This is a genomic window from Pseudosulfitobacter pseudonitzschiae (assembly GCF_900129395.1).
Classification (GTDB): domain Bacteria; phylum Pseudomonadota; class Alphaproteobacteria; order Rhodobacterales; family Rhodobacteraceae; genus Pseudosulfitobacter; species Pseudosulfitobacter pseudonitzschiae.
The window spans coordinates 509,235-620,688 of sequence record NZ_FQVP01000001.1 but is presented as its reverse complement, the minus strand read 5'-3'; the positions used below and the strand labels follow the sequence as shown (position 1 = coordinate 620,688).

Below are 111,454 nucleotides of genomic sequence, written 5' to 3'. Positions count from 1 at the left end.
AGGCTGTGACGTGCTGGAAATCGGTCCCGGCCCCGGCGGTCTGACCCGTGGGCTGCTGTCCGAGGGGGCGCGCCGTGTGCTGGCCATTGAAAAAGACCCGCGTTGCCTGCCTGCCCTGGCCGAGATCGCCGACGCCTATCCAGGCCGCTTGCAGGTGATCGAGGGCGACGCGCTCGAGATCGACCCGCTGCAACACCTGACCCCGCCCATTCGCGTGGCCGCCAACCTGCCCTATAACGTCGGCACCGAACTGCTGGTGCGCTGGCTGACGCCGAAAGACTGGCCGCCCTACTGGCAATCGCTGACGCTGATGTTCCAGCGCGAGGTCGCGCACCGGATCGTGGCAGAACCGGGGTCCAAGGCCTACGGGCGTCTGGCGCTGTTGGCCCAATGGCGGGCCGATGCGCAGATCGTGCTGAACCTGCCGCCCGAGGCGTTCACCCCGCCGCCCAAGGTTTCCTCTGCCGTGGTCCACCTGACGGCGCTGCCCCAGCCGCGCTTTCCAGCAGATGCCGCCGTGTTGAACCGCGTGGTTGCCGCCGCCTTCAACCAGCGCCGCAAGATGCTGCGCGCGGCGCTCAAGGGTGTGGCCCCCGACATCGAGGACCGGCTGCTGGCCGCAGGCATACAGCCTACGGAACGGGCCGAGCAGGTGTCGCTGGAGGCGTTTTGCGCGCTTGCACGCGCGGTTGCAGCGGCCTGAGCCACACAAATGCCCCCCACAAAGCAAAAGGCCCCGCAGCGATGCAGGGCCTTTTTCAATTCAGACGATCAGGCAAAGTTTATTCGGCGGCTTCCGGTGTGCTGCCACCTTCGCTTTGACCTGCGTCGGACGCCGGCGCCTCGGCCTCTTTGGTGGCCTCGACAGGCGGCTTGGGCTTGCGGCGCGACCGGGTGGTTTTCGGCTTGGGCGTGCTTTCGGGTGTTTCCACCAGACCGCTGTCGGCCTCAACGTCGATCACATCGGATTGCGGCTGTTTGCGCGTCTGCGGCTGGGGCTGCGCGTCCTGACCGCTGGCATCTGCCTGGGCATTGCCCTGCTGCCCGCCATTCGATTCGCGTTCCTGACGCTCGTTGCGCTCGCGGTCACGCTCGGCCTGACGGTCGCGTTCGGCCTGACGGTCCCGGTTCTGGCGCTCTTGTTCCTCGCGCTTGGCGTCGATCTCGCGCTGCGCTTCGCTCAGCAGACGCAGATAGTGCTCTGCGTGCTGTTGAAAGTTTTCTGTGGCCACACGGTCACCGGACAGCTGCGCGTCGCGTGCAAGCTGGTTGTATTTGTCGATGATCTGTTGCGGCGTACCGCGCACCTTGCCCTCGGGGCCAGAGCTGTCGAACACGCGGTTGACGACGTTGCCACCGCCCCCGCCATTGTTCGAGCTGCGATTGCGCGTGTTTTTTGACCGGGACCGGGATCTCGAAGATTTCATGAAATAGCTTAGCCTTGTTATGCCTATCGCTGCAGTTCATCGGATTGCGCGACATGCGCCATCATTGTCCGAAAAATGCGATGTGTTGGGCTTGACGCCGAGCGGGACCACCAAAAGGTATCCACCGCTACAACATCTTTGAATAAACACGCGGGGCCGCGTGGGACAAGCATTAATTGCCACGCTGCGTCACTTTTCCACAGATTGTGCGGGTTTATGCCGTCCGGGGCGGTGTTCTGGCGCAAATCACACGATCACGGCCATCCATATCGGGCAGGCACACAACATCCTGCCAGCCCGCGGCATAGAAGATCTCGACCACATCCGCGGCCTGGGTCCAGCCGATCTCGCAAATCAGCCGCCCGCCCGCCGCCAGATGCGCAGGTCCCATCGCCGCCAGCACACGGTAGGCCGTCAGCCCGTCCGCCTCGTCCGTCAGGGCCATGCGAGGCTCGTGGTCGCGCAACTCGGGGGCGACGTCGTCCATTTCCTCGGCGGCCAGATAGGGCGGATTCGACACGATCAGGTCATAGGTGCCCTGCACCGCCCCGAACCAGTCGGACAGGATCACTTCTGCCCGCGGGTCCACATCGTGCAGCACGGCATTGGCGCTGGCCTGCAAACAGGCCGCTTCGCTCAGGTCGGTGCCGGTGCCCACGGCCATGGTGCGTTCGGCCAGCAACGTCACCAGGATACAGCCCGATCCCGTGCCAATGTCCAGCACGCTGGCAAAGGGTTCAGCCAGAGCCGCCTCGATCAGGGTTTCGGTTTCGGGACGCGGGTCCAGCACATCGCTGCTGACCTTGAACCGGCGGCCATAGAACGCACGTTCCCCGATCAGATGGCTGACCGGCACCCGCACCGCACGCAGGCTGATCAACGCCTCGTAGCGTTCGGCGATCTCGGGGGCGATGTCCTCGGGGGCGATCAGGGTGACCCGCGTGGCGTCCACCTGTGCGGCATGGGCCAGCAGCAGCCGGGCGTCCCGCGCCGGGTCCGGCACCCCCGCCGCCCGAAGCCGTGCCGTGGCCGCAGCCATGGCCTGTGCCGCGGTCATTGTCCCATCTCGGCGAGCATCCGCGACTGGTCGTCCGATCTCAGCGCGTCAATCACCTCGTCCAGGTCGCCCTGCATCACCGCGTCCAGCTTGTACAGCGTCAGGTTGATCCGGTGATCGGTCATGCGCCCCTGCGGGAAATTATAGGTGCGGATGCGTTCGGACCGGTCACCGCCGCCCACCTGGGCCGCGCGGTCGGCGCTGCGTGCGCTGTCGATGCGGTTGCGCTCCATATCATAGAGTCGCGCGCGCAGCACCTGCATGGCCTTGTCGCGGTTGCGGTGCTGGGATTTCTCGGAACTGGTCACAACAATGCCGGTGGGAATGTGGGTGATGCGTACCGCCGAATCCGTGGTGTTCACGTGCTGTCCGCCCGCACCCGACGACCGCATGGTATCAATCCGGATGTCGTTCGGGTCGATGTGAATATCAACCTCTTCCGCCTCCGGAAGCACGGCCACTGTCGCCGCAGAGGTGTGAATGCGTCCGCCGCTTTCCGTTGTCGGCACCCGCTGGACGCGGTGCACGCCGCTTTCGTATTTCATCCGCGCAAAGACGTTGTCGCCCTTGATGTGGGCCACGACTTCCTTGATCCCGCCCAGTTCGGTCGCCTGTTCTTCGATAATGTCAAAGCCCCAGCCCCGCGCCTCGGCATAACGCATGTACATGCGCAGCAGGTCACCCGCGAACAGCGCCGCCTCGTCACCGCCGGTGCCGGGACGGATTTCCAGCATCGCGGGCTTGGCATCCGCCGCATCGCGCGGCAACAACGCCAGTTGCAGGGCCGCCTCGGCATCGGGCAGCGCCGCCTTCAGGCGCGGCAGTTCCTCGCGGGCCAGGTCGGCCATCTCGGGATCGTCCAGCATTTCGCGCGCATCGGCCATGTCGCTTTGCAACTGGCGGTACCGGGCGATCTGTTCGACCACGGGGCGCAGATCGGAATATTCCTTGGCCAGTGCCGCAATATCGCCACCACCCGCGGACATCGCGGCTTCGAGGTATTCAAACCTCTCGGTGATCTGTTGAAGGCGTTCTGACGGGATCATGAGCGTTCCATCTGATATTGAAAGGATTTGGTCAAGGCCAAGGACAGTGGTATATTGTTGCCATGTTACGCGCAGCCGTTCTTGCACTGGCGCTTGCCACACCGGCCCTCGGGGATGTCACAACTCCGGGAGGCAAGACGATTGACTGCTATTGCACCGACAAAAGCGGGTCCCGGGTCGAGCTGGGCGACATTGTCTGCCTGCAAGTCGACGGGCGCATGTTCATGGCGCAATGCCAGATGTCACTGAACGTGCCGATGTGGCGCGAGGTGCAGACGGGCTGCCTCAGTTCATCCTTGAACAGTGGCCAGCAACCCCTTCAATCTTTTGGCATTTACCCCCATATCTGACGACCCGAAACGCGCGCGCGCCAGGATGCGAATTTGACCTTCGGTCTGTTCGATAGTGGTGTAATCGGGAAAACCGACCGTAGGCGTGCGTGTCACATATGTGATCCGCCCGTCGGCCACGGAGCCTGCCAGAACACGCGTGCGGGGCAGCGCCTGCATCGCCGCATCCAACCGCGCCAGCAGCCCGTCGGAGGCGGGCAGAACGCGGATGGCGCCGTTGCCAAAATCCTTGTCTTCCGTCGCCGCAATGGGCTGATTCCATCGTGCCGGGTCAGAGGGGGCCAGCCGCACATAGGCCACCGCGGCCCCCGCCAGCACGACCACAAGGGCCACTATCCAGAACAACATGCGCATCTATCCTCTTCTCTGGTTCATAAAATCCTCGGTGCAGCGTTCTGCCCCGTCAACGATAGGCAACGCCTGGCAGCACGCACAACAGTTCGAACAGGATGTTCGCCCCCGTCAGCGCCGTGTTGCCGGATGTGTCATAGGGCGGGCTGACCTCGACAAGATCGCAGCCCACAATGTTCAACCCCTTTAACGCGCGGATCAACTGCATCGCCTGTGGCGTGGTCAGCCCGCCAATTTCTGGCGTGCCGGTGCCCGGCGCATAGGCGGGATCAAGGCTGTCGATGTCATAGGTGACGTAAACCGGCGCATCCCCAATATCGCGCCGGATTTCCGCGCCCAGCGTGTCCAACGGGCGGTGCCATAGCTCGGACGCCTGCCATTGCTGAAAGCCCCAGCCCTGCGCCTCGGTAAAGTCGGTGGCGGCATAGCCGGTGCCGCGCAGGCCGACCTGATAGACCTTTTGCGGGATGATCAGCCCTTCCTCATGGGCGCGGCGGAACACGGTGCCGTGGGTCTCGCGCATCCCGAACATTTCGTCGTTCACGTCCGCATGGGCATCCACATGCACCAGCGCCACGGGACCGTGGCGTTTGGCAATCGCGCGCAGGATTGGCAGGGTGATCGAATGATCGCCACCGATGGCCATCGGCATCACGTCATACTTTAGGATCGCGTCGTAACTCTCTGCGATAATTCGCAAACTGTCCGACAATGAAAACGTATTGATCGCCAGATCCCCAATGTCCGCCACTTGCAGACTGTCAAAGGGAGCCGCCCCGGTCTGCACGTTATAGGGCCGGATCATCGCGCTTTCGGCGCGCACCTGTTTCGGCCCGAACCGCGTGCCCGACCGCCAGGAGGTGCCGATGTCCATGGGCACGCCCAGCACGCAAACATCCAACCCCTTGAGGTCATTGACCGACGGCAGGCGCATAAAAGTGTTCGGGCCGGAAAACCGCGCAAGGTCATTGCCGCTGATCGGTTGGTTCTTGCGTGTCACCATCCCTCAGGCCCCTTTCACCGGTTGTGCGGTTTCCACCAGACGGGCAAAGAACGACGCGCCCACAGGGGCGGCTGCGTCGTTGAAATTGTACTCAGGGTGGTGCAGCCCCGCGCCCTCGCCGATGCCCATGAAGAAATAGGCGCCGGGGCGCGCTTCGAGCATATAGGCGAAATCCTCGGCGCCCATGTTGGCAGGGCTGTCCACGTCCACCGCCGCGTCGCCCGACACATCGCGGGCCGCACGCGCGGCCAATTCGACCCCGCGCGCATGGTTGACCGTGGGGGGATAGCCGCGCACGTAATCAACCTTGGCGCTCAGCCCGAAACTCGCGGCCTGCCCCGCGACAATCTCGTTCATCCGCCGTTCTGCCAGGTCGCGCATCTCGGGCGTGAACGTCCGCACGGTGCCGTTCAGATAGGCGGTTTCGGGAATGACGTTATCAACCGTCCCGGTGTGGATCTGCGTGACCGAGATCACCAGCTGCTGCCCCGCCTCGATGTTCCGGCTGACGATGGTTTGCAGCGCCTGGGTGATCGATGCGGCACAGACCACCGGATCGACCGTGTCCTGCGGCTGTGCCCCGTGGCCGCCGCGCCCGGTCAGGTGAATGTGGAACGTGTCCGCCGCCGCCAGCAGCGGGCCGGAGCGCGCGTGAAACGTGCCCTCGTCAAAGCCGGGGACGTTGTGGATGCCATAGACTTCGCCGATGTCGAAGGTGTCCATGATCCCCTCTTGCACCATCGCCTCGGCCCCGCCGGTCGCCTCTTCGTCGGGTTGGAAAATCAGCGCCACGCGCCCCGCGAAATTGCGCGTCTCGCACAGGTATTTCGCGGCCCCCAACAGCATGGTCGTGTGCCCGTCGTGGCCGCAGGCGTGCATCCGGCCCGCGTGGGTGCTGGCATAGGGCAACCCCGTCGCCTCGGTAATCGGCAGCCCGTCCATATCGGCACGCAACCCAATGGTCGGCCCCGCGCCCTGCCCGTTGATGATCGCCACGATGCCGGTTTCGGCAAATCCTTCGTGGATCTCGTCCACGCCAAACTCGCGCAGCCGCTCCGCGACAAAGGCCGCCGTCTTGTGGCAGGCGCGGCCCAGTTCGGGAATGGTGTGCAGGTGCTGTCTCCATTCGGCCATCTGCGGGGCAAAATCAGCGATGCGGTTGACGACGGCCATTGGGTGGACTCCTTGGGAAATTTGCGGCTTGGTGCATCTGACACCGAAGTGCTGCGGGCTGCAATGGGGGCTGAAATGACGAACGACCTGATCCACGACCAAACTGCGGGGATCGAGCGTTTGCTGGAGATCATGCGCCGCCTGCGCGATCCCGAAACCGGCTGTCCGTGGGACATCGAACAGACCTTTGACAGCATCGCGCCCTATACCATCGAAGAGGCCTACGAGGTGGCCGACGCCATCGCGCGCCGCGACTGGCCCGAGCTTGAGGGCGAATTGGGCGATCTGCTGCTGCAATCTGTCTATCACACGGCGATGGGCGAGGAAGACGGGCATTTCACCTTTCAGTCCGTGGTGCGCAACATCAGCAACAAGATGGTTGCGCGCCATCCGCATGTGTTCGGCGACGAAAGCCGCGACAAATCCGCCGAACAGCAGACGATGGACTGGGAGGTCATCAAGGCCGCCGAACGCGCAGGAAAGGCACAGCGTGGCACGCTGGACGGGGTGGCGATTGGCCTGCCTGCCCTGATGCGCGCGGTAAAGCTGCAAAAAAGGGCGGCGCGCGTGGGCTTTGACTGGCCCGACATCGATCAGGTAATCGACAAGATCTCTGAAGAGGCCGCGGAACTGGTCGAGGCACGCGAGACCTTGAGCCATGCCGAAGTGACCGAGGAATTCGGCGATATGCTGTTCGTGATGGCCAATCTGGGACGGCACCTGGGCGTGGACCCCGAAGAAGCCCTGCGCGCCGCCAACGCCAAGTTCACACGCCGGTTCGAGGGGATCGAGCGGCGGCTGGCAGACAAGGGCAAGACGCCGGACCAAAGCGATCTGGCCGAGATGGACGCGCTGTGGGACGCCGAAAAGGCGGCTGAAAAGGCGTTGAAAGCCTGAGCAAAAGCCACTTACGCCAGCGTCACGCCCCTCATCGCGTCAATGCGCGCCAGATCATCGGCATAGCGCCGGGTCAGCTCGGCCACCTCTGCATCCGAAAAGGCCGCAAAGCCGTGGTCCGTGCGATCCTGCGCATGGTCTGCGATCACCGCTTTCCACTGCGCCCGCTCAAGCACCTCGCCCGCGTGATACCGCGCCTGCAAGGCCATCAGGCCCGCGTCAGTGGCACTCAGGTTCACCACCTGCTGCGGCTCTTGCAGCGGCACACCCTCCAACCCCGGCGCCAACATCCGCAAAGCCTCGACGCTGCTGCCGCGCCGCGCGTAGGGCACCACCAGCAACCGCTCGGGCTGTAGGATATCGCGCAACGCCGCGACTATCTCGGGCCACCCGCGATCCATATCCATGTAACTTGGACGCAGCGCATCGAAGGCAGCGACCCGATTGTCCTCGGCCCGCTTGCGATAGCCCGAAACATAAAGCTGGTCATAGGGCCGCAGCACGAACAACATCCGCGCCACGCGGCCCTGCAATCCTGCCTTCAGCGCCATCAACCGCGCTTCGCAGGCGGGATAAAACCGCCCTTGGGTAAAATGCATCATGCGCCCCGGAATATTCTCCTCTGACAGGATCAGCGGACGGTGAACATCGGGGCTGTGCGCGGTCACGGCATCCGCAACCCGCGCGGCAAAACGCTCGGTCTGGTTCATCCCGTGCCGTGGTCCCGGCAGCCGCAGCCCCAGGGTGCCGGTAGGAATTCCGTCGCGCCCAGGATAAGCCAGGTCATAGCCCGCCCCGTGTAGCGCATCCCGATTGTCATGCAGGCACATCTGGAACGATGACGTGCCCGTCCGGTGGGCGCCCGCGTGCAGGAAAAAGGGTTTCTCGTCAGCCATCTCAAAGCGATACGCGGCGCAGGCATCTTTACGCAAGGCTCCGCCGGCACCTCTGGACATCGCGGGCCCCAATTGCGACTGTCGCGCAACGCCGACGGGCGGAAATTTTCACGACCAAGGAGCCCGCCGTGACGCCCCGCAAAATCATCATCGACACCGACCCCGGACAGGACGACGCCGTCGCAATCCTGCTGGCCTTGGGCAGCCCTGACGAGATCGAGGTTCTGGGCATCACCGCCGTGGCAGGCAATGTGCCGCTGGCGCTGACCGAAAAGAATGCGCGTATCGTGTGCGAACTGGCCGGACGGCCCGACATTCCCGTCTATGCCGGTTGCGACCGCCCGCTGGGCCGCCCACTGGTGACGGCAGAGCACGTGCATGGCAAGACCGGCCTCGACGGCCCCGCGCTGCCCGATCCGACCATGCCCCTGCAAGAACAGCACGCGGTGGATTACATCATCGACACGGTCCGCGCCCATGACACAGGCACCGTTACCCTGTGCCCGCTGGGGCCGCTGACCAACATCGCCACGGCGCTGCAGCGCGCGCCGGATATTGCCGAAAAGATCCAGCAGATCGTGCTGATGGGCGGCGCGTATTTCGAGGTCGGCAACATCACGCCTGCTGCAGAGTTCAACATTTATGTCGACCCGCAAGCCGCTGATATCGTGTTCAGATCAGGCATCGATATCGTGGTGATGCCGCTGGATGTGACGCACAAGGCGCTGGTCACCGCCGAACGCAACGACGCCTTTCGTGCCCTTGGCACGCCGGTGGGCATCGCCGTGGCCCAGATGACCGAATTCTTTGAACGATTTGACAAGGAAAAATACGGCAGCGCCGGTGCGCCACTGCATGACCCATGTGTGACCGCCTACCTGATCCGCCCTGACCTGTTCTCGGGGCGCCACGTCAACGTACAGATCGAAACCACGTCCGAGCTGACACTGGGCATGACCGTCGCCGATTGGTGGCGCGTCACAGACCGTGCGCCCAACGCCACCTTTATCGGGGATCTGGACGCTGACGGATTCTTTGCCCTGCTGACCGAGCGGATCGCACGACTATGAGCGCCGCCCTGACCCTGGCCACCCCTGACCACCTTGCGGCCCTTCTGGCGCTGGTTGAACGGTTCCACACCGAAGAAGGCATCGACAGCACGCCCGAAAGCCGCAGCGCGGGTGTGGCACCGTTGCTGAACGGCATCCCGCACGGGGCTGCCTATCTGATCGGCCCGCCGCGTGCGCCCATCGGCTATATCATCGTCTGCTTCGGCTGGTCGGTCGAATTCGGCGGTATGGAGGGCTTTGTCGATGAACTTTATATCCGCCCCGGCGTGCGCGGACGTGGCGTGGCAACCGAGGTGCTGATGGCCCTGCCCCGTGCGCTGGGGGCTGCGGGCCTCAAGGCGCTGCATCTGGAGGTTTCCGACAACAATGAGACCGCGCAACGGCTTTACAAACGCGCGGCCTTCCAGATGCGCGATGGCTATCACCTGATGACGCGGATGCTCTAGAATCCGCGCCGCGGCCACTTATGTTAAGGTCATGACCATGCACATCCCCTTCGACAACACCTTTGCCGCCCTGCCATCGGGCTTTTACACCGCGCAACCGCCCACAGCGGTCAAGGCGCCGTCGCTGCTGGCGTTCAATGAGGCTCTGGCCGCGCATCTGGGCATAAACGCCCCTGATGCGGACGAGATTGCGACCGTTTTCGCGGGCAACACCGTTCCCGACGGAGCCACCCCGCTGGCGCAGCTCTACGCAGGTCACCAGTTCGGCAACTTCAATCCGCAACTGGGCGACGGGCGCGCATTGCTGCTGGGCGAGGTGATCGACCAGAGCGGCACCCGCCGCGACATTCAGCTCAAGGGCTCGGGCCCCACGCCCTATTCCCGCATGGGGGACGGACGCGCCTGGCTGGGGCCGGTGCTGCGTGAATATGTCGTGTCCGAAGCGATGCACGCCCTTGGCATCCCCACCACCCGCGCGCTGGCCGCTGTCGCCACGGGCGAGCCCATCTGGCGCGAACAGGGTGCCTTGCCGGGTGCGGTGCTGACCCGCGTGGCCGCGAGCCACCTGCGCGTGGGCACGTTTCAGGTTTTTGCCCATCGCGGGCAAATTGAAGAGCTGAAAACCCTCACCGACTACGCCATTGCCCGGCACTATCCCCAGGCCGACGGCCCCATGAGCCTGCTGGCCGCCGTCTGCACCGCACAGGCCGAGTTGATCGCGGCATGGATGTCCGTGGGCTTTATCCACGGGGTGATGAACACCGACAACTGTGCCATCTCGGGCGAGACCATCGACTATGGCCCCTGCGCATTTATGGACGCCTATGACGAGGCGCGGGTGTTCTCATCCATCGACCAACAGGGCCGCTATGCCTATGGCAACCAGCCGCGCATCGCCGTGTGGAACTGCGCGCAACTGGCCACCGCCCTGATCCGGCAAATGGACGACATGGACGCCGCTGTGGAAGAGGCCACCGCCATCGTCCACGCCATGCCCGGCCAGCTTCAGGCTGCATGGCTGAAACGCTTCGGCGCAAAGCTTGGCCTGTCGGCCCCCACGACCGAGGATCAACCGCTGATCGAGGATCTGCTGGCCCTGATGCAGTCAAACGGCGCGGATTTCACCAACACATTCGCGGCCCTTGGTTCGGACACGGTCCGCGACCAGTTCACCGACCGCGACGCCTTTGACGCGTGGCACAGCCGCTGGCAGGCCCGCGTTGCCTCCGAACCTGACGCTGCCGCCCTCATGACCCGCAGCAACCCGCGCATCATCCCGCGCAATCACCGGATGGAGCAGATGATCGAAGCCGCCGTCGCGGGCGACATGGCCCCGTTCCAGCGCGAAATCACCGCACTGGCCGCGCCCTTTGATCCGAAATCAGACCCTGACCTGATGCGCCCGCCCACCCAACAGGAAATCGTCCCCGCAACCTTCTGCGGCACCTGACCCTTCATCTTGCTTGAAAAACTCCGGGGGACGGGCAAAGGCCGGGGGGCAGCGCCCCCCAGTCCCCCTCATCCTCACTTGCGATTGATCAGGAATATCCCCGCCGCAACCAGCACCAGCGCGGCCCAGATCGTCCAGCCCACGTGCTCGCCCAGCAACAGCCAGCCCAGGATCACCGAAAACACCGGTGACAGAAAGCTGAACGATGCCACCGAGGATGCCGGATAGATCGACATCAGCCAGAACCACGCCAGAAAGCCAAAGCTTGCCACCACGACGATCTGGAACGCCAACCCCCACAGGTGGATGGGCTGCACGTCGCGCAACAGGTCGCCAAACAACGGTGCCGCCAGCACCAGAAGCGGTGCCGAAATGATCAACTGCCACAGCAATTGCTGCTCGGGCGGCACACGGGACAGCGGTGTCACACGCACCAACATCGCAATCGCGGCCCAGCAAAACGCCGCACACAGTGCCAGCAGATCGCCCAGCAGCGACGCCTGCCCGTTGCTGCGGTCCAGCAAGGCCAGCACCACACCGCCCATCGCCAGCAGCAGCCCGACGATGCGCAGCCGGCTCAGCCGCTCGGCAGGCAACAGCACATGGGCCGACAGCGCCAGCCACACCGGCATCGAATAGAAAATAATCGACACGCGCCCCACGGTGGTCAGGTCAAGCGCCGTAAAAAGGCACATGAATTCAATGGCGAATAGCCCGCCCGATACCACGCCGGCCGTGATGCTGCTGCGTGGCAGGGTGAACGACACGCCGCGTGCCTTCATCCACAACAACAGCACGACCGCCCCACCAACCGATCGCAAGCCTGCCAGAAACACCGGACCAAAGCCGCCGTTGGTGACTTTGACCACCACCTGGTTAAAGGCCAGGTTGAGCGCAAAAAGCACCAGCGCCACCGCGCCGAAGGTGTCGATATGTGATTTGCGTTCCATGCCCGCCACCAAGCGGTGCGGCTGTCCTAAAGTCAATTGTGCCGCTGCGGCGCATTTGGTTCAGCGCATGGCCGTCTGGTCCCGGTGAGCTTGGCTCCAGTCATAAAGCTGCGACAGGATCGCGCCCAGATCCGCACCTTTGGCGGTCAGCGAATAGCCCACCCGTCGCCGCGCGTCGTGCTTTTCGATGCGTGCAACCAGCCCGCTGCGTTCGAACTCTTGCAACTGCGCGGTCAGCACCTTGCGGCTGATCCCGTCCAGCGCGCGGGTCAGTTCCAGAAAATGCATCTCACCCGCCATCAGGCAGTGCAGCACACTGGGGCCGTGTTTGCCGCCCAGCAACCGCAGCGTTTCGCCCACCGGACAGGTGCCGGTAACGGGGTCCAGCCACGGCTGGCGGTCCTGTGTGGTGTCCTTCATGGCGTCTCCGGTTACCAAAAAGTGCCCAATTGCGGCACCGGCCAGCGCAATGGCATCAGCGTTCCAATGCGCGATAATAGCAAGGAATGCCGCGATGACACAGAGTTTTGTCGATACGATCCCGATGCTGCCCTTTGGCATGTTGAACGCTTTTCTAGTGGTCCAGGATGGCCGCGCCATGCTGGTGGATACCGGCCTGCCGAACGCGACCCCAAAGGTGGAAAAGGCGTTACATGCGCGCGGGCTGGATTGGTCCGATCTGGCGCTGACGGTGCTGACACATGCGCACATCGACCACGCAGGGTCGGCCCAGGCGGTGCGAGAATTGTCGCAGGCGCCCGTGCTGGCACATGCGGACGAGGTTGCGCTTTGTCAGGGACAGCCGCCAGTTCTAAAGCCCAGTGGGCCGTTCGGGCGCCTGTTTCAAAAGACCGGTGCGATCCAGCAGAGGTTTGATTATTTCAGCCCCGACCGGACCCTGCAGGGCCAGATGCTGGACCTGAACGCCTATGGCTTTGCGGCACGTGTGCTGCACACACCCGGACACACGGCGGGATCGGTTTCGGTTCTGTTGGACGACGGGCGGGTGATTGCCGGTGATCTGGCGGCCTCGGGCATTTTGCTGGGGGGCATCGCCCTGCGCGGCAGGCCGAAATCGCCCCCCTTCGAGGAAGACATCGCAGGCGTCATCGCGTCACTTGAGCATCTGCTGGCCCAAGGTTGCACGCAATTCTATCTGGGGCACGGCGGGCCGCTGCCCGCACAGGCCATCGCGCGGCATGTCGGGAATTTGCGCAAATTGGCTTGAAAGCCGGCCCTTAGTTCGAAACCGCCAGCTTTGCCCCCAGCAGCCCGAAGGTGCCGGCAAAGCTGCGCTTGATCCACGTCATCACCGATGGCCTGCGGATCACATAGTCGCGCGCAAAGGATGCAAAGGCCCCGTAGCCCACGAACACCACAAAGGTCATCGCCATGAACACCGCCGCCAGCCCCATCAATGCCGCGGTGGCATTGGGTGCGTCATGGGCGATGAACTGCGGCAGGAAGGCCAGGAAAAACAGCGACAGCTTGGGGTTCAGGATGTTGAGAAGCACACCTGAGATCGCAATCCGCGTATAGCTGGCGGGTTCGGCATTCTCGGAGACATCCATGACGGATTTATCCCGCAACAGCTTCCACGCCATGTAGAACAGGTACGCCACGCCCAGATATTTGATCACCTGAAAGGCCAGCGCACTGGTGTGCAACAGCGCCGCCAGCCCGATGATGCTGGCCACGGCTGCGGGCACGATGCCCACCGTACACCCCACCGCCGCCGCGACACTGGCCCGAAACCCGCGCCCCAGACCGATGGCCAGCGTGTAGATGACGCCGGTTCCGGGCAGCAGGACCACCACGAGCGAGGTGAGAAGAAATTCTAGTGACATTAGGCATCTCCCTTTGGACGCAGTTTTGCGGGAGGGTGACGATGGGTCAATGGTTTGTTGGTCTGTGAGGTGTCACAGGGGCCTTCATGTGATCCAGCGCCGGGGTAACTCACCCACAAAAAAGGCCCAGACCAAAAGGTCCGGGCCAATGTCATTCCATCATCCGCAAGGATCAGGCCGCTGCGCTGCCGCCCGGTTTGCCACCGCCGCCACCGCGACGCCGGCGACGTGGGCCTCCGCCCGCAGGCGCGCCGCCACCGGGGGCACCGCCGCCGGGACGTCCACCGCCGCCACCGCGACGACGACCGCCACCGGGTTTGCCACCCGGCTTGCCGCCCTTGGCGGGCAGGTCGACAGATTCCCACGCACGGCCCGTGGCAATCGGGATCTTCACGCCCATGGTTTTCTGGATGTCGCGCAGCTGATCAATCTCGTCCGGTGCGCAGAAGGCCACGGCAGCGCCATCCTTGCCCGCCCGTGCGGTCCGGCCAATGCGGTGCACATAGCTGTCGGGCACGTTGGGCAATTCGTAGTTATAGACGTGCTTCACGTCCGGAATGTCCAGGCCACGGGCCGCCACATCGGTGGCCACCAGCACCTTGATCTCGCCCGATTTGAACGCGGCAATGGCACGGTCGCGCTGGCCCTGGCTTTTGTTGCCGTGGATGGCACCGGCGGCAAAGCCTGCCTTGTCCAGCATCCGGCTGAGTTTCTCCATACCGTGTTTGGTGCGGCCAAAAACCAGCGCCCGTTCGTCGCGGTGCTTGTCCAGCAGCTCCATCAGGAATTTGGATTTCTCCGCCTTGGCGATAAAGTGCACCTCTTGGGTGACCTTGTCGGCAGCCTTGCCCGGAGGGTTCACTTCGATGCGGATCGGGCTGTTGAGATAGCTGTTGGCGATCTCGTTCATCAGCTTGGGCATGGTGGCCGAGAACAGCATCGTCTGGCGTTCTTTCGGCAGCACGGCGGCAATTTTGCGCAGGTCGTGGATAAAGCCCATGTCCAGCATCTGGTCGGCTTCGTCCAGCACCAAGAAGGTGGTTTCGCGCAGGTCCACCGCGCGGCGGTCCATCAGGTCCAGCAGACGGCCCGGCGTGGCGACCAGCAGGTCAACACCGCGCTCCAGCCGCTTGATCTGCGGGTTGATCGACATGCCGCCGACCACCATCTGCGCCTTCAGCGGTGTGCCCGCGCAGAAGCCTTTGAGGTTTTCCATGATCTGGTTGGCCAGTTCACGCGTCGGTGCCAGCACCAGACCGCGCACGGTGCGCGGGTTCGGGCGGCCCGTCATTTGCAGCATCTGCGCCACCAGCGGCACGCCAAAGGCGGCTGTCTTGCCGGTGCCGGTCTGCGCCAGCCCCATCACGTCGCGCCCGTTCAGGGCGTGCGGGATGGCTTGTCGTTGGATCGGCGTCGGGTCTTTCAGACCCATGTCCGCCAGCTTTTTGACCAGATCTGAAGGCAGGTCCATCATATCGAAATCGCTCATGTCATATCCTTGGCCGCACGCAAAGGCGCACGGCATCACATTGAGGTGGGCGGCCGGAAAATCCGCAAGCGCAGGCCACATGCCAACGCCCCGTCCGGTCGCGTTGCCCCATGCGTGATATCGGGAACAGATGGGCGTCCGCTGGTCCTGACCTCCCCTTATCCCAAGGGTGCGGTCGGCGGGTGTGGTCCCGCTCTTTCCTGTCTCTGCTCACGCGGCAGACGGTAACGCCTAAGGGGCACATGGCGGTTTACAGGGGATAAGTCAACCTTGCCTCTGGTCCCTTTGACCAAACAAAGTTACACAAAGGTCCCAACGGCCCACAACGCCCAAAGCTGCATCACGACCCGGAGACCCCTATGAGCCAGCCGATCATCGCCCGTTGTGAAACCAAAGGCCTGCGCGTGACCGGCCAGCGCCGCGTGATCGCCCAGGTGTTGCAGGACAGCGATGACCACCCTGACGTGGAACAGCTTTATGCCCGCGCCTCGGACATAGATGCGGGCATTTCGATTGCCACCGTCTATCGCACCGTCAAACTGTTCGAAGAGGCGGGCATACTGGACAAGCTGGAATTCGGCGACGGGCGCGCGCGCTATGAAGATGCGGAACGCGACCATCACGATCACCTGATCGACTTGCAGTCGGGCGAGGTGATCGAATTCGTCGACGAAGAGATCGAAGAGTTGCAAGAACGGATCGCCGCCAAGCTGGGCTTTGAGCTGCGCGGCCACCGGCTTGAGCTTTACGGCGTGCCGCTGAAGAAGTAGGCGGAACCGGCACAGGTGATGTGCCGTTAAGCTACAGGCTGCTACAGAGCTGGCAGCCACCACAGGAATTGGACCCTTTATGCCCGTTGACCGCGACCGCCCGCTTCTTGCCGTGTTGATTGACGCCGACAACGTGCCGGCCAAACACGCCGCTGCCATCCTGCGCGAGGTGACCACCATTGGCGAACCTGCGCTGCGCCGTGTCTATGGCGATTGGTCCTCGGGACGGCTGCGCAACTGGTCCGAACATGTGCTGTCGCTGGGCCTTGTGGCGCATCAGGAAACCGCGAACACCTCCGGCAAGAACGCCAGCGACATCGGTCTGGTGATTGATGCAATGGACATCCTGCACACCCGCCGCTTTGACGGCTTTGTGCTGGTGTCGTCGGACAGCGATTTCACATCGCTGGCCAACCGCCTGCGCGAGGACGGTCTGACCGTGATCGGCATCGGTGAAAAGAAAACGCCCGAGGCGCTGCGCAATGTGTGCAACCGCTTTATCTTTATCGAGAACCTGCATCCCACGGACGAGGGCCCTGCCCCCGCCATGCGCGAAAAATCCCGCGATGCCCTGCCCCTGATCGAAGCCGCAATGGAAAAGATCGAGCGCGAGGACGAATGGTATTCGCTGGGCCAGATCGGCCAGACGATCCAGTCGTCGCACCCCGATTTCGACACGCGCACCTATGGCCACTCAAAGCTGAGCGCGCTGGTGCGCGATATCACCGAGATCGAGACGCGCAAGGACGGCAACCAGCTGATGATCCGGCTGCAAGCCTGAGATCACAGCACCAGGTTGTCATCCTGCTCTTCGGCGCGGCTTTCGTCGTGTGCTGCCAATGCGATCCCGAAGGTCAGGATGCCGACGCGCCCCGCCGTCATCAGCACGATCACGATCAGCTTGCCCAGATCGGACAGGTCGCCGGTGATGCCGGTGCTCAGCCCCACGGTCCCCATGGCCGAGGTCGCCTCGAACAACAGCGCCTCGAATGTCTGGTCCGCATCCGTCAGCAACAGCAGGAACATCGCCAGCCCGCACAGCCCCGCGTAATAGGCCAGCGACGCGGTCGCCATGTTCAGCTTTTCATCCGACACACGGCGCTTGAAGAACCGCACCGCCTCGCGGTTCTTCAGCGTCGAGCGCACCAACCCCAGCAGCGCCGCAAACGAGGTCGTTTTCAGCCCGCCCCCGGTGCCCGCAGGTGACGCGCCGACCACCATCAGCGCCATCAGCACCATCAGCACCGCTTGGGACATGCCCGTGATCGACACCGTGTTAAAGCCCACCGTGGTGCTGGCCGACATGGTCTGGAAAAACGCGGCCATCAGCCGTTCATCCGGCGGCAATGCCGTCAGCTCGGGTTCGGTCACGAACAGGATCAGCGTGCCCAGCCCCAAAAACACCATCGTCATGCGCACGATCACCTTGGACGTGAACCCCAACACCCGTTCACGCCCCATCAGCGCGCGCCATCCGTCGACGATGATCAGGAACCCCATGGCGCCCAGCAGGCTGAGGATCGAGATCGCCAGGTTGATCCCCACATGGTCGTGGAACATTTCAAGCGAGTTGTCGAACAGGCTGAACCCAGCCGTGCAAAACGCTGATATGCTGTGAAAAACGGCCATCCACAGCGCGTTGGGTACGCCCGCGTGGTGGAACATCAAGAACAGCGCCAGTGCGCCGATGCCTTCGCAGATCAGCGTGAACCACACGACCGAGCGCAGGAACATCACCACAGAGATGCCTTCGGGCAGGTTGAACGCCTGACGGACCGTATGCGTGCGCATCCGTCCAAGCCGGTGATAGACCGACAGCACCGCGAAGGACCCGATGGTCATATAGCCCAGACCGCCCGCCTGGATCAGCGCCAGCATCACCACCTCGCCAAAGGGGCTGAAACTGCCACCGACCGACACCGTGGCCAGTCCCGTGGTGGATACGGCCGACACGGCGGTGAACAGCGTATCGATCGCCGCGACCGGCTGGATCTGCGACACCGGCAACGCCAGCAGCGCCCAGCCCACAAGCATGTAAGAGACATAGCCAAACAGCAAAAGCCGCGCAGGTGCTGCCTGCATCACACCCAGACGGGCGCCCAAGGCCAACTTGCGAACACGTCGTTTGATACCCACCACAGATGCCTTTGTGCGGTTTCCTGCCTTAACGCCGCAGCGCAGCAAAAAGTTCACGCGAGCCGTTACTTTTGCGCCTTGCAACTGCGCCCGATTATCCCCATCCCCCCAGCAACACAAGAATGAGGACGGACATGGACAACTTACGTGGTGCATTGATCATGGTTCTGGCGATGCTGGGCTTTGCCATCGAGGACAGCTTTATCAAGCTGTTGGCAGAGGACATGCCGGTCGGTCAGATCATGGGCCTGCTGGGAATCGGTGCCGCTGCGATTTTTGCCGTGCTGGTGCGCGCGCAGGATCAGGTGCTGTTTCCGCGTGCTGCCCTGTCCGGACCTGTTCTGCTGCGCAACGCGGGTGAACTTTTTGGCACCCTTGGCTTTATCATGGCCATTGCGCTGATCCCCTTGTCCACCGCCTCGGCGATCCTTCAGGCCACGCCGTTGGTCGTCACGCTGGGGGCGGCGCTGTTTCTGGGCGATCCCGTGGGTTGGCGGCGCTGGACTGCAATTCTGGTCGGGTTTGCCGGTGTGTTGCTGGTGATCCGCCCCGGTCTGGACGGCTTTGACGTGCTGTCATTGTTTGCGTTGCAAGGGGTGATCGGTCTGGCCATCCGCGATCTGGCGACCCGGCGCGTGCCCGCGACAACATCCTCCATGCAACTGAGTTTTCTGGCTTTTCTCACCCTGATCCCCACCGGCGCTATCCTGCTGATCGTCAGCGGCACGCCCCTGATCCGCCCCGAACCGATGCATTGGTTGCTGATGGCGGGTGCCGTCGCCTTTGGCGTCGTGTCCTATTACGGGATCGTTGCCGCCATGCGCGTGGGCGAGATCAGCTTTGTCACGCCCTTCCGTTATTCGCGGCTGGTGTTTGCGCTGTTCATCAGCATCCTTGCCTTCTCGGAAAGCGTCGATCTGCTGACCTACGTCGGGGCCACGATCATCGTTGCCTCGGGCATTTACACCGTCTGGCGTGAGCGTCGGATGGGCCGCAAATCCACCTCCGGCCCCATCACACCCCTTCCCCTGCGGATCGACCCAAGTTATGAGGCTGCCGAGCCCAGCACAAAGGACATTTCCCAATGAGCACCATCATAGACATTCACGCCCGCGAAATCCTCGACAGCCGTGGCAACCCCACCGTCGAAGTCGACGTGATCCTGGAAGACGGCACAATGGGCCGGGCTGCCGTGCCATCGGGCGCGTCCACGGGCGCCTATGAGGCGGTCGAAAAGCGTGACGGCGACAAGGCGCGTTACATGGGCAAGGGCGTGCTGGAAGCCTGCGCCGCCGTCAACGGCGAGATCGCCGAGGCGCTGGTGGGCATCGACGCCACCGAACAGGTCGAGATCGACGAGATCATGATCGAACTGGATGGCACCGACAACAAAAGCCGTCTTGGCGCGAATGCCATCTTGGGTGTATCGCTGGCCGCGGCCAAGGCGGCGGCGGACTATTGTTCGCAACCGCTCTACCGCTATGTCGGCGGCACCTCGGCGCGTATCCTGCCGGTGCCCATGATGAACATCATCAACGGCGGCGAACATGCCGACAACCCCATCGACATTCAGGAATTCATGATCATGCCGGTGGCCGCCACCAGCATCCGCGACGCGGTGCGCATGGGGTCCGAAGTGTTCCACACCCTGAAAAAAGAGCTGTCCGCCGTGGGCCTGTCCACCGGCATCGGCGACGAAGGCGGCTTTGCCCCCAACATCAGCTCTTCGCGCGACGCTCTGGATTTCATCCTGAAATCCATCGAGAAAGCAGGCTACAAACCGGGCGAGGACATCTACCTGGCGCTGGACTGTGCGGCGACCGAATACTATCGCGATGGCAAATACGAGCTGTCCGGCGAGGGCAAATCGCTGACCTCGGACGAAAACGTGGCCTATCTGTCGGCGCTGGTGAACGACTATCCGATCATCTCGATCGAGGATGGCATGTCCGAGGACGACTGGGACGGCTGGAAGGCCCTGACCGAGGCATTGGGCAACAAGGTGCAACTGGTCGGTGACGACCTGTTCGTAACCAATCCTGTGCGTCTGGCCGATGGCATCGCACGCGGTTGCGCGAACTCGATGCTGGTCAAGGTCAACCAGATCGGCACCCTGACCGAAACGCTGAAAGCCGTCGATATGGCCCACCGTGCCGGGTACACCAACGTGATGTCCCACCGCTCGGGCGAGACCGAGGATGCCACCATCGCCGACCTCGCAGTCGCCACCAACTGCGGCCAGATCAAGACCGGCTCGCTGGCACGTTCGGACCGGCTGGCGAAATACAACCAGCTGATCCGCATCGAGGAAGCCTTGGGCGAAACCGCCGAATACGCGGGCCGCAGCATCCTGCGCTGATGACCCTGACCATCCGCCCCGCCCGGTTTCCGGAGGATGCACAGGCGTTGGCGCGCCTGTGCTGGGGCTATCGCGATCTGCTGGCGGCGCGCTGTGCCGCGACGCCGGCGATCGTGGATACCTACTATGCCAATGACAGCTACGGCGCGCTGATCGACGATCTGCCGCGCATCCACGCCCGGCCTGCGGGTGAGATCCTGCTGGCCGATCTGGACGGCGCAGTCGTGGGCTGTGCGATGTATTATCCGCTGTCCCTGCCCGGCACCTGCGAGATCAAACGCGTCTTTGTCGAAGACAGCGCCCGCGGGCATGGTGCGGGCAAGGCGCTGATGCGCGAGGCAATGTCGCGCGCCGCAGCCGATGGCTACGACCGCATGGTGCTGGACACGATGTATCTGCTGACCGAAGCAATCACGCTCTACGAGGCCCTGGGCTTTGCCCCTTGCGCGCCGTTCTATGACCCGGACCCGGAATTTGCCCCGATCCTGCGCTTTTACGACCATCCTCTGTAATCAGGACGCCGCGTCCACAGCCTCGTGATGCACCGGGATCGTGACCGTAAACGTGGACCCCACGCCCAATTCGCTGACATAGTGAATGTTGCCACCGTGGCGCACCATCAGCTGTTTTGAAATATGCATTCCCAGACCACTGCCGTAAAAGGTTTTCGTGTCTGTCGCATCGACCTGGGTAAAGCGGCCAAAGACGGTTTCTTCGGACCCCGGCGGAATGCCGGCACCTGTATCTTTTATCGTGACATAGGCCATACCCGCCACGACCGACAGGTCTACCTCGACAAAGCTGTGCGGCTTGGAAAATTTCACCGCATTGGACAGGACATTCACGATCACCTGTTGCAGACGATCCGCATCGGCCAGCGTGCGCACGGGTCGAACCTGTCTTTTGTACAGGATTTTGACGCCCTTGTCGGGCAGATAGGTCTCCATCCCGTCAACCGCATCCGAAACAATCTCGTCCAAATTGCAAAGCTCGAGTTTCAACTGCAAATCCGAGCTTTCCAGCCGCTGTGTTTCCAGCAGATCGTTGACCAGCTTGGCCAGCGTGGCCGCATTCTTGGTCGCAAGTTCCAGCAGCCGGTCCGCCTGCTCGGGCGAGGTGTTCCCCCGGTTGTGCGAAAGCAGTTGCAGCGATCCGTTGATCACCGTCAGCGGTGTGCGCAGCTCGTGGCTGACGGTGGACAGGAACTGGCTTTGCAACCGTTCCGACCTGATCGCACGTTCAGCGGCAGCCTTCTGGACCGTGACGTCGATAAAGGACACCGCCCACCCCAACAGCCGCTGGCCCCGGCCCAATGAAATCGGATAGACGCGCGGCACAAAATGACGCCCGCCGTTTTCAACCTCAAGCGTGTCGGGCAATTCCTGCCGTTCGGTCAGGATATCGAACACACGCCCCATGCCGTCGATCTCGGACACCGCCCCCTTGGCAATCCCCTGATCGCGCATCAGTTGTTTCGCCGTATGGTTCGTCTCCAGCAGCTGCCCGTTCGCATCCATCACGAAAATCAATTCGCGCGAGTTGTAATACAGCAGATCACGCGCAATCGCGGTCACGTCGACCCAGCGGTTGTCGATGATCATCCAGCCGACAAGGCTGATCGAAAAGGCAAAGGAAAACGGCGTCGGGTCCATGCCGAACACCATGAACCCGAAGGTGTCATAAGAGAGGCTGAATCCAATCGGAACTGCGGTGGCAAAGAACAGCTTTAAGAAGAACCCCTTGACCGCAGGATTGGCCTGCCGCACCGCACGCGCCGCGATCACGCAGCTGGCCAGAATGATTGCATACAACAAGGTGATCGCCACGAAATACAGCGGCCCGTGGTCATAGATCACAAAGGACGTGTCGCCCCGAACCACCAGCCGCGTGCCCGCACCATACAGCCAGCCGTGGACACCGTTGGTTGTGGCCGCCACAAGGATAAGCAGCGGATTGACAACCACGCCCGCTATCACGGCGATCCGCGCAACCTTTCGGGTCAGCGCAAATTCATACAGGAAAAAGGACCAGGCTGTCGGCATCAACACGATGAACGGCCACGCCAGTTCGGCCCAGACAACCTTGCACGCCTGACCCGGGGCAGACAGCTCCATCGCAATCGAAACCAGCCAGCCCAGCATCCCCAGATTGGTCAGAATGAACCACCTGTGACCGGGCAATCCGCTGTTGCCCCGCGCCCACAGGATAACCAGGCACACAACAAGGCAGGTCGCCCCCACCAGCTGGACAGCCGGCAGGGTTGCATCGAGCGTAATGCATTGAAAAACCCGGTTAAAAATACTGCATTCCTAAATCAAATCTCAGGTGAACCGTTCCCGGAGAAGAACAGCAACCCCAGAAGATTTCATGTTTTCATAATTAATACGGCGTTCTTGATGCCACAACCAATAAACGAACAGCGCTAAGTGACCCCACGTAAAAAACGAGTTCTTCGGCGGCTTTCATCCGGCAATCAAAATAGATTTCCAGACCACCAAAGACGAAAATCAGGGTTCAAATATCGCTACTTTTGGTCGAAAATATGACCCGGTGCTCAACCTCTTCGCATCATTTCAACTTTGAAACCGTTGCGGCGCGTAGGGCGCGATCAGATCCCTTTGGTGATTGCTCAGCGGTTGATCCAGCACGCCCGCAGCCACCAGTTCACCGGCCACGGGTGCCAACGTGATTCCCGAATGCATCACCGCCACATGCAGCCCCGCAGGCCCGCACGGCCCCATCACCGGCAACCCGTCCTGCGGCACAGGGCGCATCGCCTGGGTCACCTGTTCCCAGCGCAAGGCCACCTCGGGCAACAGCGCCTGAAGCCGGGCCATGGTGGCCTCTGCCAGCACGTCAGGGCGTTCCGACACCTGCTCCAGGTCGTCGGATTGATGGCTGGCCGAGGTCGGCGCGATGATACGGCCCGTGGCATCCTGACGGAACTCCTGATCCGGTGCGACCATGACATGGCTCAGCACCGGTGCCACGGGGACGCTGCGCAACAGCAGGCCGGGACGTTCGAGCATCGGCAGGGCCACACCGACGCTGCCCAGCACCGCAGGGCTGCCGGTGCCGCCGCAGATCACCACGCGGTCGGCAGGAATCACCCCCTGCTCGATCCGCAGCCCGGTGACGGTGTCTGCGCGCGTCTCGATGCCATGCACCGTCACACCCAGCACAACCTGCGCCCCCAACGCGGTCGCCGCATTCATCAGCGTCTGCGCCATCGGCGCGGTCTCGGCCACGCCTTCCGCATCAAAGGCCAGGGCCTGCTCTGGCGGGTTGGCCACATGCGGCTCGCGCGCAGCGAAATCCGCGCGGTCGATGATGTCGACCTCATAGCCCAGGGCGTCCAGTTCCGCCGCCTGTGTCTCCAGCGCGGTGTCCTGCGCATCCCAGCACAAACAGCCGGTCCAGCGCACGGGTGTCAGGTCCATCTGTTCGATCAACCGGTGATAGGCGGCCATGCTTTCCGCCCTCAGCCGGAAATGCGCCGCATCGGCGTGAAAACTGGCGTTGATCCAGCCAAAGGACCGCCCCGTCGCGCCCGCAGCCACGCCTGCGCCGTCGATCACCGTGACCTGCGCGCCGGCTTTGGCCAGTTGATAGGCCACAGAGGCACCGATAATCCCTGCTCCGACAACGACAACTTTCATTGATCACCTCTTGGCCCTGTTCGCACCACACCCTAAACTCTTGCCATGACACCGCAAGAGATCATCGCCCACCTGAACCTGGCACCCCACCCCGAGGGCGGCCATTACCGTCAGACCTGGGTGGCGGATGGCGAGGGACGGCCCAGCGGCACCTGCATTTATTTCCTGCTGCAAGCGGGCGAGCGCAGCCATTGGCACCGGGTGGATGCCACTGAAATCTGGCTCTATCACGCGGGCGCGCCTCTGGAACTGCGCCTGTCGGCCACGGATGCAGGCCCTGCCGTGACCCATCTGCTGACCCCCGACCTGAGTGTCGGCGCACCGCAGGTCATCGTGCCACGGGATCACTGGCAATCGGCGCGCAGCACCGGCAGCCACACACTGGTGTCTTGCACGGTGTCACCGGGTTTCCGGTTCGAGGGGTTCACGCTGGCACCGCCGAATTTCGACATTCCGGACGCAGTTTAACCGGGAAAGCTGAGCGTTCCGCCTGCCACCGCCGCCCGCACGCCCGTCGTGCCGGGGCAGGATGTCGGCAAACGCCGCGCCACACGCACCGCGAGATAGGCGAATGCCTGCGCTTCCAACATATCCCCGTCCAGCCCCACGTCTTCGACGGGGCGCACCGGGCAATCCAGCGACACCGCCAGCATCTGCATCAGCACCGGGTTCTTGCGCCCGCCGCCTGTCACCAGAACCTCGCTGGGCGGTTCGGGGCAATGCTGCATCGCCTCGGCCACACCGGCCGCGGCCATGGCGGTCAGCGTGGCGGCGGCATCGGCATCGGACAGCTCTCCCACAAGCGCGATCATTTCCGAGAAATCATTTCGATCCAAAGACTTGGGCGGGATGCGCGCAAAATAGGGTTCAGCCAGAAACAGCTCAAGCGCACCTGTCGCCACATCGCCCCTGCGCGCGACCTTGCCGTCCCGATCATAGCTTTTGCCCAGCCGCGCCATCATCAGATCGTTCAGCGGTGCGTTCGCAGGCCCGGTATCAAAGGCCAGCAAGGCCCCCGGCGCATCCGGCGTGTCAAACCGCGGATCGACAAAGCTGATGTTGCCCACGCCACCCAGGTTCAGGAATGCCACAGGCGCGTCGCGGTTCAGGTATTTGGCGCAAGCGAAATGAAAAAACGGCGCCAACGGTGCCCCCTCTCCGCCCATTTCCACGTCGGCGCTGCGGAAATCCCAGACCACAGGCACGCCAAGGCTTTTTGCCAGCGCGCCCCCGTCGCCCACCTGCAACGTCCCGCGTGTGCGCGGCGCATGGGCCAGCGTCTGCCCGTGAAAACCGACCAGATCGACGTCACGATACTCTGCCAGGGCTTCGGCATGGGCCACTTGAATCACTTCGGTCGCGGCCTCGACCTCAGCCCCGTCCCAACGGCCCAGGGCCGCCGCGATGACCCGTTGTTCATCGTCCGAATAGGGCCTGTACCCGCTCTCGCCAAAGCCTGTGATCGTGACGCCATCCGTCTCGACCACCGCCGCATCGACCCCGTCCAGAGACGTCCCGCTCATCGCGCCCAATGCCCTTATTGGTACGCCTGCCTGCCTGACCTTGTTCATCGGTCTTTTCCTTTGCCCTTTAGGCCCCTATAGAGTGCCCCGCACAGATGTCATAGGACAAGTCACATGTCGTACAAACCCCGTTCCGAATTTCTCAATGTCATGCAACAACGCGGCTTTGTCGCCGACTGCACCGACTATCAAGGGCTGGATGACGCCCTGATGAAAGGGATTGTGCCGGCCTATGTGGGCTATGACGCGACGGCAAAATCGCTGCACGTCGGGCATCTGGTCAATATCATGATGTTGCGCTGGTTGCAAAAATGTGGCGGCAAACCGATCACCCTGATGGGCGGCGGCACGACCAAGGTCGGCGATCCGTCGTTCCGCTCGGACGAGCGTCCTCTGCTGGATGAACAGGCGATTTCCGACAACATCGAAGGCATCCGTCAGGTGTTCGCGCGCTACCTGTCCTACGGTGACACCGAAACCGATGCGCTTATGCTGAACAACGCCGAATGGCTGGACAACCTGAACTATCTTGAATTCCTCCGCGATATCGGGCGGCATTTCTCGATCAACCGGATGCTGTCCTTCGAAAGCGTCAAATCGCGGCTGGACCGCGAACAGTCTTTGTCGTTCCTTGAATTCAACTACATGATCCTGCAAGCCTATGATTTCATGGAACTTCACCGCCGCTACGGCTGTTCGTTGCAGATGGGCGGCAGCGACCAGTGGGGCAATATCGTCAACGGCATCGACCTGACCCGCCGCGTCATTGATGGCGAGGTTTTCGGGCTGACATCGCCATTGCTCAGCACCAGCGACGGCAAGAAAATGGGCAAATCCGCAGGCGGTGCCGTCTGGTTGAACAGCGATATGCTGTCACCTTATGAATTCTGGCAGTTCTGGCGCAACACGACCGATGCCGACGTGGGCCGGTTCCTGAAGCTCTACACCGAACTGCCCGTGGAAGAATGCGACCGTCTGGGCGCGCTGCAAGGGGCCGAGATCAACGCCGCCAAGGCGTTGCTTGCCAACGAGGTCACCACGCTGCTGCACGGGGCCGACGCCGCCAAGGCTGCCGCTGAAACTGCCCGCGAAGTGTTTGAAAAGGGCGGCGTGGGCGATGACCTGCCCACCCTGACCCTGACGCGCGCAGAGCTGGGCGATGGCATCTCCATCGTGCAACTGATCGTCAAATCGGGGTTGGCCGGTTCGGGCAAAGAGGCCAAGCGCCTGATTGCCGAAAACGGTGCGCGCCTGGACGACGCGCCGTTGACCGATGCGGGCCTGATGATCGACGCGGGCGCACTGTCCTCCCCGATCAAGCTGAGCGCGGGCAAGAAACGGCACGCCCTGGTGCAACTGGGCTAGAACAAAAGCGCCTCCACCAGGGTTAAAATCGCAAAAGTCGGGATCGACAAACCCGTCGCCAGTAAAATGGCGGCGGTTCTTGTCATACGCGGGGCGGTGGCAGTGACGCCGTAGACTGATTTCTTCATGACCTCATTAATCCCGCGTTAAGTTTCCATCCGGTTAATGGCGGCATGTTTGATTGTGCTCCGCCCCTGTGCCCCACTCCCCTGATGCAATCCGCCGCTTTCGAGGCAGCCTTGCGGGCCTGCGGGCAACGTCCCATGCGCCTGTCCTGCGGCACGCTGATGCTGCGCCGCAAGGTTGCGGGCCTGCCTGTCGCGATGCTGCCGCGGGCTACGCTCTCCGATCCGGCCCTGACGCTGTCACTGGCCCGCGAGATCACCCGCGCGCCGCTGTTGATGTCGCCGGCGCGGCCCAATGACCTGTCGGAACAGGGCGCGTTGCCGCTGGTCAGCCCCGCGCGCCAGGCGCTCCTGGCCCTGCAACCCGACAACACGGCGATGCGCGCCAAGCTGCATCAAAAATGGCGCAACCGTTTGAAACATGGGGAAAAGGCTGGACTACAGGTGCGGCATCATCCGCTGCCATGGCGCAGCGACCACTGGCTGTTGCAGGCGGACACCGCACAACAGCGCGCGCCGCGATCCTGTTCGAGGCGTTTCAGGGTGCCGATCCGGTCGCCGCCCTGCTGATCCTGCGCCATGGCACCACTGCCACCTATCACATCGGCCACACCACGACCGCCGGACGCGCCGCATCGGCGCACACGCTGCTGATGTGGACCGCGATGTGCTGGTGCGCGGGCCACGGTCACCAATGGCTGGACCTCGGGCTGGTTGAAACCCAGCGGAACGCCGGTCTGGCCCGTTTCAAACTGGGCACCGGCGCGGATGTCGTGCCCCTGGGCGGCACGTGGGTGCACTGGCCCCCGTTGCGGCCCTTGCGCAGGCTGACGTGGCTGGACCGCAAGGCGATGATCCCTTGACCTGTCCGTGGGCAGCGTTCAAATGCGCCGATGCTTACAGAACGCGAAAAAATGGCGGCCGGCGACTGGTACAGTTGTCTTGATGCCGAACTGGAATCCCTGCGCAACACCGCGGCGCAGGCTTGTGATGCCCACAACGCGCTGCCTGCGATTGAACGGCGCGGGTTAAGCGCACCGCTGCGCGGCCTCTTTGCCGACCACGGACAGGATTGCATGATCGAAGGGCAATTTCATTGCGCCTACGGCTGCAATACGCGGCTGGGGAATTTTGTCTATCTGAACGCAGGCTGCGTGATTCTGGACAGTGCGCAGGTGACAATCGGCGATCACACGCTGATCGGACCCAAGACCCAGATCCTGTGCGCCGACCACCACCGCGACCCGCAACAACGGCGCAAGGGGCTGGAACGCGCCCTGCCCGTCACCATCGGTTCAGATGTCTGGATCGGTGCGGCGGCGCTGATCCTGCCCGGTGTCACCATCGGCGACGGCGCCATCGTCGGCGCGGGCAGCGTGGTCACCCGCGACGTGGCACCGGGTGCGGTCGTGACCGGAAATCCGGCCAGACCGCGTTAAGCGTCCGCTTTTTCTTCCAGCAAAAGCCACTCTTCCTCGGCTTCCTGCAGCTTTTCGTGCCGCGCAACCAAGGCCTCGGTGGCCTTCTGGAACTTGACCGGCTCGCGGGTGAACAGCTCGGGGTCGCTCATCAGCTCTTCCAGCTTGGCAATCTCGGCCTCAAGCCGCGCGATTTCCTTGGGCAATGCCTCAAGCCGGTGTTTTTCGGTGAAACTCAGACCCGACGCCTTGGCAGGCGCGGCCGCCGCGGCCGTCTCGCGCGCGACCGTCTGCTTGGATTTCACCACGCTGCCTGCGAAATCATCCTGATCGCGCTGCGCCATGTAATCCGACCAGCCGCCCGCATAGACGGTTGCCTTGCCCTTGCCTTCCAGCGCGATGGTGGTCACCGCCACGCGGTCCAGAAAGTCGCGGTCGTGGCTGACCAACAGCACGGTGCCATCGTATTGGCCCAGCAAATCCTGCAACAGGTCCAGCGTTTCCACGTCCAGATCGTTGGTCGGTTCGTCCAGCACCAGCATGTTGCTGGGCTTGGCCATGATCTTGGCCAGCAGCAGCCGCGCCTTTTCCCCACCCGACAACGAGCGGACCGGCGCGCGCGCCTGTGCTTCGTCGAACAGGAATTCCTTGAGATAGCCGATTACGTGTTTCGGCGCACCGCGCACCATGACCTGATCGGCCTTGCCGCTGACGCGCATGTCGGGGTCGCCGGTCAGCGAATCCCAAAGGCTCATATCCGGGTCCAGTTGCGCGCGCGCCTGATCGAACAGCGCGATCTCCAGATTGGTGCCCAGCTTGATCGTGCCGCTGTCCGGTGTTTCCTTGCCGATCATCATGTTCAACAGCGTGGTTTTGCCCACGCCGTTGGGGCCGACCAGCGCAATCCGGTCGCCACGCATGACGGTGATGTCAAAGGGATTCAGGATCACCTTGTCCCCGTAAACCTTTGTAATGCCTTCCGCTTCGATCACCTTGCGGCCCGATTTGGTGCCCGCATCCAGCGCCATCGCGGCGGCACCCTGCCGGTTGATCTGCGACGCCCGCTCGGCGCGCAATTCGCCCAGGGCACGCACGCGGCCCTGGTTGCGCTTGCGCCGCGCGCTGATGCCTTCGACCGCCCAACGGGCCTCGGCCTTGATCTTGCGGTTCAGCTTGTGGCGCTGCATGTCCTCGTCTTCCCAGACCTTGTCGCGCCATTCCTCGAAGTGCTCAAAGCCCTTCTCCTGACGGCGCACAACGCCGCGGTCAATCCACATCGTCGCCCGTGTCAACGCACGCAGGAACGCACGGTCGTGGCTGATGATCATGAACCCGGCACGGGTCTGCTTCAGCTCGTTTTCCAGCCAGCCGATCGCCTCGATGTCCAGGTGGTTGGTTGGCTCGTCCAGCAGCATCAGCTCCGGCTCTTCCGCCATCAACCGTGCCAGCGCCGCGCGCCGGCGTTCCCCGCCCGATGCGGTTTCGACCGCGCGTGCCGGGTCAAACTTCAACCCCTCGCCTGCGCGTTCCACCTTGTACAACTCGCCCTCGTGCAACGTGGCAGATGCGAAATCGCCCAATGTGGCATAGCCCGACAGGTCCGGGTCCTGCTCCATATAGCCAACCGTCACGCCAGGTCCTGCGATGACCTCACCCTTGTCGGGCTCGACCAGACCGCCGGCAACCTTCATCAAGGTCGACTTGCCCGAGCCGTTGCGCCCGACCAGCGCCAGACGGTCGCCCGGCTGGACGATCATCGACAGGTTCTCGAACACCGGATCGCCTCCGAAGGTCAGAGAAATTTCATTCAGTTGCAAAAGGGGTATACGTGCCATGGCAGCCATCTATGTGCAGCCCGTGTCGCGGTCAACGGGCAGCGCGCATGGCACACAAAATAACTGCTCTCGCCCCTTCATCTTGCCAGATAAACTCCGGGGAGCCCGAGGGACTGGCCCCTCGGACTTATCAAACTGGGGTCTGGCCCCTCAGCCTTGTATTTCGTAGGCCCGTCCTACCCCGCCACCGCCCGCAGCAGTTTCTTGCGCGCGGGGGGAATCGCCCCGATCTCAACGCCGGTGAACACATGCAGCGTGTTCATCTGCCGGTCCACCACCGCGTGATCGCTGACCCAGCCGCCCATCAACAGATAAGTCTTCAACAAAGGCGGCATCCGCAGCATCGCCTTTTTCAGGTCCGGCTTGCGCCGCAGCTTGGCGGCAAAGCGGAACACATCCGGCGCCTTGATTTGCGGCAACCAGCGTTTCGGGGCCAGATGGCGGGCTTTGAGCACGGCAAAGGCATCCAGGTACTCGGCCGTTTCAGTGCCCGCAAAGGACGAACAGCCAAACAGCATCTCGACGCCTTCGCGGTCCACATAGGCTGTCATCGCGCCCCAGGCCACGCGCAGGATGTCGGGATCATGGCAATCGGGATGCACGCAAAATCGCCCCATCTCGACCATCTTGCCCTCGAAAGACGCAAGCCCGCTCAGCTCGTAATACTGCGCCGAATAGCTGCGCGATATCTCCGAACCCGTCAGCGGCAACATGCGAAAACAGGCGACCAACTGGCCGGTGTCGACCGCATGGATCAGGATATGGGTGCACAGCGCGTCAAAGTCGTCTGCATCCGCATCCTTGCCAAAGCACAGCGCGCGCAGTGCCTGGGCCTGCGCAACCGGCTCGGGTCCGGTTGCGGCGCTGGCGGAATAACGGCCCCGTTGCAATGAAATCATGCAAGCCTCCACCTGTCGTGGCGGCCTGCCACGGGTCAGCCGCCCAATCCGGACGGGCCAATGCGCCCGATATTGCCCAGCAGCTGCCGCAGGAATGTCTTGTTGCTGACGGCGCTGTCGCTGACACGGCGCGTCAGCGGCACGACCTGACCTTTTTCAAGGCCAAAGGTTTCGATGTTGCTGACCACGCCCGCGCTGTCAAAGCTGATCGCCAGCACCTGGCGGTCAATCTCGTCAGGCGCGCGGAAGGCGAAGGTCCGCATGCGGCTGCGCACGTAATAATACCCGCCGCCGTTCACGACACCGCTGGCCCCCGGAGGTCCGACGGTTTCCTCGACGCTGGCACGGGTGTCGACGCCGACAACGATCTGGTTCAATTCGTCCTCGGGCGGCATATAGCCGTGATTGCGGTAGCTTGGCGCGCAGGCCCCCAAGGTCAGGCACAACAGGCCAATGCCCGTGATGCGAATGATGGAACGTGTTCCCATTGTCTGCCCTTCTGTGGCCTTGTGGTTGCGGCTTTGCGTCAGGCTTACTAAATGAATGCCTCCGGTTCAAGAAACGAAAGCGACTTCATCGTATGTCCGCGACACCACCATCCCCGACCGCCTTGCGCGTGTCCAGCCTGCCGCAGAACGCGCCCAAGCCTTTTGCGCTGTTGCCCAATGCACAGCAGATGCAGGAGATTGCCGCCGAACTGGGCCTGGCCGGGCTCCGCAAACTGCGCTTTGAGGGCCAGATCGAGGCGATGGGCCGCGCCGACTGGAAGCTGACCGGCAAGCTTGGCGCGACCGTGGTCCAGCCTTGCGTCGTCACGCTTGACCCCGTCACCACCCGCATCGATGCCCCGGTCGAGCGTATTTTCCAGCACAGCTTCACCACACCCGACGGCGAAGTCGAAGTCGAGATGGACGAAGACGACCGCACCGAGCCGCTGGGCGCATGGATCGACCCCGCCGCGGTCATGGTCGAGGCGCTGAGCCTGAACCTGCCGCTTTACCCGCGCGTGCCTGATGCGGAACTGGAACAGACCGTGTTCACCGAGGACGGCCTGAAGCCGATGACCGACGAAGACGCACGCCCCTTTGCGGGTCTGGCAGCCCTGCGCGGTCAGCTTGACGACGACACTGAATAAGGCCACTGAGAACCGTGCAATGGAACCGGTAAAGAATCGGCTTGCGCACGGGTGAATTCACAGTATTTTGCCGCCCTCTTGGAATTTAGGGTTGGACATGACAAGCGTCGCATTCTAAACGCTGCCAAACGCTGCATGCACCAACGTAACCGACACCCCCTGCACTGCGCAGGGCCGCACAGACAAAAAGGCCGAGCACATGGCTGTTCAACAGAACAAAGTATCGAAATCGCGTCGCAACAACCGCCGCGCCCACGATTCGCTGACGGCAGCGAACCCCAACGAATGCCCCAACTGTGGCGAGCTGAAACGCCCGCACCACATTTGCGCGTCCTGCGGTCACTATGACGATCAGGAAATCGTCGCGCTGACCGATGACATCGATCTGGACGAAGACGCAGCCTAAGTCAGATATACAGGACAGGCACGCATTATGACGGTCTCCAAAGACCAGAAAAGCTTCGCGGCCAAGTCCACCATTCTGTCTGTTGACGCCATGGGTGGCGATCAGGGCCCGGCAGCCGTTGTTGCCGGGCTTAGTCTGTTCGCCAAGAAGGACCGCAAGACACAGTTCATCCTGCATGGACCCGTTGCGACCCTGACCGACCTCGTCGCCAAACGCCGCAACCTGGAAGGTCGCTGTACCATCATCGATGCCACCGGCGTTGTGACGATGGACGACAAGCCCAGCCAGGTCGTGCGCCACGGCAAGGATACGTCCATGTGGTCGGCCATCGAATCGGTGCGCGACGGCAAGGCGGATGTGGCGGTCAGCTGTGGCAACACCGGCGCGCTGATGGCGCTGTCGATGATCCGGCTGCGCAAGCTGCCCGGCGTGAATCGGCCCGCGATTGCGGTGCTGTGGCCCTCGCGCAATCCGCAGGGGTTCAATGTGATGCTGGACGTTGGCGCCGATATCCGCGCCGATGCCGATGACCTTCTGCGCTATGCACTGATGGGCGCATCCTATGCGCGCAACGGCATGAACCTGCCCCGCCCCCGCGTCGGCCTGCTGAACGTCGGCACCGAAGACCACAAGGGCCGTCAGGAACTGAAAGACGCGAACGAACTGATCCGCGACTATCAGGGCAATGCCGATTTCGACTATGTTGGGTTCGTCGAAGGTGGCGACATCCAGGGCGACATCGCCGATGTGATCGTGACCGACGGCTTTACCGGCAACGTGGCGATCAAAACGGGCGAAGGCACCGCCAAGCTGATCGGCGACCTGCTGAAAGAAGCGTTCAAATACACGATCCTGTCGCGCATCGCCTCGCTTTTGGCGCTGACATCGCTGCGCCGCCTGCAAAAGCGGATCGACCCGCGTGGCAAAAATGGCGGTGTTTTCCTGGGCCTGAATGGCACGGTTGTAAAATCCCACGGGTCCGCCGATGCTTTGGGCGTGGCCGCCGCGATCACGCTGGCCGCGCAACTGTCGCAGTCGGGCTTCAACAGCAAGCTGGCCGCGCGCGTGGCAGCGGTTCTGCCGCAAGACGAAGAGAATACAGAAGGAAACAGCGCATGACTCTCAGAGCCGTGGTCACAGGTGTCGGCCACTATTTGCCCGAACGGGTCGTGCCGAACGCCGAATTCGAAAAGACGCTGGACACCTCTGACGAATGGATTCGCGCACGCTCCGGCATCGAGAACCGCCATTTCGCGGGCGAAGGCGACAGCACATCGTCGATGGCCGTGGCCGCAGCAACGGCCGCCCTGGCCGATGCAGGTCGCACAGCGCAGGACGTGGACGCCATCATCGTCGCCACATCGACCGCTGACCTGACCTTTCCGTCCAGCGCCACGATGGTGCAGGCCGGTCTGGGCATGACGACCGGCTTTGCCTTTGACGTCCAGGCGGTCTGCGCCGGTTTCGTCTATGCGCTGGCCAACGCCAACGCGCTGATCGCCTCGGGTCAGGCCAAGCGTGTGCTGGTCATCGGCTCGGAAACCTTCAGCCGCATCATGGACTGGACCGACCGCGGCACCTGTGTGCTGTTCGGCGACGGTGCGGGCGCGCTGCTGCTGGAAGCGCAAGAAGGGACAGGCACCCCTGCCGACCGTGGCATCCTGGCAACCGACCTGAACTCGGACGGACGTCACAAGGATCTGCTCTACGTCGATGGCGGCTCCAGCACCGGCACCACCGGTTACCTGCGGATGCAGGGCAACCAGGTGTTCCGCCACGCTGTCGAGAAACTGGCCGCCACCGCGCAAACCGCGATGGACCGCGCCGGTGTGACCGCCGAAGATGTCGACTGGATCGTGCCCCACCAGGCCAACATCCGCATCATTCAGGGCACCGCCAAGAAAATGAACATCTCGATGGACCGCGTGGTCGTCACTGTTCAGGATCATGGCAATACCTCTGCCGCGTCGATCCCGCTGGCCCTCTCCGTGGGCAAGCAACGCGGCCAGATCAAGCAGGGCGATCTTCTGGTCACCGAGGCCATCGGCGGCGGTCTGGCATGGGGTGCCGTGGTCCTGCGCTGGTAAACGCCTCGAATCCTTGCAATTATCCGCCTGAGACTCCGGCGGATCAGGTCATTGATATTGACTCGTAAATTCCCGCACCCCTATTGTTGGTCAAAACATGGGGGACGACATGGCTGACAAGACATTGACGCGGATGGACCTGAGCGAGGCCGTTTTCCGCGAGGTGGGTCTTTCTCGGAATGAAAGCGCCCAATTGGTAGAAAGCGTTCTGGAGCATATGTCCGACGCGCTGGTGAATGGCGAACAGGTGAAAATCTCGTCCTTCGGCACCTTTTCCGTGCGCAGCAAATCGGCGCGCGTGGGCCGCAACCCCAAAACCGGCGAAGAGGTTCCGATCAACCCCCGCCGCGTTCTGACCTTCCGCCCGTCGCACCTGATGAAAGACCGCGTCGCCTCCGGCAACAAGTCCTGAATTCATGTCCAAGTCGCCTGATGCGTTCCGCACAATTTCGGAAGTGGCCGATTGGCTGGGCGTACAGGCGCACGTGCTGCGATTCTGGGAAAGCAAGTTTTCACAGGTCAAACCGGTCAAACGCGCAGGCGGGCGTCGCTATTACCGCCCGGCCGACATGCTGCTGCTGGGCGGCATCCGCAAGCTGCTGCACGACGACGGGCTGACGATCAAAGGCGTTCAGAAGATCTTGCGCGAACAGGGTATGGCCTATGTGTCCGACCTGTCGCGGCCTTTGGATGACGATGTAATGGAGGCGCTCGAGGCCGCCACGCCAGAACGCCCCGCCGCCCCCTTTTCCGATCCGCCCCCGCCCGAGCCTGAACCGATGGTCGGCGAGGTGGTCGAATTTCCCACAACGCCCGAGCCTGTTGCGGCCCCTGCTGCAGACATCCCCGAACCACCTGCCGCCGCGCCTCCGCCCATGCCACCGGACGCGGCCGTCGAGGTACAAGATGATGAAACGCCGGACGCAGAGCCGGAAGAAATCGCGGAGCCACCCGCAGCTGATACGCCCGCGGCTGATGCGCCCGCGGCTGATGCCGACGAACAGCCGTCGGACACAGCCCCCGAGCCGCTGACCGCAGCCCCACCGCCCGTGACACCGGACGAAATCGCACAGACGCAAGACCCATCGCAGGAACCTGAGGGGATCGAAGAGGCTGTCGAAGCCACCGTCGAACCCGGCCAAAGCTTTGATTCGGTGGCGGAAAACGAATCGGACCACACACCCGCGCACGACACACCCGCCTACGATCCGCAGCCCGCGCCGGAAGAATCCGCGCCAGAAACCGACGTCGCTCCGGCTCCGCAGGATCATCCCGCTGTCGCACAGGATGACGCTCCCCCCGTCGACGCATCCGCCGAGCCGAACGAGAGTGCAACCGCCGATCAGCACGACCAAAGCTCCGCCGTCACTCCGACAGACAACGCCCCCGAAACGGCAAAGGCGGAAGAGACGCCCGCAGATCCCACACCTGCGACCGCATCCGAACCGGACAAACCGGCCGAAAGCGCCGTACCGGCCTTTCTCAGCACGTCGAAAATGGCATCCGACCCCGATGCGGCACCCTCTGAACCGGCCCCTGCCCCCACGCCAAAACCGCGCGTCGTCGATGCCCCCGATCCTCCCGCCGAGGACCAGATCGAAACCACGCCCGGCCTGCTGGCGGCCCTGGCCCGTGCCACGCAGATCGCCCCGGATCACCAGAATACCCTGCGTCCTATGCTGGCCCAACTGACCGCCCTGCGCGACCGGATGGCCTCGGCACGCAAACCGCGAAGTTAAGAGTGACTCTTTGCCAATTTACCCTTGCAGCACCCGTCAAATCGGGTATGAACCCCATCAAGTCGGGCTATGGCGCAGCCTGGTAGCGCGTCCGTCTGGGGGACGGAAGGTCGCAGGTTCGAGTCCTGCTAGCCCGACCAACAACACACCGCCCGGCCCTGCATGGGGTTCGGGCGGTTTGTGCATCTGAAGGGCGAATATTATGACCGGCGTGATTCCCAACCAGCAGATTGAACAGATGATTGCGCAGGGTGCCCTGTCGGGCGATCCCGCGATCATCCCCGCCCAGATACAGCCCGCCAGCCTTGACCTGCGCCTTGGCACCGTGGCCTACCGCGTGCGGGCTTCGTTCCTTGCCGGGCACGGCGCAAAGGTCGCCGACCGGCTGAGCGAATTCGAGATGCACCGCGTGGACCTGTCGAACGGTGCCGTTCTGGAAAAGGGCGCGGTTTACGTGGTGCCCTTGATGGAATCACTGGCTTTGCCCGACGGCATACAGGCCGTGGCCAATGCAAAGTCCTCCACGGGCCGTCTGGACCTGCTGACGCGTCTGATCACCGACGGCGGCACGGAATTCGACCGCATCGCGCCGGGCTACACCGGACCGCTGTACGCCGAGATCTGCCCGCGCTCTTTCTCTGTCCTCGTCCGCCCCGGTATGCGCCTGAACCAGATCCGGTTCCGCGACGGTCAGGCGGTGCTGGACGACGCCGCCCTGCGCGCCCTGCACGCCGATCAGGTGCTGGTGGATGGCGATGCCGTGATCGACGACGGCCTGGGCTTTTCCGTCGATCTGCGCCCTGCTGACAACACGCTGGTCGGCTACCGCGCCAAACCGCACACAGGTGTGATCGATCTGGACAAGATCGGCCACTATGACCCCGCCGAATATTGGGAAGAGGTGCACAGCGCCACCGGCCAGATCATCCTGGACCCCGGCGCGTTCTATATCCTTGTCAGCCGCGAGGCGGTGCACATCCCACCCGATTGCGCCGCCGAAATGGCACCCTATCTGGCAATGGTCGGTGAATTCCGCGTGCATTACGCGGGGTTCTTCGACCCCGGCTTTGGCCACGACGCCGCAGGCGGTGCCGGGTCGCGCGGCGTGCTCGAAGTGCGCTGTCACGAGGCGCCCTTCGTGCTGGAGCACGCGCAGATCGTGGGCCGTCTGGTCTATGAGAAAATGGCCGAAGTGCCCACACAGCTTTACGGTGCAGGCATTGCGTCGAACTACCAGGGTCAGGGTCTGAAGCTGTCAAAACACTTCAAAACGCCCTGATCCCAACAGCTTACATCTTGCCCATGCGCTTTGCCACGCGGGCCGCCTGCCGCGCCTGACGGACCTGCTGCTTAGTGATGCCGTTACCTTGGCCATTGCCACCCTGGCGTGGGCGTCCGTCCTGCCCCGTGGGCTGGCCGTATTCATCCACCTCGGCGTCACCCTGCTTGCGGCGGCCACCCATGTTGCTGGCCCCCTTGATGCCCGCATCAATGCCCTTGCTGATGGCTTTGCGCATGACCAGCTTGATGATCATGTTGATAATCTGATTGACGTTCATTGCCGTCTCTCCTGCTGCTTAACACCTTATATAGCAGTGATTGCGGCGATTTTCAGGTCTGTCTCGCCTCAGTCTTCGAAAAGTTCGCTTTGACCTTCGGCGCTTTCATCCTCGTCGTCAGCATCACGCGGCAGATCGCCACCGGGCGGCGGGCGGTTTTCCAACAGGCCCGCGGCACGCAGTTCCTTCAACCCCGGCAAATCGCGCGCGCTTTCCAGACCGAAATGGTCCAGGAAATCCTGCGTCACCACGAATGTCACAGGCCGCCCCGGTGTCATCTTGCGACGCCCAAACCGAATCCATTCCAGCTCCAGCAACTGGTCCACCGTGCCACGGCTGACACTGACGCCCCGAATTTCCTCGATCTCGGCGCGGGTGACGGGCTGGTGATAGGCGATGATCGCAAGGGTTTCGATGGCCGCACGGCTCAGCTTGCGGGTCTCGACGGTTTCCTTTTGCATCAGGAACCCCAGATCGGCGGCCGTGCGGATCGCCCAGGCATCGCCCACACGCGTCACGTTGACCCCGCGTCCCTCATAGCGTTTGCGCAGGTGCACCAGCGCCTCGGCAGGGTCACAGCCATGCGGCAGCCGCGCCTCAAGCTCGCGCACGGTGATCGGCTCTGCCGTGGCGAACAGGATCGCCTCGACCATGCGTTCCTGCTCTCCCATTGGTGGGGCCTCGAACAGGCTTTCTTCTTTTTGGTCAATATCTTCTGGCATTTAATGATCTCTTTTCCGCAACTGGATCGGCGCGAACATTTCCGACTGCCGGATTTCCAGATGCCCCTCTTTGACCAGTTCAAGCGAGGCGGCAAAAGTCGCCGCTGTGGCAGACCGCCGCCGCACCGGATCGCCGTCCCAGCCCTCTGGCAGATAAGAGGAAATCTCGGTCCAGTCGCCCGCATAACCGATCAGCCCCCGCATCCGCTCCAGCGCCTGCTCCATGGTAAAGACCGAGTCGCGGTCCATCACGAAAGGACGGAAATCATCGCGGGTGCGGATGCGGGCATAGCCCTGCATCAGGTCCAGCAGCGTCGCCGAATAGGTCACCTTGCGCACGCGCGTGACCATCTCGGACTGACCGCGCGCAAAGAAATCGCGGCCCAACTGGTCGCGCGCCATCAACCTTGCGGCGGCATCGCGCATGGCCTGCAACCGCTCCAACTGAAACGCCAGGTGCGCGGCCAGCTCCTCGCCCGAGGGCCCCTCTTCCGACGGGTCGGGCGGCAACAGCAGCCGGGATTTCAGAAAGGCCAGCCAGGCGGCCATCACCAGATAGTCGGCGGCCAGTTCCAACCGCAGCGCCTTGGCCTTTTCCACGAACGCCAGATACTGACGGGCCAGCTGCAACACGCTGACCTTGCGCAAATCGACCTTTTGCGTGCGGCTGAGCGTCAGCAACAGGTCCAGCGGCCCCTCAAAGCCGTCGACATCCACGATCAACGCCTCGGCAGCAAGCCGTTCGCTGACGCTGACCTTGTCTTCTTCGAACAGATTTTCAGCCATGCGCAATCGCGCCCGTCAGCGCCCTATTTTAACAGGCTCTCAAGTTCGGCGTCAGCGGCGGAAATGTCAATGTCATCGGGCGTATGGCGCGCGGCCAGCGCGGCATCTGCGCGGCGCTGCGCCTCTGCGTCCATTTCGCCCGCTGCGGCGGCGACCTCCATGCGCTCGGCCAACGTGCCGTTGCAATGCAGGATCACATCACAGCCCGCATCCAGCGCGCCGCGCGTGAGGTCGGTCAGCGACCCGCTCAGCGCCTTCATCGAAATGTCGTCGGTCATGATCAATCCGTCAAAGCCGATGTCGCTGCGGATCACATCCATCACCTTGGGCGACAGGGTCGCAGGGGCTGTGTCGATGGCATCATAGACCAGATGCGCGGTCATCCCCATCGGCAGGTCGTTCAGCGCCTTGAAGGGGGCAAAATCCTGTGCATCCAGATCGGCGCGCGGCGCGGCGACGGTGGGCAGGTCGAAATGGCTGTCCTGTGTGGCGCGGCCATGACCGGGGATGTGTTTGACCACTGGCAACACACCGCCATCCAGCATGCCCTGGGCATGCGCACGGCCCAGCGTGGCCACCGTGCCCGCGTCCGTGCCATAGCAACGGTTGCGCAGGAACGGGTGGCTGTCGTCACAGGCCACATCGACCATCGGCGCACAGTTGCTGTCGACCCCAATCGCCCGCAGCTCGTGCGCAATCACGCGCCCCCGCAGGTACATCGCCCGCTCGGCCTGATCGCCCGCAGCCGCGACGAAATCCAGCGGCGGCAACCATTCGCGCCACTGCGGCGCACGCAGACGCTGTACGCGCCCGCCCTCTTGGTCAATCGTGATCGGGCATTCATAGCCCACCGCATTGCGCATGTCGGCGCACAGGGCGCGCACCTGATCGGGATTGTCGATGTTGCGCGCAAACAGGATGAACCCAAAGGGCAGCACATCGCGGAAAAACGCGATTTCATCCGACGTCAGCCGCAGCCCGTCCGCATCCAGAATGGTCGCGCCAAAGTTCATCGTGTGACGACCGGAATACAGTCAGCCCCCTCTGCCACAAGGGCCGAGCAGAAGCGACGCGCATCAGACAGATCGGTAAAACCGTGCGCGCGCAGCCGGTAGAACGTGCGCCCGCCGCTTTGCGCCTTTTGGATGATGCGCGACTTGCCGTTCAGGTAATCGCCAAAGCGGCCCTCGATGCGCGTCCACTGCTGCCGCGCGACCTCTTCGCTGTCAAAGGCACCCAATTGCACCAGGCGCGTGCCTGTCGCCAGGCTCTCGGGATCGATCTCCTGAGTGGGCGTCGCTTCGACCGCAACGGCGCGCGCCGGGATCACCATGGCAGGCGCATCGGCTGGGCGCACCTTGGGGCGCAGGGAAAACTTGGGACCGGGGCCCGTCATGTCCAGAACCGGAGCGGGCTGCATGATTTCATCTGTGTCTGCACCGGCAACACCATCAAGACGATCCGCCTCGCCATCCTCGTCAATGCGCTCGACACCATCGGTTAACTGGTTGACCAGATCGTCCACCGAACCCGACTGCAACGCGGCGGCAACATCCGGCCCCGGCGCGCGGCCTGTCTCAGAAGAGTTCGACTGTGGCGCAGATGCCACCCCCGGCACCACCATCGACGCCAGAATGGGCGTATCTTCATCGGCCAGGGCCACCGGACGCGGTGCCAGCACAAAGCGGTCGGCGGGCGGTTGCGTGCCACCGTCAGCCGCGACCGCATTGACCGCCAGCCCCTGGTTCATCGCCAACTGGCCACCCGGTTCCTCGGGGCGGACCCGCATGTCACCTTGCACGGCACGGACCACCGGAATGCCGCTAACATCGCGCACCATCAGCTTGTAACCCCAGACACCAACCCCGGCAATCAACGCCAGCGACACCACGGCCCCGGCGATATTTGTCATATTGGTCAGAGACTTGGCCGTCGCATTCCCTGCCGCACCATATTGCGCAACATAGCTGTCTTCGCCCAAGCCATGGGTGTCATAAACGTCTGCCATTTCTGCCTCGCTGCCTGCACGATACGTCGCCGCGCTGGTCTACTGTGATATTGCCTGCTTCGGGCTGCGGCGCTTTTGGTCAGCGCATTTCGTCAGCCGGTGTAACGCCAAGAATACCAAGACCGGCGGCAATTACAATCGCCACGGCACGCGCCAGCGCGATTTTTGCCACACTGGCCGCGTGGTTGTCGTCCTGAATGAAGCGCAAGGTGGTTTCGTCGTTGCCCTTGTTCCACAGACCGTGGAAATCGCCCGCCAGTTCATAAAGGTAAAACGCCACCCGATGCGGCTCGTTGGTCCGCGCCGCGGTCTCGATCAGACGCGGCCATTCCGCCAGCTTGCCGGCCAGCGCCAGCTCGGCAGGATGGTCCAGCAGCGCCAGATCAGGCGTGGCATCGGTGTCGATCCCCGCCTCGGCCGCCTTGCGCAGCACCGAGTTCACCCGCGCGTGGGCGTATTGCACGTAGAACACCGGGTTCTCGCGGCTCTGCTCGACGGCCTTGTCGAAATCAAAGTCCAGCGGCGCGTCGTTCTTGCGCGTCAGCATCACGAAACGGGTCACATCGGGGCCAACCTGATCGACCACGTCGCGCAGGGTGACAAATGTCCCTGCCCGCTTGGACATCTTGAACGGCTCGCCGTTCTTGAACAGCTTCACCAGCTGGCACAGCTTGATGTCCAGCGGCACGGTGCCGCCCGACAGCGCCGAAACCGCTGCCTTCATCCGTTTGACATAGCCGCCGTGGTCGGCGCCGAACACGTCGATCAGCGCGTCAAAGCCGCGCTGCACCTTGTCATAGTGATAGGCAATGTCAGGCGCGAAATAGGTCCAGGCCCCGTCGGATTTCATCACCGGACGGTCCACATCGTCGCCATGTTCGGTCGACCGGAACAACGTCTGCTCGCGCGGCTCCCAATCCTCGGGCTTCTTGCCCTTGGGCGGCTCCAGCACGCCCTCATAGATCAGACCCTTGGCCTTCAGGTCCTCGATCGCGGCTTCGATCCGTCCGGTGCCATACAGCGATTTTTCGCTGTAAAACACGTCCATCTCGACACCCAGCGATTTCAGATCGGCGCGGATCAGGTCCATCATCGCATCGGTCGAGAAGTTGCGGATCTCTTCCAGCCACACGTCCTCGTCTTGCCCGACATAGGCGTCGCCCACCTTGTCCTTCAGCGCCTGGCCCACGTCGATCAGGTAATCGCCCGGATAGGTCCCATCGGGAAAGGCCACGTCCTGTCCGTGCGCCTCAAGATACCGCAGGTAAACGGACCGCGCCAGAACATCGACCTGCGCGCCGCCGTCGTTGATGTAATATTCGCGCGTGACCTCATGGCCTGCAAAATCCAGCAAGGACGCCAGCGCATCCCCAAAGACAGCGCCCCGCGTGTGCCCCACATGCAGCGGCCCTGTGGGGTTGGCGCTGACATATTCCACGTTCACCTTGCGGCCCCGCCCCATGTCCGACCGGCCAAAATCCGTCCCCTGCGCCAGAACGGCACCGACAACGCCCTGCCAGACCACAGGCGCCAGCCGCAGGTTCAAGAACCCCGGCCCCGCCACATCGGCGCTGACCACGCGGTCGTCCGCCACCAGCTTGGCCGCCAGCGCGTCGGCGATGTCGCGCGGCTTCAGCCCGGCAGGTTTCGCCAGCACCATCGCCGCATTGGTCGCCATGTCCCCATGTGCCGCATCGCGCGGCGGCTCGACCGTGACGTTCCCCATGTCCAGACCATCGGGCAGGCTGCCCTCGGACTGCATGGCGTTCAGGTTTTCGATCACAAGCGCGCGGATTTCGGCAAAAAGGTTCATCGGTCTGGTCCATGTCTTAGGTTTGCGCGGGTGTAGCACCTTTGCGCATGCGGTCAATCTCTGTGCGCGCCCAAAGCCGCCGCTCGCGTCTTTTGGCCGGCAAATATCCCTGTGCACAGGGGGCCGCGCCCCCAAGGCCCGCTATGCGCCGATCAGGCGCGCGTGCTCTTGCAAGGCGAAACGGTCGGTCATCCCCGCGATGTAATCGCTGACGATCCGGGCGAGAGCGGTTTCATTTTCCACCTCTTCCACATCCTTGCGCCATTGCTTGGGCAGATAATCCGTATGGGCCATGAAGAAGGGGAACAGCTCTTCCACCACCTGCGTGACCTCCGCGCGCATCTTCACCACCGAAGGGGCGCGGTACATGCGATCAAACAAGAAGGCGCGGATCACCTTCAAGTCCTGGAACACAGGGTCCGAAAAGCGGATCACAGTCTGCCCCGCCATACGCACATCGGTCACCGATTGCGGGTCGATCTCGGCCAGACGGGTGCGGGCAAAGCTGATCACATCCTCGACCAGCACACCAAAGAACCGGCGCAGCGCCTCGTGGCGGCGGCGGTAATAGTTCAGGTTGGGGTACAGCGCATCGACGGCGGCGAAATTGTCACGCAGGATCGGCAGTTCGGCCAGTTCATCGGTTGAAAACAATTCCGCGCGCAGCCCGTCGTGCAGGTCGTGGTGGTTATAGGCCACGTCGTCCGCAATCGCTGCCACCTGCGCCTCGGCGCTGGCATAGGTGTGCAGTTCCAGGTCATGATGGCGGTTGTACGCCTCCAGCGCCCAGGGGATGTCGCCGGTGACCGGGCCGTTGTGCTTGGCAATGCCTTCCAGCGTTTCCCAAGTCAGGTTCAGACCGTCGAAATCGGCATAATGCCGTTCCAGATGGGTGACGATGCGAATGGCCTGTGCGTTGTGGTCGAACCCGCCATAGGGCGCCATCAACGCCGACAACGCGTCCTCGCCCGTGTGTCCGAACGGGGTGTGCCCCAGATCGTGTGCCAGCGCCACCGCCTCGGTCAGCTCGGCGTTCAGCCCCAGTGCGCCCGATATGGTCCGCGCCACCTGCGCCACCTCGATCGAGTGCGTCAGACGGGTGCGGTAATAGTCACCCTCGTGTTCGATGAACACCTGCGTCTTGTGCTTCAGCCGCCGAAAGGCGCTGGCGTGAATGATCCGGTCCCGGTCCCGCTGAAAGCAGGAGCGGAATGTGCTTTCCTCTTCCCGAACGCGCCGTCCCCGGGCGCGGGCGGGATCCGAGGCAAAGGGTGCGCGCATATGGCTGGTCCTTGTGGCCTGTCCTTGGCGTATCTATATTGGTTCCAAACACACATGACACCCCTGCGACAGCCTCAAACCTTGTCAAACACAGGATAATCCGATGAATTTGCCACCAAAAGTCACCCCCCGCGCCTTTGCCCGCCTTGCCGAGATCGGTGCAGCAGGGCAAGGACAGGCCCTGCGTGTCGCGGTCGAGGGCGGCGGATGCTCGGGATTCCAGTATGAAATCGCGCTGGACGCCCCAAAAGACGACGATCTGGTGCTGGAAGGTGACGGCCAGAAGGTCGTGGTCGATTCCGTGTCGCTGCCGTTTCTGGCCAATGCGGTCATCGACTTTTCCGAGGAACTGATCGGCGCGCGCTTTGTCATCGACAACCCCAACGCCACCAGCGCCTGCGGCTGCGGCACCTCGTTCTCGATGTGATCCATCCGCTTGCCCCCCGCGCCCTGATCGGCGATAGCTGAGACACCAGCAGCGCAGAGGGCCAGCAGATGAAAATCGCGACATTCAACATCAACGGCATCAAGGCGCGGGCGCAGGCCCTGCCCGACTGGCTGGACGCGTTCCAGCCCGACGTGGTGTTGCTGCAAGAGATCAAATCCGTCGACGAAGGCTTTCCGCGCGAGTTGTTCGAGGAACGCGGCTATAACGTCGAAGTGCACGGGCAAAAGTCGTTCAACGGTGTCGGCATCCTGTCGAAACTGCCTCTTGAAGAGGTAACCCGTGGATTACCCGGCGACGACGAAGACGAACAGGCCCGCTGGATCGAGGCGACTGTGGTTGGTGAAAACGAGGCCGTGCGCCTGTGCGGTCTGTACCTGCCAAACGGCAATCCGGTGCCGGGGCCGAAGTATGATTACAAGCTGGCGTGGATGGCCCGTATGCAGGCCCGCGCCGAGGCTTTGCTGGCCGAGGAAATGCCGTTCCTGATGGCGGGCGATTACAACATCATCCCCCAGGCCGAAGACGCCGCGCGCCCCGAGGCCTGGCGCGAGGACGCGCTGTTCCGTCTGGACTCGCGCGAGGCTTATCGCCGGATTCTGAACCTGGGCCTGACCGAAGCCTTCCGCACCCGCGATCCGCGCCCCGGCCAGTATTCGTTCTGGGATTATCAGGCCGGTGCGTGGAACCGCAACGACGGCATCCGCATCGACCATTTCCTGTTGTCGCCCGCCGTGGCCGACATGATGACCGACGCAGGCATCGAACGCGATGTGCGCGGTCTGGACAAGCCGTCGGATCACGTGCCGGTCTGGGTCGAACTGGCCGCCTGATTTCGGCGGCTCTGCCCCCAGACCCGTCCGGAATATTCTCAGCGAAAAGAACCCGTTACGTCGTGGTCGTAAAGCCAGCTTAGCCGCTTGAGAAAGGCATTTGGCGCGAGTGTGCCCAATGTGCGCAGCCCTGCGTGCGCGATGCGGCGTTGCAGGCCGTCCAGGTGATAGTTCTTTGCATTGGCATTGGCGGCAGCGATGGCGCGGGCGACGCGTTGGGCGCGTTTGGCCTGGTATGCGGGCAATGCTTCGGCCAAGGGGGCCGCCGCGCAGCACGCTGCGAGGGTCCAGGCGTCCTCGAGCGCGAGATTGGCGCCTTGCGCCAGAAACGGCAGCGTCGGGTGGGCGGCATCACCGAGGATGGCAAGCCGGTCGCGGTGCCAGTGTTGCGCGACCGGATGCCGGAACAGGCCCCAGAGTTTTGGCGTTTCGACCTGCCCGATCAAGGTTTTGAGCTCTGCGCAGGTGTCGGCAAAGGCCGCTTGCAGGTTTGCGGGGGCATCGTCGTGGTGCCAGCCTTCGGCGGCCCAGTCGGTGCGTTCCTGCACCGCGACCACGTTCAGCAGGCCACCTTTCAGCGGATAGGTCACCACATGTTTGCCCGGGGCCATCCAGATGTTGGCGACAGGTGGCACATCGGATGCGGCGACAATGCCGCGCCATGCAACCTGACCCGTAAAAAACGGCGCGCCCTGCCCGTTGAGCAACCCCCGCGCCACGGAATGCAACCCATCCGCGCCAACCACCAGAGCGTGCGCATGGTCCCCCTGGCCCGTCCGGACAGTGCCATCCGTCGTGACCGCGTCGACACGTGCACCAAGGTGGACCGTCACCCCCGCCTGACGGCAGGACGTGGCCAACAGGTCAATCAGCGCGGCACGGTGGAAAAAGCGATAGGGCGGCGTCTGGTCTTTCAGGTCAAAGCGCGCGATGGCCCGTCCCGTCAGCCCGTCGCGCGGTTGCACCGCTTGCGCGCGCAGGCTGAAAGCGTCCAGTTGCCCGGCCAGCCCCAGTGCGGCCAGAACACGGCCGCCGTTGGGGGTGATCTGGATGCCGGCACCCACTTCGGTCAGCGCATCCGCCTGCTCATAGACCGTTACGCCCGCGCCAAAACGCGAAAAGGCCAGCGCAGCCGCCAGCCCTCCGATGCCGCCGCCGATGATGGCGACGGATGCGTTTTCAAGATGCGACATCAGTCGTCGCGGTGCACTTTCTCGCGGCGCTCGTGGCGCTCCTGCGCCTCAAGGCTCATGGTGGCGATAGGGCGTGCGTCCAGGCGTTTCAGGGAAATCGGTTCGCCCGTGACCGAGCAATACCCGTATTCACCTTCTTCGATGCGGCGCAGGGCTGCGTCGATCTTGCTGACCAGTTTGCGCTGGCGATCCCGCGTGCGCAATTCCAGCGCGCGGTCGGTTTCTTCAGAGGCGCGATCTGCGACATCGGGGATATTGCGTGTGCCGTCCTGCAGCCCCTCGATGGTGTCACGGCTGCCGGCCTGGAGTTCGATTTTCCAGTTCAGCAGCTTGCGCCGGAAATATTCCACCTGCCGTTCATTCATGAACGGTTCGTCCTCTGCCGGACTATAGTCCTTTGGCAGAAAATTTTCCTGTTTCATAGATTTCCCCTCAACTTGGCCGACACTGTTCATGTGAAATTCTACCATTCTACGCGAAGCATTGGCCCCCTGCCGCAGCGTCTAATACAGGCGCGGTTGAATGTCACTACACAATGCGGCATGGCTGGGGCAAATTGCAGTGAAACTGCGTTTCGAAATGAGGGTATTCCAGATGAAATTCACCGGCACAGAAAGCTATGTGGCAACCGACGATCTGACCATTGCCGTCAACGCCGCCGTCACATTGGAGCGCCCCCTGCTGGTCAAGGGCGAGCCGGGCACGGGCAAGACCGAACTGGCCAAGCAGGTCGCCAATTCGCTGGGGCTGCGGCTGATCGAGTGGAACATCAAATCGACCACCCGCGCGCAACAGGGTCTGTACGAATACGACGCGGTCAGCCGTCTGCGGGACAGCCAGTTGGGCGAGGAAAAAGTCCACGACGTCTCGAACTATATCCGCAAGGGCAAACTGTGGGAGGCGTTCGAGGCGAAGGAAAAGGTCGTGCTGCTGATCGACGAGATCGACAAGGCCGACATCGAATTTCCGAATGATCTGCTGCAAGAGATTGATAAGATGGAGTTTTTCGTCTACGAGACCGGCGAAACAATCCGTGCCGAAAACCGGCCCATCGTTATCATTACCTCGAACAACGAAAAGGAATTGCCCGATGCATTCCTGCGCCGTTGCTTCTTTCACTACATCCAGTTCCCCGACATGGACACGCTGCGCACCATCGTCGAAGTGCACCACCCCGGCATCAAGGAACAGCTTCTGACCACGGCGCTGACGCAGTTTTTCGAGATCCGCGAACAGGCCGGCCTGAAGAAAAAGCCGTCGACCTCGGAAGTTCTGGATTGGCTCAAGCTTCTGCTCGCCGAGGACATGAGCGCCGAGGACCTGAAATCCGACGGAAAATCCGCCCTGCCCAAGCTGCACGGTGCCTTGTTGAAGAACGAACAGGACGTGCATTTGTTCGAGCGACTGGCGTTCATGGCGCGCGGTCAGCAACGCTGAGGCCGCGCCGCCCGAAATGATGAAAATTAAGGCAGATCGCGTCGCATGTCGGCGCGGTCTTGCCGTTCAGCTCGGGGTATTGTTGCACCGGGGCGGTGTTGATCCACGTGACTTGTCAGAGCAACGGGTATACTGTCAAAAGTGTCATGAAGTTGCCTCAATCGTCCCCTATCAAGGTCGGGATGCAGGGCAAAAAGACCCTGAAACAGACGCAATAAAAGACAGGCAAACCAATGGCAGACAACACATCAGTTCAGGTGCGCCCGTTGGTCGCCTCGGATCGCGACCGCTGGGGCGTGTTGTGGACCGGCTATCTGGATTACTACGAAACCACCCTGCCACCCGAGATTTACGATGTTTATTTCGACCGTCTGCTGGGCGACGACCCGCGTGATTATTCCTGTCTGGTGGCAGAAGTGGATGGCAAGCTGGTGGGCCTGACCCATTACCTGTTCCACCGCCACGGCTGGAAGGTCGAAGACACCTGTTATTTGCAAGACCTGTATGCCGACCCGGACGTGCGCGGCATGGGCGTGGGCCGCGCGCTGATCGAGGCGGTCTATGCCGCGGCGGACGCTGCGGGCGCGCCGTCGGTCTATTGGCTTACGCAGGATTTCAACCACACCGCCCGTCAGCTTTATGACCGGATCGGGACCAAGTCGCCGTTCATCAAATACACGAGAAGCTGATGCGCAAGCTTATGCTTCCTGCGGTGCTGGTGCTGAACGCCTGTATGCCGGTGTCGCACAACGACATCCCGACGCGCGCCATCGCACCGCAACAGGCCCTGCCCGCGATGAAGGTCTTTGCCACCGCGCACCCGGTGCGCACGGTCAAGTCGAATGCCGACCTGGCGCAGGATTTCCTGGCGCTCAGCTTTGCGCTGGAATCGGGGCGTGCGCTGTCGATCTTTACCCGCTTTGACGGGCCGATCACCGTGCGCGTGACCGGCGCGCCACCTGCCTCGCTCAGCCCCGATCTGAACCGTCTGATCACCCGGTTGCGCACCGAGGCGGGCATCGACATCAGCCGCACAACGGGCGCACAGGCCAATATCACCATTCAGGCCGTCGCGCGCGACGACATCCGCCGCACCATTCCCGATGCGGCCTGTTTCGTGGTGCCGAACGTGTCGTCGCTGGACGAATATCGCCATATGCGCCGGTCGTCGCGCACCAGCTGGAGCGCGTTGGAGAAACGCGAAAAGCTGGCGATTTTCCTGCCCAATGACGCCAGCCCGCAAGAGGCCCGCGATTGCCTGCACGAGGAGTTGGCCCAGGCCATCGGGCCGTTGAACGATCTGTACCGGCTGCCGGATTCGGTGTTCAACGACGACAACGTGCACACGGTTCTGACCGGCTTTGATATGATGATGCTGCGGGCCTATTACGCGCCCGAATTGCAGACCGGGATGACACGCGCGCAGGTGGCAGCGCAGTTGCCGAAAGTGTTTGCCCGCATCAATCCCGCCGGACAGGGTCGGCCCGCGCACCCGATCTCGGAGACACCGCGCGCATGGTCGGATGCCGTGCAAACCGCGCTTGGCCCCGGTGCCTCGCCAAGCCAGCGCCGTTCGGCGGCGGCGCAGATGCTGGCAATCGCGACCCAGCTGGGCTGGACCGACCATCGCCTTGCCTTTGCCCATTATGCCAACGGGCGTTTGCTGATGAATTCCGACGCGGAAGCGGCACAACAGCATTTTCTCCTTGCCGACCGCTATTACGCCGCGACGCCGGGTGCCGAACTGCACCGCGCCTATGTGGCGACACAGCTGGCCGCCTATGCCATCAGCCGTGGCGAGGGCGAGCAGGCCCTGGCACAGGTGGACCCTTATGTTGACCTGGCCGCCGCAAGCGAAAACGCGGCCCTTCTGTCAACCTTGCTGATGTTGCGCGCCGAGGCGCTGGAACTGACGGGACGGCACGCCGAAGCACGTCGTGTCAGGGTGGACAGCCTGGGGTGGGCGCGGTACGGCTTTGGTCCAGACTGGGCTGTGCGGGCCAAGGAGCGCGAGATTGCGTCGCTGAACCCGCTCAACGGATAAACGGGTGCAGATATGATCGTGATCGCAGGGGCAATAATCGGAGCCATCGTCGGCGGGCTAACCGCGCGTCGCCGCAAGGGCAACCGGCTGGACATCGCACAATACGCCGCCGGATATGGCATCGCCTTTGCCCTTGTCGGGCTGATTGTCACCGTGTTGATCGACAGGGCTGCCGGCTGATGTTTCTGCGGTTCTTCGATCAGTTGCGCAAGGCCGGTGTGCCGGTGTCGCTGCGCGAATTCCTGGCCTTTCTCGAAGGCATGAAGGCGGGTCTGGCGACCTATGACGTCGAGGCGTTCTATTACCTGGCCCGCGTGTCGATGGTGAAGGACGAGCGCAACATCGACAAGTTCGACCGCGCCTTTGCCGCCACCTTTGACGGGTTGGAGGAGATCAGCATCGAGCAGGTACTGGAGGCCGTGGACATTCCCGCCGACTGGCTGGAAAAGCTGGCCGAAAAGCACCTGAGCCCCGAAGAAAAGGCCGAGATCGAAGCCGCAGGCGGGTTCGAAAAGCTGATGGAGACGCTGAAAAAGCGTCTGGAAGAACAGAAAAAACGCCACCAGGGCGGATCGAAGTGGATCGGCACCGCGGGCACCTCGCCCTTTGGCGCCTATGGCTACAACCCCGAAGGCGTGCGCATCGGTCAGGACAAGTCCCGCCACCAGCGCGCGGTCAAGGTCTGGGACAAGCGTGAGTTTCGCAATCTGGACGACACGGTCGAACTGGGCACGCGCAACATCAAGGTGGCCCTGAAACGTCTGCGCCGCTGGGCGCGCGACGGCGCCCAGGAAGAGCTGGACCTGAACGGCACCATCCGCGCCACCGCCGAACATGGCTATCTGGACGTGAAAACCCGCCCCGAGCGGCGCAACGCCGTCAAAGTGCTGTTGTTTCTGGACATCGGCGGGTCGATGGACCCCCACGTCAAAGTCATGGAAGAGCTGTTTTCGGCGGCCAAGTCCGAATTCAAGCACATGGAACATTTCTATTTCCACAACTGCCTGTACGAAGGCGTGTGGCGCGACAACCGCCGCCGCTGGGACGCGCAGACCCCCACGCACGAGGTGCTGCGCACCTATGGGCCGGATTACAAATGCATCTTCGTGGGCGACGCGTCCATGTCACCCTATGAGATCGCCTATCCCGGCGGGGCCAACGAACATTGGAACCCCGAAAGCGGTCAGGTCTGGCTGGAACGGGTGCGCGCGCAGTGGAACAGCACGCTGTGGATCAACCCGATCCCCGAGAAATACTGGGACTATACCCAGTCGATCAAGATGATCCGCGAGATCATGGGGCCGGATGCGATGGTGCCGATGACGCTGGAAGGTCTATCGCGGGGGATGAAGGCGCTGACGCGTTAACGCCGCACACCCTCCAACAGGTCGTCCTGTACGGTGCGATCGCCGTGCAGGACGCTGATGTCGCCCGTTGGCTCAAAAACCACGGCGCGCACCTCGTCCAGACGCAGCACATTGGCCTCGCGCAGTTTGCCGATCAGGTCGGCGCGGGTCAGTTTGGCCATGGTCAGGTTGTGATCCAGAAACGCGCCGTCTTCCATCACCAGCAGCGGTGTGTTGTCGACCGCCGTTCGCATGACGTCAAAATGTGTCCGCAACCGCCCGATCACCGACTGCACCACAAACAGCGCGACAATTGCGGCTATCCCGATGGCCACCACGGTATCCGTGCCCACCACAACACTGGCCAGAACCGACCCCATCGCCACCGTGATGACAAAGTCGTGGCCCGACATCTTGGAAAAGGACCGCAATCCGTTGATGCGTGTCAGGATCAGGATGACAACCACCATGACCGCCGCCTCGACGCCCGCCTGCAAAAGTGTTCCCGTCGATGGCATCTGCTTTCCCCCGCCTTTATTTACTGTCTCTCAACGTCGGCCCTTGGGTTACGTTCCCCGTGCGCCGATTTCCGCAAGTCTTTGGGGGCTGTGTAATTTCACTTGGCGAAGATCACGCCCCGCCGTAACGTGCCGCAATGTCTGACGCACCCGTGACCCATATCAACCTGAGAGACTTTGCCGCCGATCCCTATCCGGCGCTGGCAAGGATGCGTGCAAAGACACCTGTCACCTATGTGCCCGAACTGGGGGCCACGCTGATCACCCGCCGCGACGACGTCCACGCGCAGGAAAAGCGGACCGAGGTGTTCTCTTCGCGCCAGCCCGACGGGCTGATGACGCGCCTGATGGGTGAAAACATGATGCGCAAGGACGGCGAGGCGCATATGGCCGAACGCCGCGCGCTGTTTCCTGCCCTCAGCCCGCGCACCGTGCAGGAGCATTGGAAACCGATCTTTCAGGCCGCCGCACGCGAACAGATCAAGCGGTTGCTGCCGCGCGGGTCGTGCAATCTGGTGACCGATTTTGCCATGCCGGTGTCGGCCATGGCGCTCAAGGCGATCACCGGGCTTGAGGCGATGACCAACGCAGAAATGGACGATGTCAGCCAATCGATGATTGACGGCTGTGCCAACTATGCAGGCGACAAGGGGACCGAAAGCCGCTGCAAACGTGCAACGCGGTTCATCGACGATCACATCACCGATGCGTCGCACGCGCCCCCCGATCGCTCGGCCCTGCAAGTGATGACCGACGCGGGCCTGCCCGAGGACAGCATCCGCGCCAATATCAAGCTGATCATCTCGGGCGGCCAGAACGAGCCGCGCGATGCGATTGCCGGCACCATCTGGGCGCTGCTGACCCATCCGTCGCAGCTGGAAATGATCCGCGACGGGCGGGCCACATGGGCCGACGCCTTTGCCGAATACGCCCGCTGGATTTCCCCCATCGGCATGTCGCCCCGCCGCGTGGACCGCGCTGATACCGTTCTGGGCGTGACCTTTGAACCCGAGGACCGTGTGTTCCTGATGTATGGCTCGGCCAACAGGGACGAGGCGCATTTCGCCGTGCCCGACAATTTCGACATCACGCGCAACACCCAGCCTGCCATCAGTTTCGGTGCAGGGCCGCATTTTTGCGCAGGGGCCGCCGCCGCGCGCTGTCTGATCACCGAGGTGGCGCTGCCGCTGGCGTTCACCCACCTGAAGAACCTGCGTCTGGCGGGCGATGTGCCGTTCACGGGATGGGCCTTTCGCGGGCCGGTCAAAATGCCGGTCAAGTGGGACAGCTGAGTGTTGCCCTGCCCCTGCGTGCGCCCCATATCTAACGGATGTTGAAGTTCACCCCGATCCTGCTGGCGGTCCTTTACGCCCTTGTGATGTACCGGTTTTCGGTCTGGCGGCTGAAGGGTGAGCTGGACCAGAAATCGACCGAGCTGGCCGACCCGATGCTGCGCACGCTGTGCGACCGGATGGCCGCTGCGCTGAATCTGCCGCGCATCCGTGTTCACATCTACGAGGTTGCGCCGATCAACGGGCTGGCCGCACCCGACGGGCGCATCTTCATCACGCGCGGGTTCTACAAGGCGTTCCGCGAGGGCAAGGTGTCGGCGGACGAGCTGGCCTCGGTCATTGCGCATGAATTGGGCCATGTGGCCCTGGGGCATTCGCGCCGCCGGATGATCGACTTTTCGGGACAGAACGCCCTGCGCACCGCCATGGCGATGGTGCTGTCGCGGTTCTTGCCGGGTATCGGTGTTCTGATCGCCAACGGGTTGACCAGCCTGCTGGCGGCACGGCTGTCGCGGTCGGATGAATACGAGGCCGACGCCTATGCCGCCGCGCTGCTGACCAAGGCGGGCATCGGCATCGCGCCGCAGATCACCCTGTTTGAAAAGCTTGAGGCCCTGACGCAAAGCAATTCCGGCGCGGCCCCTGCGTGGTTGATGAGCCACCCCAAGACCACCGAACGCATCGCTGCATTGCGCAGCCTGGATGCGAAATGGACGAAGGATTAACCCAGCGCCTTACCGATCCGTGGCAGGCGTGCTTTTTTCATCAGGGCGCGCATGGTCCAGTCGGTGCCTGACATCGCCCGCGCCTGTTTCAGTACATATTCGCCCACATCCTGTACAACTTCGGGCTGGTTCTGCCAGACCTGATGCAGGTAGCCATCGGGGTCAACGCGGGCGAGCCCCTCTTCGGCCAGGATGTTGCGTGGGAAGTCCTTGGCGTTCAGGGTCATGATCACGTCCGCCGATCCGGCAATCGCCGCGCCCAGCACGTGGATGTCATTCTCATCCGGCAGCCACAGCCTCTGCAACAGCCCTGCCTGCGGGGTGACGCTGGCGCGGGGCCATGCGGCAGAGAGCATCGCAATCTCGCCGCGCGCCTGTGCCTCGCCTTCGGGGCCCAGCCGTGCCGCCGCGCGTGCCCATTCTTCCAGCAGACGCGGCGACCATTGCGGCTCGAACACGCCGGCCGATGCGACGCCCAGCACCATTTCCCGCATCACGGTGGGATAAAGCACACAGGCGTCGATCAGGATCTTCACGAAGGGCCGCTTACAGCCGGAAGAACAGGGCTTTGAGATAGCCGCTTTCGGCCAGAGCCGGCAGCAGCGGGTGGTCGGGTCCGGCAAAGCCGGTGTGAATCAGCGCGGCCTGCCGCCCTGCCCGTCCGATGCCCCGCACACAGGCCGAGCGGAACTGTGTCAGGTCGGCGGCGTGCGAACAGGAACACAGCACCAGAATGCCGTTTTCAGCCACCAGCGGTGCCGCCAGACGGGCGACACGTTCATAGGCGCGCAGCCCCGGTTCCAGCGCCTTGCGCGAGGGGGCAAAGGCGGGCGGATCGCAGACCACAACCTCGAACGGATCGACCTGCCCTTCCAGATCGGCCAGCACCTCGAAAGCGTCGCCCTGGCGGGTGTCGAACTTGTCCGACACGCCCATGGCGTCCGCACCGGCGCGCGCCAGTTCCAGCGCGGGGGCCGAGCCATCGACCGCCAGCACATGTTCGGCACCGCCCGCCAAAGCGGCCAGGCCAAAGCCGCCGACGTGGCTGAACACATCCAGCACCCGCGCGCCCTTGGACAGGCGTTTGGTAAAGGCATGGTTGGGGCGCTGGTCGAAGAAGAGGCCGGTTTTCTGACCCGTGGCCAGATCGGCCATGTAGGTGGCACCGTTCATCGAAACCGCGACGGGCCCTTCGGGCTGCACGCCCAAGAGCACCTCGTTCACGTCGTTCAGCCCCTCAAGGCTGCGTGTCCGGCCACCGGCGTTTTTCAGGATGTTGGTGCAACCTGTCACTTCGGCCAGGGCAGATGCCAGATCGGCCAGCATCATCTCGGCCCATGCGGCGTTGGGCTGGATCACGCAGGTGTCGCCGAACCGGTCGATGATCACACCGGGCAGCCCGTCGGCTTCGGCGTGGATCAGACGGTAGAACGGTTCGTCAAACAGTTGCGCGCGCAGGATCTGGGCGCGGGCCAGGTGTTTGATCAGCCATTCACGGTTGATCTGCGCCGCCGGATCGCTGTCCAGCATACGCGCGATGATCTTGCTTTCGGGGTTGACGGTGACCACGCCCATGGGCGTGCGGTTCTCGTCCACCAGTTCGGCAATGGTGCCGGGGGCCAGACCGCGCGTGCGGCGGTCGGTCACCAGTTCGTTGGCATAGACCCAAGGAAAGCCGTGACGGATGGCACGTGCGTTGGCTTTGGGCAAAAGGCGGACCACGGGACGGTCGGCTGGACCATCTGCGGGGGCATCGGAATGCAATGAGGGCGCTGTCATAGCGCCCTCATACATGGATTTGGCTGTTGAATGGAAGATCAGAGTTGGTTGATCGCCTGCATGAAGCCCAGTTTCGGGTTTTCAAAGCCACCGGCGCTCAGTTCCTGTTGCAGGACGTTGGCCAGATGGGCGGTGATCCGCACCTTTTGTGTCTCACCGCGGGCCACGGCCTCGATCGCATGCTGGCCGCCAAAGGCCTTGAGGTCGGCCCGGACCAGATGCGGCGCGCCGATCACTGCCCCGGTGGTGGCATCGCGCAGTTGCATGGTGAAAGCAATGGAATGCACGCCGCCCACTGTATAACGGGCCTTTTCGGTCAGCGCGTGAAAGCGCGAGACGGTCACGTCGAGGATCACAGGTGTGCCGCCGGTCAGTGTCGCGGCACCGCGTTGCAGGGCATCCTCGAAGATGGCCTTGACCTGTGCGTGACGGTCGCCCAGCGGGTCCTCGCGCCAGACGATGTCGCCGCTGGGGTAATAGCGGTTGGCCTCGGACACTTTCAGCGATTTCGGCACGTCGACGTTGATCTGGGTGATGTGAAACGCGGACAGGGCGGCCTGGGGTGCCGTGACCTCGGGGCCTGATGCGGCAAAGGCCATCACGTCCACCGACGCCGATGTGACGGCGGGCGTCGTTTCGAACGGAGCGTTGCGGGTGGCGGTTTCGATATTGGCACAGGCCGACACCATGGCGCCCAGTCCCAGCAATGTGATCAGTTTCATCAGTTTCATATCTGTCTCCGGTGGCACGGTTATCTGCTCGGTTCGTGTGCCTTCGACGATATGTTTGCCGGTGAATTGGGGCGGGAATGGGTCAATAATGAAGAATTGTGATGAATTGTTGATGGCGCAAATGATTGTTTCTCTGTCGATTATCGTGGGGCTGTGGCTGTGGGTTGCACGCTGTGTGCCACCGCGCCGGACAGGCTGAGGCGGCCATTGATAAGTCGGTAATTTTTTTCAGCTAGGGTTTCGCGATGTCCGTGCCGTTTGCCGTCTTTGCCGATCCTTGAGAGCCGCCCGCTGGGCAAGTCGTCATGATCTGAAGCAAAGCCGGGCCGCGATGCGCGGACAAGGCCCGGCTTGGGATCAGGCCGGTCTGTCGGCGCACGATAAGCGTGTTGCTGAAATTTCGAAACCGATGAGACCGAGAACAGATGCCCACGAGCTATGAAGTCATCTTCCTGGGGACGCTTGCGAAGATCGACCCGACCCAGAGCAACGAGGTTGTCGAGAACGCAGCCGGGATATTGGGCACGCATGGGTCGGCCAACGACCCGCTGAGCAGCCATGTGCACAATCTGAGCGCAGAGCGGCTGAGCGAGGACGACAATGACACCTATGACACCGACAACGGTGGCGGATATGACAGTTTCCGCATCGATGGTGGCACCCCGCAGGATTTCGACGCTGTCGCGACCTATACTGCGGTTGTTCATTATATCGACGGCACCACTGCCAATGTCACCGCGGTGGTCTTTCAGGACGTCGATGGCAACACCTACCTGGCGCCAGAGACGACCCAGAATGCCGATCAGGCGGCGCTGACGGCCAAGCCGATCCAGTCGATTGATCTGACCGGCGTGATCGCCAACACCGGCGACATGGCAGCCGATCGGGTGGCGGGCGAATTCAAGACCGCCGTCGACGGAACGGCCGGCAACGACACCATGACCGTCGGCTATACCGATGCCCAGGGCGACCAGATCACCAGCGGGAACGACTTTGTCGCGGGATATGACGGCGACGACCTGATATCGACAGGCGCCGGCGACGATACGTTGATCGGCGGCGATGGCGACGACACCCTGCGCGGCGGCGCGGGCGCCGACAGCATGGATGGCGGCACCGGTCGCAACGTTCTCGACTATTCTGACAGCACCTCGGGGGTTTCCGCGAACCTTCTGACCAATGTGGTCTTTGGCGGCTATGCCGATGGCGATACGGTCATCGACATGACGGATGTGGCCGGCAGCGCCTTTGGCGACACGCTTGTCCTTTCGAACACGTCAGGGGCGGCCTGGGGTGCTGGGGGCGACGATTCCCTGCGCGGCGGCACAGGGGACGATTCGCTGTTCGGCGGGGATGGCAATGACACGCTGGAGGGCATGGCGGGAAGTGACACGCTGTATGGCGGTGCGGGCGACGACCTGATCCATGGTTACGAATGGATGGCCACGCCCGATGGGCTGGACAGCAACGACCTGATCCATGGCGAAGCGGGCAACGATACATTGGGCGGCGACGAAGGCGACGACACCCTTTTCGGCGGCGATGACGACGATGTGCTTTACGGCTGGTACGGCGACGACCAGATGTTCGGCGACGCAGGCAATGATATGCTGTTTGGCGAAGCCGGTGACGACCTGCTTGGGGGCGGTACGGGCGATGACACGCTGTCGGGTGGCACCGGCAACGATACCTTTGTCTATGTGTCCGGTGACGGCGCCGACACCATCACCGATTTCAACACCGGCAACACCGGCGCGCTGAACGACGGCGACACCACCAACAATGATTTCATCGACCTGTCGGCCTTTTACGACAACATCTGGGAATTGCGCGCCGATTTTGCCGATGACGGAATCCTGAACCAATCCAACACCACGGACCTGGGCGGCGATGCGGTCGATTATTCGGACAACACCCAGTTTGCGGCAGGCGACAGCCTGACCTTCCAGGGCGCGGATCAAAGCAGCTTTGCCACCGACAACACCGGCGTGGTCTGTTTTGCTGCGGGCACGCTGATCCTGACGCCCGCGGGCGAGGTGCCGGTTGAACGCCTGCGCCCCGGCGATCTGGTCGTGACAAAGGACAACGGGCCAAGGCCGGTGATCTGGAGCAATATGCGCCGACTTGGACTGGCTGAGCTTGTCCGCAGGCCGTCGCTGAGGCCGGTCGAGATCAAGGCCGGCGTTTTTGGCAATCAATGCCCGCTGATCGTGTCACCGCAGCACGGGATTGTGGTGCGTCATGACAACACCGAGATCCTGTTGCGCGCCAAGCATCTGGCCGAAATGGATGGCGGAACCGCGCGTGTCAGGAAGGGGTGCCGGGGCGTGACCTATTGCCACCTGATGTTCGAACAGCACGAGGTGATTTTTTCCAACGGCTTGCCCAGCGAAAGCTTTTTCCCCGGCCCCGAGGCGATCAAGACATTGGACAATGCCGCTTACAACGAACTGATCGGCCTGTTTCCCGCGTTAAGCCGCGGTTGCGACCGGGCGCGGGTCTTGCGAAGCTATGGAAAAACAGCGCGCGTATTTTTGCGCCGCAACACGCGGCCGGCCCGTGTCGACAGTCTGCTGTCTCCCTGACCGGTGGCCGTGGTCACGCCCCAGCGGCGCCTAGTCCCGCGACCTGCTGCGCCAGCCGCCGCGACGGCGCGGTTTGTCCATGGCCGCGAGCCCCTCGGTCATGACCTGTGTCATTGGGTGGTCCGGCGCAGCGTCGTATTGCACCAGCAGCGCCTGTAACGCGGTCCGGGTGTCCGCATCCACCGGCAGGCTGAGCGCCCAGTCCAGGAAGATCGTCCGGCATTCGGATGCGGTGATCCCGTCGATGCGGAACGATTCAAAGATCAGCCCCTTGGGGTCGTTATGGTCACCCTTTTGCATCATGTCTCTTTCACTTCTGGCAATGCCATGTCGATCACCTCTGCCGCTGCTGCCGTGCGCTCCGCCAGTGCGCCGGCCAAGGCGGTCACGTCGGGCTGGTCGGTGATCCGCAACAAAAAGGCCGTACCGCCCTGCCCCAAGGCATCGGTGTCCAGCGGCGCCTGTGTCAGCAAGCGCACCGCAATCTGCATATCAAAGCACAGGCCATAAGCCCGCAGCAACACATCCGCTGCCGCCTGATCCCACAGACCGCAGTCCACGCCGCCCGCAACACCGCTGGCCACATCGCGCGCCAGCCGCCCGGACAACAGTCCGCCCAGCTGTGACGCCAGTTCGATATCCTGCAACCGGCCCCGCCCCAGCTTGGTGTCCCAGGGGCCTGCGGGATGTTTGGCCGCCGCGATCCGCGCGCGCATGTCGGCCACGTCGCGCAGGGTCTGGCTGCGGTCGCGCGGGCCGCGCATCAGGCTTTGGCGGAACGTTTCGATGTCGTCGATCAGATCCTGTGGCCCCGCGATGGCCTGTGCACGGGTCAGCGCCAGGTGCTCCCATGTCCAGGCCTCCTTGGTTTGGTAGTCCTGAAAGCTGGCCCAACTGGTCGCCACCGGACCCTGGTTGCCCGAGGGGCGCAGGCGCATGTCGACCTCGTAAAGCTTGCCCTGCGCGGTGTTGGTGGTGATCGCGGTGATCAGCGCCTGGGTCAGACGGGCGTAATAGGGCCGTGTGGCGAGCGGCTTTGGCCCGTCCGAGGCGTCGGCATCCAGCGGATCGTAAATCACGATCATGTCCAGATCCGACGTGGCGCTGAGCGTTCCGGCTCCAAGCGAGCCCATGCCCAGCACCGCCGCCCCCCGCCCCGGCGGCGGACCGAAACGGCGGGCGAATTCATCCACCACCACCGGCCACAGCGCCCGCACGCAGATGCGCGCCAGATCGGAATAATGGGTGGCGGCCTCTTGCGCAGAGATCACGCCGCGCAACAGGTGCACGCCGATGCGAAAGTGCCATTCCTTGGCCCAGCGGCGGGCGATGTCCAGCCGGGATTCGTAATCCGCCTCGTCCTGCAACGCGCTTTCCAGATCGGCCTGCCAGACCTGGGTATCAGGCCAAGCGTCAAAAAACGCGCCTCCGATCACCGCGTCGAACACGCCTGCGTTCTGGCTGAGGTGTTTGGCCAGCGCGGGCGACGTGCCGACGATGTCGATCAGCAGATCGACAAGCTGCGGGTTCGCCTCGAACAGGGAAAACAGCTGAACCCCCGCAGGCAGCCCGGCCAGAAACCCGTCGAGCGCGCGCAATGCCTCGTCCGGTCGCGCGGCACGTGAGAGTTTTTCGAGGAAGATCGGCCGGATGCGTTCAAACACCGCCGCGCCGCGCGCGTTGCGCAAGGCGGGATACGTAGGCCAGCGGTTCGTGATCGACAGGTCGATGTCGGGCACCTTGCTTGCCGCTTCAGAGGGGGCCGAGGGGGCAAAGAACCCTTCGGTGTCCTCGTGCACGGCCTCCAGCCGCGTGCGCAGGTCGGTCTTCAGGCTGTCCATATCGGTGTCCATCATCGCCGCCAGCCGCTCAAACCCCTTGTCTGTCGCAGGCAACCGGTGGGTTTGCGCGTCGCGCACCATTTGCAGCCGGTGTTCCACGGTGCGGTGGGCGCGGTAATGGTCGGTCAGGCGCGTCGCAACCTCGGTCGGTATCCAGCCCTTTTCCGCAAGCACCTGCAACCCCGGCACGGTGCCACGCACCCGCAGGTCGGCGTCGCGTCCGCCTGCGATCAACTGGCGTGTCTGGGTGAAAAACTCGATCTCGCGGATGCCGCCGCGCCCCAGCTTCATGTTGTGATCGGGCAATGTGATCGGACCGCCCAGCCCCTTGTGCTCGCGGATTGCCAGCCGCATGTCGTGGGCGTCCTGGATGGCGGCAAAGTCCAGGTGGCGGCGCCAGACAAAGGGGCGCAGGGTGGTCAGGAACTTGTCGCCCGCTGCCAGATCGCCCGCCGCCGGTCGCGCCTTGATATAGGCGGCGCGTTCCCATGTGCGGCCAAGGCTTTCGTAATACCGCTCTGCCGCCTCCATCGACAGGCACACCGGGGTCACGGCAGGATCGGGGCGCAGGCGCAGGTCGGTGCGGAACACGTACCCCTCGCCGGTGATGTCGTTCAACGCCGCACTCATCGCCCGCGTGGCCCGCACAAAGGCGGCGCGCGCCTCCTGGTAGTCGGCGGGGTCAAAGCGGCTTTCGTCAAAGAGGCAGATCAGGTCGATGTCCGAGGAATAGTTCAATTCGCCCGCGCCCATCTTGCCCATGGCCAGCACCACCATGCCGCCTGCATCCGCCACGTCGTCCGGCCCCATGCCCGGCAGCTTGCCGCGTTTGATCTGGGTGGCGATCCCGGCCCGCAGCGCGGTGTCGCAGGCCGCATCGGCCAGCGCCGTCAGTGTGCCGGTGACCTGCTCCAGCGGCCAGACCTCGCCCAGATCGGCCAGCGCCGTCAGCAGCGCCACGCGGCGTTTGGCCTGACGCAGGCCGCTCATCAGGTTGGCCTGCTCCAGTGCTGCGACGGTCTGCAATGTGTCCGCCAGCGCCGCATCGGGGTCTTGCAGGGCCTGCGCGATCCAATCGGCCTCTTTCTCGATCAGCCCTGCCAGATAGGGGCTGCACGCCGCCGTTCCCGCGAGCAGGTCAGCCTGTTCCGGTGTCACGTCATGCACCCGCGCGCGCGCCTCGGCGCCGCGGTCGGGATCAAAGGGGCGTGGGATACGGTTCGGGATCAGGGGATGTGTCATGGCCCCACTTTGCCCGCTGTTCCCGCCGCGTCAATGGGCGGCGCGCGGTCGCCCATTTCGGCCCTTGCGCCCGGCGGCGACAATTGCCACTTATGCCCGCATGAGCAAGAGCCTGAAACGTGTCCGCGCCGCCCTCGAGGCCGCCGGGCTGACCGCAGAAATCACCGAAACCGCCCTGGCCCGCACCGCCGAGGATGCAGCCAATGCCGTGGGTTGCGAGGTGGACCAGATCGGCAAATCGATCGTGTTTCAGGGCCAGACCAGCGGCCGCGCCGTCCTGTTCGTTACCGCAGGCGGCAACCGCGTCGACGTGGCCAAGGCCACGGCATTGGCGGGCGAAGAGCTGGGCAAGGCCGACGCCGCATTGATCCGCGCACAGACGGGGTTTGCCATTGGTGGCGTGTCGCCGGTGGGCCATCTGTCCCCGATCCAGTGTTTTTTCGACCGTCGCCTGATGGATTTCGACGTGATCTGGGCCGCAGCAGGCACGCCGCATCATGTTTTCAAGGCCGAACCGGCAGAGCTTGCAAGAATTTGCGACGGGCAAGTCTCTGATTTTACTTGATCCTTTCGGTTAATGTAAAAAACATTCACATAGCCCCTTGCGTCATCGCGCAGAATACCCAAATTGATTGATGTGAAAGACATTCACATTCCGGCCAAGACCCAATCAAACCGGGATTTCCACGTTGATGATGAAAGGTTCACATGATGACAACTGTTACTGCACCTGCCTCCTCGGCCTCGAACCCCGGCTGGTTCGCCCGCACCGAAGGCTGGCTGGATGATCGCGGCAAAGGCGCATGGATCGCCCTGATGGTCCTTGGCTTTGTCTTTTTCTGGCCCGTCGGCCTTGCAACCCTGTTCTACATGATCTGGAGCAAACGTATGTTCAGCAAATCCTGTTCGTCCCGCCGCATGTCCCGTTCGCTGACCACCATGCGGTCCACCGGCAACTCGGCTTTTGACAGCTACAAGGCGGACACGCTGCGCCGGCTGGAAGAAGAGCAAACAAACTTTGAAGCTTTCCTGGAGCGTCTGCGCGATGCCAAGGACAAGGCCGAGTTCGACCAGTTCATGAACGAGCGCGCCAAGCCCGGCAAAACGGAAGCCGAAGCCTGAGGCGCACCCAGACACCACGGCTGGCCCCCACGCGGGGCCGCCCCACCCCTTGCCACAGAAGGCTGTCATGACCTATTCCGACGATCTGATCGAAGACCCGAAGTTCTACCGCGATGTCACGTCCAAACGGTTCATGGCGTGGATCGTCGACACCATCCTTGTGCTGGTGCTGGCTGTGATCATCGTGCCGTTCACCGCGTTTACGGCGCTGTTTTTCTTTCCAATTCTCTATGCCACCATCGACTTTGCCTATCGGACGATCACGCTGGCGAACCGGGGTTCCACCTTTGGCATGCGGCTGACCGCCATCGAGATCCGCAATGACGACGGCACACCGCTGGACCTGGGCCAGGCGCTGATCCACACGGTCGGCTACTATGTCAGCTGGGCCATCTTTCCGCTGCAGCTGTTGTCGGTGATCTTCATGTGCGCCTCGGCGCGCGGTCAAAGCCTGACCGACATTGCACTGGGCACGGCGGCAATGAACCGCCGGAGCCTGCGCTAATTCTTGTAAACCTTGAATCGAAGTGGCTCTTGTCAGACAGTTCTGTGCGGGTATCATTGACTAAAATCGTACGGATCGTTCATGCGCCACTCTCTGCCTCTTGCGCCGCAGTTCTATGTAACTGCCCCACAGCCCTGCCCCTATCTGGACGGCAGGATGGAGCGAAAGCTGTTCACCGCCCTGCAAGGTGAAAACGCAGGGCGGCTGAATGACAGCCTGTCGCAACAGGGCTTTCGCCGCTCGCAGAATGTGCTGTACCGCCCGTCCTGCACCGATTGCGCGTCCTGCCTGTCTGCGCGCATCAACGTGGCCACCTTCAAACCCAGCAAAAGCCAGAAGCGCACGCTGCGCCGCAACGCGGACATCAGCCGTCGCGCCACCTCGCCCTGGGCGACCGAGGCGCAATACGACCTGTTCCGTCACTATCTGGACAGCCGCCACGCGGACGGTGGCATGGCCGATATGGACGTCTTCGAATTCGCCGCGATGATCGAGGAAACGCCGGTGCGCAGCCGCGTGATCGAATATACCGACACCGACGATACGCTGATCGGCACCTGTCTGACCGACGTGCTGGCCGACGGGCTGAGCATGGTCTATTCCTTTTACAGCCCCGACATGCCGCGCAACAGCCTGGGCACCTATGTGATCCTTGATCATATCGCCATCGCGCGCGAGGCCGGGCTGCCCTATGTCTATCTGGGCTACTGGGTGCCCGGCAGTCAAAAGATGGGCTACAAGGCCAACTTCTCGGGCCTGGAAATCTACACGGGCGGCAAGTGGAAAAAGCTGCACAATCCTGATGATTACAGCCCCGACACCCATCCGCTGTCTGCCGAACCCATTGCCGAACAGGTGGCCAACATTGCCCTGCCGGACAGCCGCCCGGCGCGCTGATGGGCTTGTGACGCGGCCGCGCGGGAACGGACAAAAGGGATCGCTCTCATGACACTTCTCACCCGCCTGAACATCACCGTCCCGATCATCCAGGCCCCGATGGCAGGTGTATCAACTCCGGCGCTGGCCGCTGCCGTATCGAATGCAGGCGGGCTTGGCTCTCTCGGTGTGGGGGCCACGGATGCGAACGGTGCGCGCAAGATGATCGAAGAGACCCGCGCGCTAACCGACCGTGCGTTCAACGTGAACCTTTTTGTCCACGCGACCCCCACGGCGGATGCTGCGCGCGAGGCTGCATGGTGCGACGCCCTGCGCCCGCTCTTTGCCGCGTACAACGCCGAACCGCCGGGCGCATTGCGCACCATCTACCAAAGCTTTGCCGACGACGATGCCATGTTCCGGATGCTGCTGGACACCGCCCCGCCGGTGGTCAGCTTTCACTTTGGCCTGCCGGACGCGGAGCGTATCGCGGCGCTGAAGGCTGCGGGCTGCACCTTGCTTGCCTCTGCCACGAACCTCGGAGAAGCGCAGGCCATAGCGGACGGAGGCTGTGACGCCATCGTGGCGCAAGGATTCGAGGCCGGCGGTCATCGCGGCATGTTCGATCCCGCGGCCCCCGATGCGATGCTGGGCACCTTTGCCCTGACCCGTCTGCTGGTCAAAAACACGTCCCTGCCGGTGATTGCCGCAGGGGGCATCATGGACGGTGCCGGCATTCGCGCGGCGCTTGACCTGGGGGCTGTTGCCGCCCAGCTTGGCACCGCCTTTGTCGCCTGCCCCGAAAGCAGTGCCGACGCGGCCTATCGCGCGGCCCTGTCCAGCGATGCCGCCCATCACACCACGATGACCACCGCCATCTCGGGCCGCCCGGCGCGCGGGCTGGCCAACCGCTTTACCGCATGGGGGGCGCAAACCTCGGCGCAGCCTCCGGATTATCCCATCGCCTATGACGCTGGCAAAGCTCTGAACGCTGCCGCCAAGGCCGCGGGCGAAACCGGTTTCGGTGCCCAATGGGCAGGCCAAGGCGCACCGCTGCACCGTCCCATGCCGGCCTCCGATCTGCTGGCGCTGTTGCACAGGGAATCGCAATAGCCGGTTTTTTTGGCCCCAAAAATCCCGAAGGTCTGGAGGCAGAACCTCTAGGTCCAGCGCGGCCACCCTGCACGACCGAAAAAGGGCGCATCCATACGGACGCGCCCTTTTCCCGTTTCAGCCTACCGGACAGATCAGTTCGGGATCAGGTCCGGCACAATCGTCACGATGGACGGGAAGAACCACAAGATACCAAGCCCCGCCACCTGGATCAGCACAAAGGGCACGATCCCGCGATAGATGTGGCCGGTGGTGACCTCTTTGGGGGCAACGCCGCGCAGGTAGAACAGCGCAAAGCCAAAGGGTGGCGTCAGGAACGAGGTTTGCAGGTTCACCGCGATCATGATCGTCACCCATTTGGGATCGAAAGTGCCGCCATAGATGACCGGCCCGACAATGGGGATCACGATGTAGATGATTTCAAGGAAATCCAGCACAAAGCCCAGCAGGAACAGCACCAGCATCACCAGCAGGAACACCGTGATCTCGTTGTCGAACGACTTGAGGAACATCTGGATGTAATGTTCGCCGCCAAAGCTGATGACCACGAGGTTCAGGATCTGGCTGCCGATCAGGATGGTAAACACCATCGACGTCACCTTGGCCGTTTCACGCACGATGGGTGACAGCACGCCTGCGGTGAACAGAATCCAGCAGCTGAACAACAGGCCGAACAGCGCATAGAGATAGGCGGCATAGGCGACAAAGAACGCGACCCAGCTTTCGAAGGAGACGCCTTCGATGTTGATGCGCAAGTCAAAGTTCACGCCGACCAGGATACAGACCAGAATGGCCAGCGTGGACCAGATGATCACCTTGGGGCTGCGGTCCGTGTCGGTCAGCTTGCGGTAGGCCGCCAGCATGATCGCACCGCCCGCCCCCAGCGCCGCCGCAGGCGTCGGGTTGGTGATACCGCCCAGGATCGAGCCCAGAACCGCCACGATCAGAACCAGCGGCGGGAACACCACGCGGATCAGCTCGTTCTTGGCGCAGCTGATGGCCCCGTGATAGCAGCCGTAGAGCAGCGCCGCGAAGGGCACCGCCATCAACAGCACGTAGACGCCCGAGGACGTACGCGGGCCGATCAACAGGATGTCGACCAGCAGCACCAGCACCGCCCCGATGGCCCCCACCACCAGCGGACGTTTGTCGCGCGACGGCGCGACGCCGCGCGCTGTGGTCAGGATCAGACCGGCCAGGATCAACAGGATCGCGGTGCCTGTGCCGATGGGGGCTGCATTCGCGACCTTGGCGTCGATGGCCTCTTGCAGGGCTTCGGGCGACAGGCGCTCGGATGCGTGCAGGCCACCGGCCGCGTCGATCTCTTGTTGTTGTGCAACCGCCGTGTCCCATTTGGACTGGCCGTGCAGTTCGATCATCGACGCCTTGCAGTCTTCGGACACATTGGTGCGCAGCGACGCGCCCTTTTCGATGTCCGAGAAGGACGACACGGTCATGTTCTGTGATCCGACCACGCCGACATTGCCCAGCAGGATCGTCCCCACCACCATCAGCATCGGCACGCCCAGGAACCAGGTAAACCCTTCGCGGCGTGTGATCGGTTCGGAATTGCTGGCCCCCATCGGCACCGCCGGGGCTTTCTCGGGGTTCAGCAGCGCGTAGACAAAGGCATAAAGCGCATAGAGCAGCGCCAGCAGGATGCCCGGCAGCAGAGCCGCCTGGAACAATGTGCCCACGGACAGAACCGCCGGTTTGCCCAGATAGCTGAGCGCATCGGTACAGCCCGCAAGCTGGGCGCGCTGTTCCTGTGCGGCGGAATAGAGGTCACCGGCCAGCGTGCCCAGCAGGACGATCACGATGGACGGCGGAATGATCTGCCCCAGCGTGCCGGATGCGGCGATGACGCCTGTGGCGATCTCGGGCGAATAGTTGTTGCGCAGCATGGTCGGAAGCGCCAGCAGGCCCATGGTGACCACGGTCGCGCCCACGATGCCGGTCGAGGCGGCCAGGAACGCCCCCACCACCACGATCGACACGGCCAGACCGCCCGGCAGCGGGCCAAAGACACGCGCCATCGTGGTCAGCAGGTCGTTGGCGATTTTCGAGCGTTCCAGCGTGATGCCCATCAGGACGAACATCAGCACCGCCAGCAGCGTTTCAATCGACTGGCCTGCCAGAACCCGTTCGTTCATGCGGTTCACGATAAAGGACACGTTGCGGTCCATCGCGACTTCCCAGCCTTGCGGGAACACCGATTCCGCCACACGCGGCAGGTCGGGGTATCGGAAGATACTGATCGCATCCGCCTTGACCCCGCTGTTGACCAGATCGCGATAGGCGGCGCTGGACTGATCGATTGCCTGGTGGATCAGCAGCCCCGCGCTGTCCAGCGCCGCGATGATCCCGAACGAGATGATGCCCGCCCCGCCGATGGCAAAGGCCACCGGAAAGCCCGACAGGATGCCGCCAAACAGGCAGACAAAGACGATGATCAGGCCAATTTCGACGCCATCGAGTCCAAACAACATGATATTCTGTCCCTAATCTTTGCGTGCGGGCGGTGTGCGCCCGTCATTATTGTGTGTGGTGATGATCGGTGCGCACATCAGTGCGTGCCCTCATAGGCTTCTTCGCCCGCTCCCAGCGTGTCGCGGTCCAGGTATTTGCCTTCGGATTCTTCGCCTTCACGCATTTCGCACCAGCTGCGGTAGAACGTGGAAATCGCTTGCAACATCACCATGGCGCAGAAAGCGACCAGCAGGATCTTGAACAGGAAGTAGCCGTTGAAACCGTTGGGCGAAAAGCCGATGGTTTCGACGTTCCATTTCAGAATCCTGGCCTTGCGCAGCAGCAGATCCAGGCTGTCCGAGGCCGAGGGGTTCGGCGTGACCAGGTGCCGCCACAGAAAGAACCAGCCGTACATCCAGGTGATGATCGCGAAAGGCATCATGAAAAAGACCGAGCCGAACATGTCGATGATCTTCTTGGTGCGGAACTTCACGCCTGCATAGAACAGGTCAACCCGCACGTGCCCGCCCTGAACAAAAGTGTAAGCCACGCAAAGGCTGACCACCAAGGCGTTGTAAAGTTTCAGTTCTTCACCGAACCACGAGATGTCGAACTGAAGCGGGATACCGAAACCGAAAGAGATGTCGGGGCGGGTAAAGATCCGCTGCATGAACACGATGACGATCTGTTGCAGGACCATCAACAGGCCCGCCCAGGCAACAAAGCGACCAATGGTGTTGTTGAACCCTTCAAGCACGCGCACGCAACCCCACATGAACCCGCGGTGCCACATGCCAAAGGCGGTGATGATCAGCAGGAACACCAGCGCCACAAAGAACAGCTCGACCGAGCCGCCGTAGTAGATAAAGCGCATCATGGCCTGGGGGTCGGTCCAGTTCAGCCACATGCCCGGGTTCAGCACGGCGGCGAAAAAGTTATAGAACGCCTCAAGCAGGTTTCCAAAAATGAACTGTAACAGTCCGCTGTCCTGAAACTTATCGAGACAGCTGAGCTTTGCGCCCTCTGCCGCCCGGAAAAATCCCTCGCAGGTCACGTCGTTTTCCATGGTCGTCCCCTCCCCGCGTGCGTGCCGGACTTGGCGCCGGATTTGCACAGTTGCCGTCTTGGCCCGATAACGCGGGCCGGATGCAGTTCAGGGGCCGTGTCTTGGACACGGCCCCTGAGTTCTGATCAGATCTGGATTAGCCCGCGCTCAGCACGCGCTCGCGCTGTTCGACATAGAAGGCGTCCGATTTCTGCAGCCATTCAGCCGAAGATTTCATCGACGCTTCAAAGCTGCCACGGATGTCTGCGAACAGGGTGTCGTTCATGTTCTCGTCCATGACCTCTTTCGAGGCGGAACCGAAGGCGTCCCAGACGTCGTCGGGGAACTGCATGGTTTTCACACCCTGCTGTTGCAGACGCGCCAGTGCGGCACCGTTGTTGGCCAGCGTTTCGGCCAGACCGGTGTGCGTGGTGGCCATCGCGGAATATTCGATGATCTTCTGCTGGGCCGGTGTCAGTTCGTTGAACACATCCAGGTTGACCGACGCCGTCAGACCCGAGCCCGGCTCGTGGAAGCCCGCCGTGTAGTAGATCTTGGCGACTTCCTGGAAGCCCGCGCGTTCGTCCGCGAACGGGCCAACCCACTCCAGACCGTCCAGCGCGCCCGAAGAAAGCGCCTGATACAGCTCGCCGCCGGGAATGTTCTGGACCGATGCGCCCAGTTTGCCCAGCACCTTGCCACCCAGGCCCGGCATGCGGAACTTCAGACCGTTGAAGTCGGCAGCCGAGTTGATTTCCTTGCGGAACCAGCCACCGGACTGCGAGCCGGAGTTGCCGGCCAGGAACATCTTCATGTTGAAGATTTCACCGATCTGGTTGTGCAGCTCGTGACCGCCGCCATGCAGGTACCAGTTGGTCAGCTCCTGCGCGGTGCCGCCGAAGGGCACGGCGGTGAAATAGGCCAGACCGGGGTGCTGGCCGATAAAGTAGTAGTCAGCCGCGTGATAGATGTCAGCCTGACCCGAAGACACGGCGTCGAACACTTCGAACGCGCCGACCAGCTCGCCGGGGGCTTTTTTCTCGATGGTCAGAGTGCCGTCCGACATCTCGTCAACCATGTTGTTAAAATAGGTTGCCGCATCGTCCAGCACGGCAAAACCGCGCGGCCAGGCTGTAACCATTGTCAGGGTGCGCTTGCCTTGTGCGTAAAGCGGTGCGGCCAGCGTGGTCGCGGCGGCAGCGGTGCCGCCCAACGCAGACGTTTTCAGAAATGAACGACGGTCCATTTTAACTCCTCCCAAAGTTTATGTAGCGACCGCTCTGGTTCTGGATGAAGGCGGTCGTTTCAGTGTTGGTCAGACTACGCAGCCGCGATTCAAATGAAATACCAAGTACTGCGTAGTTGGGGCCTTTGACCGGTCAATAACCTTAAAACACATGGATTTTTTTCTGTCTGACTGGCGCGTGCCGGTGCTCTGCGCGCCCTGCCCTCTATGATTTTGGCATCAAACCGCTTATCGAATCATCATGCACCGTCTTTGGCCCCGTTTCACATTCAGCTATGCGCAGAAACTGTCGCTGGTCGCAGCGTTGCCGTTGGTTCTGGCCGTGTCGGCGATTGCCATCCTGGTGACGGTGCAGGCGCGTGCCTTGGCGGATCGTGAAATCCAGGCGCTGGAGAACCAGTTGATCCGGGCCAAGAAGGCCGAACTGCGCAATTACGTCACGCAGGCGCGCAACGGGTTCTATTTCGTCTATGGCAATGCGGCACCCGATGACGACCTTGCCAAGCAACAGGTCAATCAGATCCTCGCCGCCATGATCTATGATCGCGAAGGGTTCTTCTTTGTCTACGACTATGACGGCACCAACCTTGTCAGCCCGCGCCAGACCGAGCGGATCGGCCGCAACTGGATGGACGAGACCGACAGCGAAGGCACGCACGTGGTGCGCGACCTGATCAACATCGCGCGGCAAGGCGACGGCTATCTGACGCACCTGTGGCCCAAACCCTCGACCGGGGAAGAGGCGCGCATGATCTCTTATGTCACCTCTTTCCCAAGCTGGCAGTGGGCCGTGGGCACCGGCGTCTACATCGACGACGTGCTGGCCACCACCGCCGCCGCCCGCGCCGAGGTCGAGGCGCGGGTGCAGCGGACCTTTGTCTATATCACCGTCATCACCCTGCTGGCGGTTCTGCTGGTTTACGGCTCTGGCATGTTCATCAACCTCCGCGAACGCAGGCTGGCGGATGCCAAGCTGAAGCGGCTGACCCAGCGGGTGTTTGACGCGCAGGAAGAGGAACGCGGGCGGGTGGCGCGGGAACTGCATGATGGCATCAGCCAGATCCTCGTGGGCGTCCGCTTTGCCCTGGACATCGCGCGGCGGCGGTTGAAGTCCGGCGCTTTCGACACCGCAGACAAATCGCTGGACCAGGGCATTGAAAACCTGGCTGCCGCGATTGCCGAAGTGCGCCGGATCAGCCGCGACCTGCGTCCCGGCGTGCTGGACGATCTGGGCCTTGGCCCCGCGATCAAGGCGCTGACCCACGATTTCCAGACCCGCACCGGCGTCGAGACAACCTTTAACACCGTGGTCTTTCGCAACCGGCTGGATCAGGATTCCAAGATCGCACTTTATCGCATCGCCCAAGAGGCGCTGACCAACATCGAACGCCATTCCGGTGCCACCCATGTCACCGTCGACTTGCGCGGCCACCGCCGGGGCGCGACGTTGCGCGTCACCGACAACGGCTGTGGAATCCCGCGGGAAACCCGCGAAACGCGGGGCAACCAGCGCGGCATCGGCCTGCGCAACATGCAGGAACGGGTTGAACAGCTGGACGGAACCTTGCGCATCACGTCCTCGCGCGGCAAAGATACCGCCTCAGGCACGCCGTCCGGTACAACCATCGAGGCAACCGTTCCGCTGACCCACCTGTTGCCGCCCGATCCCAAATCCGGCCCAGATCCGACATCCGACCTGCCCCCAAAAAAGAGCCATGCATGACCGAACTGACCCCGCTGCCCCACCCCATCCGCGTTCTCGTGGTCGACGATCACCCCATGGTCGCGCAAGGAATCCAGTCCATCCTGGAAAGCTATGACGACCTGATGGTGGTCGGCACGCTGGGCAACGGGCGCGACGTGATCAACCAGTTGGACACCTTGAAACCTCATGTGATCCTGATGGACCTGAACATGCCGGAAATGGGCGGGCTGACCGCCACCGAACTGGTGCTGGAGCGCAGCCCCGACACCGCGGTGCTGATCCTGTCGATGCATGACAGCCCCGAATACATCGCCTCGGCGCTGGATCATGGCGCGCGCGGCTATGTGCTGAAAGACGTGCCCACCGACGAGATCAAGGACGCCATCGACGCGGTGATGCGCGGCGAACGTTACCTGTGCACCGGTGCCCAAGGGTCGATCGAGCCGAAGTCCGGCGACATGCGCTCGCAACTGACGGACCGCGAACAGACGATCCTGCTGCAACTGGCGCAGGGGCTGTCGAACAAGGATGTGGCCCGCGACCTGGATATTTCGGTGCGTACCGTCGAGACCCATCGCAAGAACATCAAACGCAAGCTGGGCATCTCAAGCACCGCAGGATTGACCCGCTACGCGATGGAGCACGGCGTGCTGCAAGGCACCGGGCGCTGAGCGCAGCACCGATTCCCTTGCCGGTTTTGCGCTTGTGTCGCGAGAATCTCGGACCGCGAAATAAAATGTCGCAAAAAAGCGCCCTCGCGACACTTTTTCTTGCCGTTTGACTGTTGACGCCCTCGGACCCCGCTCATAATGTCCCGAAACGCACTTAACAGGACCCAAGACATGCTAGACGTCGTCGTCATTGTTGGATCAACGCACATGGGCCGGTAACGGTAGACCAGAATTCGACCCATGTGCCCCCGCCAGAACGGGGGTTTTTTTATGTGCGCAAGACAGTATGGCGTAACCGGAGTAGAGCTATGACACGTCAAATGAGCGGAGCAAAGATGGTGGTTCAGGCCCTGATCGATCAGGGCGTGGACACGGTATTTGGGTATCCCGGCGGCGCCGTCCTACCGATTTACGACGAGGTGTTTCAGCAAAACTCGATCAAGCACATTCTGGTGCGCCATGAACAGGGTGCGGTGCATGCCGCCGAAGGCTATGCCCGCTCGACCGGCAAGCCGGGCGTGTGCCTTGTGACCTCCGGCCCCGGCGCCACCAATGCGGTGACCGGCCTGACCGATGCGCTGCTGGACAGCATCCCGATCATCGTTCTGACCGGACAGGTTCCGACCTTCATGATCGGCTCGGATGCGTTCCAAGAGGCGGACACGGTGGGCATCACCCGCCCCTGCACCAAACACAACTGGCTGGTGAAAGAGACCGACAAGTTGTCCGGCGTGATCCACGAGGCGTTTCATGTGGCGACCTCGGGCCGTCCCGGCCCTGTGCTGGTGGACATTCCCAAGGACGTGCAGTTTGCATCCGGCACCTATACCGGACCGAAACCGACGCAGTCGCACTATCAGCCCACCCTCAAGGGCGACATGGAAGAGATCACCGAACTGGTGGCCGCACTGGAAACCGCCAAGCGTCCGATTTTCTACACCGGCGGCGGCGTCATCAACTCGGGGCCTGCGGCCTCGCAATTGTTGCGCGAACTGGTCGAGGCGACCGGTTTTCCGATCACCAGCACCCTGATGGGTCTGGGCGCCTATCCGGCGTCGGGCGACAAATGGCTGGGCATGTTGGGCATGCACGGGCTGTACGAGGCCAACATGGCGATGCACGGCTGTGACCTGATGATCAACATCGGTGCGCGCTTCGACGACCGGATCACCGGCGTGCTGGATGCTTTTTCGCCCAAGTCGATCAAGGCGCACATCGATATTGACCCGTCGTCGATCAACAAGGTGATCAAGGCCGACATTCCCATCGTGGGCGACGTGGCCCATGTGCTGGAAGACATCCTGAAGGTCTGGAAATCACGCGGTCGCAAGACCAATGCCGAAGGCGTGGCCAAATGGTGGAAACAGATCGAGGAATGGAAAAAGGTCGACTGCCTGAGCTTCAAGCAAGAGGGCAAGGTCATCAAGCCGCAGTACGCGCTGCAACGGCTTGAGGCGCTGACCAAAGACCACGACCGTTACATCACCACCGAAGTGGGCCAGCACCAGATGTGGGCGGCGCAGTACCTGGGCTTTGAGGGTCCGAACCGCTGGATGACATCCGGCGGTCTGGGCACCATGGGCTATGGTTTTCCGGCGTCCATCGGCGTGCAGATGGCCCACCCCGAGGCGCTGGTGATCAACGTCGCGGGCGAGGCAAGCTGGCTGATGAACATGCAGGAACTGGGCACCGCGATGCAGTTCAACCTGCCGGTCAAACAGTTCATCCTGAACAACGAACGTCTGGGCATGGTGCGCCAATGGCAGGAATTGCTGCACGGCGAACGCTATTCGCATTCGTGGTCGGAAAGCCTGCCTGATTTCGTGAAACTGGCCGAAGCCTTCGGCGCCAAAGGGATCCTTTGTACTGACCCCGACGATCTGGACGATGCGATCATGGAAATGCTGAACCATGACGGTCCGGTCCTGTTCGACTGTCTGGTCGAAAAGCACGAGAACTGCTTCCCGATGATCCCGTCAGGCAAGGCACACAATGAAATGCTTCTGGGCGAGGCCGACACCCAGGGCGTCATCGACGCCAAGGGTTCGGTGCTGGTGTAAAGGAATACGGATATGTCTGCTCTAAAAATCAAAAAAGGCGCGACCAGCCATTCGGCTTACAACCTACGGCCCAACTTCTCGGATGTGGAAGAGCGGCACACGCTGGCGGTTCTGGTCGAAAACGAACCGGGTGTTCTGGCGCGGGTCATCGGGTTGTTCTCGGGGCGCGGCTATAACATCGACAGCCTGACCGTGGCCGAGGTGGACCATACCGGGCATCTGAGCCGGATCACCATCGTCACCACCGGCACGCCGCAGGTGATCGAACAGATCAAGGCGCAGCTGGGCCGCATCGTGCCCGTGCACACCGTCAACGACCTGACGGTCGAAGGACCGTCGGTCGAGCGGGAACTGGCGATGTTCAAAGTGTCAGGTGGCGGTGACAAACGGGTCGAGGCGCTGCGGCTGGCGGATATCTTCCGTGCCAATGTGGTCGACAGCACGCTGACCAGTTTCGTGTTCGAAATCACCGGCGCACCGGAAAAGATCGACGCCTTTGCCGACCTGATGCGCCCGCTGGGGCTTACGGATGTGGCGCGCACCGGTGTGGCCGCCCTGTCCCGCGGCGACTGACGGAACACGAGCGGGCGCAGGGGCGATTGCCCCTGCCCCCTTTGAACGTTTCAGGACATCGGCAGCGACGCCTGCTATGCCAAGATGCACAGCGCCGACAGCTACGGCGCGCACAACACCACGTTGCAGGCCAGCCGCCGGGTCTCATGGGGATAAAGCTTGAAGCTCACCAAATCCCCCACATCAAATTCGAAAAAATTGTCCAGCCCGCTCTGGGTGTCGTGAAAAAACGCAAAATGCCCGTGGTCTTCGCACAGGATCACCGCCTGCCGGTCCGCCACATTGCACCACAAAACCATACCAATCATTCTTACGCGCCCAAATATTCCCCATTATATTCCCCATTAGCAAGAATAGCAGCTATGGACGCCCCGTGGTACGCGACTTGTGTTGCATTTTGTGGCATTGAGAGTATCGTCCAGAAGCTAATACGCGTCAGGTGTGATGCTCATTCGCGTCAATGCGCCCTAGCAACCTTAAACGACCTCACGGATCACCCTGCGGCGCACTAAAGAAGGGGCAACACATGTCCTACCGTGACAAATCCCCCGCCGAATTGCGCAACATGTTGGGTGCCAACCTGCGCCATCTCGCGCAGAACTTTCCGTCCATCTCTGCGCTGTCCCGCCAGTTGGGTGTCAACCGCACCCAGTTCAACCGCTATCTCGCCGGAGAAAGCTTTCCCCGTCCCGATGTGCTGGCCCGTATCTGCACCTTTTTCGATGTCGACGCGCGCATCCTGCTGTCGCCCGTTGCCGAGATCGGTACGGATGACCGGAACCTGAGCGACCCCTATTTGCAGGATTTCCTGAACGACGCTGCGGTCAATGTCCCCGAAACCCTGTTTCCCTCCGGCTTTTACCGGTTTTCGCGCCGCAGCTTCATCGACCAGAACAAGTTCATCGTGGGTCTGGTTCATGTGGTCCGCAAGAACGGCTCGACCTTTATCCGCGGGTTCGAACCGCGCGAGGCGTTCACGGACCAGGGTTTGCCCCAGGACAGCCGGACCCGCGAGTATCGCGGGCTGGTGATACGGCAGGACGACGGTATCGCGGCCATGGTTGCGCGCCGTGGGGCCGTCACCTGTTCCTTCAACCATCTGGCGCGCGAGATGTCGTTCGAGAACAACTTTTGGCTCGGCTACGTGGCGCGCACCGTCCGCGAGACGATCACGACGAAACGGGTTGAACGCCTGGTCTATGAGCATCTGGGCACCAATGTGTCCAAGGTCCTGGCCGCGGCGCGCACCTCGGGCTTTTGCGAATTGAAGGACCTGCAGCCCTATCACAAACGTCTGCTGCGCCCTGCCGAACCCTTCCGGTAGGCGCGCCGGGGATGTCGCCCGCAGAAAACCCCTGTCGCTGACGCGCATACGCGGCGCGTTCGTTTGGACTAGGGCTGAAGCATCAAAGACAGGGGGATGCAGCCCGATGAGCCACACAAACCTTGATGCGGTGCGCCGCCCGCTGGATCAGGCCAATGGCCTGCCCAATGCCCACTATATCGACGCCGCCATCTTTGACGAAGAGCGCGTTGCCGTATTGTCCACAGGCTGGGCCGGTCTGGCAGTGGGGGCGGACGTGCCCGAAGTGGGAGATGCCGTGCCGCTGACCTTTCTGGGGATGCCCCTGCTGGTGGTGCGCGACCGCACCGCGCGGGTGCGCGTGTTCCAGAACATCTGCCGCCACCGTGGCATGATCCTGGTTGATGCGCCGCGCAAGATCGAGGGGGCCATCCGCTGCCCCTATCACAGCTGGTGCTACAGCACTGACGGACGGCTGGTCAGCACGCCGCATGTGGGCGGCCCGGGACACAACACACACCCTGGCATCGACCGCGCCCTGCTGGGCCTGATCGAGGTGCGCAGCCATCTGTGGATGGACGTCATCTGGATCAACCTGTCGGGCGATGCTGCCCCGTTCGAAGTGCACAACGCCGAGTTGCTGGCCCGCTGGGCCGAGTTTGACAAACCCCTGTACCACGGCGGCGCCGACAGCCGCTTTCAACTGGCGGTCAACTGCAATTGGAAACTGGCGGTCGAGAACTATTGTGAAAGCTATCACCTGCCGTGGGTCCACCCCGGCCTGAACAGCTATTCCCGGCTGGAAGATCACTATCACATCGAAGCGCCGGAGCATTATTCAGGTCAGGGCACCTTGGTCTATCGCCAGATGACCGGCGAAGATGGCGGCAGGTTCCCTGATTTCGACGGTCTGAGCGACAAGTGGAACACCGCCGCGGAATATGTCACCGCCTACCCCAACGTGCTGTTGGGCGTGCACCGCGATCATACCTTTGCAATCATTCTGGTGCCGGAAAGCACGGAAAAGACCGTGGAAAACGTACACATTTACTATGCAGCGCCAGACACCGATCCTGCCTTGCGTCTGCGCAACACCGAACAGTGGAAGCTGGTGTTCGAGGAAGATATCTTTGTGGTCGAGGGAATGCAGCGCGGACGCCACGCGCCCAGCTTTGATGGCGGGCGGTTTTCACCCGCGATGGATGGGCCGACGCATCTGTTCCACGCGTGGGTCGCGGGGCGGTTGCAGGCACACCGCGCAGGGCAGATGGCGGCGGAATGACCGACCTGAACGCGCAACTTCTCGCGGCCCATTCGGCGGAGGATCATCTGGCGCTGGTAACGCTTTATGCGCAGGCCGCAGACCTTGCGGCAGATGTCGACGCCGCCTGCTTCTTCCTGACACAGGCCTATGTCTTTGCGCTGGAACAGAATGCGCCGCAGGTCGGCGACTTGCGCGCGCGACTGGCTGCAAAGGGGCGCGAGCCTTTAGGCTAGTTCGGCGACGGTCTTTTGCATGACGTAAAAGGTCGGCGCGTCGAACCCGTCGTGCGTGCCGTGACGCACGATCTGGAACCCCATCCGACCGAACGCCTGATGGTTTTCGATCAGTTCGATCCTGACCTCCAGTTCCAGTGTATCCAGCCCCTTTGACACGGCCCGTGCCGCGGCCAGATCGACCAACTGCCGTGCTATTCCCTGCCCGCGCAAGCCGGCGTCGACAGCCAGTTTGCCCAGATACAGCCGGTTCGGTTTCTCCGTCAGGAACATGCAGGCCAAGGGCGGATCACCCAGCACCCACACCTCGCCGGTGTCACAGTGCCGGGCGATGGCATCGACCGTCAGGCGGTGCAGCGACGACGGCGGCGCAATGCGGTCCTCCATATAGGCGAAACTGCGCCGGACCAGGTCCAGCACCGCAGGCAACCGTGCGTCGTCGGGGGCGCATTTCTCATAGGTGGCTTTCGTCAAGCCCGCTCTCCTTACGCATGAGGATAGAAGTTTACCCCATTGTTTCAGAAACAAAAAACAAATCCAAGGCTCATCCCTTGAGGTCGTGCATCTAGCGCAGATTTGGGACAGATAAGATGGGGCTGAAACCCCGCCACGGTTCGGTCAGACCCGTCGCGCGTTCGGCCAATCTGTTGCGGCGTGCCACGCCTGCGCCACCCGCAGTAGCGCCGCGTCAGACCCGCGTTTGCCGATCAGTTGCAGGCCCGCAGGCGCGTCATCCGGTCCGCCAAAGCCCACCGGAACGTTGACCACCGGCAGCCCCAACAACGACGCGGGCACGACGACCTGCATCCAGCGGTGATAGGTATCCATCTGCACGCCTGCGACTTCGCGCGGGTAATCCCACGTGATCTCAAAAGGCCAAAGCTGCGCCGACGGAAGCGCCAGAACATCATAAGTTTCAAAGGCTTTCGCGGCGACCTTGAACCAGTTGCTGCGCACCAGGCTGGCCGCATGGACCTGCATCCCCGACAGCGCAATACCGCGGCCGATCTCCCATTGGGCGGTGTCTTTCAGGTAATCGCGCTGCGCAGGATTGTTGTAGACCGCAGCCAGCCCCGCACCGACCTGCCACGACCGCAGGGTGATCCAGCTGTCCCACATCGCATCGGCGTCGAACAGCGGCGCCTGATCGGTCACCTGCGCGCCCAAGCCTTCCATCTGTTGCAAGGCGGCTTGCGAGATTTCCAGAATGCCCGGTTCCATCGGCAGCGCGCCACCCCAGTTGCCCAGCCAGCCGATGTGCACACCTTTCATGCCACCCGCGATCTGTGGCAGCGCGGGTGCCTGTGACAGCCCGTGCGGCTGGCGCGGGTCGGGTCCGGCTATCGTGTCCAACAAGGCGGCAAGGTCCGCAGGGTTGCGCGCCATCGGGCCGTTGGTGGCCAGTTGGTGCAGGAAGCTGTCGCCCTCGGGCTCAGACGGCACCAGCCCCCAGGTCGGGCGCATGCCATAGACGTTGTTCCACCCTGCCGGATTGCGCAGTGATCCCATCATGTCCGAGCCGTCGGCCACCGACAACATCCCGCAGGCCAGCGCCGCCGCTGCCCCACCGGATGAACCACCCGCAGAACGCCCGTGCGCATAGGGGTTGTGTGTGGGACCGTGCACGGGGTTGATGGTGTGCGAGCCAAGGCCGAACTCGGGCGTGTTGGTCTTGCCGATCACAATCGCGCCTGCCGCGCGCAGGCGTGCGACCATGATATCGTCCTTGGCCGCCACCTGTCCCGCGAACAGGGGCGAGCCCATCGACGTGGGCAGCCCGGCGGCATTGGCCAGATCCTTGATGGCGATGGGCATTCCGTGCAGCCAACCGCTGCGCGGTGCCGCATCGGCGGCGCGCGCCTCGGCCATCAGGTCGTCGGCATCGCGCAGCGACACCACGGCATTTACTGCCCCGTTCACAGCGTCGATACGGGCCAGCGTGGCCTGCATCAGGTCGGTTGCGGTCAGGGTGCCCTTGGCCAGGGCATCCGATTGCGCCAGGGCGCCTTGGAAAAGAATGTCATCTGTCATGGCCGCAGCTTTGCCGCAGCCATGCGCAGGTTCAAGCGGAATACGCCGGGTCAGGCGATAAATTCAAAGTCCGCGGACGTCAGCACCAGACCCGCCAGATCGTCCAGAATGATGCTGCCGCCGTCATGGTCGATGCGCAGATCGCTGCCCTGATCATAGATCGACAGGCCGCCAAAGCCGCCCGCAGACACCAGCCGGATCAGATCGCTGCCGTCTTCGAAATCCTTGATGCGGTCGATGCCGGAATTCAGTTCGAATTCGAACACATCCGCCCCCTGGGCACCGCGCAGCACGTCGTTGTCCTCGCCGCCGTTCAGGGTGTCGTTGCCCTTGCCGCCCTCCAGCAGGTCAAAGCCAAGGCCGCCGTACAGCATATCCTCGCCGCCGCCGCCATAGATGCGGTCCTTGCCCTTGCCGCCGTCCAGCGTGTCGGCCCCCGAACCGCCAAACAGGAAGTCGCGGCCTTTCTGGCCTTCGATCAGGTTGTCGCCCTTGTCGCCGGTCAGCTTGTCGTCGTACTGGCTGCCCACGATATTTTCGACCCCGGTTTCCGAGACATAGCCAAAGACGCCCGCGATGTTTTCGTCCAGCGGGTCCGCCGCACCGATGTTCTGCCAGCGCCCGGATTCATCCAGTGAAAAGGTGATGCCTGCGGTAAAGTTGAAAAAGTCCAGCGTATCGACACCGTCGCCACCGTGCACCACGATGCCGTAGTCGGGGTTCGACTCGCTCAGCTTGATCAGGTCGTTGCCTGCGCCCGCGCGCACAAGGCCGCCGCCGCCGGTGCCGATGTTGATTTCATCGTCGCCCGCGCCTGCGCTGATCAGTTCGGCCCAGCCCGACCCCGTGGTGATCGTGTCATTGCCATCGCCCAGATACACGCGACCGACGCCGCCGGTGCCCACGGTCACGCTGTCGTTGTCGGTGCCTGTATGGATCTGTTCGGCGTAATTCCCGCCAGTCGCCACGCTGTCCGCGCCCTCGCGGGTCCGGATGCTGACCGCATAGCCCGAAACGGTGACATCATCGTCACCCTCGCCGGTGTCCAGCGATGTGATGTTGCCGGTGGCCGTCACGGTGTCGTTGCCCTGCCCCGTGGTGATCGCATCCGCGCCGCCTGCCCCGATGGTCACAGTATCGTTGCCGCCACGCGAGCGCAGGTATTCAAGGTAGCCCGATCCGGTGGTGATCGTATCCGCGCCATCGTCAAGCGAGATCGAACCGGCCCCGCCGCTGCCCAGCGTGATATTCGCCGTCTGGTATTCGCCGACCAGGATCGACCCAATCCAGCCGGTGGCATTGATCGTGTGGGTTTGCGTGGTTTCCGCATAGGCGCGGATCATCGACACGCTGCCGGTGCCGATGGTGATATTCGACGAGCTTTCATAGAGGTCGATCAGGGTCATCGACCGATCCCCTGTGGTGACCGTATGGGTGCCCTCCCACAGTTGCATTTCGCGCACGCGGCCATTGCCGGTCACGGTGATGTCCCCGTCGGCGACATCCACGCGCAGCAGGTCGATGCGGCCATTGTCGCTGACATTGGCGACGACGTTGCCCTCGGACACCAACAGCGTCTCGACCCGTGCATCGTCCGTCACGGTCACATCTGCCGAAACACCATTGAATTCCGCGTATTCCACCCGCGCGCTGTTCGCGGCGTTGATGTCCACTGAGCCACCGTTTGAAGCACGCAGGGCGCCCACACGGCCGGATTCGGTCAGGTTCAGCGTGTCATTGCCACCTGTCGCATACCAAAGCTCGATGCGTCCGAAATCCGACACGGTGACCACATCATCGTCCGCGCCGGTGGCCAGCGTGGCAACGAACCCCTGAACACCGACGGTGTTGTCGCCGTCGCCGAGGCTGACGATTCCGGCCTCGCCGCTGACATTCACGACATCGGCAAACTCGGCTGTTGCGATGTAGTCGGCAGAGCCGTTGATGGTCAGGTTCGACGCGCCGCCGGTCAGGTCCATGTGCCCCACGCCACCGCTGTTTACGGTGATGTCCATGGACGCGCCGTCAATGACGATGGACCGGGTGAATGCGCTGCCCAGATTGATGTCATGGGTGCCGCCACCATAGGCGGTGATATGGGTAATCTCGCTGTTGATCAGGTCGATCTGCGTATTGTTGCCCGCGTTCAGATAATTGATCACACGCCCCGTGCCGGAATCGCCGTCCGTCAGAATGGTGGTGCTTTCGCCTGCGGACAGCACGAACATGGAATCGATGGTCCAGTTCGAGCCCGTCATGGTGAAATCAGCGGTAAAGCTGTCCGACGCGGTGCCATCTTCGAATATTGCCGACGTCGCTATGCCATTCGACCAGAACATAGTCCCGCCCTGCGGCTGATTGATGTCGGTAAAACCATCGAGAGTGCGGGTGAATACGATATCGGTCATGCAGTTTCCTTTGAATGCAGCGTTGGCCAAAAGCCTTTGAGAATGCACACAAGTTAGGAAACAAAACCCGATTCACGGAAGAAAAAATTCCGTTATTTGGCTGTAATCAGGGAAATTTCACCTATGGCGGGAAACTCCCCCCTCGCACCAGCAGCTAGTCGCCCTGCGCCTCTGACCGGCTTTTGCCGCTGACGTTCAGCGCCAGCGTCGCCCCCATCAGCCCGTCCAGATCGCCATCCAGCACGCCCTTGGTGTCCGAGGTTTCGTAGTTGGTGCGCAGGTCTTTGACCATCTGGTAGGGTTGCAGCACATAGGACCGGATCTGGTTGCCCCAGCCCGCGTCGCCCGCACTTTCGTGGGCCTCGTTGACCAGTGCGGACCGCTTGTCCAGCTCCATCTGGTAGAGCCGCGATTTCAGCGCCTTCATGGCAATGTCGCGGTTCTGGTGCTGGGATTTTTCCGAGGAGGTCACGACGATGCCCGTTGGGTGGTGGGTGATCCGCACAGCCGAATCCGTGGTGTTCACGTGCTGGCCCCCGGCACCGGAGGACCGGTAGGTGTCGATACGGATGTCGGCGGGGTTCACCTCGATTTCGATGTTGTCGTCCACGACCGGATAGACTTTGACCGAGGTGAAGGACGTGTGCCGCTTGGCCGCCGAGTCGAACGGCGAGATACGGACCAGCCGGTGCACGCCGCTTTCGGATTTCAGCCAGCCATAGGCATTGTGGCCGGTGATCTTGTAGGTGGCGGATTTGATACCTGCCTCTTCACCCGCACTTTCGGCGTTCAGCTCGACCTTGTAGCCTTTTTTCTCGGCCCAGCGGACATACATGCGCGCCAGCATCGACGCCCAGTCACAGCTTTCCGTGCCACCGGCGCCCGAGTTGATCTCGAGGAATGTGTCATTGCTGTCTGCCTCGCCGTCCAGCAGCGCCTCAAGCTCTTTTTGCGCGGCTTTGACTGCCAATGCCTTCAACGCGGCCTCGGCGTCGCTGACGACCTCTTCGTCGTCTTCCATCTCGCCCAGTTCGATCAGTTCGACGTTGTCGGCCAGGTCCTGTTTGATGCCCTCATAGGTGTCGATGGCGTCGACCAGCGACTGACGGTCGCGCATCAGCTTTTGCGCGGCTTCGGGGTCATCCCACAGGTTCGGGTCCTCGACACGGGCGTTGAATTCTTCCAGCCGGTGCTGCGCGGTTTCCACGCCCAGACGCTGCCCCAGCAGCTCCAGCGATTTTTCGATCTCGGCAACGGTGTTTTGGGCCTCGGCGCGCATGGCTCGTGTCCTTCGGGATGGTGTTGAAATGCGGGTGTAAACCAGCGCCCGTCAGGCGGCAAGCCGTCGGGTGACGGCTGCGCCTGTCAGGGTCCAAGTTTTCGGGCCTAATACAAGCCGCCCGAGCTGAGCGTGCCGAAGTTGGCCTTTGGCCCCACGGTCGCCTTGGCACCGGTCGAGGTTGTGACCGTACGGCCCGTGGCGCGGCCCACTTCCTCGACCAGAGGCAGGTCGGCCCCCATGGCAAAGCCACCATCGAACATGATGCCGAACAACGGCTCTTCGCCATCGCGGAAATACTCGGCCACCACGGTGTCGCCCGAAGCGTCATCGCTCAGACGTGCGCCGGTAAAGCGGTCGATCTTGATGAAGCGGCCGCCGGGGGGCACTTCGAATTCGCCACCCCCGTATTTCTTCGTGGCTTCAAGCATGAACCGCTGGAACACCGGACCGCACATGCCACCGCCCGAGGCCCCGCGCCCCATGTTACGGGGCGTGTCATAGCCGATGTAGCACCCCGCGACGATATTGCTGGTAAAGCCCACGAACCACACGTCCTTGCTGTCGTTGGTGGTCCCGGTCTTGCCCGCGGTGGGCACCGGCAGGTTCACGGTCCGTGCAGCAGTGCCGCGTTCGACCACGCCGCGCATCATCGACGTCAGCTGGTAGGCGGTGATCGGGTCCATGATCCGTTCGCGGTTGGAGGTGATCCGCGGCCCATAGCCGGGGTCAAGGCTGGCCAATTGGCAATCGGCGCACTGGCGTTCGTCGTGACGGTACACCGTCTTGCCATAGCGGTCCTGCACACGGTCCACCAGGGTCGGTTTGACCCGTTCGCCGCCGTTGGCGAACATCGCATAGGCCGAAACCATCTGGTACAGCGTGGTTTCCTGCGACCCCAGAGAGTTGGCCAGGAACTTGCCCATCTGGCCCTTTTCATAGACCCCGAAACGTTCGGCGTAATCGGCCACCGTGTCCATTCCGACCTCTTGCGCCAGACGGATGGTCATCAGGTTCCGCGACCGTTCAATGCCGGTGCGCATCGGTGTGGGACCGTAATACTGGTTCGATGCGTTCTTGGGCCGCCACAAGCCCTGGGGCGTGTTGATCTCGATGGGTGCGTCGACGATGATCGTGGCGGGTGTATAACCGCTGTCCAGCGCAGCCGCGTAGACAAAGGGTTTGAACGACGAACCGGGCTGGCGTTTCGCCTGTGTGGCGCGGTTGAAGACCGAGTTCTGGTAGCTGAAACCGCCCTGCATGGCGATCACGCGGCCGGTGTTTACGTCCATGGCGACAAAGCCGCCCTGCACTGCCGGCACCTGCCGCAGCGACCATGCACCGTCGCGCTGGCGCACGTGGACCACGTCACCCACCTTGAAGTTGGCGGCAAAGTCGCCCTTGATCCACTTGATGTCATCGCGCGCCACTTCGCCGATGCCCTGCCCTTCGATGCCCAGAACGATGCGCTGGTCACCGATCTCGCGCACAACAGCCGGATACCACTGGCCGTTCAGGTCGATGTCACGGGCCACAGGAACGGCTTTCAACGCGGCTTCCCAGGCGTCACCGGTGGCGACCTCGGGCTCGATCTTCTTGCCGGTGCCGCGCCATCTGGAAAGGGAACGGTCGTAGTTTTCCAGCTCCTGCTGCAACGCATTGGCGGCGATGGGCTGCATTTCCTGATCGATGGTCGCACGCACGGTCAGGCCGCCGCTGAAAAATTCGCCCTCGCCAAAGTTCTCGGACAGTTGGCGGCGGATTTCATCGGTGAAATAATCGCGCGGCGGCAGCTCGTCCTTGAAGCTTTCAAAGTCGCCGTTTTGCACCGACCGCAGCGGCTGTGCGCGTTCGGATTCGTAGACTTCGGTGGTCAGATAGCCGTTGTCGTGCATCTCTTTCAGCACATAGTTCCGCCGTGCCAGCAGACGATCCTTGCGGCGCACGGGGTGATAATCCGAAGGTGCCTTGGGCAAGGACGCCAGGAACGCCGCTTCGTGCGGGGCCAGTTCGCCCAGCGTCTTGTTGAAATAGGTCTGGCTGGCCGCCGCCACGCCATAGCTATTCTGGCCAAGGAAAATTTCGTTCAGGTAGAGCTCAAGGATTTTCTCCTTGGACAGCGTCTCTTCGATCCGGCTTGCCAGGATGATTTCCTTGATCTTGCGTTCGATCTGGCGGTCGCCGGACAAAAGGAAGTTCTTCATCACCTGCTGGGTGATGGTCGAGGCCCCGCGTAGGTCGCGTCCACGCGTGCGCACCGCTTCGATGGCCGCAGCTGCGATCCCGCGCAGGTCATAGCCGTCGTGGGTGTAGAAATTCTTGTCCTCGGCGCTGATGAACGCCTGTTTCACCAGATCGGGAATGGTGTCCGCAGGGGCAAACAGCCGCCGTTCACGGGCAAATTCGTCGATGATCTGGCCCTGGCCGCTGTAAATGCGGCTGATGGTGGGCGGGGTATATTGCGCAAGGCTTTCATGGCTGGGCAGATCGCGGCCATAGATATAGAAAATCGCGCCAATGCTCAGCGCAACGGCCAACAGGCCCATGGTCAGGGCCGTAAAGATACCGCCGAAAAACGACAGGATGAATCGGAACACGCGGGCGTCCTTTATAAATCTGCTCAGGGCGGTGTTATAGGGCACGCCCGGCGGGGGGTCAAAACACGTCTGGGTGTGACGATGGCATTATTACGCTTACGTGCCCAAGCTTACATGGTGCCTTATTGGCGCACCAGTGGACGTTGCGCCAGATCGGACGCGCGCCAGGCCAGTATGCCATCCGCAATTGCCCCCGCCATCACGGCACGCCAGACCGGATCGCGCAGGTTGGCCAGGTCGCGTTTCGAACTGAGAAAACCGATCTCGATCAACAGCGACGGCACATCGGCGCTGGTCAGCACCGAAAACCCGGCATGCCGTGCGGGATGGGTGTTCATCGGTCCCCCTGCCGCATCCATCGCGGCGATAATCGCAGCGGCGGCCTGTTCCGAGCGGGGCGCGGTTTCCTGCCGCGCCAGATCCAGCAGCACGCCCGCCACCTCGTCGTCGGCCCCGTTCAGATCGGCCCCCGCCAGGATATCGGCGCGGTTGTGCTGGGCGGCCAACTGCGCGGTGGCCGCGTCGCTGGCATCCTTTGCCAGCGTATAGACCGTGGCACCGCTTGCCCCACCCTCGGACAGCACATCGGCATGCAGCGAAATGAACAGATCGGCCCCGGCGGCATGGGCCATGTCGACACGGCCCGGCAGCGATACGAATTCGTCCTGAGTCCGGGTCAGCACCACCTCGGCCTGTCCGCTGCGACGCAGGGCTTCTGCCAAAGCCTGTGCGACCTTCAACATCAGGTCCTTTTCCTCGACTCCGTCGCGGATCGCACCGGGATCAACGCCGCCGTGACCGGGGTCAATCACCACGACAAAGCTGTCGTCGGCCACGCGCACTTGCGGTGCCTGCGCGGCCTGCGTGGACCATGCTGCATCTTTTGGCGCACCGGCCCCCGCACCAAAAGCCTCTGGCGTGGCCTTGACAAGGTCAATGGTCAGCGTCGCGGTACCGGTGCTGTTGTTGATCGGCATGGCGATGTTCGAGGGCAACAAGGGCGCTGCCAGATCCAGCACCAGCCGCGACCAGCCCGGACGGAACGGACCAAAGCGCGCGCCGGTCACTTTCTTGCTGCTGCCCAGAAGGGATGCCGCATCGACGCCGCTCCAATCGGCTTCGCGAAAGTCGATGACCAGCCGCGCAGGGCTGTCCAGATGGAACACGCGGAACGGCACGCCCTGGCTGAGGGAAATGGTCAGCTTGGTGCCGCCGAACCAGCCGTCGGAAATGCTGCTGGCGGCTGGATCGACACGGGCCAGTCCGGTCAGCGCTTGCGCATCGGCACGCGGTGCTGCGGCCAGCGCCAGCGCACAAATCATCAGGATCACATACCGCATTACACCTGTCTCGCCCGCCCTGTTTTTCGTTGGCGGCAGACTAGCCCAGCCATCCCGCAGGCACCAGAGTTAGCGCGCATCCATATAGGCCTTGAGCCGGTTCAGGCCTTCGGCAATGTCCGTGGTGCTGCGGGCGTAAGAGAACCGCAGGGTGTGGTGGCCGCGCAACGGGTCGAAATCCAGCCCCGGCGTCACCGCAACCCCCGCCCGTTCCAGGATATCGGCAGCCAGCGCACGGCTGTCGTCGGTCAGGTCCGACACATCGGCATAGACGTAAAACGCACCATCAGGCGGAGCGATCTTTGTGAAGCCTGCCGCGGGCAGACCATCCAGCATCAGCGCGCGGTTGGCGCGATAGACATCCATGTTAGCCTGCAACTCGTCTTCGCAGTCCATCGCAGCCAGCGCCGCGACCTGTGCCGCATGGGGCGCGCAGATGAACATGTTCTGCGCCAGACGCTCCACGACCCGCACGTGATCGGGCGGCACCACCATCCAGCCAACGCGCCAGCCGGTCATCGAAAAATACTTCGAGAACGAGTTGATCACATAGGCCTCGTCCGTCAGTTCAAGTGCCGTCACCGCCTTGGCCTCGTATTCGATGCCGTGGTAAATCTCGTCACTGATGAACGAGGCACCCTTGGCATGGGTCGCCTCGATCAGCGCGCCCATCGCCGCGTGGTCCAGCATGGTCCCCGTGGGATTCGCAGGCGAGGCCACCATCAGCCCTGCGATGTCCATATCGGCAAAATCCGCAGGCACCGGTTGATAGCGATTCTGCGGTGCCGTGGGCAGATCAACCGCCTGCAAATCCAGCGCCCGCAGGATCTGGCGGTAGCTGGGATAGCCCGGTGCGCCGATTGCCACGCGGTCGCCGGTGTCAAAAAGGGCTGTAAACGCCAGGATAAAGCCCCCCGAGGAGCCCGAAGTCACCACCACCCGCGCCGGGTCCAGATCGACGTTGTACCATTCGCCATACATCCGCGCGATGCGCGCCCGCAGCGCAGGCAGGCCAAGTGCGACGGTATAGCCCAACGGTCCCGCATTCATCGCCCGCGCCAGCGCGTCGGTGGCCGCGCGCGGCGCGCCTGTGCCGGGCTGGCCGACCTCCATGTGGATGATGTGGCGACCTGCGTCCTCGGCGGCGCGCGCGGCCTCCATCACGTCCATCACGATAAAGGGATCAACGGCGCTGCGTCTTGAGGTTTTCATCACTTGTCTCCTATTCTGCACGAATGTGGAATTCTGGTGCTTTTCATAGGGGTTCATCCCTGTCGTCAATGGGGGCAATTGTCCTGGCCCTGGCCTTGCTGCTGGCACAACCGGCGCGCGCGATCGAATTGTTGCGCGATGCGGATGTGGAATACGGGCTGGCGCAACTGGCCTCACCCATCCTGCGGGCCGCAGGGCTCAGCCCCGCGCAGGTCAAGGTGCTGGTGGTGAACGACGGCAATCTGAACGCTTTTGTCGTCAGCAACGATGTGATTTTTATCAATCACGGTCTTATCAACCGCGCCACCTCTGCCGAAATGCTGCAAGCGGTGCTGGCCCATGAGGCGGCCCATATCGCCAATGGTCACATCACGCGGCGGATGACCAACCTGGGCAACGCGCGCACGCTGGCGGGCCTGGGCCTTGCGCTGGCTGCCGTGGCGGCGGCGGCGGGCGGTGGCGATGCGGCTGCCGGTCTGGCAATCGGCTCTCAATCCGCGGTGCAACGGGCTTTTCTAAAGCACACACGGGCCGAGGAATCCTCTGCCGATCAGTCAGGCGTGCGGTTCATGCGCGCCGCCGGAGCCGATCCGCGCGGCTTTCTCGAAGTGATGGAGCTGTTTCGCGGCCAGGACGTGCTGTCAGAGGCGCGCCAGGACCCCTATGCCCGTTCGCACCCGTTGTCACGTGACCGGCTGCGCGCGATGGAGGCTTTTGTCGCGGCCTATGGCACGGGTGTCGCGCCGAACCCGACGGCCGCCTATTGGTTCGCGCGGGTCAAGGGCAAGATCAGCGCCCACACCCGCGCCCCCAAATGGACGCTGAAACGCACAGGCGAGAGCGGGTACAAAGATGTCGCATTCCTGCGTGAGGCTGTTGCGGAATCCCGCCAGTCGCGCACGAAACAGGCCCTGCGCGCCATCGACAACGCCATCGCCACGCGGCCCGGCGACCCGTTCTTTCACGCAGCCAAAGGCGACATCCTGATGGATGCACGCCAGTTCCAGAGCGCGGTCGCGGCTTATGGACAGGCCGTGAAACTGTCGCCCCGCGACGCGCTGTTGCTTGCAGGCTATGGCCGCGCGCTGTTGGCGACGGGCAATGTGACGGCGGCGCGCACCACGTTGGAACAGGCCCGCGTGATAGATTTCCGCGACGGCACCATGCTGCGCGATCTGTCGGTGGCCTATGCCAAATCGGGCCAGAACGGTATGGCGGCTCTGGTGACTGCCGAACGCTATGCCCTGTCAGGCCGGATGGAAGACGCCGGAATTCACGCCAAACGCGCCAGCGGTCTGCTGGCCACGGGATCGGGCCCTTGGCAACGGGCACAGGATGTGTTGATTGCCAGTGAACGCGCCGAAAAACGCAAAAAACGGAGATAATCCATGACGATCAACCGCCTTCTTGCCGCTGCTGCGGCCACCGTGACGCTTGCCATGCCAGCGGCGGCCTTTGACATTTCGGCCATGTCCGACAGCGAGCGTCAGGATTTCGGTGAGCAAGTGCGCGCCTACCTGCTGGAGAACCCGCAAGTGATCATGGAAGCGGTCAACCTGCTGGAACAACAACAGGCGGCCGCACAGGAACAGGCCGACCTGACCATGGTTTCGGACAATGCAGATGCAATTTTTGACGACGGCTATTCCTTTGTCGGTGGCAATCCAGATGGCGACATCACGCTGGTGGAGTTCCTCGATTACAAATGCGGTTACTGCAAACGCGCCCACGGCGAAGTGGCCAAGCTGCTGGAAACCGACGGCAACATCCGACTGATCGTCAAGGAATTCCCGATCCTGGGCGAGCAATCGCTGCTGGCCTCGCGCTTTGCGATCTCGACGCTGATCAACGAAGGCCCCGAAGCCTATCACGCGCTGAACGATGCGCTGATGACAATGAACGGCGATCTGAGCGAGGAAGTGATGAGCCGTCTGGCCAGCACGCTGGGCTTTGACGCCGACAAGATCGTGGCAGGCATGGACGCGGACGAGGTGACGCAACGGATTGCCGACACGCGCGCGCTGGCACAGCGGTTGCAGATCACCGGCACGCCCACTTTCGTGATGCACGACGAAATGCTGCGCGGCTATCTGCCCTATGACCAGATGATGCAACTGGTGGAAGAAAAGCGCGGCTAAGCGTTTGATTTGACTCAGGTTGCGGGGGCGCTGCCCCCGCGCCGTTGACACTCCGCCGGGATAACTTCGGCCAAAAGACCCGCCGTTATTCCGCGGCTTCGGCGGCCTCGGCTGCGGCAAGCTCCTCTGCCTTTTTCTCGACCTGTTCGACGATGTGTTCGATCATGTCGGCGTTGGACTGTTTGTGGGACTGTTTGCCCGCAAGATAGACCATCCCCGCCCCGTTGCCACCGCCGGTAAAGCCCACGTCGGTCATCAACGCCTCGCCGGGGCCATTGACCACGCAGCCGATGATGCTGAGGCTCATCGGGGTCTTGATATGGGACAGGCGGTCTTCGAGGATTTCGACGGTCTTGATCACGTCAAAGCCCTGACGCGCGCAACTGGGGCAACTGATGATGTTGACCCCGCGGTGGCGCAGGCCCAGCGATTTCAGGATTTCATAGCCGACCTTGATTTCTTCCACCGGATCGGCGGACAGGCTGACGCGGATCGTGTCACCAATGCCCATCCACAAAAGGTTGCCCAGCCCGATGGCCGATTTGATCGTGCCCGACGTCAGCCCGCCCGCCTCGGTGATGCCAAGGTGAATGGGTGCGTCCGTGGCCTCGGCCAGTTGCTGATAGGCGGCGGCGGCCATGAACACGTCAGAGGCCTTGCAGCTGATCTTGAATTCGTGAAAGTCGTTGTCTTGCAAAATCTTGATGTGATCCAGACCGGATTCGACCATCGCGTCGGGGGTCGGCTCGCCGTATTTGTCCAACAGGTGCTTTTCCAGACTGCCCGCGTTCACGCCGATGCGGATCGAGCAGTTGTTGTCGCGCGCGGCGCGGATCACTTCCTTGACCCGTTCTTGCGAACCGATGTTACCCGGATTGATGCGCAGACAGGCGGCCCCTGCCTCGGCAGCCTCGATACCGCGTTTGTAGTGGAAATGGATGTCGGCCACGATCGGCACCGGGGAGTTGGCACAAATCTCTTTCATCGCCCGCGCGCTGTCCTCGTCGGGAACGGACACCCGCACGATATCGGCACCGGCCTCGGTGGCCGCTTCGATCTGGGCCAGCGTGCCCGCCACGTCAGTGGTCAGCGTGTTGGTCATGGTCTGCACGGTGATCGGCGCACCGCCACCCACGGGCACGTTGCCCACCATGATCTGACGGCTTTCACGGCGGTAGATGTTGCGCCAGGGACGGATGTGATTGAGCGACATGTCGCGCCTCTTTTCGGCTATCGGTTCACCGACAGACCTATGCGCTGTGCAGGGCTTGCGCAACCGCCAGCCGCAGGCAAAGCCCGTGACCAGCGGTGAATTGTCGGAATGGATCAGTCCGGCAGAACGGTCTGCGCGGTCGCAGTGGCTTCGGCATAGCGCACGAGGCCCGAGTCGGTGTTGATATCGACCGGCAGATAGGTTTCCTGCAGGCCCGCAATCTCCAGCGGCAGGTTCGAGGTGACCGCGCCGTTGGGGCCAACGGGGCCGTAGAACTTGCCGTTCATCGCGAAATAGATCGCACCGCTTTCGCCGGTCCGCAACACGGGCGGTTCCTCGGTTGCGGGTGCGGTCCATGTGTCGCCGGGCTGCATCACGGTTTCGTAGATCACGGTGCCATCAGCCCCGCGCACACGCACCCAGGACGGGCGCACAGCGACCATTTGCAGCGAGGGCACCTGTTCCTCGACCACTTGCGGCACCGAAGGTGTTTCCGATTTCAGCGGCTCCGCCTCTGCCACGACCGGTGCCTCACGACCCGGATTTTGGGCAAAGTTGCCAACAGAACGCGGATCGATGGTGGCAATGGGCGCGTCGCGGGCCACCAGCACAGGCACGTCCAGCGCCTGCGGGCGATAGAGCCGGTCCAACGCCTCGATGCGCGGAGTATCCAATGCCGAAGGCGAGGTCTCGCCCGTACCATCAAGGCCGGGCTGTTGAACCGAAGCGCCCTGCAGCGGGTCAAGGTCCGACATCACAACCGGGGTCTGATCCACCGGCGAGACCTGTACGCGCTGAACTTCTTGCAGGACCGAATAGCCGCCAAAGCCGATGGCGCTGATCAGGGCGATCAGGACCAGCGACGATCCGATGGCACCGGGCTCAATGCGGCTGAAGAATCTCTCGCCCGTGGGCACGAACGGCGTGCTGGGCGCGGAAAAGATATCGTTGGTGCCACGGTCACGCGCAAGGCGGTCCTCGCGGCTGGGCTTTTTGACGACAGATGCGGCGGCAGACATGCCATGGGCCACCGAGAACCCGCTTTCGGCGCAAAAGGCGGCAAAGGCGCGGTCAGGGTCCATATCCAGATAGCGGGCATAAGAGCGCACATAACCTGCGATAAAGCCGGGCGTGTCGAATGCAGTGGGATCGGTGTTTTCGATGGCCGCGATATAGCTGGCCTTGATCCGCAGTTCGCGCTGTACGTCCAGCAACGATTTGCCCAGCGTGGCGCGTTCGCCGCGCATGACATCACCAAGGCGCAACTCGAAATCGTCAAAACCTTTCGGTTCAGCGTTCTCTTCAATGATCTTGGGAGTCTTCCGCCCGATCATACCCTCGCCCCGTGTTACTCGTTTCTTGGACCCTGCGTCTGATGCCCGATTCGACGCAAGGTTGTTGTTAAACACAGCTTAACACATGGCAATATATAATTCACCTACCTGTGATGTCAGGCAGACAATTCGGCGCGATTCAGCGCACAATGTGACCACAGGGCGTCCATTGCCTTGACCAATGCATCCAGCTCGCGCGGACCATGAACCGGCGACGGCGTGAACCGCAAACGCTCGGTGCCGCGGGGCACGGTTGGGTAGTTGATCGGCTGGACATAGATGCCATGATCTTCCAGCAGCATGTCGGACAGCAGCTTGGTGTGCGCCGGATTGCCGACGATCACCGGCACGATGTGGGTGCCGTGATCAATAATCGGCAGGCCCAGCCCCTTGAGCCGCATTTTCAGGATGCGCGCCTGCAACTGGTGCGCCTCGCGCAGCTCTGGCGCGGTCTTCAAAAAGGCAACCGAGGCCGCCGCCCCTGCTGCGACCGCAGGCGGCAGCGAGGTGGTAAAGATGAAACCGGGCGCATAGGACCGGATCGCGTCGCACATGCGTTCGCTGGCGGCGATATAGCCGCCCATAACGCCATAAGCCTTGGCCAGGGTGCCGTTGATGATGTCCACACGGTCCATCAGCCCGTCGCGTTCGGCCACACCGCCACCGCGCGGGCCATACATGCCGACGGCGTGCACTTCGTCCAGATAGGTAAGTGCGCCGAACTCTTCCGCCAGATCGCAGATTTCCCTGATCGGGCCGAAATCGCCGTCCATCGAATAGATGGATTCGAATGCAATCAGCTTGGGTGCTGCCGGATCGTCCGCTTCGAGCAATTCGCGCAGGTGGGCGACGTCGTTGTGGCGGAAAATGCGCTTGGCCCCGCCATTGCGGCGCACGCCTTCGATCATCGAGGCGTGGTTCAGCGCGTCGGAATAGATAATCAGACCCGGAAACAGCTTGGGCAATGTGCTGAGCGTCGCATCGTTGGCAATATAGGCCGATGTGAACAACAGCGCCTGCGCCTTGCCGTGCAGGTCGGCCAGTTCCGCCTCGAGCCGCTTGTGATAGACCGTGGTGCCGGAGATGTTGCGCGTCCCGCCCGAGCCTGCACCGGTGGCGTCAATCGCCTCGTGCATGGCCTGCAATACGACCGGATGCTGTCCCATACCCAGATAGTCGTTGCCACACCACACGGTAATATCCTGCTCGGAACCGTCACCGCGCGTGCGCACCGCATGGGGAAACTGGCCATTGCGGCGTTCGATGTCAATGAAGGTGCGATAGCGGCCTTCTTCATGCAGTCGGTTCAGTGCGGCATCCAGCTGCGCGGCATAGTCCTTGGTGTGGTCCACGAAAGGAAACTCCTGGTCGTTGGGGCGACGATGCATGACATTATCATGCCCCATTTGTCGGGTATTTGGAACGATTACAGATTACCGCCCCTGTTTTCAATGCATATGCCCTGCGCACGATGTCGCAGCGTTGATCCAGATCAAATGACCCGACCGGTCCGCTTTATGAAGTATGGATTACCTGACTCTGCGAAAAATCGCGAATAGTTCACCATGACTTTGTGAAACCAGCGTTGGACGCTGGGGCACAGACCGGTGACAGCAATTATCGCTTCGCAATCCGGGCGCGCTGCATCATTGCGCAGCGCCTTGCCGCCTTGCACCCGCACACCGGACCCGTTTGTTTTTAGGAAAGTCATTTTTATGAACACGTCTCTTGCCCTGTTTCCCGCACTGTTTCTAATGACCATCACAGCCAGCGGCTACGCGCTGGCCACAATCGGAATGAAGCTTTCCACGCAATCCCCGCCCGCGCTCAGTTTCGCAATCATAGGGCTGGGACTAACCGGGGCCGCCTTGGCCGAGATCGCCTTGCTGCGGCACGCCAGCCTGCCGCTGGTCTACCTGGGCATCGTGGTGACCGAAACGCTGCTGGTGCTGGCCTATGCCAGCTGGGCGCACAGCAGCATCAGCCTGACACAAATGGGTGGTGCTGTGCTGGTGCTGGCCGGTTTCGCGCTGGTCTGTCTCGAGCACTAGACACTGCGCCGCTGGCTGATACGGTCCTTGCAAATCTCGCATTTGCAAGGAACCCCCATGTCTCTCGACGCCACGCTCGCCCATATCGACGCCAACCTGTCCCAAGCCACCGACCGTCTGCTGGAACTGCTGCGCATCCCGTCGATTTCGACCGATCCGGCCTATGCCGACAACTGCGACACCGCCGCCGACTGGCTGGTGGCCGACCTGCAAAGCATCGGCGTCGACGCCACCAAACGCACCACACCCGGGCACCCGATGGTTGTGGGCCATGTGGACGGAGACGGCAACGGGCCGCACCTGCTGTTCTACGGCCACTACGACGTGCAGCCGGTTGACCCGCTGGAATTGTGGGACCGCGACCCCTTTGATCCGCAGGTCGAAGACACCCCCAAGGGTAAGGTGATCCGTGGCCGTGGCGCTGCCGACGACAAGGGCCAGCTGATGACATTCGTCGAGGCCTGCCGCGCGTGGAAGGCCGTGAACGGCACCCTGCCCTGCCGCATCACGTTCTTCTTCGAAGGCGAGGAAGAATCAGGCTCGCCGTCGCTGGTGCCCTTCATGAAAGAGAACGCCGACGAGCTGTCCGCCGACTTTGCGCTGATCTGCGACACCGGCCTGTTCGAAAGCAAGACACCGGGCATCGTCACCATGCTGCGCGGGATGATGGGCGACGAATTGACGATCACCGGCCCCAGCAAAGATTTGCATTCCGGCATGTATGGCGGCGTGTCGATCAACCCGATCCGCGTGCTCAGCAAGATCCTTGCAGGCTTGCACGACGATCAGGGCCGCGTCACCCTGCCCGGCTTTTACGACGGCGTGCCCGAACTGCCCGACGAATTGCGCGCGCAGTGGCAGGGCCTGTCCTTTGATCATGCCGCGTTTCTCGAAGACGTGGGCCTGTCGGTGCCCGCAGGCGAACAGGACCGCACGCCCATCGAGATGATCTGGTCGCGCCCGACCTGCGAGGTCAACGGCATCTGGGGCGGCTACACCGGCGCGGGGTTCAAAACCGTGCTGCCATCGCAAGCCCATGCCAAGATCTCGTTCCGCCTCGTGGGCGATCAGGACCCCGATGCCATCCGCGACAGCTTCCGCAAGATGGTGCAGGACGCCCTGCCCGCCGACTGTTCCGTCAAGTTCAAAGGCCACAGCAACGGCCGCGCGTCGATGTTCGAAACGGACGATCCGGCGTTCGAGGCTGCGCGTCAGGCGCTCAGCGACGAATGGCAGGTGCCCGCCGCCTACATCGGCTGCGGCGGTTCGATCCCGATTGCGGGGCATTTCCAGAACCTGGTGGACACCACCCCGATGCTGATCGGCTTTGGCAAGGACGACGACCAGATCCATTCGCCCAACGAAAAATACGACATGGAAAGCTTCCACAAGGGCATGCGCAGCTGGGTCCGCATCCTGGACGCGCTCAGCAAGTAAACACCGCCCCGCCCCTTCATCTTGCCGGATAAACTCCGTGGGTGTGGGGGCTGGCCCCCACTGCACCGACAAATGCGGTGGGTCCCCGCAGACATGAAGGGCATAGCGATGACCATCAAGGGCTTTACCAGCGCCACCGCCGACGTAAACGGCCAGCGCATCCACTACACCATGGCGGGCAGCGGCCCGCCGTTGCTGCTGTTGCACGGCTTTCCGCAGACCCACGCCATGTGGCACGGCATTGCACCCACATTGGCGCAGCAATTTACCACCGTCGCCGCCGACCTGCGCGGCTATGGCGCCAGTTCGAAACCGCAAGGCAGCGAAAACTACAGCTTCCGCGAGATGGCCGCCGATCAGGTGGCCCTGATGGCGCATCTGGGGTTCGACAGCTTTCACCTTGTGGGCCACGACCGCGGCGCGCGCACGTCGCACCGCGCGGCGCTGGATCACCCGGACGCCATCCGGTCGCTGACCTTGATGGACATCGTACCCACCCACCTGCTGCTAAGCGACCTGCAACAACAGGTCGCGCGCGCCTATTATCACTGGTTCTTTCTGGCCCAGCCCGCGCCGATGCCCGAAACCATGATCGGCCACGACCCGGACGCATATTTCGAATACTGCCTGACCGGCTGGGGCAAGGGCGCGCTGAACAGCTTTGACCCAGAGGCATTGGAGCAATACCGCACGGCCTGGCGCGACCCCGAGACGATCCGCGCAATGTGCGACGACTATCGCGCGGCGATTGATCACGACATGGCGTTGGACGCTGCCGATCTGGGCCGCAGGGTAACCTGTCCCGCGCTGGTGCTCAGCGGGGCCAACGGGGTGATGGCCAAGCACTATGATGTCGGTGCCACATGGGTGAACCGGCTGTCGAACATGCAGGTCGACAGCCTGCCGGGCGGGCATTTCTTTCCCGATCAATATCCCTCGGAAACGGCTGACAAGATATTGGAATTTCTTTTGAAAGCGCAGCCGGACGCCGCTTAGAATATGCCGCTGAACCGCTCGGGCAGCAGGTATTGCCCCTTGTAGTTCGGACGGTCGAATTCGAAATACCCCGTGTCGCCGCGCGCCTTGAAACTGCGGTGCATCTTGCGGCGGACCGGGCGCAAATCAAAGCCCTCCTGCATCGGCAGCTCGGCAAACCCCTCGAACACTTCGCGGTCCTCGCCGCGCGCCTCGGCGAACCAGTGCCGCCCGATGCTGGCCTGTTTGAAGCCCACGCCAACCTCGGCACTGACGGCGTTGCGGCGGTCCATGGCCCCGGTGTAGGCGCCGAAATCGCAGAACTTCAGGTGCAGCAAATACAGCTCGTCCGGCGTGTGCAGCTTGGGGTATTGCGCAAAATGCCCGCCCCGCGACAGTTTCGCAGGGGTCGAGACGATGGACGGCTTGGAATAATGCGGCGCGATGCGCACGTGCCTGCGCGGGCCCAGAATCATGTCATCGGCGGGCTGGTCCTCGATGTCGATGCGGTGGATCACCTCCAGCCCGACAGGGGTATAGACCCGGTCCGTCTCGGCCTTTTCCAGCCATTGCAACAGGTTCACGCCCGCGTCGGGATCGACCACAACCAGCTCGTCCACATCGCCCACGATGACGTGGTTGTAATAACGGCGCAGCCCGCCAAACAGGTTGTTCAGCAGGCTCCAGCGTTTGACGTCAAAGTTTTTGTGTGGATCGCCCGGAATGCCGATGATGTTGCACCCCTTGGCCAGTTCCGCCACCTCTTCCCCGTAGCCGTGGTTGATCACATAGCAATTCTGCCGTCCGAACATCTCGCCGTAGTGGCGCAGCCATGCCTTGAGGAAAAACGCATCGTCGCGCACCATTGTCACCACAGCCACAGTCTGCATCACGTCACCTTGCCTTGATCTTCTGCTCTCAACCCGCCTGCTTTTCGCAGACGGCGCTTTGTCTCGCACCGTAACGGCTTGGCTGCTACAAGAGAATCGTTAATTGCGCATTTTGCCCGTGATCAAGGACCAGACCGCTGATACCTGCCAATTTTGCCACATTCGGCCTGCATGTGCGTCGCGCCCCCGACACCACGATCACCCGGTTCCAGGTGCTGGGCGAACGGTCTTCGGGCACCAATTTTGTCAAACGGCTGCTGGGGCGCAACACCAGCCTGACCCCGACCGAGGCGCTGGGATGGAAGCACGGCTTTCCCCATGCCGCGGCCATCCCCCCCGACCTCGCGCTGATCGCCTGTGTGAGGCGTGCAGACGCCTGGGCGCTGTCGATGCACAAGAAGCCGTGGCACACCACGCCCGCCCTGCAATCACTGGAGTTTGGCGAATTCATCCGCGCCGAATGGGACACTGTGGTGGACCGTCCGCGCTATTTCGAAAAGACCGCGCCGCTGGACGCCGTCGGACAGCCGTTGCAACACGACCGCGACCCGCTGACCGGTGCGCGGTTCGCCAACCTGTTCGCGCTGCGCCGCGCCAAGCTGACCGGATTGCTCAGCTATCTGCAACGCGACTGCACTGTGATTCTGCTGCGCATGGAAGACGCCCAAAGCGCGCCCGAGATGACGCTGGACGCCCTGCGCGCCGGACTGGGCCTGCCCCCACGCGAAGTGGATTTTGCGCCCGTTCTCAAAAGGTTGGGATCGAAATTTAAACCAGCGGTCGAGGCCCGCCCGGCCACGCCCAAGAAAATGGGCGCATTCGGGATGAAGTTCATGCGCAAGCATCTGGATTTGGCGCAAGAGGCGGCCCTGGGCTACACCTACGACTGAACGCCGCCACAGTTCTACGGCCCGTATCGTATGGCTGAAACACAAAAGACCCGCCATTTCTGGCGGGTCCTTGTTTACGCAGCAGTGGCGCGGTTGACGGGGCTCGAACCCGCGACCCCCGGCGTGACAGGCCGGTACTCTAACCAACTGAGCTACAACCGCCCGCTGCGTGTGGGGGTATTATGGCCCACAGCGCAGAGCGTCAAGCGGGGTTTTTCGGTTTGCGGCAATTATTTTAAAAAAATGTCACAAGCCCCGATTTTCACCCCGATTTTACGGTCCTGCACCCCCTGCCCTCAGTTCGGCGCGGGGATAAATTCGCTGTCGTCATTCGGCGGCAGCTTGAATCGGCCGTGCGCCCAGTCGCCCGCGCGCCAGGCTTCCTTGGCCGCGTCGATCTTGTCCTTGGACGAGGCCACGAAATTCCACCAGATGTGGCGCGGCCCGTCCATGGTCGCACCGCCCAACAACATCACACGCGCACCAGCCTCGCCTGCCTTGGCGCTGATCCGGTCGCCGGGGCGGAACACCAGCATCTGCCCCGCTTCGAACGTCTGGCCTGACACGGTCACCGCGCCCGTCAGGATATACAGGCCCCGGTCCTCATGGTTGTCCGGCATCGGAATCGACGCCCCCGCCTCGAGCAGCGCATCGGCATAGAAGGTTTCAGAGAAGGTTTTGACCGGTGCACGCGCGCCGTAGGCATCGCCCAGAATCAGCCGCACCTGTTTGCCCTCGCCCTCCAGCAGCGGCAGCGCGTCCTTTGCCGCGTGTTCAAAGCTTGCGCCCGCTTCCTCGTCCTTCTCGGGCAGGGCCACCCAAGTTTGCAGCCCCAACAGGCTGTGCGGAGCGCTGCGCATATCGCCATCGGCGCGTTCCGAATGCGTGATGCCATGGCCCGCGACCATCCAGTTGACCGCGCCGGGTTCGATCCACTGATCGGTCCCCAGGCTGTCGCGGTGATGGATCTTGCCCTTGTAGAGATAGGTAACCGTCGCCAGCCCGATGTGCGGATGCGGGCGCACATCAATGCCCTGCCCGGTCAGAAATTCTGCCGGCCCCATCTGGTCAAAAAAGATGAAGGGGCCAACCATCTGCCGCTTGGGCGCAGGCAAAGCACGCCGCACCTCAAAGCCGCCCAGGTCGCGCGCACGGGGCACGATGACGGTCTCAATCGCATCGACGGCGTCGCCAATGGGAATTTCGGGGTCAAGTGCGGGGTTCCAGCTCATGCGTTCTCTCCTATGAAAGGTAAGAACAGGATGTGGCCAAGCGGCCTCGCACACAATATGCGATTACTTACCATTAATGTGCATTTTCACACATAACGGCCAGGTGTGAGAGGCGCAGACACCCGACCCAACATGCCACGAAGTGGCGCGCGCCGGTCGGACCTGCTGTACCTGAAGATCGGCCCACGAAACGGGCGGACTGCGGCGCCAAGGGTTGTTCTGGCGCGCGCCCGGAAAACCCCATTGCCTTCAGCCAAGATGGATCGCCAAACCGGTGGACGACGATCAAAGCGTTCCACTGAATCAACACCACTTCGCGGGAAACTCGCGATCAGCTGCCACCCATCGTGTCTACCCGGCCTACTCCTGGATCGCTTCGAGGTAATCGAGCAGATTTGCGAAATCCGTCTCCAGCACCTCACCATCTGCGCCTCCGTCAGGGTAAACATGGCGCAGCCCTACGGTCGAAAAATCGGGCATGGGAGAAGCAGGGTCGTCTTTTTCAAGGCGGCCCATGATGAACCGCCTGACAAATTCCCGCGGGAAATACCCATCATTGCGTTGCTTAAGCCCGGTCAGGTCGGGCGGTATGGTCCCCAACGCCAATGCTGCAGACCCCGCGCCTTCGCCATGCGCGCCATGGCAGGCGGCGCATTCTTTTGCATAGATCCGCTGCCCTGCACGAACAGCATCAGAATGCCCGATTTGCCCTTCGGTACAAGCTGACAAGAGAACGCAGGATAAACCGGCAATGGCTGTCAGACGGTGTCGCATTGCATAAAGTCCCTTTTTTGACTGTTCATTGTTATGCCTTGCTGGAAAGCCAATCACTTCCGATCCAGCAAGCGCACAAAATCGGCTTCGGTTAATGACACAGCAGCACAGGCCGGTCGCGTTGTTCGATCAGCGTTTGGGTGGTGCCGCCAAAGACTGTTTCGCGCAGACGGGAATGACCGTAAGCCCCCATGACAATCAGGTCTGCGGCAATTTCCTTGGCGCGCTTCAAGATCGCGGTTCCGGTTTCCTGACCGCTGCCTGGGTACTGCTGCACCACGACAGTGCAACCTTGATGGTTCAGCCATGCGGCCACGTCAGAGCCGGGGTTTTCGCCATCTTGCGACGCCGTTGAGACCGGATCGAAAAGGGCAACTGTGACATCCTGTGCTGTCCGCAGCGCAGGAAGCGCCGCGCGGATGGCACGCGTTGCAGGAACACCGGCCTTCCACGCCACAAAAGCTGACTTGGGTTGCAGCGCCCCAGCCTTGCCCAATGTGTTCAGCATCACCCCGGCGGAGGACTCGAAAAGAGCTGCGTGAACGACATCCCTGAACAGGTGCTCATCCGAGCGCAGATCGTCCCCTATGATAATGGTGTCACAGGTCAGGCCGACATGGGCCACAGCGGACCGCAGGCCCGGGGCATCGCCAAAGACAGCCCGCACTTCGGCGCTTGCGCCTTGGTCGGCCAGGTATTGAGAAATCTTCGCGCGCTGCGCTTCCAAAGCGGTATTTGCTTTGTCCACGTCTGCCTGCCAGCCTTCGGGGAGTGAATAGGCGCTGAACTCACCCAGTCCCATGTAGAACACAGGCACAGGGGGCAGCTTGCGCAACAGCAACACGATCAAATGTATGTTGTTTTCGAGCGATTGTTGGCTCAGGTCGCCCAGATCAGCGGGCTGGGCGTCAACTCCAAGAATAACTGATATTGTCGTATTCTTCATGACAGCGTTCCTTTGTGGGTTTCGCTCAGTATGACGTGGCGCAAGAAACACGCATTGATCTGGATCAAAGGCGAAGCCGGATCGCGGCGCGGCATCTGACGCGGACATGTTCCGGGCCTTTGTCTTCTTGGAAGAACTTTAGGACATCGCAAAATGCTATGCCCTTATCGCGTTGGGGCTGACGCCCGTATCATAAGCATCAGTTCGGTCAGCCTGACGCCGCAGGTTTCATGCCATAGCAGGCCGCGCTGAACACGCATCGTCCCAAATGCCAACACCGAAACCGCCACACGATCCTTTGGGCGACCTATCCGCGCGACGCAAGCAAACGATCCAATTCGGTTTGCATTTCCCCAACGAGCGAAAGAGTGTTTTTCGTGCGCGCTCGGCTGGAAGAGCCGTGCAGGTGCGTGTCTGCGAGCGGTGAGACCGGCGTGCCGTCGACGCGAATTTCGTAGTGAAGATGCGGTGCCGTCGAAGTTCCTGTCGATCCGGCCCGACCAATCGGTGTTCCTGCGTCGATTTGCTGGCCAATTTCCAGTTTTTCGTTCATCGCGCTGAGGTGGGCATAAAGCGTCTGCACGCCGTTGCCGTGATCCAGTTCAACCACAGTTCCGTATCCGCTGCGCTTGCCCATGAACAAGACCGTACCCCGCTGGGTCGCTTCGACAGCAGCACCCTGTCTTGTGGCAAAATCCAGTCCGCTGTGCATGCGCACCGTCCCGTGAACGGGATGCATCCTTAGTCCAAACGCCGAACTGAGCCGCGCGCCGCGGATCGGTTGGTCGAATGTCTGCAAGAGTTCCCCGTCCTTGAAAATCGTGGTCCGGCGGGAATTGTCGTCAGGCCACAGGATTTCATAGCGACCATCGGCCAGATCGAGTTGCGCAAAATCAATGGTCGGATCTCCGACAACCCGGTCTCCGGAGTGGTGCTCCCGCCACATCAGGCGAATATGCTCACCCCCAGCCAGCTGGGTCCGCAGGTCGAATGTCTCTCCCAGGATCAACTCCAGGTCCGTCGCGAACCGCGTCGGAATGCCTGCGCCATCAAGTGCCGCAAAGATCGAGCTGTTGACCGTCGCTTCGCCTGCGTGCCGGACACTGACAAGTTCAGGCTCCAGCCTCTGGACAGTGGGTGCCTTCCCGAACGTCGCCTGGATGCGTGACCCGTCGTCTATTTCCAGTGTGGCCGTTTGCGGAAGCCCGTCGTCGGACAGTTCCAGGGCAAGGCGATGCCCTGGCTTCAGATGACGCACATCGAATTCGGACCCGATCGCAAGAATGACCTCTCGGCTGGTTTCCGTATCAAGGCCAGCCTTTGCGAGAAGTCCTGACAGGCTGTCGCCCATGCCCACGACCTGTGACCATGTCTCGGTGTCTTTCGCCGCTGTCGGTTTCTCGAAATCTGCATCTGTTTCAACCGATGCGTTCTGATCGTCTGCGATCAAATTGTCGCCCGACTGATCGGTTTTGGCCGTATCCGGCAGAGCGGTGACATGCTCTGCCGGGGTGTCGACAAGGTACGACAGGCCGATTGCGATCCCACCAGCGGCGAACATGGCAGTCCAATATCTCAACCTGATCAACAAAGCACCTTCCACCACCTTACGTGTCCTGTGCTTACTGCTCTGCCAAGCCCCAGTTTACAATGAGAATTGACCGAAATTGGCTGGACCCCGCTCAAAGCCTCCGTTGCGGGCGACCGCTTTGGCCTTTCCTCTTGCCCACAGGGCGCAGAGCTTGAGCGGTTGCTCTGATCCGCGATGTCGATCTGATCGCAACCGCCCCCCCTGCTCTGGCTTACTTCATCTGGGTGACCGTCAGCTTGCCTTTGACCCGGTCGGCGACGAATTCGATGTCCTGACCTTCCGACATCCTTGCGATCATTGCTTCATCGGCACGGAACACCATCGTCATTGCGGGCATGTCCAATGTGGCCAGCGGGCCGTGAATAATGGTGACCTTGCCTGCCTTTACGTCGATCTTCTTGATCTTGCCGGTGGCGTATTCCACAGGCGCGTCGGCGGTTTTTTCCGCAACGGTAATCGGGCCGTGCATACCGGATTCGTAGTGGCCGGGGATCAGGCAGGCAAACTCGAAAACGCCCGCGTTGGAAAAGGTCCAGATCACCTCGCCCGTGCCACCTTCGTCCAGACGGATCGAGTTGGGGTCATCATGCTCCATGTCCATCCTGGCCATCATTTCCTTGTGCTCGGCATTGCCTTCGACAGTGTCGATCACAAGCTCATGTTCCAGAACGCCCATGTTCGAAATGTTGAAGCGGATGGTTTCACCTTGGGCAAACTCGAAGGATTCGGGCGAAAACACCATGGCGCCGTCGTCCGTTTCGCGCATGGTCACATCGATGGTGCGATCGACCGACGCTGCATCGCCCGGCATGCCAATCATCATCCCGGCGTGTTCGCCCGCGTGGTCATCGTCGTGGCCACCGCTGTGGGTGCCTGCCGCAAATGCCGGAACACTGAAAGCAAGCGCCAAGGTGGTGGTGATAAGAAGGTTTTTCATCGGTTTTTCCTTTTAAGAATGTGGGGATAAGTCGTGCCAGAGGGCTTTCAGCCCTTTGGCGTTGGTTTTGGAGTGATCCGGGTTTTCGGGCTGGTGTTGCTGGCGAACTCGGGCAGTTCGCCCGTCCACTCATAAGCCTGTTCACCGGGCGGGTTTTCGTACCAGCCGGGGTCCGCGTAGTCGTCCGCGTCGATGCCTTCGCGGACCTTCACCACCGAGAACATGCCACCCATTTCGATAGGGCCGTGCGGCCCCCACCCGGTCATCATCGGCACGGTGTTGTCCGGCAGCGGCATTTCCATCACGCCCATATCCGCCATGCCGGCCGTGCCCATGGGCATGTACTCCGGCTGAAAGGTGCGGATTTTCCGAGCCAGCGGTTTCTTGTCGACGCCGATAAAGGTCGGCACGTCGTGGCCCATCGCGTTCATCGTATGGTGTGACTTGTGGCAGTGGATCGCCCAGTCGCCCAAATGGTCGGCGACAAACTCGAATGCGCGCATGGCTCCGACGGGAATGTCGATACTGACCTCAGGCCATTGCGCGGCGGCCGGCACCCAGCCTCCGTCGGTGCAAGTGACCTTGAAGTCATAGCCGTGCATATGGATCGGGTGGTTGGTCATCGTCAGATTGCCCACCCGGACACGCACTTTGTCGCCCCGATTCACCACCAGCGGATCAATGTCGGGAAAAATACGACTGTTCCATGTCCACAGGTTAAAGTCGGTCATTGTCATGATGCGCGGAACGTAAGTGCCGGGATCAATGTCAAAGGCATTCAGCATGATCAGGAAATCGCGGTCCACCGGCATGAATGTCGGGTCTTTGGGGTGCACGATGAACATGCCCATCATCCCCATCGCCATTTGCACCATTTCATCCGCGTGCGGGTGATACATGAAGGTGCCGGATTTGATCAGGTCAAACTCGTAGACATAGGTTTTGCCGGGCGGAATACCGGGATGCGACAGCCCGCCGACCCCGTCCATGCCCGACGGCAGGATCAGCCCGTGCCAATGCACCGTGGTATGCTCGGGCAGCCGGTTGGTGACATAGATGCGCACGCGGTCGCCTTCGACGGCTTCGATGGTGGGGCCTGTCGACTGTCCGTTATAGCCCCACAAATGGGCAATCATGCCGTCGGCCAGTTCGCGTTCCACGGGTTCGGCGACAAGGTGAAACTCTTTCACCCCGTTGTTCATGCGGTGTGGCAGGGTCCAGCCGTTCAGGGTCACCACCGGATTGTAATCCGGCCCCGACGTCGGGCGCGGCGTGATCGCGGTGGATGCGCTGTCCATTTGCGCGGCCTCGGGCAGACCCATGTTGGCGGTCTTGCCCCATGCCTGAGAGGACACAAGCGCCGCACCCGCAGCACCGGCGCCGATCAATTGGCGTCTGTTTATCATGTTATACCCTTTCAATGTCCTGCACCGCCGCCAGCGGCCAGTGTCGCGCCGCCCTCGGTCCCACCGCTGTTGTCCGCGCCACCGCCATAAATGGCCGCGGTCAGATCAGCCTGTGCCATGTAGAAATCACGTTTGGCATTGGCCGCATCCATCTGCGCGCCCAGTTTTTCACGCACATCCGTCAGCAGCTCAAAGGTGCTGGTGATCATGCCGTTGTAAGACAGCAATCCTTCGTCCTCGACAGTCTTGCGCAAGGGCACCAGAACGTCGCGGTAGTGCCGCGCGATCTTGTATGAGGCGTGATAGGCAACCTCGGCACCGCGCGCCTCTGAGCGCACATTGACGGCATTTTCCGCCAGCACATTCGCGGCCTGAAGATAGGCCAGTTCCGCCTTGCGCATCCGCGCCTTGCCGCTGTCATAAATCGGAATGGCAAATTCCAGTTCCAGCTGTGGTGTCGTGCTGGTCTCAACGTCGCCACCCTCCGCCTCGCGCTCGGTTTCAAAACCTGCAATGATTTCAAGGTCGGTTACCAATCGCGTCTGGTCGGTCAGACCAAAAGCTGCGGCCTGCGCTTCAAGGCCCAGCTTTGCCACGCGCAGATCGACGCGGTTGCGCAGGGCCTTGCTTTCGACATTCGTCACCTGACCCGCCGAACGGGGCAGCGGTGGCAAGGCATCGGGCACGTAGAATTCCACATCTGCGCCCCAAAGGCCCATCAACCGCGTCAGGTTCTCCTTGGCGCGGCTTGCGCCCAGCCGCGCCTGTGCCAATTGCCCCGCCAGTTCTGCGTTAAACGCCTGTTCGCGGGCCTGCCCGGCACGGCCCAACGCCCCCGTTTCCCCCAGCTTGCGCGCCAGTTCCGATCCGGCGTCCGAGGTTGCCAGGGCACGGTTGAGATGGCCCACCGCTTCAAAAGCGGCAACCGCTTCAATCCACGCCCGCCGCGTCTGGTGCGCCAGTGCCAGCGTATCGTTCACCGCCATCAACTGCGCTGCGCGAAAATTCACATCCGCCAGCGCCATGCGCTGTTTGCGGGTCTTGGCGTTCAGAATGTTGGTTGCGATCATGCCTTCGATGGCACGGTAGGCGCCCAGTTCGGCAGCCCCGATCCCAAGAAGACCGATCGAGACGACGGGATTTTCAGGAGTTGACTGTTGCCATGCCTCTGCTGCCGAAAGACCCACGTTGGCGTAGGACGCCTGAAGGCCCCTGTTGTTCAGCAATGCGACCTGCACCGCCGTTTCGGCCGAGATGGTCTTGCGATAGACCATCTGTGTCACTTCCTTCTGAACCGCTTTGTTTTCCGCTTGGCTCTGGGCAAAAACGGCACGTTTGCCAATCGCCGTCTGGGTCTGGCTGGCCACGTCGGCAAAGCCCGGATTTGCGCCGGTGTATATGTCTGGCACTGTCGTTGCGCAGGCCCCCAGTACAAGCGCGCCGCCTAGGATCAGGGGGGAATTGAACCGGCCCATCAGTTGCCCTCCGCCTGCTCTTGATTGACAGTGCGCCAGTCACGCGGGCCTGTGGGACTGCGCGGGACAAAGCCCGCCAGAGGATCGCTGTGCTTGATGGATGAGGCAACGGCACGATTGGTGACAGCCGTCTGGCTGGTCACATCGGGAAAAGGTGTCGGAGCCTGAGTACAGGCGCCGAGCGCAAGGGCAATTGCCCCCGCAAAAAGGTGGGTTTTCATGGTTCTTACCTGATTGAAAGCTGATTGGCACCGCTCGTCGCGTCGAGCGGCAAAAGGCCCCTGTCAGAGGCCAGCGTTCAGATCAGCTTTCGGGGCGGGCGCAGCATCATCTGCGGCTCAGTTGTGTGATTTGGGCGATCCAGAACCAGATAGCCCCCAGGTGCGGGACCAACGGCCAACAGCCCATTCTCGTCACACAATGCGACCGAAATGCAAATGCCGCTGCAGCATTGTTCGTCCGCAGCCGTGTCCTGATCCGACGTGTCAATTGTGGAAACGGTACTATGCCCTTTATGACCGCCTGCCATTTGCGCATGGTCCACCTGCGTGGATGTTGCGGCGGCTGCGTGACCCGCGTCATGCATACCCGACACGCTATGCAAAGCAGAAGGGACCGAAAACATCAAAGCCAAAGCAAAGGTCAGGCACACAAGCGCCTTGATCCATTGAGCTATGCCGTTCTTCCAAACCATATCCAAAGAAGATGCAGACGTGGGTCGCATGTCAACCGATCCAGCGCAGGAAGGTTTGTAACGATATCGTGCAATGTGATTGATTTGCCATTCATCGCATTGACGGTGCTTGGCTTGGATGAATCTCGGCGATGCAAGAGATGATCGGAAACGGCTGACAAAATGCTTTGCCCCCTTGCCTTGAGCCGCGGAGGCAACCATCGGGACAAGCCCCCACAGCGAGGAGTTCAAGCGGAATGCGGTGCATCAGATGACGGTGCGCGGGTATCCGGTGCGGGAGATGACCAAAGGTCTTCGTCTCGGCCATCGCGGTCGCGTCAACCCTCGTCTATGGGTTATGAACCCTGACCTTGGACACGTGAAAACAACGGCTGAAATGGTGGGTCGTGAGAGACTCGAACTCCCGACATCTTCGGTGTAAACGAAGCGCTCTACCAACTGAGCTAACGACCCGCCGTTCCGCTCTCTAGCGCAAATCGCGCGGGGCGTTCAAGCCCTTATGACAGTCTTTCTTGCTGTCTTTTTCGGATGCGGTAAATCACCCCCTGCCCGCCTTCCAGCGTGTCAAAGGCTTCCCACGGCTGGCCCAGCAGATGACAGCGCAGGATGCGGCTGGTGATGCCGTGGGTGACGATCACGGCAGGACCGGTCAGATCGCCCAGAAACGCACGGGTGCGCGCGGCGACCGCGGCCAGCCCTTCGCCGCCTGGTGCGTGATCGTACCAGTGCAGGCCGTCGTCCAGTTCGAACAGGTGCGGCGCCTGTGCGCGGATGTCGTCAAAGCGCAGGCCGGTCCAGTCGCCGGTGGTGATCTCGGCCAGGCGGGCATCGGGGGTGATCTGCGCGCCGTTCAGATTGGCCAGCGTCGCCGTCTGCCACGCCCGCCCCTGCGGCGAGGAAAACCATTGATAACCGTCACACCCGATTGCGGCCAGCAAAGCCCCCTGCCGACGCGCCTGCGCGCGGCCTGTCTCAGTCAGCGGGCTGTCCTGATCGCCCTGCATCCGGCCTGCGCGATTCCACTCGGTTTCGCCGTGGCGCAGGATCAGGATATCGGGATAATCGCTCATGGCTCATGTGCTACGGTGCCGCGCGGACCGGCGCAAGGTGGTCGCTGGCCCGACGGATCAGGCCAGCGGTCGGATCAGGGGCGTTTCTGCCCGTCACCATGCACGAAGTACTTGAAGCTGGTCAGCTGCTCTGCACCCACCGGACCGCGTGCGTGCATCTTGCCGGTGGCGATGCCGATCTCGGCGCCCATGCCAAATTCGCCCCCGTCAGAGAACTGGGTCGAGGCATTGTGCATGACCACGGCGGAATCAATCGCGTTC

General features: G+C 62.4%; 110 protein-coding genes, 3 tRNA genes and 2 pseudogenes (2 of these 115 only partly in view). 53 read left to right on the top strand and 62 right to left on the bottom strand.

What is annotated here, in order from left to right; translation table 11 throughout:
• On the top strand, positions 1–703 hold the 3' portion of the coding sequence (rsmA, locus tag BUC08_RS02970; RefSeq protein ID WP_037920721.1) for a 16S rRNA (adenine(1518)-N(6)/adenine(1519)-N(6))-dimethyltransferase RsmA. Its footprint begins 140 nt before the window's first position; the window shows 703 of its 843 coding nt (coding positions 141–843); its start codon lies off the left edge, out of view; its stop codon occupies positions 701–703.
• Positions 704–782: 79 nt separating this feature from the next.
• On the opposite strand, the gene BUC08_RS02965 is transcribed toward rsmA, so the two are convergent.
• The 3 genes from BUC08_RS02965 to prfA all read right to left on the bottom strand — a co-directional run bounded on the left by BUC08_RS02965 (position 783) and on the right by prfA (position 3,530).
• A complete protein-coding gene (locus BUC08_RS02965; RefSeq protein WP_037920724.1) occupies positions 783–1,427 on the bottom strand; it encodes a DUF4167 domain-containing protein in 645 nt (214 codons plus the stop codon).
• Between the two features lie 214 nt (positions 1,428–1,641).
• Complete coding sequence (gene prmC / locus BUC08_RS02960; RefSeq protein WP_037920726.1) at positions 1,642–2,484, bottom strand: peptide chain release factor N(5)-glutamine methyltransferase; 843 nt, start codon at positions 2,482–2,484, stop codon at positions 1,642–1,644.
• On the bottom strand, positions 2,481–3,530 hold the full coding sequence (gene prfA / locus BUC08_RS02955) for a peptide chain release factor 1 (RefSeq protein ID WP_037920728.1): 1,050 nt from the start codon (positions 3,528–3,530) through the stop codon (positions 2,481–2,483). Before prfA ends, prmC begins: the two co-directional genes overlap by 4 nt.
• 62 nt (positions 3,531–3,592) lie before the next feature.
• On the opposite strand from prfA, the gene BUC08_RS24900 reads away from it, so the two are divergent.
• Positions 3,593–3,880 (top strand): hypothetical protein, encoded by a 288-nt coding sequence (locus BUC08_RS24900; RefSeq protein WP_073194115.1) that lies wholly within the window; start codon positions 3,593–3,595, stop codon positions 3,878–3,880.
• Here BUC08_RS24900 and BUC08_RS02945 read toward each other — a convergent pair.
• Genes BUC08_RS02945 through BUC08_RS02935 form a run of 3 tightly spaced genes read right to left on the bottom strand, consistent with a single transcriptional unit; the run spans position 3,821 to position 6,407 of the window.
• A complete protein-coding gene (locus BUC08_RS02945; protein ID WP_318173670.1) occupies positions 3,821–4,228 on the bottom strand; it encodes a DUF1499 domain-containing protein in 408 nt (135 codons plus the stop codon). The genes BUC08_RS24900 and BUC08_RS02945 overlap by 60 nt on opposite strands.
• Positions 4,229–4,283: 55 nt before the next feature.
• The gene (gene speB, locus BUC08_RS02940; RefSeq protein ID WP_037922018.1) at positions 4,284–5,231 is read right to left on the bottom strand and encodes an agmatinase; all 948 of its coding nucleotides are present in this window, start codon (positions 5,229–5,231) and stop codon (positions 4,284–4,286) included.
• 6 nt (positions 5,232–5,237) lie between these two features.
• Positions 5,238–6,407 (bottom strand): M20 aminoacylase family protein, encoded by a 1,170-nt coding sequence (locus BUC08_RS02935; RefSeq protein WP_037920735.1) that lies wholly within the window; start codon positions 6,405–6,407, stop codon positions 5,238–5,240.
• 75 nt (positions 6,408–6,482) lie between these two features.
• On the opposite strand from BUC08_RS02935, the gene mazG reads away from it, so the two are divergent.
• Positions 6,483–7,304 (top strand): nucleoside triphosphate pyrophosphohydrolase, encoded by an 822-nt coding sequence (gene mazG / locus BUC08_RS02930; protein ID WP_143186660.1) that lies wholly within the window; start codon positions 6,483–6,485, stop codon positions 7,302–7,304.
• Between the two features lie 11 nt (positions 7,305–7,315).
• Here mazG and BUC08_RS02925 read toward each other — a convergent pair whose 3' ends face one another.
• Entirely contained in the window at positions 7,316–8,260 is a 945-nt protein-coding gene (locus BUC08_RS02925) for a hypothetical protein (RefSeq protein WP_156024881.1), read from the bottom strand.
• 68 nt (positions 8,261–8,328) lie between these two features.
• Here BUC08_RS02925 and BUC08_RS02920 point away from each other — a divergent pair, with 68 nt between their 5' ends.
• From BUC08_RS02920 to BUC08_RS02910, 3 genes are read left to right on the top strand one after another with little or no spacing between them, the layout of a single operon-like run.
• Positions 8,329–9,270 (top strand): nucleoside hydrolase, encoded by a 942-nt coding sequence (locus BUC08_RS02920; protein WP_037920739.1) that lies wholly within the window; start codon positions 8,329–8,331, stop codon positions 9,268–9,270.
• Positions 9,267–9,716, top strand: a complete 450-nt coding sequence (locus BUC08_RS02915) for a GNAT family N-acetyltransferase (protein WP_037920741.1) — start codon at positions 9,267–9,269, stop codon at positions 9,714–9,716. Before BUC08_RS02920 ends, BUC08_RS02915 begins: the two co-directional genes overlap by 4 nt.
• A 31-nt stretch (positions 9,717–9,747) precedes the next feature.
• A complete protein-coding gene (locus BUC08_RS02910) occupies positions 9,748–11,166 on the top strand; it encodes a protein adenylyltransferase SelO (protein ID WP_037920743.1) in 1,419 nt (472 codons plus the stop codon).
• A gap of 74 nt (positions 11,167–11,240) precedes the next feature.
• Here the strand turns inward: BUC08_RS02910 and BUC08_RS02905 are convergent, their stop codons facing one another.
• Complete coding sequence (locus BUC08_RS02905; RefSeq protein ID WP_037922023.1) at positions 11,241–12,116, bottom strand: DMT family transporter; 876 nt, start codon at positions 12,114–12,116, stop codon at positions 11,241–11,243.
• 60 nt (positions 12,117–12,176) lie between these two features.
• Positions 12,177–12,536, bottom strand: coding sequence for a winged helix-turn-helix transcriptional regulator (locus BUC08_RS02900; RefSeq protein ID WP_073194113.1), 360 nt, complete (start codon positions 12,534–12,536; stop codon positions 12,177–12,179).
• Between the two features lie 94 nt (positions 12,537–12,630).
• Between BUC08_RS02900 and BUC08_RS02895 the strand changes: the two genes are divergently transcribed.
• Complete coding sequence (locus BUC08_RS02895) at positions 12,631–13,344, top strand: MBL fold metallo-hydrolase (protein ID WP_037920746.1); 714 nt, start codon at positions 12,631–12,633, stop codon at positions 13,342–13,344.
• 10 nt (positions 13,345–13,354) lie between these two features.
• Here BUC08_RS02895 and BUC08_RS02890 read toward each other — a convergent pair whose 3' ends face one another.
• The gene (locus BUC08_RS02890; protein ID WP_037920748.1) at positions 13,355–13,963 is read right to left on the bottom strand and encodes a LysE family translocator; all 609 of its coding nucleotides are present in this window, start codon (positions 13,961–13,963) and stop codon (positions 13,355–13,357) included.
• A gap of 172 nt (positions 13,964–14,135) precedes the next feature.
• Complete coding sequence (locus BUC08_RS02885) at positions 14,136–15,452, bottom strand: DEAD/DEAH box helicase (protein ID WP_037922028.1); 1,317 nt, start codon at positions 15,450–15,452, stop codon at positions 14,136–14,138.
• Positions 15,453–15,811: 359 nt separating this feature from the next.
• Here BUC08_RS02885 and BUC08_RS02880 point away from each other — a divergent pair, with 359 nt between their 5' ends.
• Both BUC08_RS02880 and BUC08_RS02875 read left to right on the top strand, forming a co-directional pair.
• Positions 15,812–16,222 (top strand): Fur family transcriptional regulator, encoded by a 411-nt coding sequence (locus BUC08_RS02880; RefSeq protein WP_037920751.1) that lies wholly within the window; start codon positions 15,812–15,814, stop codon positions 16,220–16,222.
• A 79-nt stretch (positions 16,223–16,301) separates the two neighbouring features.
• A complete protein-coding gene (locus BUC08_RS02875) occupies positions 16,302–17,003 on the top strand; it encodes an NYN domain-containing protein (protein ID WP_037920754.1) in 702 nt (233 codons plus the stop codon).
• A gap of 2 nt (positions 17,004–17,005) precedes the next feature.
• Here the strand turns inward: BUC08_RS02875 and BUC08_RS02870 are convergent, their stop codons facing one another.
• Complete coding sequence (locus BUC08_RS02870) at positions 17,006–18,358, bottom strand: TrkH family potassium uptake protein (RefSeq protein WP_234973735.1); 1,353 nt, start codon at positions 18,356–18,358, stop codon at positions 17,006–17,008.
• A 134-nt stretch (positions 18,359–18,492) separates the two neighbouring features.
• On the opposite strand from BUC08_RS02870, the gene BUC08_RS02865 reads away from it, so the two are divergent.
• The 3 genes from BUC08_RS02865 to BUC08_RS02855 are packed head-to-tail and all read left to right on the top strand — an operon-like array spanning position 18,493 to position 21,229.
• Entirely contained in the window at positions 18,493–19,446 is a 954-nt protein-coding gene (locus BUC08_RS02865) for a DMT family transporter (protein ID WP_073194111.1), read from the top strand.
• Entirely contained in the window at positions 19,443–20,717 is a 1,275-nt protein-coding gene (eno, locus tag BUC08_RS02860) for a phosphopyruvate hydratase (protein ID WP_037920756.1), read from the top strand. The genes BUC08_RS02865 and eno overlap by 4 nt, the downstream gene beginning before the upstream one ends.
• On the top strand, positions 20,717–21,229 hold the full coding sequence (locus tag BUC08_RS02855) for a GNAT family N-acetyltransferase (protein WP_051693809.1): 513 nt from the start codon (positions 20,717–20,719) through the stop codon (positions 21,227–21,229). The genes eno and BUC08_RS02855 overlap by 1 nt, the downstream gene beginning before the upstream one ends.
• On the opposite strand, the gene BUC08_RS02850 is transcribed toward BUC08_RS02855, so the two are convergent.
• Complete coding sequence (locus BUC08_RS02850) at positions 21,230–22,957, bottom strand: sensor histidine kinase (protein WP_081855291.1); 1,728 nt, start codon at positions 22,955–22,957, stop codon at positions 21,230–21,232.
• Positions 22,958–23,290: 333 nt separating this feature from the next.
• Complete coding sequence (locus BUC08_RS02845) at positions 23,291–24,376, bottom strand: NAD(P)/FAD-dependent oxidoreductase (RefSeq protein WP_037920759.1); 1,086 nt, start codon at positions 24,374–24,376, stop codon at positions 23,291–23,293.
• Between the two features lie 45 nt (positions 24,377–24,421).
• Here BUC08_RS02845 and BUC08_RS02840 point away from each other — a divergent pair, with 45 nt between their 5' ends.
• Positions 24,422–24,844 (top strand): cupin domain-containing protein, encoded by a 423-nt coding sequence (locus tag BUC08_RS02840; RefSeq protein WP_037920761.1) that lies wholly within the window; start codon positions 24,422–24,424, stop codon positions 24,842–24,844.
• On the opposite strand, the gene BUC08_RS02835 is transcribed toward BUC08_RS02840, so the two are convergent.
• Positions 24,841–25,947, bottom strand: a complete 1,107-nt coding sequence (locus tag BUC08_RS02835) for an anhydro-N-acetylmuramic acid kinase (RefSeq protein ID WP_037920763.1) — start codon at positions 25,945–25,947, stop codon at positions 24,841–24,843. The genes BUC08_RS02840 and BUC08_RS02835 overlap by 4 nt on opposite strands.
• A 66-nt stretch (positions 25,948–26,013) precedes the next feature.
• On the opposite strand from BUC08_RS02835, the gene tyrS reads away from it, so the two are divergent.
• Positions 26,014–27,264: a tyrosine--tRNA ligase gene (gene tyrS / locus BUC08_RS02830; RefSeq protein ID WP_037920764.1), complete on the top strand. Its 1,251-nt coding sequence runs from the start codon at positions 26,014–26,016 to the stop codon at positions 27,262–27,264.
• Here tyrS and BUC08_RS25100 read toward each other — a convergent pair.
• On the bottom strand, positions 27,261–27,392 hold the full coding sequence (locus tag BUC08_RS25100; protein WP_263596505.1) for a hypothetical protein: 132 nt from the start codon (positions 27,390–27,392) through the stop codon (positions 27,261–27,263). The two genes, tyrS and BUC08_RS25100, sit on opposite strands and share 4 nt — an antisense overlap.
• Before the next feature lie 398 nt (positions 27,393–27,790).
• On the opposite strand from BUC08_RS25100, the gene BUC08_RS24890 reads away from it, so the two are divergent.
• The 3 genes and pseudogenes from BUC08_RS24890 to BUC08_RS25210 form a co-directional block, all read left to right on the top strand.
• Positions 27,791–28,252 (top strand): GNAT family N-acetyltransferase, encoded by a 462-nt coding sequence (locus tag BUC08_RS24890; RefSeq protein ID WP_327194686.1) that lies wholly within the window; start codon positions 27,791–27,793, stop codon positions 28,250–28,252.
• A 30-nt stretch (positions 28,253–28,282) separates the two neighbouring features.
• A pseudogene (locus BUC08_RS25215) lies at positions 28,283–28,441 on the top strand (maltose acetyltransferase domain-containing protein); the annotation flags it as partial.
• A gap of 237 nt (positions 28,442–28,678) precedes the next feature.
• Positions 28,679–28,819 (top strand): annotated as a pseudogene (locus tag BUC08_RS25210) (DapH/DapD/GlmU-related protein); the annotation flags it as partial.
• A 5-nt stretch (positions 28,820–28,824) separates the two neighbouring features.
• Here BUC08_RS25210 and BUC08_RS02815 read toward each other — a convergent pair.
• The 3 genes from BUC08_RS02815 to BUC08_RS02805 form a co-directional block, all read right to left on the bottom strand.
• Positions 28,825–30,642 carry an ABC-F family ATP-binding cassette domain-containing protein gene (locus tag BUC08_RS02815; protein WP_037922041.1) on the bottom strand — a complete coding sequence of 606 codons (1,818 nt, stop codon included), beginning with the start codon at positions 30,640–30,642 and terminating at the stop codon, positions 28,825–28,827.
• 176 nt (positions 30,643–30,818) lie between these two features.
• A complete protein-coding gene (locus tag BUC08_RS02810; protein WP_037920769.1) occupies positions 30,819–31,541 on the bottom strand; it encodes a GNAT family N-acetyltransferase in 723 nt (240 codons plus the stop codon).
• 35 nt (positions 31,542–31,576) lie between these two features.
• The gene (locus BUC08_RS02805) at positions 31,577–32,029 is read right to left on the bottom strand and encodes an outer membrane protein assembly factor BamE (RefSeq protein WP_037920771.1); all 453 of its coding nucleotides are present in this window, start codon (positions 32,027–32,029) and stop codon (positions 31,577–31,579) included.
• Between the two features lie 92 nt (positions 32,030–32,121).
• On the opposite strand from BUC08_RS02805, the gene BUC08_RS02800 reads away from it, so the two are divergent.
• From BUC08_RS02800 to BUC08_RS02765, 8 genes are all read left to right on the top strand, one after another.
• Entirely contained in the window at positions 32,122–32,676 is a 555-nt protein-coding gene (locus BUC08_RS02800) for a YceD family protein (RefSeq protein ID WP_037920773.1), read from the top strand.
• Between the two features lie 199 nt (positions 32,677–32,875).
• Positions 32,876–33,082: a 50S ribosomal protein L32 gene (rpmF, locus tag BUC08_RS02795; protein WP_028956368.1), complete on the top strand. Its 207-nt coding sequence runs from the start codon at positions 32,876–32,878 to the stop codon at positions 33,080–33,082.
• 27 nt (positions 33,083–33,109) lie between these two features.
• The gene (gene plsX / locus BUC08_RS02790; protein WP_073194109.1) at positions 33,110–34,201 is read left to right on the top strand and encodes a phosphate acyltransferase PlsX; all 1,092 of its coding nucleotides are present in this window, start codon (positions 33,110–33,112) and stop codon (positions 34,199–34,201) included.
• The gene (locus tag BUC08_RS02785; RefSeq protein WP_037920775.1) at positions 34,198–35,169 is read left to right on the top strand and encodes a beta-ketoacyl-ACP synthase III; all 972 of its coding nucleotides are present in this window, start codon (positions 34,198–34,200) and stop codon (positions 35,167–35,169) included. The genes plsX and BUC08_RS02785 overlap by 4 nt, the downstream gene beginning before the upstream one ends.
• A 109-nt stretch (positions 35,170–35,278) precedes the next feature.
• Positions 35,279–35,581 (top strand): integration host factor subunit alpha, encoded by a 303-nt coding sequence (ihfA, locus tag BUC08_RS02780; protein ID WP_037920777.1) that lies wholly within the window; start codon positions 35,279–35,281, stop codon positions 35,579–35,581.
• A gap of 4 nt (positions 35,582–35,585) precedes the next feature.
• Positions 35,586–36,908: a MerR family transcriptional regulator gene (locus tag BUC08_RS02775; protein WP_037920779.1), complete on the top strand. Its 1,323-nt coding sequence runs from the start codon at positions 35,586–35,588 to the stop codon at positions 36,906–36,908.
• A 63-nt stretch (positions 36,909–36,971) separates the two neighbouring features.
• Positions 36,972–37,048 (top strand) — tRNA-Pro (locus tag BUC08_RS02770).
• Between the two features lie 62 nt (positions 37,049–37,110).
• Positions 37,111–38,187: a 2'-deoxycytidine 5'-triphosphate deaminase gene (locus tag BUC08_RS02765; protein WP_037920782.1), complete on the top strand. Its 1,077-nt coding sequence runs from the start codon at positions 37,111–37,113 to the stop codon at positions 38,185–38,187.
• Positions 38,188–38,197: 10 nt separating this feature from the next.
• Here BUC08_RS02765 and BUC08_RS02760 read toward each other — a convergent pair whose 3' ends face one another.
• The 7 genes from BUC08_RS02760 to BUC08_RS02730 all read right to left on the bottom strand — a co-directional run bounded on the left by BUC08_RS02760 (position 38,198) and on the right by BUC08_RS02730 (position 45,077).
• Positions 38,198–38,467 carry a hypothetical protein gene (locus BUC08_RS02760; RefSeq protein WP_037920784.1) on the bottom strand — a complete coding sequence of 90 codons (270 nt, stop codon included), beginning with the start codon at positions 38,465–38,467 and terminating at the stop codon, positions 38,198–38,200.
• 68 nt (positions 38,468–38,535) lie between these two features.
• The gene (gene scpB, locus BUC08_RS02755; protein ID WP_037920787.1) at positions 38,536–39,189 is read right to left on the bottom strand and encodes an SMC-Scp complex subunit ScpB; all 654 of its coding nucleotides are present in this window, start codon (positions 39,187–39,189) and stop codon (positions 38,536–38,538) included.
• Positions 39,190–39,975, bottom strand: coding sequence for a segregation and condensation protein A (locus BUC08_RS02750; RefSeq protein ID WP_037920789.1), 786 nt, complete (start codon positions 39,973–39,975; stop codon positions 39,190–39,192). It abuts the gene before it with no gap.
• Positions 39,976–39,998: 23 nt separating this feature from the next.
• Positions 39,999–40,988, bottom strand: coding sequence for a beta-N-acetylhexosaminidase (gene nagZ / locus BUC08_RS02745; protein ID WP_037920791.1), 990 nt, complete (start codon positions 40,986–40,988; stop codon positions 39,999–40,001).
• Positions 40,985–41,983, bottom strand: coding sequence for an SPOR domain-containing protein (locus BUC08_RS02740; RefSeq protein ID WP_037920793.1), 999 nt, complete (start codon positions 41,981–41,983; stop codon positions 40,985–40,987). The genes nagZ and BUC08_RS02740 overlap by 4 nt, the downstream gene beginning before the upstream one ends.
• 79 nt (positions 41,984–42,062) lie before the next feature.
• Positions 42,063–43,796, bottom strand: a complete 1,734-nt coding sequence (gene argS, locus BUC08_RS02735) for an arginine--tRNA ligase (RefSeq protein WP_037920795.1) — start codon at positions 43,794–43,796, stop codon at positions 42,063–42,065.
• 141 nt (positions 43,797–43,937) lie between these two features.
• A complete protein-coding gene (locus BUC08_RS02730; protein ID WP_037920804.1) occupies positions 43,938–45,077 on the bottom strand; it encodes a deoxyguanosinetriphosphate triphosphohydrolase in 1,140 nt (379 codons plus the stop codon).
• Between the two features lie 103 nt (positions 45,078–45,180).
• Here BUC08_RS02730 and BUC08_RS02725 point away from each other — a divergent pair, with 103 nt between their 5' ends.
• Complete coding sequence (locus BUC08_RS02725; RefSeq protein ID WP_028956356.1) at positions 45,181–45,504, top strand: HesB/IscA family protein; 324 nt, start codon at positions 45,181–45,183, stop codon at positions 45,502–45,504.
• 68 nt (positions 45,505–45,572) lie between these two features.
• Positions 45,573–46,355: an exodeoxyribonuclease III gene (gene xth, locus BUC08_RS02720; protein WP_037920807.1), complete on the top strand. Its 783-nt coding sequence runs from the start codon at positions 45,573–45,575 to the stop codon at positions 46,353–46,355.
• Between the two features lie 38 nt (positions 46,356–46,393).
• Here the strand turns inward: xth and BUC08_RS02715 are convergent, their stop codons facing one another.
• Together BUC08_RS02715 and dksA are read right to left on the bottom strand one after the other, a co-directional pair.
• Positions 46,394–47,548, bottom strand: coding sequence for an FAD-dependent monooxygenase (locus BUC08_RS02715; RefSeq protein ID WP_037920809.1), 1,155 nt, complete (start codon positions 47,546–47,548; stop codon positions 46,394–46,396).
• On the bottom strand, positions 47,548–48,003 hold the full coding sequence (gene dksA, locus BUC08_RS02710; RefSeq protein WP_073194107.1) for an RNA polymerase-binding protein DksA: 456 nt from the start codon (positions 48,001–48,003) through the stop codon (positions 47,548–47,550). The genes BUC08_RS02715 and dksA overlap by 1 nt, the downstream gene beginning before the upstream one ends.
• Positions 48,004–48,142: 139 nt before the next feature.
• Here dksA and BUC08_RS02705 point away from each other — a divergent pair, with 139 nt between their 5' ends.
• The 5 genes from BUC08_RS02705 (at position 48,143) to BUC08_RS02685 (ending at position 52,396) form a co-directional block, all read left to right on the top strand.
• The gene (locus BUC08_RS02705; protein ID WP_037920812.1) at positions 48,143–48,985 is read left to right on the top strand and encodes an AAA family ATPase; all 843 of its coding nucleotides are present in this window, start codon (positions 48,143–48,145) and stop codon (positions 48,983–48,985) included.
• Positions 48,986–49,218: 233 nt separating this feature from the next.
• Entirely contained in the window at positions 49,219–49,674 is a 456-nt protein-coding gene (locus tag BUC08_RS02700) for a GNAT family N-acetyltransferase (protein WP_037920814.1), read from the top strand.
• The gene (locus BUC08_RS02695) at positions 49,674–51,029 is read left to right on the top strand and encodes a DUF2927 domain-containing protein (protein ID WP_037920817.1); all 1,356 of its coding nucleotides are present in this window, start codon (positions 49,674–49,676) and stop codon (positions 51,027–51,029) included. The genes BUC08_RS02700 and BUC08_RS02695 overlap by 1 nt, the downstream gene beginning before the upstream one ends.
• A 12-nt stretch (positions 51,030–51,041) precedes the next feature.
• Positions 51,042–51,209, top strand: coding sequence for an apolipoprotein acyltransferase (locus BUC08_RS02690; RefSeq protein ID WP_073194105.1), 168 nt, complete (start codon positions 51,042–51,044; stop codon positions 51,207–51,209).
• On the top strand, positions 51,209–52,396 hold the full coding sequence (locus tag BUC08_RS02685; protein ID WP_037920819.1) for a vWA domain-containing protein: 1,188 nt from the start codon (positions 51,209–51,211) through the stop codon (positions 52,394–52,396). Before BUC08_RS02690 ends, BUC08_RS02685 begins: the two co-directional genes overlap by 1 nt.
• Here BUC08_RS02685 and BUC08_RS02680 read toward each other — a convergent pair.
• Positions 52,393–52,893: a DUF421 domain-containing protein gene (locus BUC08_RS02680; RefSeq protein ID WP_037920821.1), complete on the bottom strand. Its 501-nt coding sequence runs from the start codon at positions 52,891–52,893 to the stop codon at positions 52,393–52,395. The two genes, BUC08_RS02685 and BUC08_RS02680, sit on opposite strands and share 4 nt — an antisense overlap.
• Positions 52,894–53,030: 137 nt before the next feature.
• Between BUC08_RS02680 and BUC08_RS02675 the strand changes: the two genes are divergently transcribed.
• Both BUC08_RS02675 and BUC08_RS02670 read left to right on the top strand, forming a co-directional pair.
• On the top strand, positions 53,031–54,185 hold the full coding sequence (locus BUC08_RS02675) for a cytochrome P450 (RefSeq protein ID WP_037920823.1): 1,155 nt from the start codon (positions 53,031–53,033) through the stop codon (positions 54,183–54,185).
• A gap of 38 nt (positions 54,186–54,223) precedes the next feature.
• Entirely contained in the window at positions 54,224–54,910 is a 687-nt protein-coding gene (locus BUC08_RS02670) for a M48 family metalloprotease (RefSeq protein WP_037920826.1), read from the top strand.
• Here BUC08_RS02670 and BUC08_RS02665 read toward each other — a convergent pair.
• Genes BUC08_RS02665 through BUC08_RS02655 form a run of 3 tightly spaced genes read right to left on the bottom strand, consistent with a single transcriptional unit; the run spans position 54,907 to position 57,420 of the window.
• Entirely contained in the window at positions 54,907–55,446 is a 540-nt protein-coding gene (locus BUC08_RS02665; RefSeq protein WP_037920829.1) for an RSP_2648 family PIN domain-containing protein, read from the bottom strand. The genes BUC08_RS02670 and BUC08_RS02665 overlap by 4 nt on opposite strands.
• A gap of 10 nt (positions 55,447–55,456) precedes the next feature.
• A complete protein-coding gene (locus tag BUC08_RS02660) occupies positions 55,457–56,689 on the bottom strand; it encodes an RSP_2647 family RNA methyltransferase (protein WP_051693946.1) in 1,233 nt (410 codons plus the stop codon).
• Between the two features lie 38 nt (positions 56,690–56,727).
• Positions 56,728–57,420: a DUF6778 family protein gene (locus BUC08_RS02655; protein WP_037920832.1), complete on the bottom strand. Its 693-nt coding sequence runs from the start codon at positions 57,418–57,420 to the stop codon at positions 56,728–56,730.
• Between the two features lie 425 nt (positions 57,421–57,845).
• Here BUC08_RS02655 and BUC08_RS02650 point away from each other — a divergent pair, with 425 nt between their 5' ends.
• On the top strand, positions 57,846–60,005 hold the full coding sequence (locus BUC08_RS02650; protein WP_037920835.1) for a Hint domain-containing protein: 2,160 nt from the start codon (positions 57,846–57,848) through the stop codon (positions 60,003–60,005).
• Positions 60,006–60,035: 30 nt separating this feature from the next.
• Here BUC08_RS02650 and BUC08_RS02645 read toward each other — a convergent pair whose 3' ends face one another.
• Positions 60,036–60,305: a hypothetical protein gene (locus BUC08_RS02645; protein WP_037920837.1), complete on the bottom strand. Its 270-nt coding sequence runs from the start codon at positions 60,303–60,305 to the stop codon at positions 60,036–60,038.
• The gene (locus BUC08_RS02640) at positions 60,305–63,088 is read right to left on the bottom strand and encodes a [protein-PII] uridylyltransferase family protein (protein WP_037920843.1); all 2,784 of its coding nucleotides are present in this window, start codon (positions 63,086–63,088) and stop codon (positions 60,305–60,307) included. Before BUC08_RS02640 ends, BUC08_RS02645 begins: the two co-directional genes overlap by 1 nt.
• A gap of 100 nt (positions 63,089–63,188) precedes the next feature.
• Between BUC08_RS02640 and BUC08_RS02635 the strand changes: the two genes are divergently transcribed.
• The 5 genes from BUC08_RS02635 (at position 63,189) to BUC08_RS02615 (ending at position 66,704) form a co-directional block, all read left to right on the top strand.
• Positions 63,189–63,653: a YbaK/EbsC family protein gene (locus BUC08_RS02635; protein ID WP_037922049.1), complete on the top strand. Its 465-nt coding sequence runs from the start codon at positions 63,189–63,191 to the stop codon at positions 63,651–63,653.
• A gap of 146 nt (positions 63,654–63,799) precedes the next feature.
• On the top strand, positions 63,800–64,210 hold the full coding sequence (locus BUC08_RS02630; RefSeq protein ID WP_037922053.1) for a DUF2852 domain-containing protein: 411 nt from the start codon (positions 63,800–63,802) through the stop codon (positions 64,208–64,210).
• Positions 64,211–64,277: 67 nt separating this feature from the next.
• Complete coding sequence (locus BUC08_RS02625) at positions 64,278–64,715, top strand: RDD family protein (protein ID WP_037920846.1); 438 nt, start codon at positions 64,278–64,280, stop codon at positions 64,713–64,715.
• Between the two features lie 81 nt (positions 64,716–64,796).
• Positions 64,797–65,612: an arginyltransferase gene (locus tag BUC08_RS02620; protein ID WP_028956336.1), complete on the top strand. Its 816-nt coding sequence runs from the start codon at positions 64,797–64,799 to the stop codon at positions 65,610–65,612.
• 48 nt (positions 65,613–65,660) lie between these two features.
• Positions 65,661–66,704: an NAD(P)H-dependent flavin oxidoreductase gene (locus tag BUC08_RS02615; RefSeq protein WP_037920848.1), complete on the top strand. Its 1,044-nt coding sequence runs from the start codon at positions 65,661–65,663 to the stop codon at positions 66,702–66,704.
• Between the two features lie 134 nt (positions 66,705–66,838).
• Here the strand turns inward: BUC08_RS02615 and BUC08_RS02610 are convergent, their stop codons facing one another.
• The 3 genes from BUC08_RS02610 to BUC08_RS02600 all read right to left on the bottom strand — a co-directional run bounded on the left by BUC08_RS02610 (position 66,839) and on the right by BUC08_RS02600 (position 71,464).
• The gene (locus tag BUC08_RS02610) at positions 66,839–69,193 is read right to left on the bottom strand and encodes a TRAP transporter large permease subunit (RefSeq protein WP_037920850.1); all 2,355 of its coding nucleotides are present in this window, start codon (positions 69,191–69,193) and stop codon (positions 66,839–66,841) included.
• Between the two features lie 77 nt (positions 69,194–69,270).
• Positions 69,271–70,239: a TRAP transporter small permease subunit gene (locus tag BUC08_RS02605; protein ID WP_037920851.1), complete on the bottom strand. Its 969-nt coding sequence runs from the start codon at positions 70,237–70,239 to the stop codon at positions 69,271–69,273.
• A 136-nt stretch (positions 70,240–70,375) separates the two neighbouring features.
• Positions 70,376–71,464: a TRAP transporter substrate-binding protein gene (locus BUC08_RS02600; protein WP_028956332.1), complete on the bottom strand. Its 1,089-nt coding sequence runs from the start codon at positions 71,462–71,464 to the stop codon at positions 70,376–70,378.
• 241 nt (positions 71,465–71,705) lie between these two features.
• Here BUC08_RS02600 and BUC08_RS02595 point away from each other — a divergent pair, with 241 nt between their 5' ends.
• The 4 genes from BUC08_RS02595 to ilvN all read left to right on the top strand — a co-directional run bounded on the left by BUC08_RS02595 (position 71,706) and on the right by ilvN (position 76,473).
• Entirely contained in the window at positions 71,706–73,187 is a 1,482-nt protein-coding gene (locus BUC08_RS02595; RefSeq protein ID WP_051693824.1) for a cache domain-containing protein, read from the top strand.
• Positions 73,184–73,840 (top strand): response regulator transcription factor, encoded by a 657-nt coding sequence (locus tag BUC08_RS02590; RefSeq protein WP_037920852.1) that lies wholly within the window; start codon positions 73,184–73,186, stop codon positions 73,838–73,840. The genes BUC08_RS02595 and BUC08_RS02590 overlap by 4 nt, the downstream gene beginning before the upstream one ends.
• A gap of 308 nt (positions 73,841–74,148) precedes the next feature.
• Positions 74,149–75,900 (top strand): acetolactate synthase 3 large subunit, encoded by a 1,752-nt coding sequence (locus BUC08_RS02585; protein ID WP_037920853.1) that lies wholly within the window; start codon positions 74,149–74,151, stop codon positions 75,898–75,900.
• A 12-nt stretch (positions 75,901–75,912) separates the two neighbouring features.
• A complete protein-coding gene (gene ilvN, locus BUC08_RS02580; RefSeq protein ID WP_037920856.1) occupies positions 75,913–76,473 on the top strand; it encodes an acetolactate synthase small subunit in 561 nt (186 codons plus the stop codon).
• Positions 76,474–76,574: 101 nt separating this feature from the next.
• Here the strand turns inward: ilvN and BUC08_RS02575 are convergent, their stop codons facing one another.
• Positions 76,575–76,781 carry a S1 domain-containing protein gene (locus tag BUC08_RS02575; RefSeq protein WP_143186658.1) on the bottom strand — a complete coding sequence of 69 codons (207 nt, stop codon included), beginning with the start codon at positions 76,779–76,781 and terminating at the stop codon, positions 76,575–76,577.
• 218 nt (positions 76,782–76,999) lie between these two features.
• Here BUC08_RS02575 and BUC08_RS02570 point away from each other — a divergent pair, with 218 nt between their 5' ends.
• From BUC08_RS02570 to BUC08_RS02560, 3 genes are all read left to right on the top strand, one after another.
• Positions 77,000–77,797 (top strand): helix-turn-helix domain-containing protein, encoded by a 798-nt coding sequence (locus tag BUC08_RS02570; RefSeq protein ID WP_037920858.1) that lies wholly within the window; start codon positions 77,000–77,002, stop codon positions 77,795–77,797.
• A gap of 106 nt (positions 77,798–77,903) precedes the next feature.
• Positions 77,904–79,058 carry an aromatic ring-hydroxylating oxygenase subunit alpha gene (locus BUC08_RS02565; RefSeq protein WP_037920860.1) on the top strand — a complete coding sequence of 385 codons (1,155 nt, stop codon included), beginning with the start codon at positions 77,904–77,906 and terminating at the stop codon, positions 79,056–79,058.
• Positions 79,055–79,273 carry a hypothetical protein gene (locus tag BUC08_RS02560; protein ID WP_037920864.1) on the top strand — a complete coding sequence of 73 codons (219 nt, stop codon included), beginning with the start codon at positions 79,055–79,057 and terminating at the stop codon, positions 79,271–79,273. The genes BUC08_RS02565 and BUC08_RS02560 overlap by 4 nt, the downstream gene beginning before the upstream one ends.
• On the opposite strand, the gene BUC08_RS02555 is transcribed toward BUC08_RS02560, so the two are convergent.
• The 7 genes from BUC08_RS02555 to BUC08_RS02525 form a co-directional block, all read right to left on the bottom strand.
• Positions 79,265–79,747 carry a GNAT family N-acetyltransferase gene (locus tag BUC08_RS02555; protein ID WP_051693828.1) on the bottom strand — a complete coding sequence of 161 codons (483 nt, stop codon included), beginning with the start codon at positions 79,745–79,747 and terminating at the stop codon, positions 79,265–79,267. The two genes, BUC08_RS02560 and BUC08_RS02555, sit on opposite strands and share 9 nt — an antisense overlap.
• A 144-nt stretch (positions 79,748–79,891) precedes the next feature.
• Entirely contained in the window at positions 79,892–81,304 is a 1,413-nt protein-coding gene (locus BUC08_RS02550) for an amidase (protein WP_037920870.1), read from the bottom strand.
• Positions 81,305–81,354: 50 nt separating this feature from the next.
• Entirely contained in the window at positions 81,355–83,712 is a 2,358-nt protein-coding gene (locus tag BUC08_RS02545; RefSeq protein ID WP_037920872.1) for a calcium-binding protein, read from the bottom strand.
• A 154-nt stretch (positions 83,713–83,866) separates the two neighbouring features.
• Positions 83,867–84,991, bottom strand: coding sequence for a peptide chain release factor 2 (prfB, locus tag BUC08_RS02540; protein ID WP_037920874.1), 1,125 nt, complete (start codon positions 84,989–84,991; stop codon positions 83,867–83,869).
• Positions 84,992–85,098: 107 nt separating this feature from the next.
• Entirely contained in the window at positions 85,099–87,588 is a 2,490-nt protein-coding gene (locus BUC08_RS02535) for a penicillin-binding protein 1A (protein ID WP_037920877.1), read from the bottom strand.
• Between the two features lie 122 nt (positions 87,589–87,710).
• The gene (locus BUC08_RS02530) at positions 87,711–88,928 is read right to left on the bottom strand and encodes an N-acetylmuramoyl-L-alanine amidase (RefSeq protein ID WP_037920879.1); all 1,218 of its coding nucleotides are present in this window, start codon (positions 88,926–88,928) and stop codon (positions 87,711–87,713) included.
• A gap of 69 nt (positions 88,929–88,997) precedes the next feature.
• Positions 88,998–90,140, bottom strand: a complete 1,143-nt coding sequence (locus tag BUC08_RS02525; RefSeq protein ID WP_037920881.1) for a pyridoxal phosphate-dependent aminotransferase — start codon at positions 90,138–90,140, stop codon at positions 88,998–89,000.
• A 68-nt stretch (positions 90,141–90,208) separates the two neighbouring features.
• Here BUC08_RS02525 and BUC08_RS02520 point away from each other — a divergent pair, with 68 nt between their 5' ends.
• Together BUC08_RS02520 and BUC08_RS02515 are read left to right on the top strand one after the other, a co-directional pair.
• A complete protein-coding gene (locus BUC08_RS02520) occupies positions 90,209–91,525 on the top strand; it encodes a M48 family metalloprotease (RefSeq protein WP_224769740.1) in 1,317 nt (438 codons plus the stop codon).
• A 3-nt stretch (positions 91,526–91,528) separates the two neighbouring features.
• Positions 91,529–92,278, top strand: a complete 750-nt coding sequence (locus BUC08_RS02515) for a DsbA family protein (RefSeq protein WP_037920887.1) — start codon at positions 91,529–91,531, stop codon at positions 92,276–92,278.
• An 85-nt stretch (positions 92,279–92,363) separates the two neighbouring features.
• Here the strand turns inward: BUC08_RS02515 and ispG are convergent, their stop codons facing one another.
• From ispG to hemA, 3 genes are all read right to left on the bottom strand, one after another.
• On the bottom strand, positions 92,364–93,491 hold the full coding sequence (ispG, locus tag BUC08_RS02510) for a flavodoxin-dependent (E)-4-hydroxy-3-methylbut-2-enyl-diphosphate synthase (RefSeq protein ID WP_037920895.1): 1,128 nt from the start codon (positions 93,489–93,491) through the stop codon (positions 92,364–92,366).
• Positions 93,492–93,604: 113 nt separating this feature from the next.
• Positions 93,605–94,825, bottom strand: coding sequence for a helix-turn-helix domain-containing protein (locus BUC08_RS02505; protein ID WP_037920897.1), 1,221 nt, complete (start codon positions 94,823–94,825; stop codon positions 93,605–93,607).
• 116 nt (positions 94,826–94,941) lie between these two features.
• Entirely contained in the window at positions 94,942–96,177 is a 1,236-nt protein-coding gene (gene hemA / locus BUC08_RS02500) for a 5-aminolevulinate synthase (protein WP_037922059.1), read from the bottom strand.
• A 363-nt stretch (positions 96,178–96,540) separates the two neighbouring features.
• On the opposite strand from hemA, the gene BUC08_RS02495 reads away from it, so the two are divergent.
• The 3 genes from BUC08_RS02495 to BUC08_RS02485 all read left to right on the top strand — a co-directional run bounded on the left by BUC08_RS02495 (position 96,541) and on the right by BUC08_RS02485 (position 99,309).
• On the top strand, positions 96,541–96,876 hold the full coding sequence (locus BUC08_RS02495) for a hypothetical protein (protein WP_037920899.1): 336 nt from the start codon (positions 96,541–96,543) through the stop codon (positions 96,874–96,876).
• Between the two features lie 57 nt (positions 96,877–96,933).
• Positions 96,934–98,313 carry a M20/M25/M40 family metallo-hydrolase gene (locus BUC08_RS02490; protein WP_037920903.1) on the top strand — a complete coding sequence of 460 codons (1,380 nt, stop codon included), beginning with the start codon at positions 96,934–96,936 and terminating at the stop codon, positions 98,311–98,313.
• 108 nt (positions 98,314–98,421) lie between these two features.
• Entirely contained in the window at positions 98,422–99,309 is an 888-nt protein-coding gene (locus BUC08_RS02485) for an alpha/beta fold hydrolase (RefSeq protein ID WP_037920906.1), read from the top strand.
• Here BUC08_RS02485 and BUC08_RS02480 read toward each other — a convergent pair.
• Entirely contained in the window at positions 99,306–100,178 is an 873-nt protein-coding gene (locus BUC08_RS02480; RefSeq protein ID WP_037920910.1) for a glycosyltransferase family 2 protein, read from the bottom strand. The two genes, BUC08_RS02485 and BUC08_RS02480, sit on opposite strands and share 4 nt — an antisense overlap.
• Positions 100,179–100,351: 173 nt before the next feature.
• On the opposite strand from BUC08_RS02480, the gene BUC08_RS02475 reads away from it, so the two are divergent.
• A complete protein-coding gene (locus tag BUC08_RS02475) occupies positions 100,352–101,068 on the top strand; it encodes a hypothetical protein (protein WP_234973733.1) in 717 nt (238 codons plus the stop codon).
• Between the two features lie 85 nt (positions 101,069–101,153).
• Here BUC08_RS02475 and BUC08_RS02470 read toward each other — a convergent pair.
• The 13 genes from BUC08_RS02470 to BUC08_RS02410 form a co-directional block, all read right to left on the bottom strand.
• Positions 101,154–101,230, bottom strand: a tRNA-Asp gene (locus BUC08_RS02470).
• Between the two features lie 134 nt (positions 101,231–101,364).
• Positions 101,365–102,300, bottom strand: a complete 936-nt coding sequence (locus BUC08_RS02465) for a pirin family protein (RefSeq protein ID WP_037920915.1) — start codon at positions 102,298–102,300, stop codon at positions 101,365–101,367.
• Positions 102,301–102,660: 360 nt separating this feature from the next.
• The gene (locus BUC08_RS02460; RefSeq protein ID WP_051693835.1) at positions 102,661–103,074 is read right to left on the bottom strand and encodes a c-type cytochrome; all 414 of its coding nucleotides are present in this window, start codon (positions 103,072–103,074) and stop codon (positions 102,661–102,663) included.
• Positions 103,075–103,165: 91 nt separating this feature from the next.
• Entirely contained in the window at positions 103,166–104,020 is an 855-nt protein-coding gene (locus tag BUC08_RS02455) for a universal stress protein (RefSeq protein ID WP_037920917.1), read from the bottom strand.
• Positions 104,021–104,327: 307 nt separating this feature from the next.
• A complete protein-coding gene (locus BUC08_RS02450; RefSeq protein WP_234973732.1) occupies positions 104,328–105,371 on the bottom strand; it encodes a M23 family metallopeptidase in 1,044 nt (347 codons plus the stop codon).
• 451 nt (positions 105,372–105,822) lie between these two features.
• Positions 105,823–106,548, bottom strand: coding sequence for a copper-binding protein (locus BUC08_RS02445; protein ID WP_037920919.1), 726 nt, complete (start codon positions 106,546–106,548; stop codon positions 105,823–105,825).
• A 47-nt stretch (positions 106,549–106,595) separates the two neighbouring features.
• The gene (locus tag BUC08_RS02440) at positions 106,596–107,954 is read right to left on the bottom strand and encodes a multicopper oxidase family protein (RefSeq protein WP_143186657.1); all 1,359 of its coding nucleotides are present in this window, start codon (positions 107,952–107,954) and stop codon (positions 106,596–106,598) included.
• An 11-nt stretch (positions 107,955–107,965) separates the two neighbouring features.
• Positions 107,966–109,429, bottom strand: a complete 1,464-nt coding sequence (locus BUC08_RS02435) for a TolC family protein (RefSeq protein WP_037920922.1) — start codon at positions 109,427–109,429, stop codon at positions 107,966–107,968.
• A complete protein-coding gene (locus BUC08_RS02430; RefSeq protein WP_037920924.1) occupies positions 109,429–109,650 on the bottom strand; it encodes a hypothetical protein in 222 nt (73 codons plus the stop codon). The genes BUC08_RS02435 and BUC08_RS02430 overlap by 1 nt, the downstream gene beginning before the upstream one ends.
• Before the next feature lie 77 nt (positions 109,651–109,727).
• Positions 109,728–110,354, bottom strand: coding sequence for a hypothetical protein (locus BUC08_RS24260; RefSeq protein WP_143186656.1), 627 nt, complete (start codon positions 110,352–110,354; stop codon positions 109,728–109,730).
• 146 nt (positions 110,355–110,500) lie between these two features.
• Positions 110,501–110,576 (bottom strand) — tRNA-Val (locus BUC08_RS02420).
• A 44-nt stretch (positions 110,577–110,620) separates the two neighbouring features.
• Positions 110,621–111,193, bottom strand: coding sequence for a histidine phosphatase family protein (locus BUC08_RS02415; RefSeq protein ID WP_037920926.1), 573 nt, complete (start codon positions 111,191–111,193; stop codon positions 110,621–110,623).
• 74 nt (positions 111,194–111,267) lie between these two features.
• Positions 111,268–111,454, bottom strand: partial view of a glutamate-5-semialdehyde dehydrogenase gene (locus tag BUC08_RS02410; protein WP_037920928.1) — the end only. The gene runs 1,091 nt beyond the window's last position; only the last 187 of its 1,278 coding nucleotides appear in the window; its start codon lies beyond the right edge, outside the window; the stop codon is at positions 111,268–111,270.

What these genes read in the sequence shown, in the direction of transcription:
- BUC08_RS02845 (WP_037920759.1), bottom strand. Translation starts at nt 24,376, where the DNA reads ATGAAAGTTGTCGTTGTCGGAGCAGGGATTATCGGTGCCTCTGTGGCC.
- BUC08_RS02700 (WP_037920814.1), top strand. Translation starts at nt 49,219, where the DNA reads ATGGCAGACAACACATCAGTTCAGGTGCGCCCGTTGGTCGCCTCGGAT.
- rpmF (WP_028956368.1), top strand. Translation starts at nt 32,876, where the DNA reads ATGGCTGTTCAACAGAACAAAGTATCGAAATCGCGTCGCAACAACCGC.
- dksA (WP_073194107.1), bottom strand. Translation starts at nt 48,003, where the DNA reads ATGAACAGTGTCGGCCAAGTTGAGGGGAAATCTATGAAACAGGAAAAT.
- ilvN (WP_037920856.1), top strand. Translation starts at nt 75,913, where the DNA reads ATGTCTGCTCTAAAAATCAAAAAAGGCGCGACCAGCCATTCGGCTTAC.
- BUC08_RS02615 (WP_037920848.1), top strand. Translation starts at nt 65,661, where the DNA reads ATGACACTTCTCACCCGCCTGAACATCACCGTCCCGATCATCCAGGCC.
- BUC08_RS02545 (WP_037920872.1), bottom strand. Translation starts at nt 83,712, where the DNA reads ATGACCGATATCGTATTCACCCGCACTCTCGATGGTTTTACCGACATC.
- BUC08_RS02810 (WP_037920769.1), bottom strand. Translation starts at nt 31,541, where the DNA reads ATGATTTCATTGCAACGGGGCCGTTATTCCGCCAGCGCCGCAACCGGA.
- BUC08_RS02905 (WP_037922023.1), bottom strand. Translation starts at nt 12,116, where the DNA reads ATGGAACGCAAATCACATATCGACACCTTCGGCGCGGTGGCGCTGGTG.
- BUC08_RS02895 (WP_037920746.1), top strand. Translation starts at nt 12,631, where the DNA reads ATGACACAGAGTTTTGTCGATACGATCCCGATGCTGCCCTTTGGCATG.
- BUC08_RS02765 (WP_037920782.1), top strand. Translation starts at nt 37,111, where the DNA reads ATGACCGGCGTGATTCCCAACCAGCAGATTGAACAGATGATTGCGCAG.
- BUC08_RS02630 (WP_037922053.1), top strand. Translation starts at nt 63,800, where the DNA reads ATGACAACTGTTACTGCACCTGCCTCCTCGGCCTCGAACCCCGGCTGG.
- BUC08_RS02835 (WP_037920763.1), bottom strand. Translation starts at nt 25,947, where the DNA reads ATGAACAAGGTCAGGCAGGCAGGCGTACCAATAAGGGCATTGGGCGCG.
- BUC08_RS02565 (WP_037920860.1), top strand. Translation starts at nt 77,904, where the DNA reads ATGAGCCACACAAACCTTGATGCGGTGCGCCGCCCGCTGGATCAGGCC.
- argS (WP_037920795.1), bottom strand. Translation starts at nt 43,796, where the DNA reads ATGAACCTTTTTGCCGAAATCCGCGCGCTTGTGATCGAAAACCTGAAC.
- BUC08_RS02760 (WP_037920784.1), bottom strand. Translation starts at nt 38,467, where the DNA reads ATGAACGTCAATCAGATTATCAACATGATCATCAAGCTGGTCATGCGC.
- BUC08_RS02750 (WP_037920789.1), bottom strand. Translation starts at nt 39,975, where the DNA reads ATGGCTGAAAATCTGTTCGAAGAAGACAAGGTCAGCGTCAGCGAACGG.
- BUC08_RS02890 (WP_037920748.1), bottom strand. Translation starts at nt 13,963, where the DNA reads ATGTCACTAGAATTTCTTCTCACCTCGCTCGTGGTGGTCCTGCTGCCC.
- BUC08_RS02740 (WP_037920793.1), bottom strand. Translation starts at nt 41,983, where the DNA reads ATGGCAGACGTTTATGACACCCATGGCTTGGGCGAAGACAGCTATGTT.
- BUC08_RS02705 (WP_037920812.1), top strand. Translation starts at nt 48,143, where the DNA reads ATGAAATTCACCGGCACAGAAAGCTATGTGGCAACCGACGATCTGACC.
- BUC08_RS02910 (WP_037920743.1), top strand. Translation starts at nt 9,748, where the DNA reads ATGACCATGCACATCCCCTTCGACAACACCTTTGCCGCCCTGCCATCG.
- BUC08_RS02445 (WP_037920919.1), bottom strand. Translation starts at nt 106,548, where the DNA reads ATGAAAAACCTTCTTATCACCACCACCTTGGCGCTTGCTTTCAGTGTT.
- BUC08_RS02715 (WP_037920809.1), bottom strand. Translation starts at nt 47,548, where the DNA reads ATGTCGCATCTTGAAAACGCATCCGTCGCCATCATCGGCGGCGGCATC.
- BUC08_RS02450 (WP_234973732.1), bottom strand. Translation starts at nt 105,371, where the DNA reads ATGGGCGACAGCCTGTCAGGACTTCTCGCAAAGGCTGGCCTTGATACG.
- tyrS (WP_037920764.1), top strand. Translation starts at nt 26,014, where the DNA reads ATGTCGTACAAACCCCGTTCCGAATTTCTCAATGTCATGCAACAACGC.
- plsX (WP_073194109.1), top strand. Translation starts at nt 33,110, where the DNA reads ATGACGGTCTCCAAAGACCAGAAAAGCTTCGCGGCCAAGTCCACCATT.
- BUC08_RS02620 (WP_028956336.1), top strand. Translation starts at nt 64,797, where the DNA reads ATGCGCCACTCTCTGCCTCTTGCGCCGCAGTTCTATGTAACTGCCCCA.
- BUC08_RS02685 (WP_037920819.1), top strand. Translation starts at nt 51,209, where the DNA reads ATGTTTCTGCGGTTCTTCGATCAGTTGCGCAAGGCCGGTGTGCCGGTG.
- BUC08_RS02595 (WP_051693824.1), top strand. Translation starts at nt 71,706, where the DNA reads ATGCACCGTCTTTGGCCCCGTTTCACATTCAGCTATGCGCAGAAACTG.
- ispG (WP_037920895.1), bottom strand. Translation starts at nt 93,491, where the DNA reads ATGTCGCTCAATCACATCCGTCCCTGGCGCAACATCTACCGCCGTGAA.
- BUC08_RS02800 (WP_037920773.1), top strand. Translation starts at nt 32,122, where the DNA reads ATGTCCGCGACACCACCATCCCCGACCGCCTTGCGCGTGTCCAGCCTG.
- BUC08_RS02680 (WP_037920821.1), bottom strand. Translation starts at nt 52,893, where the DNA reads ATGCCATCGACGGGAACACTTTTGCAGGCGGGCGTCGAGGCGGCGGTC.
- BUC08_RS02660 (WP_051693946.1), bottom strand. Translation starts at nt 56,689, where the DNA reads ATGACAGCGCCCTCATTGCATTCCGATGCCCCCGCAGATGGTCCAGCC.
- BUC08_RS02645 (WP_037920837.1), bottom strand. Translation starts at nt 60,305, where the DNA reads ATGCAAAAGGGTGACCATAACGACCCCAAGGGGCTGATCTTTGAATCG.
- BUC08_RS02880 (WP_037920751.1), top strand. Translation starts at nt 15,812, where the DNA reads ATGAGCCAGCCGATCATCGCCCGTTGTGAAACCAAAGGCCTGCGCGTG.
- BUC08_RS02640 (WP_037920843.1), bottom strand. Translation starts at nt 63,088, where the DNA reads ATGACACATCCCCTGATCCCGAACCGTATCCCACGCCCCTTTGATCCC.
- BUC08_RS02695 (WP_037920817.1), top strand. Translation starts at nt 49,674, where the DNA reads ATGCGCAAGCTTATGCTTCCTGCGGTGCTGGTGCTGAACGCCTGTATG.
- BUC08_RS02590 (WP_037920852.1), top strand. Translation starts at nt 73,184, where the DNA reads ATGACCGAACTGACCCCGCTGCCCCACCCCATCCGCGTTCTCGTGGTC.
- BUC08_RS02655 (WP_037920832.1), bottom strand. Translation starts at nt 57,420, where the DNA reads ATGAAACTGATGAAACTGATCACATTGCTGGGACTGGGCGCCATGGTG.
- BUC08_RS02690 (WP_073194105.1), top strand. Translation starts at nt 51,042, where the DNA reads ATGATCGTGATCGCAGGGGCAATAATCGGAGCCATCGTCGGCGGGCTA.
- BUC08_RS02805 (WP_037920771.1), bottom strand. Translation starts at nt 32,029, where the DNA reads ATGGGAACACGTTCCATCATTCGCATCACGGGCATTGGCCTGTTGTGC.
- prmC (WP_037920726.1), bottom strand. Translation starts at nt 2,484, where the DNA reads ATGACCGCGGCACAGGCCATGGCTGCGGCCACGGCACGGCTTCGGGCG.
- prfB (WP_037920874.1), bottom strand. Translation starts at nt 84,991, where the DNA reads ATGCGCGCCGAGGCCCAAAACACCGTTGCCGAGATCGAAAAATCGCTG.
- eno (WP_037920756.1), top strand. Translation starts at nt 19,443, where the DNA reads ATGAGCACCATCATAGACATTCACGCCCGCGAAATCCTCGACAGCCGT.
- ihfA (WP_037920777.1), top strand. Translation starts at nt 35,279, where the DNA reads ATGGCTGACAAGACATTGACGCGGATGGACCTGAGCGAGGCCGTTTTC.
- BUC08_RS02480 (WP_037920910.1), bottom strand. Translation starts at nt 100,178, where the DNA reads ATGCAGACTGTGGCTGTGGTGACAATGGTGCGCGACGATGCGTTTTTC.
- BUC08_RS02490 (WP_037920903.1), top strand. Translation starts at nt 96,934, where the DNA reads ATGTCTCTCGACGCCACGCTCGCCCATATCGACGCCAACCTGTCCCAA.
- xth (WP_037920807.1), top strand. Translation starts at nt 45,573, where the DNA reads ATGAAAATCGCGACATTCAACATCAACGGCATCAAGGCGCGGGCGCAG.
- BUC08_RS02610 (WP_037920850.1), bottom strand. Translation starts at nt 69,193, where the DNA reads ATGTTGTTTGGACTCGATGGCGTCGAAATTGGCCTGATCATCGTCTTT.
- BUC08_RS02725 (WP_028956356.1), top strand. Translation starts at nt 45,181, where the DNA reads ATGAATTTGCCACCAAAAGTCACCCCCCGCGCCTTTGCCCGCCTTGCC.
- BUC08_RS02675 (WP_037920823.1), top strand. Translation starts at nt 53,031, where the DNA reads ATGTCTGACGCACCCGTGACCCATATCAACCTGAGAGACTTTGCCGCC.
- BUC08_RS25100 (WP_263596505.1), bottom strand. Translation starts at nt 27,392, where the DNA reads ATGAAGAAATCAGTCTACGGCGTCACTGCCACCGCCCCGCGTATGACA.
- BUC08_RS02560 (WP_037920864.1), top strand. Translation starts at nt 79,055, where the DNA reads ATGACCGACCTGAACGCGCAACTTCTCGCGGCCCATTCGGCGGAGGAT.
- BUC08_RS02550 (WP_037920870.1), bottom strand. Translation starts at nt 81,304, where the DNA reads ATGACAGATGACATTCTTTTCCAAGGCGCCCTGGCGCAATCGGATGCC.
- mazG (WP_143186660.1), top strand. Translation starts at nt 6,483, where the DNA reads ATGACGAACGACCTGATCCACGACCAAACTGCGGGGATCGAGCGTTTG.
- BUC08_RS02485 (WP_037920906.1), top strand. Translation starts at nt 98,422, where the DNA reads ATGACCATCAAGGGCTTTACCAGCGCCACCGCCGACGTAAACGGCCAG.
- BUC08_RS02600 (WP_028956332.1), bottom strand. Translation starts at nt 71,464, where the DNA reads ATGGACCGTCGTTCATTTCTGAAAACGTCTGCGTTGGGCGGCACCGCT.
- scpB (WP_037920787.1), bottom strand. Translation starts at nt 39,189, where the DNA reads ATGCCAGAAGATATTGACCAAAAAGAAGAAAGCCTGTTCGAGGCCCCA.
- BUC08_RS02775 (WP_037920779.1), top strand. Translation starts at nt 35,586, where the DNA reads ATGTCCAAGTCGCCTGATGCGTTCCGCACAATTTCGGAAGTGGCCGAT.
- BUC08_RS02815 (WP_037922041.1), bottom strand. Translation starts at nt 30,642, where the DNA reads ATGGCACGTATACCCCTTTTGCAACTGAATGAAATTTCTCTGACCTTC.
- BUC08_RS02650 (WP_037920835.1), top strand. Translation starts at nt 57,846, where the DNA reads ATGCCCACGAGCTATGAAGTCATCTTCCTGGGGACGCTTGCGAAGATC.
- BUC08_RS02865 (WP_073194111.1), top strand. Translation starts at nt 18,493, where the DNA reads ATGGACAACTTACGTGGTGCATTGATCATGGTTCTGGCGATGCTGGGC.
- BUC08_RS02430 (WP_037920924.1), bottom strand. Translation starts at nt 109,650, where the DNA reads ATGAAAACCCACCTTTTTGCGGGGGCAATTGCCCTTGCGCTCGGCGCC.
- BUC08_RS02435 (WP_037920922.1), bottom strand. Translation starts at nt 109,429, where the DNA reads ATGGGCCGGTTCAATTCCCCCCTGATCCTAGGCGGCGCGCTTGTACTG.
- BUC08_RS02915 (WP_037920741.1), top strand. Translation starts at nt 9,267, where the DNA reads ATGAGCGCCGCCCTGACCCTGGCCACCCCTGACCACCTTGCGGCCCTT.
- BUC08_RS02885 (WP_037922028.1), bottom strand. Translation starts at nt 15,452, where the DNA reads ATGAGCGATTTCGATATGATGGACCTGCCTTCAGATCTGGTCAAAAAG.
- BUC08_RS02840 (WP_037920761.1), top strand. Translation starts at nt 24,422, where the DNA reads ATGACACCGCAAGAGATCATCGCCCACCTGAACCTGGCACCCCACCCC.
- BUC08_RS02730 (WP_037920804.1), bottom strand. Translation starts at nt 45,077, where the DNA reads ATGCGCGCACCCTTTGCCTCGGATCCCGCCCGCGCCCGGGGACGGCGC.
- BUC08_RS02635 (WP_037922049.1), top strand. Translation starts at nt 63,189, where the DNA reads ATGAGCAAGAGCCTGAAACGTGTCCGCGCCGCCCTCGAGGCCGCCGGG.
- prfA (WP_037920728.1), bottom strand. Translation starts at nt 3,530, where the DNA reads ATGATCCCGTCAGAACGCCTTCAACAGATCACCGAGAGGTTTGAATAC.
- BUC08_RS02935 (WP_037920735.1), bottom strand. Translation starts at nt 6,407, where the DNA reads ATGGCCGTCGTCAACCGCATCGCTGATTTTGCCCCGCAGATGGCCGAA.
- BUC08_RS02875 (WP_037920754.1), top strand. Translation starts at nt 16,302, where the DNA reads ATGCCCGTTGACCGCGACCGCCCGCTTCTTGCCGTGTTGATTGACGCC.
- BUC08_RS02460 (WP_051693835.1), bottom strand. Translation starts at nt 103,074, where the DNA reads ATGCGACACCGTCTGACAGCCATTGCCGGTTTATCCTGCGTTCTCTTG.
- BUC08_RS02530 (WP_037920879.1), bottom strand. Translation starts at nt 88,928, where the DNA reads ATGCGGTATGTGATCCTGATGATTTGTGCGCTGGCGCTGGCCGCAGCA.
- BUC08_RS02625 (WP_037920846.1), top strand. Translation starts at nt 64,278, where the DNA reads ATGACCTATTCCGACGATCTGATCGAAGACCCGAAGTTCTACCGCGAT.
- BUC08_RS02495 (WP_037920899.1), top strand. Translation starts at nt 96,541, where the DNA reads ATGAACACGTCTCTTGCCCTGTTTCCCGCACTGTTTCTAATGACCATC.
- BUC08_RS24900 (WP_073194115.1), top strand. Translation starts at nt 3,593, where the DNA reads ATGTTACGCGCAGCCGTTCTTGCACTGGCGCTTGCCACACCGGCCCTC.
- BUC08_RS02585 (WP_037920853.1), top strand. Translation starts at nt 74,149, where the DNA reads ATGACACGTCAAATGAGCGGAGCAAAGATGGTGGTTCAGGCCCTGATC.
- BUC08_RS02945 (WP_318173670.1), bottom strand. Translation starts at nt 4,228, where the DNA reads ATGTTGTTCTGGATAGTGGCCCTTGTGGTCGTGCTGGCGGGGGCCGCG.
- BUC08_RS02440 (WP_143186657.1), bottom strand. Translation starts at nt 107,954, where the DNA reads ATGATAAACAGACGCCAATTGATCGGCGCCGGTGCTGCGGGTGCGGCG.
- BUC08_RS02855 (WP_051693809.1), top strand. Translation starts at nt 20,717, where the DNA reads ATGACCCTGACCATCCGCCCCGCCCGGTTTCCGGAGGATGCACAGGCG.
- BUC08_RS02455 (WP_037920917.1), bottom strand. Translation starts at nt 104,020, where the DNA reads ATGAAGAATACGACAATATCAGTTATTCTTGGAGTTGACGCCCAGCCC.
- BUC08_RS24890 (WP_327194686.1), top strand. Translation starts at nt 27,791, where the DNA reads ATGGCGCAACCGTTTGAAACATGGGGAAAAGGCTGGACTACAGGTGCG.
- BUC08_RS02505 (WP_037920897.1), bottom strand. Translation starts at nt 94,825, where the DNA reads ATGATCGGGCGGAAGACTCCCAAGATCATTGAAGAGAACGCTGAACCG.
- BUC08_RS02925 (WP_156024881.1), bottom strand. Translation starts at nt 8,260, where the DNA reads ATGTCCAGAGGTGCCGGCGGAGCCTTGCGTAAAGATGCCTGCGCCGCG.
- nagZ (WP_037920791.1), bottom strand. Translation starts at nt 40,988, where the DNA reads ATGAACTTTGGCGCGACCATTCTGGATGCGGACGGGCTGCGGCTGACG.
- BUC08_RS02605 (WP_037920851.1), bottom strand. Translation starts at nt 70,239, where the DNA reads ATGGAAAACGACGTGACCTGCGAGGGATTTTTCCGGGCGGCAGAGGGC.
- BUC08_RS02570 (WP_037920858.1), top strand. Translation starts at nt 77,000, where the DNA reads ATGTCCTACCGTGACAAATCCCCCGCCGAATTGCGCAACATGTTGGGT.
- BUC08_RS02520 (WP_224769740.1), top strand. Translation starts at nt 90,209, where the DNA reads ATGGGGGCAATTGTCCTGGCCCTGGCCTTGCTGCTGGCACAACCGGCG.
- BUC08_RS02785 (WP_037920775.1), top strand. Translation starts at nt 34,198, where the DNA reads ATGACTCTCAGAGCCGTGGTCACAGGTGTCGGCCACTATTTGCCCGAA.
- BUC08_RS02465 (WP_037920915.1), bottom strand. Translation starts at nt 102,300, where the DNA reads ATGAGCTGGAACCCCGCACTTGACCCCGAAATTCCCATTGGCGACGCC.
- BUC08_RS02670 (WP_037920826.1), top strand. Translation starts at nt 54,224, where the DNA reads ATGTTGAAGTTCACCCCGATCCTGCTGGCGGTCCTTTACGCCCTTGTG.
- BUC08_RS02515 (WP_037920887.1), top strand. Translation starts at nt 91,529, where the DNA reads ATGACGATCAACCGCCTTCTTGCCGCTGCTGCGGCCACCGTGACGCTT.
- BUC08_RS02965 (WP_037920724.1), bottom strand. Translation starts at nt 1,427, where the DNA reads ATGAAATCTTCGAGATCCCGGTCCCGGTCAAAAAACACGCGCAATCGC.
- BUC08_RS02525 (WP_037920881.1), bottom strand. Translation starts at nt 90,140, where the DNA reads ATGAAAACCTCAAGACGCAGCGCCGTTGATCCCTTTATCGTGATGGAC.
- BUC08_RS02415 (WP_037920926.1), bottom strand. Translation starts at nt 111,193, where the DNA reads ATGAGCGATTATCCCGATATCCTGATCCTGCGCCACGGCGAAACCGAG.
- BUC08_RS02575 (WP_143186658.1), bottom strand. Translation starts at nt 76,781, where the DNA reads ATGATTGGTATGGTTTTGTGGTGCAATGTGGCGGACCGGCAGGCGGTG.
- BUC08_RS02900 (WP_073194113.1), bottom strand. Translation starts at nt 12,536, where the DNA reads ATGAAGGACACCACACAGGACCGCCAGCCGTGGCTGGACCCCGTTACC.